Annotated in this window: 102 protein-coding genes (2 of these 102 only partly in view); 36 read left to right on the top strand and 66 right to left on the bottom strand. The window is 60.7% G+C overall.

Going from position 1 to position 114,996, the window contains the following annotated elements:
- Positions 1 to 904, top strand: the 3' portion of a protein-coding gene (locus ACIROW_RS06615; RefSeq protein WP_402273263.1) for a hypothetical protein. It extends 35 nt beyond the left edge of the window; only the last 904 of its 939 coding nucleotides appear in the window; its start codon lies off the left edge, out of view; the stop codon is at positions 902 to 904.
- A gap of 89 nt (positions 905 to 993) precedes the next feature.
- Here the strand turns inward: ACIROW_RS06615 and ACIROW_RS06620 are convergent, their stop codons facing one another.
- Positions 994 to 1,551: a peptidylprolyl isomerase gene (locus ACIROW_RS06620; protein WP_402273266.1), complete on the bottom strand. Its 558-nt coding sequence runs from the start codon at positions 1,549 to 1,551 to the stop codon at positions 994 to 996.
- A 232-nt stretch (positions 1,552 to 1,783) separates the two neighbouring features.
- Between ACIROW_RS06620 and ACIROW_RS06625 the strand changes: the two genes are divergently transcribed.
- Positions 1,784 to 2,908: a JmjC domain-containing protein gene (locus tag ACIROW_RS06625; protein ID WP_402273268.1), complete on the top strand. Its 1,125-nt coding sequence runs from the start codon at positions 1,784 to 1,786 to the stop codon at positions 2,906 to 2,908.
- Positions 2,909 to 3,191: 283 nt separating this feature from the next.
- Positions 3,192 to 3,446 (top strand): hypothetical protein, encoded by a 255-nt coding sequence (locus ACIROW_RS06630; RefSeq protein WP_116433604.1) that lies wholly within the window; start codon positions 3,192 to 3,194, stop codon positions 3,444 to 3,446.
- A gap of 183 nt (positions 3,447 to 3,629) precedes the next feature.
- Here the strand turns inward: ACIROW_RS06630 and ACIROW_RS06635 are convergent, their stop codons facing one another.
- From ACIROW_RS06635 to ACIROW_RS06680, 10 genes are all read right to left on the bottom strand, one after another.
- A complete protein-coding gene (locus ACIROW_RS06635) occupies positions 3,630 to 4,409 on the bottom strand; it encodes an MBL fold metallo-hydrolase (RefSeq protein ID WP_402273270.1) in 780 nt (259 codons plus the stop codon).
- Between the two features lie 57 nt (positions 4,410 to 4,466).
- Entirely contained in the window at positions 4,467 to 5,633 is a 1,167-nt protein-coding gene (gene bamC / locus ACIROW_RS06640) for an outer membrane protein assembly factor BamC (protein ID WP_402273273.1), read from the bottom strand.
- Positions 5,634 to 5,696: 63 nt separating this feature from the next.
- Complete coding sequence (gene dapA / locus ACIROW_RS06645) at positions 5,697 to 6,575, bottom strand: 4-hydroxy-tetrahydrodipicolinate synthase (protein ID WP_402273275.1); 879 nt, start codon at positions 6,573 to 6,575, stop codon at positions 5,697 to 5,699.
- Between the two features lie 140 nt (positions 6,576 to 6,715).
- Positions 6,716 to 7,915 (bottom strand): tryptophan--tRNA ligase, encoded by a 1,200-nt coding sequence (locus ACIROW_RS06650; protein WP_402273277.1) that lies wholly within the window; start codon positions 7,913 to 7,915, stop codon positions 6,716 to 6,718.
- Positions 7,916 to 7,927: 12 nt separating this feature from the next.
- Positions 7,928 to 8,587, bottom strand: coding sequence for a site-2 protease family protein (locus ACIROW_RS06655; protein WP_029363271.1), 660 nt, complete (start codon positions 8,585 to 8,587; stop codon positions 7,928 to 7,930).
- A 195-nt stretch (positions 8,588 to 8,782) separates the two neighbouring features.
- Positions 8,783 to 9,409, bottom strand: coding sequence for an L-threonylcarbamoyladenylate synthase (locus tag ACIROW_RS06660; protein WP_402273280.1), 627 nt, complete (start codon positions 9,407 to 9,409; stop codon positions 8,783 to 8,785).
- Between the two features lie 84 nt (positions 9,410 to 9,493).
- The gene (gene htpX / locus ACIROW_RS06665) at positions 9,494 to 10,369 is read right to left on the bottom strand and encodes a protease HtpX (RefSeq protein WP_402273282.1); all 876 of its coding nucleotides are present in this window, start codon (positions 10,367 to 10,369) and stop codon (positions 9,494 to 9,496) included.
- Between the two features lie 98 nt (positions 10,370 to 10,467).
- Positions 10,468 to 11,304 (bottom strand): 3',5'-nucleoside bisphosphate phosphatase, encoded by an 837-nt coding sequence (locus tag ACIROW_RS06670; protein ID WP_402273284.1) that lies wholly within the window; start codon positions 11,302 to 11,304, stop codon positions 10,468 to 10,470.
- 102 nt (positions 11,305 to 11,406) lie between these two features.
- Entirely contained in the window at positions 11,407 to 12,285 is an 879-nt protein-coding gene (locus ACIROW_RS06675; RefSeq protein ID WP_402273287.1) for an alpha/beta fold hydrolase, read from the bottom strand.
- Positions 12,286 to 12,382: 97 nt separating this feature from the next.
- Positions 12,383 to 13,408 (bottom strand): patatin-like phospholipase family protein, encoded by a 1,026-nt coding sequence (locus ACIROW_RS06680; protein WP_402273289.1) that lies wholly within the window; start codon positions 13,406 to 13,408, stop codon positions 12,383 to 12,385.
- Positions 13,409 to 13,503: 95 nt separating this feature from the next.
- Here ACIROW_RS06680 and ACIROW_RS06685 point away from each other — a divergent pair, with 95 nt between their 5' ends.
- The gene (locus ACIROW_RS06685; RefSeq protein ID WP_402273291.1) at positions 13,504 to 14,100 is read left to right on the top strand and encodes a TIGR00730 family Rossman fold protein; all 597 of its coding nucleotides are present in this window, start codon (positions 13,504 to 13,506) and stop codon (positions 14,098 to 14,100) included.
- A gap of 52 nt (positions 14,101 to 14,152) precedes the next feature.
- Here the strand turns inward: ACIROW_RS06685 and ACIROW_RS06690 are convergent, their stop codons facing one another.
- The 20 genes from ACIROW_RS06690 to ACIROW_RS06785 form a co-directional block, all read right to left on the bottom strand.
- Complete coding sequence (locus tag ACIROW_RS06690) at positions 14,153 to 15,394, bottom strand: cystathionine gamma-synthase family protein (RefSeq protein ID WP_402273294.1); 1,242 nt, start codon at positions 15,392 to 15,394, stop codon at positions 14,153 to 14,155.
- 148 nt (positions 15,395 to 15,542) lie between these two features.
- On the bottom strand, positions 15,543 to 17,060 hold the full coding sequence (gene purF, locus ACIROW_RS06695; protein WP_402273297.1) for an amidophosphoribosyltransferase: 1,518 nt from the start codon (positions 17,058 to 17,060) through the stop codon (positions 15,543 to 15,545).
- Between the two features lie 55 nt (positions 17,061 to 17,115).
- Positions 17,116 to 17,604, bottom strand: a complete 489-nt coding sequence (locus ACIROW_RS06700; protein ID WP_116433616.1) for a CvpA family protein — start codon at positions 17,602 to 17,604, stop codon at positions 17,116 to 17,118.
- An 85-nt stretch (positions 17,605 to 17,689) separates the two neighbouring features.
- Positions 17,690 to 18,715, bottom strand: a complete 1,026-nt coding sequence (locus ACIROW_RS06705; protein WP_402273300.1) for an SPOR domain-containing protein — start codon at positions 18,713 to 18,715, stop codon at positions 17,690 to 17,692.
- Positions 18,716 to 18,813: 98 nt separating this feature from the next.
- Entirely contained in the window at positions 18,814 to 20,121 is a 1,308-nt protein-coding gene (gene folC, locus ACIROW_RS06710) for a bifunctional tetrahydrofolate synthase/dihydrofolate synthase (protein WP_402273302.1), read from the bottom strand.
- Between the two features lie 167 nt (positions 20,122 to 20,288).
- Positions 20,289 to 21,161: an acetyl-CoA carboxylase, carboxyltransferase subunit beta gene (gene accD, locus ACIROW_RS06715; protein WP_402273305.1), complete on the bottom strand. Its 873-nt coding sequence runs from the start codon at positions 21,159 to 21,161 to the stop codon at positions 20,289 to 20,291.
- Positions 21,162 to 21,287: 126 nt separating this feature from the next.
- Positions 21,288 to 22,085: a tryptophan synthase subunit alpha gene (gene trpA / locus ACIROW_RS06720; RefSeq protein ID WP_402273307.1), complete on the bottom strand. Its 798-nt coding sequence runs from the start codon at positions 22,083 to 22,085 to the stop codon at positions 21,288 to 21,290.
- 130 nt (positions 22,086 to 22,215) lie between these two features.
- The gene (gene trpB, locus ACIROW_RS06725) at positions 22,216 to 23,484 is read right to left on the bottom strand and encodes a tryptophan synthase subunit beta (RefSeq protein ID WP_402273309.1); all 1,269 of its coding nucleotides are present in this window, start codon (positions 23,482 to 23,484) and stop codon (positions 22,216 to 22,218) included.
- A 43-nt stretch (positions 23,485 to 23,527) separates the two neighbouring features.
- Positions 23,528 to 24,190, bottom strand: coding sequence for a phosphoribosylanthranilate isomerase (locus ACIROW_RS06730; RefSeq protein WP_402273839.1), 663 nt, complete (start codon positions 24,188 to 24,190; stop codon positions 23,528 to 23,530).
- 63 nt (positions 24,191 to 24,253) lie between these two features.
- Positions 24,254 to 25,075, bottom strand: coding sequence for a tRNA pseudouridine(38-40) synthase TruA (gene truA / locus ACIROW_RS06735; protein ID WP_402273842.1), 822 nt, complete (start codon positions 25,073 to 25,075; stop codon positions 24,254 to 24,256).
- A 219-nt stretch (positions 25,076 to 25,294) separates the two neighbouring features.
- Complete coding sequence (locus ACIROW_RS06740) at positions 25,295 to 27,997, bottom strand: FimV/HubP family polar landmark protein (RefSeq protein WP_402273311.1); 2,703 nt, start codon at positions 27,995 to 27,997, stop codon at positions 25,295 to 25,297.
- A gap of 331 nt (positions 27,998 to 28,328) precedes the next feature.
- The gene (asd, locus tag ACIROW_RS06745; RefSeq protein WP_402273314.1) at positions 28,329 to 29,435 is read right to left on the bottom strand and encodes an aspartate-semialdehyde dehydrogenase; all 1,107 of its coding nucleotides are present in this window, start codon (positions 29,433 to 29,435) and stop codon (positions 28,329 to 28,331) included.
- A gap of 66 nt (positions 29,436 to 29,501) precedes the next feature.
- Entirely contained in the window at positions 29,502 to 30,572 is a 1,071-nt protein-coding gene (gene leuB / locus ACIROW_RS06750) for a 3-isopropylmalate dehydrogenase (protein WP_053196629.1), read from the bottom strand.
- A gap of 131 nt (positions 30,573 to 30,703) precedes the next feature.
- Entirely contained in the window at positions 30,704 to 31,351 is a 648-nt protein-coding gene (leuD, locus tag ACIROW_RS06755; protein ID WP_402273317.1) for a 3-isopropylmalate dehydratase small subunit, read from the bottom strand.
- A gap of 122 nt (positions 31,352 to 31,473) precedes the next feature.
- Positions 31,474 to 31,605, bottom strand: a complete 132-nt coding sequence (locus ACIROW_RS06760) for an entericidin A/B family lipoprotein (RefSeq protein ID WP_116433625.1) — start codon at positions 31,603 to 31,605, stop codon at positions 31,474 to 31,476.
- Positions 31,606 to 31,627: 22 nt separating this feature from the next.
- The gene (leuC, locus tag ACIROW_RS06765; RefSeq protein ID WP_402273320.1) at positions 31,628 to 33,028 is read right to left on the bottom strand and encodes a 3-isopropylmalate dehydratase large subunit; all 1,401 of its coding nucleotides are present in this window, start codon (positions 33,026 to 33,028) and stop codon (positions 31,628 to 31,630) included.
- Between the two features lie 276 nt (positions 33,029 to 33,304).
- Positions 33,305 to 34,153, bottom strand: coding sequence for a M48 family metallopeptidase (locus ACIROW_RS06770; protein WP_402273322.1), 849 nt, complete (start codon positions 34,151 to 34,153; stop codon positions 33,305 to 33,307).
- A gap of 186 nt (positions 34,154 to 34,339) precedes the next feature.
- Positions 34,340 to 35,437 (bottom strand): chorismate synthase, encoded by a 1,098-nt coding sequence (aroC, locus tag ACIROW_RS06775; RefSeq protein WP_402273324.1) that lies wholly within the window; start codon positions 35,435 to 35,437, stop codon positions 34,340 to 34,342.
- Positions 35,438 to 35,489: 52 nt separating this feature from the next.
- Positions 35,490 to 37,376: an MFS transporter gene (locus ACIROW_RS06780; RefSeq protein ID WP_402273326.1), complete on the bottom strand. Its 1,887-nt coding sequence runs from the start codon at positions 37,374 to 37,376 to the stop codon at positions 35,490 to 35,492.
- A 154-nt stretch (positions 37,377 to 37,530) separates the two neighbouring features.
- Positions 37,531 to 37,980 (bottom strand): CBS domain-containing protein, encoded by a 450-nt coding sequence (locus ACIROW_RS06785; RefSeq protein WP_016833438.1) that lies wholly within the window; start codon positions 37,978 to 37,980, stop codon positions 37,531 to 37,533.
- A 218-nt stretch (positions 37,981 to 38,198) separates the two neighbouring features.
- On the opposite strand from ACIROW_RS06785, the gene ACIROW_RS06790 reads away from it, so the two are divergent.
- A complete protein-coding gene (locus ACIROW_RS06790) occupies positions 38,199 to 38,519 on the top strand; it encodes an Mpo1-like protein (protein ID WP_402273330.1) in 321 nt (106 codons plus the stop codon).
- Between the two features lie 18 nt (positions 38,520 to 38,537).
- Here ACIROW_RS06790 and ACIROW_RS06795 read toward each other — a convergent pair whose 3' ends face one another.
- Positions 38,538 to 39,842, bottom strand: coding sequence for a YihY family inner membrane protein (locus ACIROW_RS06795; RefSeq protein WP_402273333.1), 1,305 nt, complete (start codon positions 39,840 to 39,842; stop codon positions 38,538 to 38,540).
- Positions 39,843 to 39,985: 143 nt separating this feature from the next.
- Here ACIROW_RS06795 and wrbA point away from each other — a divergent pair, with 143 nt between their 5' ends.
- From wrbA to ACIROW_RS06815, 4 genes are all read left to right on the top strand, one after another.
- Positions 39,986 to 40,597: an NAD(P)H:quinone oxidoreductase gene (gene wrbA / locus ACIROW_RS06800; RefSeq protein WP_402273336.1), complete on the top strand. Its 612-nt coding sequence runs from the start codon at positions 39,986 to 39,988 to the stop codon at positions 40,595 to 40,597.
- Positions 40,598 to 41,002: a DUF2069 domain-containing protein gene (locus ACIROW_RS06805; protein ID WP_402273339.1), complete on the top strand. Its 405-nt coding sequence runs from the start codon at positions 40,598 to 40,600 to the stop codon at positions 41,000 to 41,002. It abuts the gene before it with no gap.
- A gap of 16 nt (positions 41,003 to 41,018) precedes the next feature.
- Complete coding sequence (locus ACIROW_RS06810; RefSeq protein WP_402273342.1) at positions 41,019 to 42,437, top strand: FAD-binding oxidoreductase; 1,419 nt, start codon at positions 41,019 to 41,021, stop codon at positions 42,435 to 42,437.
- Between the two features lie 65 nt (positions 42,438 to 42,502).
- Positions 42,503 to 42,964, top strand: coding sequence for a DUF4124 domain-containing protein (locus ACIROW_RS06815; RefSeq protein WP_402273344.1), 462 nt, complete (start codon positions 42,503 to 42,505; stop codon positions 42,962 to 42,964).
- A gap of 71 nt (positions 42,965 to 43,035) precedes the next feature.
- On the opposite strand, the gene ACIROW_RS06820 is transcribed toward ACIROW_RS06815, so the two are convergent.
- Complete coding sequence (locus ACIROW_RS06820; RefSeq protein WP_402273346.1) at positions 43,036 to 44,667, bottom strand: methyl-accepting chemotaxis protein; 1,632 nt, start codon at positions 44,665 to 44,667, stop codon at positions 43,036 to 43,038.
- A 255-nt stretch (positions 44,668 to 44,922) separates the two neighbouring features.
- Positions 44,923 to 47,010 (bottom strand): putative bifunctional diguanylate cyclase/phosphodiesterase, encoded by a 2,088-nt coding sequence (locus ACIROW_RS06825; protein ID WP_402273348.1) that lies wholly within the window; start codon positions 47,008 to 47,010, stop codon positions 44,923 to 44,925.
- A gap of 255 nt (positions 47,011 to 47,265) precedes the next feature.
- Between ACIROW_RS06825 and ACIROW_RS06830 the strand changes: the two genes are divergently transcribed.
- Complete coding sequence (locus ACIROW_RS06830) at positions 47,266 to 48,552, top strand: phospholipase A (RefSeq protein ID WP_402273351.1); 1,287 nt, start codon at positions 47,266 to 47,268, stop codon at positions 48,550 to 48,552.
- Positions 48,553 to 48,601: 49 nt separating this feature from the next.
- Here the strand turns inward: ACIROW_RS06830 and gorA are convergent, their stop codons facing one another.
- A complete protein-coding gene (gorA, locus tag ACIROW_RS06835; RefSeq protein ID WP_402273354.1) occupies positions 48,602 to 49,954 on the bottom strand; it encodes a glutathione-disulfide reductase in 1,353 nt (450 codons plus the stop codon).
- Positions 49,955 to 49,974: 20 nt separating this feature from the next.
- Positions 49,975 to 51,579, bottom strand: a complete 1,605-nt coding sequence (locus ACIROW_RS06840; RefSeq protein WP_402273357.1) for an ABC transporter permease — start codon at positions 51,577 to 51,579, stop codon at positions 49,975 to 49,977.
- Positions 51,580 to 51,775: 196 nt separating this feature from the next.
- Here ACIROW_RS06840 and ACIROW_RS06845 point away from each other — a divergent pair, with 196 nt between their 5' ends.
- Entirely contained in the window at positions 51,776 to 52,861 is a 1,086-nt protein-coding gene (locus tag ACIROW_RS06845; RefSeq protein WP_402273359.1) for an ABC transporter ATP-binding protein, read from the top strand.
- A 120-nt stretch (positions 52,862 to 52,981) separates the two neighbouring features.
- On the opposite strand, the gene ACIROW_RS06850 is transcribed toward ACIROW_RS06845, so the two are convergent.
- The 9 genes from ACIROW_RS06850 to ACIROW_RS06890 form a co-directional block, all read right to left on the bottom strand.
- Positions 52,982 to 54,016: an extracellular solute-binding protein gene (locus ACIROW_RS06850; protein WP_402273361.1), complete on the bottom strand. Its 1,035-nt coding sequence runs from the start codon at positions 54,014 to 54,016 to the stop codon at positions 52,982 to 52,984.
- A gap of 312 nt (positions 54,017 to 54,328) precedes the next feature.
- Positions 54,329 to 54,559 (bottom strand): hypothetical protein, encoded by a 231-nt coding sequence (locus ACIROW_RS06855; protein ID WP_016833422.1) that lies wholly within the window; start codon positions 54,557 to 54,559, stop codon positions 54,329 to 54,331.
- A 186-nt stretch (positions 54,560 to 54,745) separates the two neighbouring features.
- Positions 54,746 to 56,092 carry a TAXI family TRAP transporter solute-binding subunit gene (locus ACIROW_RS06860; protein WP_402273365.1) on the bottom strand — a complete coding sequence of 449 codons (1,347 nt, stop codon included), beginning with the start codon at positions 56,090 to 56,092 and terminating at the stop codon, positions 54,746 to 54,748.
- Positions 56,093 to 56,137: 45 nt separating this feature from the next.
- The gene (gene cynS / locus ACIROW_RS06865) at positions 56,138 to 56,581 is read right to left on the bottom strand and encodes a cyanase (protein WP_402273368.1); all 444 of its coding nucleotides are present in this window, start codon (positions 56,579 to 56,581) and stop codon (positions 56,138 to 56,140) included.
- A gap of 42 nt (positions 56,582 to 56,623) precedes the next feature.
- Positions 56,624 to 57,511 carry an ABC transporter ATP-binding protein gene (locus ACIROW_RS06870; RefSeq protein WP_402273371.1) on the bottom strand — a complete coding sequence of 296 codons (888 nt, stop codon included), beginning with the start codon at positions 57,509 to 57,511 and terminating at the stop codon, positions 56,624 to 56,626.
- Positions 57,512 to 57,527: 16 nt separating this feature from the next.
- Positions 57,528 to 58,412, bottom strand: coding sequence for a nitrate ABC transporter permease (gene ntrB, locus ACIROW_RS06875; protein WP_402273373.1), 885 nt, complete (start codon positions 58,410 to 58,412; stop codon positions 57,528 to 57,530).
- Complete coding sequence (locus tag ACIROW_RS06880; protein ID WP_402273376.1) at positions 58,412 to 59,818, bottom strand: CmpA/NrtA family ABC transporter substrate-binding protein; 1,407 nt, start codon at positions 59,816 to 59,818, stop codon at positions 58,412 to 58,414. Before ACIROW_RS06880 ends, ntrB begins: the two co-directional genes overlap by 1 nt.
- 153 nt (positions 59,819 to 59,971) lie before the next feature.
- The gene (locus tag ACIROW_RS06885; RefSeq protein ID WP_402273379.1) at positions 59,972 to 60,616 is read right to left on the bottom strand and encodes a response regulator; all 645 of its coding nucleotides are present in this window, start codon (positions 60,614 to 60,616) and stop codon (positions 59,972 to 59,974) included.
- 43 nt (positions 60,617 to 60,659) lie between these two features.
- On the bottom strand, positions 60,660 to 61,892 hold the full coding sequence (locus tag ACIROW_RS06890; RefSeq protein ID WP_402273382.1) for a PAS domain S-box protein: 1,233 nt from the start codon (positions 61,890 to 61,892) through the stop codon (positions 60,660 to 60,662).
- Positions 61,893 to 61,998: 106 nt separating this feature from the next.
- Here ACIROW_RS06890 and ACIROW_RS06895 point away from each other — a divergent pair, with 106 nt between their 5' ends.
- Positions 61,999 to 62,286, top strand: coding sequence for a hypothetical protein (locus ACIROW_RS06895; RefSeq protein ID WP_402273385.1), 288 nt, complete (start codon positions 61,999 to 62,001; stop codon positions 62,284 to 62,286).
- A gap of 44 nt (positions 62,287 to 62,330) precedes the next feature.
- On the opposite strand, the gene ACIROW_RS06900 is transcribed toward ACIROW_RS06895, so the two are convergent.
- Both ACIROW_RS06900 and ACIROW_RS06905 read right to left on the bottom strand, forming a co-directional pair.
- On the bottom strand, positions 62,331 to 63,092 hold the full coding sequence (locus tag ACIROW_RS06900; RefSeq protein ID WP_116433648.1) for an SDR family NAD(P)-dependent oxidoreductase: 762 nt from the start codon (positions 63,090 to 63,092) through the stop codon (positions 62,331 to 62,333).
- A 156-nt stretch (positions 63,093 to 63,248) separates the two neighbouring features.
- Positions 63,249 to 63,968, bottom strand: coding sequence for a FadR/GntR family transcriptional regulator (locus ACIROW_RS06905; RefSeq protein ID WP_402273388.1), 720 nt, complete (start codon positions 63,966 to 63,968; stop codon positions 63,249 to 63,251).
- A gap of 300 nt (positions 63,969 to 64,268) precedes the next feature.
- On the opposite strand from ACIROW_RS06905, the gene ACIROW_RS06910 reads away from it, so the two are divergent.
- On the top strand, positions 64,269 to 65,738 hold the full coding sequence (locus ACIROW_RS06910) for an MATE family efflux transporter (RefSeq protein WP_402273391.1): 1,470 nt from the start codon (positions 64,269 to 64,271) through the stop codon (positions 65,736 to 65,738).
- Position 65,739: 1 nt separating this feature from the next.
- Here ACIROW_RS06910 and ACIROW_RS06915 read toward each other — a convergent pair whose 3' ends face one another.
- Entirely contained in the window at positions 65,740 to 66,729 is a 990-nt protein-coding gene (locus ACIROW_RS06915; protein WP_402273394.1) for an aldo/keto reductase, read from the bottom strand.
- A gap of 156 nt (positions 66,730 to 66,885) precedes the next feature.
- Between ACIROW_RS06915 and ACIROW_RS06920 the strand changes: the two genes are divergently transcribed.
- The gene (locus ACIROW_RS06920) at positions 66,886 to 68,559 is read left to right on the top strand and encodes a Na+/H+ antiporter (protein ID WP_402273397.1); all 1,674 of its coding nucleotides are present in this window, start codon (positions 66,886 to 66,888) and stop codon (positions 68,557 to 68,559) included.
- A gap of 66 nt (positions 68,560 to 68,625) precedes the next feature.
- Here ACIROW_RS06920 and acpA read toward each other — a convergent pair whose 3' ends face one another.
- Positions 68,626 to 70,254 (bottom strand): acid phosphatase, encoded by a 1,629-nt coding sequence (gene acpA / locus ACIROW_RS06925; protein WP_402273400.1) that lies wholly within the window; start codon positions 70,252 to 70,254, stop codon positions 68,626 to 68,628.
- Between the two features lie 154 nt (positions 70,255 to 70,408).
- Between acpA and ACIROW_RS06930 the strand changes: the two genes are divergently transcribed.
- The gene (locus ACIROW_RS06930) at positions 70,409 to 71,668 is read left to right on the top strand and encodes a cytochrome-c peroxidase (RefSeq protein WP_402273403.1); all 1,260 of its coding nucleotides are present in this window, start codon (positions 70,409 to 70,411) and stop codon (positions 71,666 to 71,668) included.
- Positions 71,669 to 71,736: 68 nt separating this feature from the next.
- Here ACIROW_RS06930 and ACIROW_RS06935 read toward each other — a convergent pair whose 3' ends face one another.
- Positions 71,737 to 71,973 (bottom strand): hypothetical protein, encoded by a 237-nt coding sequence (locus ACIROW_RS06935; RefSeq protein WP_402273406.1) that lies wholly within the window; start codon positions 71,971 to 71,973, stop codon positions 71,737 to 71,739.
- A gap of 526 nt (positions 71,974 to 72,499) precedes the next feature.
- Between ACIROW_RS06935 and ACIROW_RS06940 the strand changes: the two genes are divergently transcribed.
- The 3 genes from ACIROW_RS06940 to ACIROW_RS06950 all read left to right on the top strand — a co-directional run bounded on the left by ACIROW_RS06940 (position 72,500) and on the right by ACIROW_RS06950 (position 75,812).
- Positions 72,500 to 73,501, top strand: coding sequence for a helix-turn-helix domain-containing protein (locus tag ACIROW_RS06940; protein WP_402273409.1), 1,002 nt, complete (start codon positions 72,500 to 72,502; stop codon positions 73,499 to 73,501).
- A 109-nt stretch (positions 73,502 to 73,610) separates the two neighbouring features.
- The gene (locus tag ACIROW_RS06945; RefSeq protein ID WP_402273412.1) at positions 73,611 to 74,372 is read left to right on the top strand and encodes an aldolase; all 762 of its coding nucleotides are present in this window, start codon (positions 73,611 to 73,613) and stop codon (positions 74,370 to 74,372) included.
- Positions 74,373 to 74,450: 78 nt separating this feature from the next.
- Positions 74,451 to 75,812: an MFS transporter gene (locus ACIROW_RS06950; protein WP_402273415.1), complete on the top strand. Its 1,362-nt coding sequence runs from the start codon at positions 74,451 to 74,453 to the stop codon at positions 75,810 to 75,812.
- A 53-nt stretch (positions 75,813 to 75,865) separates the two neighbouring features.
- Here the strand turns inward: ACIROW_RS06950 and ACIROW_RS06955 are convergent, their stop codons facing one another.
- The 5 genes from ACIROW_RS06955 to ACIROW_RS06975 form a co-directional block, all read right to left on the bottom strand.
- Positions 75,866 to 76,702: an ABC transporter substrate-binding protein gene (locus tag ACIROW_RS06955; protein ID WP_402273417.1), complete on the bottom strand. Its 837-nt coding sequence runs from the start codon at positions 76,700 to 76,702 to the stop codon at positions 75,866 to 75,868.
- Between the two features lie 5 nt (positions 76,703 to 76,707).
- Complete coding sequence (locus ACIROW_RS06960; protein ID WP_402273419.1) at positions 76,708 to 77,481, bottom strand: ABC transporter permease; 774 nt, start codon at positions 77,479 to 77,481, stop codon at positions 76,708 to 76,710.
- 209 nt (positions 77,482 to 77,690) lie between these two features.
- Positions 77,691 to 78,692 (bottom strand): ABC transporter substrate-binding protein, encoded by a 1,002-nt coding sequence (locus ACIROW_RS06965; RefSeq protein WP_402273421.1) that lies wholly within the window; start codon positions 78,690 to 78,692, stop codon positions 77,691 to 77,693.
- On the bottom strand, positions 78,689 to 79,474 hold the full coding sequence (locus ACIROW_RS06970) for an ABC transporter ATP-binding protein (protein ID WP_402273422.1): 786 nt from the start codon (positions 79,472 to 79,474) through the stop codon (positions 78,689 to 78,691). The genes ACIROW_RS06965 and ACIROW_RS06970 overlap by 4 nt, the downstream gene beginning before the upstream one ends.
- A 175-nt stretch (positions 79,475 to 79,649) precedes the next feature.
- The gene (locus ACIROW_RS06975; protein ID WP_402273424.1) at positions 79,650 to 80,528 is read right to left on the bottom strand and encodes an NAD-dependent epimerase/dehydratase family protein; all 879 of its coding nucleotides are present in this window, start codon (positions 80,526 to 80,528) and stop codon (positions 79,650 to 79,652) included.
- Positions 80,529 to 80,540: 12 nt separating this feature from the next.
- On the opposite strand from ACIROW_RS06975, the gene ACIROW_RS06980 reads away from it, so the two are divergent.
- The 4 genes from ACIROW_RS06980 to ACIROW_RS06995 all read left to right on the top strand — a co-directional run bounded on the left by ACIROW_RS06980 (position 80,541) and on the right by ACIROW_RS06995 (position 84,045).
- Positions 80,541 to 81,572, top strand: a complete 1,032-nt coding sequence (locus ACIROW_RS06980; protein ID WP_402273427.1) for a CDP-6-deoxy-delta-3,4-glucoseen reductase — start codon at positions 80,541 to 80,543, stop codon at positions 81,570 to 81,572.
- A 328-nt stretch (positions 81,573 to 81,900) separates the two neighbouring features.
- Positions 81,901 to 83,103 (top strand): acetylornithine transaminase, encoded by a 1,203-nt coding sequence (locus tag ACIROW_RS06985; RefSeq protein WP_402273429.1) that lies wholly within the window; start codon positions 81,901 to 81,903, stop codon positions 83,101 to 83,103.
- A gap of 16 nt (positions 83,104 to 83,119) precedes the next feature.
- Positions 83,120 to 83,656: a C40 family peptidase gene (locus ACIROW_RS06990; protein ID WP_402273432.1), complete on the top strand. Its 537-nt coding sequence runs from the start codon at positions 83,120 to 83,122 to the stop codon at positions 83,654 to 83,656.
- A 14-nt stretch (positions 83,657 to 83,670) separates the two neighbouring features.
- Positions 83,671 to 84,045, top strand: a complete 375-nt coding sequence (locus tag ACIROW_RS06995) for a GFA family protein (protein ID WP_402273434.1) — start codon at positions 83,671 to 83,673, stop codon at positions 84,043 to 84,045.
- Between the two features lie 13 nt (positions 84,046 to 84,058).
- Here the strand turns inward: ACIROW_RS06995 and ACIROW_RS07000 are convergent, their stop codons facing one another.
- From ACIROW_RS07000 to ACIROW_RS07020, 5 genes are all read right to left on the bottom strand, one after another.
- Positions 84,059 to 84,979 (bottom strand): FCD domain-containing protein, encoded by a 921-nt coding sequence (locus ACIROW_RS07000; RefSeq protein ID WP_402273436.1) that lies wholly within the window; start codon positions 84,977 to 84,979, stop codon positions 84,059 to 84,061.
- Between the two features lie 115 nt (positions 84,980 to 85,094).
- Entirely contained in the window at positions 85,095 to 86,156 is a 1,062-nt protein-coding gene (locus ACIROW_RS07005) for an Ldh family oxidoreductase (protein WP_402273439.1), read from the bottom strand.
- A 30-nt stretch (positions 86,157 to 86,186) separates the two neighbouring features.
- Positions 86,187 to 87,680, bottom strand: coding sequence for a tripartite tricarboxylate transporter permease (locus ACIROW_RS07010; protein WP_402273441.1), 1,494 nt, complete (start codon positions 87,678 to 87,680; stop codon positions 86,187 to 86,189).
- 10 nt (positions 87,681 to 87,690) lie between these two features.
- Entirely contained in the window at positions 87,691 to 88,203 is a 513-nt protein-coding gene (locus ACIROW_RS07015) for a tripartite tricarboxylate transporter TctB family protein (RefSeq protein ID WP_402273443.1), read from the bottom strand.
- A gap of 98 nt (positions 88,204 to 88,301) precedes the next feature.
- Complete coding sequence (locus ACIROW_RS07020; protein ID WP_402273445.1) at positions 88,302 to 89,276, bottom strand: Bug family tripartite tricarboxylate transporter substrate binding protein; 975 nt, start codon at positions 89,274 to 89,276, stop codon at positions 88,302 to 88,304.
- Between the two features lie 503 nt (positions 89,277 to 89,779).
- Between ACIROW_RS07020 and ACIROW_RS07025 the strand changes: the two genes are divergently transcribed.
- The 7 genes from ACIROW_RS07025 to ACIROW_RS07055 all read left to right on the top strand — a co-directional run bounded on the left by ACIROW_RS07025 (position 89,780) and on the right by ACIROW_RS07055 (position 97,839).
- On the top strand, positions 89,780 to 90,013 hold the full coding sequence (locus ACIROW_RS07025) for a hypothetical protein (protein WP_402273447.1): 234 nt from the start codon (positions 89,780 to 89,782) through the stop codon (positions 90,011 to 90,013).
- A gap of 78 nt (positions 90,014 to 90,091) precedes the next feature.
- Positions 90,092 to 91,819 carry an IlvD/Edd family dehydratase gene (locus tag ACIROW_RS07030; protein ID WP_402273450.1) on the top strand — a complete coding sequence of 576 codons (1,728 nt, stop codon included), beginning with the start codon at positions 90,092 to 90,094 and terminating at the stop codon, positions 91,817 to 91,819.
- 138 nt (positions 91,820 to 91,957) lie between these two features.
- The gene (locus tag ACIROW_RS07035; protein ID WP_402273453.1) at positions 91,958 to 92,914 is read left to right on the top strand and encodes a C-terminal binding protein; all 957 of its coding nucleotides are present in this window, start codon (positions 91,958 to 91,960) and stop codon (positions 92,912 to 92,914) included.
- Between the two features lie 334 nt (positions 92,915 to 93,248).
- A complete protein-coding gene (locus ACIROW_RS07040) occupies positions 93,249 to 94,337 on the top strand; it encodes an ABC transporter ATP-binding protein (RefSeq protein ID WP_402273455.1) in 1,089 nt (362 codons plus the stop codon).
- Positions 94,338 to 94,461: 124 nt separating this feature from the next.
- Complete coding sequence (locus tag ACIROW_RS07045) at positions 94,462 to 95,799, top strand: ABC transporter substrate-binding protein (RefSeq protein WP_402273458.1); 1,338 nt, start codon at positions 94,462 to 94,464, stop codon at positions 95,797 to 95,799.
- Positions 95,800 to 96,058: 259 nt separating this feature from the next.
- The gene (locus ACIROW_RS07050; RefSeq protein WP_402273461.1) at positions 96,059 to 96,958 is read left to right on the top strand and encodes a carbohydrate ABC transporter permease; all 900 of its coding nucleotides are present in this window, start codon (positions 96,059 to 96,061) and stop codon (positions 96,956 to 96,958) included.
- Positions 96,955 to 97,839, top strand: coding sequence for a carbohydrate ABC transporter permease (locus tag ACIROW_RS07055; RefSeq protein WP_016835554.1), 885 nt, complete (start codon positions 96,955 to 96,957; stop codon positions 97,837 to 97,839). Before ACIROW_RS07050 ends, ACIROW_RS07055 begins: the two co-directional genes overlap by 4 nt.
- Positions 97,840 to 97,911: 72 nt before the next feature.
- On the opposite strand, the gene ACIROW_RS07060 is transcribed toward ACIROW_RS07055, so the two are convergent.
- Entirely contained in the window at positions 97,912 to 98,682 is a 771-nt protein-coding gene (locus ACIROW_RS07060; RefSeq protein ID WP_402273464.1) for a dienelactone hydrolase family protein, read from the bottom strand.
- Positions 98,683 to 98,999: 317 nt separating this feature from the next.
- On the opposite strand from ACIROW_RS07060, the gene ACIROW_RS07065 reads away from it, so the two are divergent.
- From ACIROW_RS07065 to ACIROW_RS07075, 3 genes are all read left to right on the top strand, one after another.
- On the top strand, positions 99,000 to 99,935 hold the full coding sequence (locus ACIROW_RS07065; RefSeq protein WP_402273466.1) for an exopolyphosphatase: 936 nt from the start codon (positions 99,000 to 99,002) through the stop codon (positions 99,933 to 99,935).
- A gap of 143 nt (positions 99,936 to 100,078) precedes the next feature.
- Positions 100,079 to 100,603: a MerR family transcriptional regulator gene (locus ACIROW_RS07070; RefSeq protein ID WP_402273468.1), complete on the top strand. Its 525-nt coding sequence runs from the start codon at positions 100,079 to 100,081 to the stop codon at positions 100,601 to 100,603.
- Positions 100,500 to 101,567, top strand: coding sequence for an aldo/keto reductase (locus tag ACIROW_RS07075; protein ID WP_402273471.1), 1,068 nt, complete (start codon positions 100,500 to 100,502; stop codon positions 101,565 to 101,567). The genes ACIROW_RS07070 and ACIROW_RS07075 overlap by 104 nt, the downstream gene beginning before the upstream one ends.
- Before the next feature lie 112 nt (positions 101,568 to 101,679).
- On the opposite strand, the gene lpdA is transcribed toward ACIROW_RS07075, so the two are convergent.
- From lpdA to ACIROW_RS07100, 5 genes are all read right to left on the bottom strand, one after another.
- Complete coding sequence (gene lpdA, locus ACIROW_RS07080; protein WP_402273474.1) at positions 101,680 to 103,455, bottom strand: dihydrolipoyl dehydrogenase; 1,776 nt, start codon at positions 103,453 to 103,455, stop codon at positions 101,680 to 101,682.
- Between the two features lie 139 nt (positions 103,456 to 103,594).
- Positions 103,595 to 105,268, bottom strand: coding sequence for a dihydrolipoyllysine-residue acetyltransferase (aceF, locus tag ACIROW_RS07085; RefSeq protein WP_402273477.1), 1,674 nt, complete (start codon positions 105,266 to 105,268; stop codon positions 103,595 to 103,597).
- Between the two features lie 140 nt (positions 105,269 to 105,408).
- On the bottom strand, positions 105,409 to 108,105 hold the full coding sequence (gene aceE / locus ACIROW_RS07090) for a pyruvate dehydrogenase (acetyl-transferring), homodimeric type (RefSeq protein ID WP_116433684.1): 2,697 nt from the start codon (positions 108,103 to 108,105) through the stop codon (positions 105,409 to 105,411).
- A gap of 413 nt (positions 108,106 to 108,518) precedes the next feature.
- Positions 108,519 to 109,190: an amino acid ABC transporter permease gene (locus ACIROW_RS07095; RefSeq protein WP_402273481.1), complete on the bottom strand. Its 672-nt coding sequence runs from the start codon at positions 109,188 to 109,190 to the stop codon at positions 108,519 to 108,521.
- A gap of 26 nt (positions 109,191 to 109,216) precedes the next feature.
- On the bottom strand, positions 109,217 to 110,029 hold the full coding sequence (locus tag ACIROW_RS07100) for a transporter substrate-binding domain-containing protein (RefSeq protein WP_402273483.1): 813 nt from the start codon (positions 110,027 to 110,029) through the stop codon (positions 109,217 to 109,219).
- A gap of 315 nt (positions 110,030 to 110,344) precedes the next feature.
- Between ACIROW_RS07100 and ACIROW_RS07105 the strand changes: the two genes are divergently transcribed.
- The 4 genes from ACIROW_RS07105 to ACIROW_RS07120 all read left to right on the top strand — a co-directional run.
- Positions 110,345 to 111,418 (top strand): DUF1338 domain-containing protein, encoded by a 1,074-nt coding sequence (locus ACIROW_RS07105; protein WP_402273485.1) that lies wholly within the window; start codon positions 110,345 to 110,347, stop codon positions 111,416 to 111,418.
- On the top strand, positions 111,408 to 112,814 hold the full coding sequence (locus tag ACIROW_RS07110; protein WP_402273487.1) for an FAD-binding oxidoreductase: 1,407 nt from the start codon (positions 111,408 to 111,410) through the stop codon (positions 112,812 to 112,814). The genes ACIROW_RS07105 and ACIROW_RS07110 overlap by 11 nt, the downstream gene beginning before the upstream one ends.
- 135 nt (positions 112,815 to 112,949) lie before the next feature.
- A complete protein-coding gene (gene gcvA / locus ACIROW_RS07115) occupies positions 112,950 to 113,834 on the top strand; it encodes a transcriptional regulator GcvA (protein WP_007876197.1) in 885 nt (294 codons plus the stop codon).
- Between the two features lie 372 nt (positions 113,835 to 114,206).
- Positions 114,207 to 114,996, top strand: the 5' portion of a protein-coding gene (locus tag ACIROW_RS07120; protein ID WP_402273491.1) for an aldehyde dehydrogenase family protein. It continues 722 nt past the right edge of the window; only the first 790 of its 1,512 coding nucleotides appear in the window; its start codon is at positions 114,207 to 114,209; the stop codon falls past the right edge of the window.

Below are 114,996 nucleotides of genomic sequence, written 5' to 3' on the forward strand. Positions count from 1 at the left end.
CGCCTTGTGCGCAGCGCCGGCATCGCGGGCGCAGGACAGCTTCCATTTCGGCGTGATCGGCCATTCCTTTTCCGGCAGTCCGGACGAAGGCGTGCTGCGCCGCGCACTGGACGAAAGCGACGCCGACAATCTTGCCTTCGTCGTCGTCAACGGCATCAAATCGGCAGCGGAACCGTGCAGCGATGCGCTTTACAGCGCGCGCCGCGACTTGCTCAAGGAAGCCGAGAACGGCGTCATCGTGTCGCTCGCGGCGAGCGACTGGGTCGGGTGCCGCAACAAGAACGGTTCAGTGGCGATCGAGCGGCTGAACCGGGTGCGCGATTTGTTTTTCCCGGATGAATTTTCATTCGGCGCCAGCAAGGTGCCGCTGTTCCGCCAGTCGGTCACGCCAAAATTCCGCAGTTATACCGAAAACGCGCGCTGGGAGTTCGGCAACGTGCTGTTCGCCACCCTCAACCTGCCGGCCGCCAATAATCACTTTCTGCAGGACGGCGGTCGCAACAGTGAATTTGAAGACCGCCTGATCGCCAACAAGGACTGGCTGCAACGGGTGTTCACCTTCGCCACGCAAAAGAAGCTGGCCGGCATAGTACTGTTCACCGATGGCAATCCATTGGCGCAGCCCAGCCAGCGCCCTTTCCTGCTGCGCGGCCAACGCGATGGCTTTGCCGAAACGCGCCAGCGCATCACCACGCTGGCGGCGACGTTCAAGGGCAAAGTCTTGCTGGTGCATGGTGAAACGCTGAAGGATGAATCCAACGCCGGCATCATCTGGCGTCGCAACCTGGGCAGCATCGGCGTGGCGTCGGGCTGGTCGAAATTCACGGTCGACAGCGGCAATGCGGCACTCTTCACGCTGAGCGATTCTTCCAGGGCGACGAGAGCGCCGCCGCCAACACAGTAAGCTTGCGCAGATCGCAAGCACGGATATGTTTCAGACATGAAAAAACGCAGCCGAGGCTGCGTTTTTCATTGAGGCTGATGCAAGTCGAATCAATGCACGGGATGGCTGCGGAAGTGATCGCCTTCGTCGCCTTCATCATCGCCATGATCGTGACCGTGATCGTGACCATGGTGATGGCCGTGCGGACCGTGCACGTGCTGGTGCTGTACTTCTTCTTCGGTGGCGGCGCGCACTTCGGAGACACTCAGGTCGAAGCGCAGTGCGATGCCGGCCAGCGGATGGTTACCGTCGAGGACAACCTTGTCGTCGGCGATTTCGGTCACGGTGAAGATCACCGCTGCTTCATTCTCGTCATCCGGCGAACCTTCGAACTGCATGCCGACTTCGATTGGCGACGGCAGGCGATTCTTCGGCTCGATCTTGACCAGTTCTGCATCGTATTCGCCGAAGGCGTCGACCGGTTCGACCTGGATCGTGACGGTGTAGCCGGCTTCCTTGCCGTCCAGTGCTTCCTCGATCTTCGGCAGCGTGTTTTCGTAGCCGCCGTGGAGGTAGACCATCGGGTCGCGGCTTTCTTCGATCAGTACGCCCTGGGCGTCGGAGAGCTTGTAGTTGACGGAAACTACGGTATTTTTGGCAATCTTCATGTATGCCCCTTTCGTATGGCGGTATGGCTGGTAAGGCTGTTCATCGGTTACTGCAGGTGGGAAGAACTGCCTGCGCTTGCGGTTGGTGCGGAACCTTGCTGCGACGGTCCCGAGAAGGCATGACATAAGCTTGAATGCGCTGCAATCTGCACCCTGAATTATACCCGTTTGGATGTTTTGTCAGGCAAAAGGCCGCGGCGGCCGACGCTCGCCCAGCGTCTATAATGGCGCCATGAAAAATACCCTCGCTTTGCTCGGCGGCATCAGCCCCGCCACCTTCCTGCGCGATTACTGGCACAAGAAACCCTTGCTGATCCGCCAGGCGATTCCCGCTTTCCAGGCGCCGCTGACGCGCCAGCAATTGTTCGATCTGGCCGGCCGCGAAGACGTCGAATCGCGCCTGATCACGCAGAACGGCAAAGACTGGAAGATGGACCATGGCCCGCTGGCCAAGCTGCCGCCGCTCAAGCAGAAGCAATGGACCATGCTAGTCCAGGGCGTCAACCTGCATGACGACGCCGCCGACGCGCTGCTGCGGGAATTCCGCTTCATTCCCGATGCACGCCTGGACGACCTGATGATCAGCTACGCCAGCGACGGCGGCGGCGTCGGTCCGCATTTCGATTCCTATGACGTGTTCCTGCTGCAGGCACACGGCCAGCGCCGCTGGCGCATCAGCGCGCAAAAGGATTTGTCGCTGGTGGACGGCATGCCGCTGAAGATCCTCAAGAACTTCAAGAGCGAGGAAGAGTTCGTGCTCGAACCGGGCGACATGCTGTACTTGCCGCCGCATTACGCCCATGACGGCGTGGCGGTCGGCGAATGCATGACCTATTCGATCGGCTTCCGCGCGCCGGCATTCCAGGAGCTGGGGGAGGCTTTCCTGCAATTCATGGCCGATTCGATCGATCTGCCCGGCCGCTATGCCGATCCCGAGCTGGAGCCGGCCAAACATCCCGCCGAATTGCCGGAGCAACTGCTCACGCGCGTGGCCGATGAAATCAACAAGATGCGTTTCACCGACGACGACATCACGATTTTCCTCGGCGAATACCTGTCGGAACCGAAAGCCACTACCTACTTCGATCCGGTCGACAAACCGCTCACGCCGGCGCGCTTCGTGCAGGCCGCAAACAAGCGCGGAATCAGGCTTTCACGCAAAACGCAGATGCTGTATCGCGGCAAGCATCTGTTCATCAACGGCGAGTCATTTGCCGTCGGACGCGCCGACAAGGCCTTGCTGGCAGTGCTTGCGGACGAACGGCAACTCGACAAAACGGCGCTTGCACGGGCCTCGAAAGATGTGCTGGAGGCCTTCCACAACTGGTATCAGGACGGCTGGCTTGAGCTTGCTTAACAGGCTTAAAAATTCGACAATTTTTTGTTTTTCGCGTGTTTGCGATGGGCCGGAAACCTGCATGAATAAAGGGCTGACGACAAGCTGACGGGATTTGCGACAATCTTACAAATTCTTACAGAAAAGAATAATTCGCATGTGATTTTCCCAAAATGTAGCTATAATATCGGGCTGGAAAGCTTTCATTGTTGAGCTAACAAGCAAGATGAGGAAAGCATCCTATAGAGCGATAATTACCGGTAATTATTCATCGCAAAATTTTATTATTATTGAAGGAATATTCATGACAAAGACTCTGTTGATCGCATCGTTGTTGGCTGTTGCTCTGGCTGCTTGCGGTAAAAAAGAAGAAGCTCCAGCACCTGCACCAGCACCAGCAGTTGAAGCTCCTGCAGCAGCACCAGCTGCACCAGCAGCTGATGCTAAGCCAGCTGACGCTGCTCCTGCAGCTCCAGCAGCTGACGCTAAGCCAGCTGACGCTGCTCCTGCAGCACCAGCAGCTGACGCTAAGCCAGCTGACGCAGCACCAGCAAAATAATCTTTTGATTATTGGAAAAAGCCGACCGATGGTCGGCTTTTTTTATGCCCGCGCAACTTGCCGCTTACGGCGCTCGCCTCGGTAGCTTCCAGCAGTTCTGCATTCCCCGCCTCCTGCTGCATATCTTGTCGCCCCCGCACTTCCCTGCCGAATACCACCCAACCGCTCCCGCCGCTCGTCTCCTCAGGCGATGCCAATCCAGTCGAAACCCTCTTCCTGGCAAGCGATCATGACTTCACTCGGATGCGCTCCCAATGCGCCGCACAGCGCGGTGCGCGCGAGTTCGGGCGTGTTGTTCTTCAGGCTCAGATGCGCGCCGATCACGGTTTTCAGTTTTTGCTTGTCCAATGCCGCCAGGATTTCAGCACTGGTGTCGTTGGCCAGATGGCCGTAGGCGCCGCCGATACGGCGTTTCAGCGATGGAGGATAGGCGGAATCGGCCAGCATCTGGCGGTCATGATTACACTCCAGCACCAGTGCATCGCAACCACCGAGCGCTTGCACCAGGTGGGCAGTCGATTGGCCGGCGTCAGTCAGCACGCCGAGCTTGCGCGCGCCGTCGCCGGCGACGTATTGCACCGGCTCGCGGGCATCATGCGGAACCGTGTATGGCATCAACGACAAGTCGCCGATGATCACCGCTTCGCTGTCGCGGCAGAAATGCAGCTGGACGTCCTTGCAGGCCTCTTCACCCACGGCCTGGAAGGTGCCGTAGGTCAGCCACACCGGAATGCGGTGGCGCCGGGCGAACTTGAACACGCCGCCCACATGATCCTGGTGTTCATGCGTGACGACGATGCCGTTGATGTCTTGTGGGAGTTTGCCGATGCGAGTCAGGCGACGCTCGGTTTCCTTGATGCCGAAACCGCAATCCAGCATGACCGTGGTGGTGGTCGTGCCGGATGTGCCGGAGATGATGAGGGCGTTGCCTTCGCTGCCGCTGCCGAGACTTGCGAATTTCAACGGTGGACTCGCGAAGGCATGTACTGCTTTACTTCAAATGAGATGAGCTACAAGCACTTACTTCAGCTGGTCGTTCAGCAAGCCGAGGATCTTGTCGGCGATTTGCGAAACTTCCTGCTTGCCGTCGTTGTTCTGGACGGTGATGTCGCTGACGTCACCGGTGCCCTTGACGAAGATACGGTAACGCGCAGCCTTCTTGTCCTTGTCTTTGCTGGAGAACAGCTTGGAGAAGAAGCCTTCGCTTTCCTTGTCCTTGGCGTCCTGGTTCTGATCGACGTAGCGCACGAAATACAGGCCTTGCGTACGATCGCGGTCTTCCACGGTGAAGCCGACGCGGTCAAGCGCCAGACCCACGCGGCGCCATGCACGGTCGAAACTTTCGTCAACCTGGACGCTGGAACCGTTGGCGGTCTTGAGCAGCTTGGAACGAGCCTGCAGTGTCGGCGCATTGGCGACGGCAGCCTTGGCCTTGGTTTCTTCGGCGCCCAGACGCACCATCAGGCGCGCCAGGAATTCAGCTTCAAGGCCTGGATCGGAAGGACGCGCAGTCCAGACCGAGGTTTCCTTGGCCGAACCGGTCAGCACTTCTTCGGCGCCGCGGTGGCTCACGAAGATTTCTGTGGTGCCGTTCGGGCCGCGCTCCAGGCGGGTGCGGAATTTGTCACGCTCGCCGGTCGAGTACAGCGAATCGAATACTTTGCCCAGCGTGCTGCGGATGAAGTCCTGCGGGATCTTGGCGCGGTTTTCAGCCCAATCGGTTTCCATCACGCCGGTATCCTGCGATTCGACGTTGATCAGGAAGCCGGAATCCTGCCAGAAGTCCTTGATCGGTCCCCACAGTTGCTCCGGCGTCTGCGACACAACCAGCCAACGCTGGGTGCCGTCACGCTCGATGCGCAGGTCGCCCTTGGCCGCGGGTGCTACCGCAGCAGCATCGGTTGCCGGACGGGTTTTTTGTTCCAGGTTGTAGCCTGAGGCAGTGGCGACACCCTTGTTCGATTCAGGAATCGCATAGCGATTGTCGCGCTGGAGCTGGGTCAGGTCAGGCGGCACTTCAAGTCGTGGCCCCTTGGCTTTTTCCGCGCTCTTGTAATCGATACGATCCCCTTCCAGCATGTTGCTGACGGCGCTGCATCCGGCCAGGCTGGTAAAAGCCAGGGCAATGATGAGAGCACGTTGTGGAAGGAGACGTGAAGCAGAGTGAACGTTCTTGCGAATTGTCATATCGTTGCAATGAAAAGCGGGTTCGGGTTCAAGGGAAAACGACACTGCCGTTTAGTTAATTAATTATTTTAATACACCGGACTCGCGCAACGCAGCACGCACGGTATCGTGATATGCAGCGCCCAGCGGAGCCAGCGGCAAACGCATGCCGGATTCTATCAGGCCCATTTCGGTCATCGCCCATTTCAGCGGAACCGGATTTGGTTCGACGAACAGCTTGTTATGCAACGGCAGCATCTTGTTGTTCAGCTCGATCGCCCGGGCGAGGTTGCCACCCATGGCTGCCGCGCACAACTCGTGCATGTCGCGCGGCGCAATGTTGGCCGTCACCGAAATATTGCCCTGGCCACCGTACAGCATCAGCGCGAACGCAGTCGGATCGTCGCCGGAATAGACCGCGAACGACTTCGGCGCCAGACGGATCAGATCTGTGCCGCGACCGATGTTGCCGGTAGCGTCCTTGACGCCGACGATGCCCTTGACTTGCGCCAAGCGCAGGATGGTCTCGTTGCTCATGTCGGCAACGGTGCGACCGGGGACGTTGTACAGGATCACCGGAAGATCGACTGCTTCGGCGATCTTCTTGAAGTGCAGGTACATGCCCTCTTGCGTCGGACGGTTGTAGTAAGGAACGACCTGCAGCGAGGCGTCGGCGCCGACTTTCTTGGCAAACTCGGTCAGCTCGATGGCTTCCGAAGTCGAATTACCGCCGGTGCCGGCGATGATGGGAATGCGTTTGGCGGTGTGCTCAACCGCCACCTTGATCAGTTCGGAGTGTTCCTCGACCGAAACGGTCGGCGATTCGCCGGTCGTACCGACGATCACGATGCCGTCGGTGCCCTCTGCGATATGCCAATCAATCAATTTGCGCAGGCCCGGGAAATCGAGACTGCCATCCGGATGCATCGGCGTGACGATGGCGACTATGCTGCCCTTGATCATGATGTTAGTACGTAATGAGAATACGGTTGAAAATAAAAGACCGATTGTAGCGGATAGCCACTGCTATCGGTCAATTTGTTCAGATTTGCTTACATAGTTCCTGCAAGCTGCAGGTTCCGTTACCGGCGTTGCCACGGCGATCAATAACCCAACCCCATGGCTTCGCGCACGTCGCGCATGGTGTCCTGCGCCAGCTTGCGTGCAGTATCGCAGCCGTCGGCGATGATCGCGCGCACCAGCGACGGATCGTCGATGTATTGCTGTGCGCGCTCGAGCATCGGCTGCTGTTCCACGAGAATGGCGTCGATCACGGGCTGCTTGCATTCCAGGCAACCGATGCCGGCCGAGCGGCAGCCCTTGTCGACCCATTGCCGCACGGCATCGTCGGAGTACACCAGGTGGAATTGCCACACCGGGCATTTGCCCGGATCGCCCGGATCGGTGCGGCGCACGCGTTGCGGGTCGGTCGGCATGGTGCGGACCTTCTTGGTGACCGATTCCTTGTCTTCGCGCAGCGCAATGGCGTTGCCGTAGCTTTTCGACATCTTGGCGCCGTCCAGGCCGGGCAGGCGCGAGGCTTCGGTCAGCAAGGCCTGCGGCTCGGTCAGGATCAGCTTGCGGCTGCCTTCAAGATAGCCGAACAGGCGCTCGCGGTCGATCATGGACAAATTCTGCGCGTCGTCGAGCATGGCCTTGGCCTGCTCCAGCGCCTCTTCGTTGCCCTGCTCCTGGAACTGCGTGCGCAGCTCCTGATACAGCTTGGAGCGCTTGCCGCCGAGTTTCTTGACGGCTTCGCGGGCTTTTTCCTCGAAGCCTTTTTCCTTGCCGTACAGATGGTTAAAGCGGCGCGAAATCTCGCGCATCATTTCGATATGCGGGATCTGATCTTCGCCCACCGGCACTTGGCTGGCGCGGTAGATCAGCACGTCGGCCGCCTGCAGCAAGGGATAGCCGAGGAAGCCGTAGGTCGCGAGGTCGCGGTCGGCGAGCTTTTCCTGCTGGTCCTTGTAGGTCGGCACGCGCTCCAGCCAACCCAGCGGCGTGGCCATCGAGAGCAGCAGGTGCAGCTCGGCATGCTCGGGCACACGCGACTGGATGAACAAGGTCGATTGCGAGGGATCAACACCGGCGGCGAGCCAGTCGATCACCATTTCCCAGGTGCTGGTTTCGATGACGCTGGGGTCGTCGTAATGCGTCGTCAGCGCATGCCAGTCGGCCACGAAGAACAGGCAAGGCAGTTCGGATTGCAGCTTGACCCAGTTCTTCAGGGCGCCGTGGTAATGGCCCAGATGCAGCGCGCCCGTGGGGCGCATACCGGATACAACGCGATCAGGATACATGATTGTAAGTCTTCAGAAAAAGAAGGATATCGGCGACACGATCAGTTGCAGCAGGCTGCCTGCCAGGTACATCACCGGCGCCATCCACCAGGTGTAAATCACCTTGAGCAGCACCAGCGCCATCACGATGAAAAAACCGTACGGCTCGATCTGTGCAAATTTATACGCATATCGGTTCGGCAGCAAACTGGTCAGTATGCGGCCGCCGTCGAGCGGTGGAATCGGGAACAGGTTGAACGCGAACATGACAAGATTGGTCAGTACACCGGCCTTGGCCATGAGCATGAAAAATTCTTCTTCGACGCCGCCGATGGCCAGCGCGTAAATCATCAGCGTCCAGATCAGCGCCATCAGGAAATTGGCGGCCGGGCCGGCCAGCGCCACCCAGGCCATGTCGCGCTTTGGCTTGCGCAGCTTGCCGAAGTCCAGCGGCACCGGTTTGGCGTAGCCGAACAGGAAAGCGCCGCTGGTGGCGAAATACAGCAGCACCGGGATGACGATGGTGCCGAAGGGATCAATGTGCTTGAGGGGATTGAGGCTCATGCGCCCCATCATGTACGCGGTATTGTCGCCGAAGTACTTGGCTGCGAAGGCATGTGCTGCCTCGTGCAGAGTAATCGCGAACAGTACCGGGAGCGCATACACTGCGACAGTCTGGATAAGATCATTCATGGGTGCGAATTTTAGCAGAGGGACACGGACGGTCCGGGAGAATATCGACCGTCTTCCAACGGAAAGCGCGCCGATCGCGAGATGATATTATCAAAAAGACAATTCATTCCATGCAAAACGATATAAACCGCCTAAAACGAAAACGGACCGCAACATGGCGGCCCGCTCCTGAGGGAATTAATTTCCAGGGAGGAATTACAAACCGAACGGCGTGGCGTCGCCCCGTCCCTGCCTGACCAACACCGGTTCGTTGTCGTCGCTGAGGTCGATCACGGTGGTCGGCTCCAGGCTGCAGGCGCCGCTGTCGATGACCAGTTCGATCTGTTTTTCGAGGCGTTCACGGATTTCCTCGGCGTCGGTCAACGCATCTTCCTGATCGGGAAGGATCAGCGTGGTGCCGATCAGCGGCTCGCCCAGTTCGGCCAGCAAGGCGTGGGCGATCTGGTTTTCCGGCACGCGCAGGCCGATGGTCTTGCGCGAGGGATGGCTCAACCGGCGCGGCACCTCCTTGGTGGCTTCCAGAATGAAGGTGTACGGCCCCGGCGTGGCAGCCTTGAGCAAACGGTATTGGCGATTGTCTACCTTGGCGTATTGCGCGATTTCGCTGAGGTCGCGGCACAGCAGGGTCAGATGGTGCTTCTCGTCGACGCCGCGGATGCGGCGCAGGCGTTCCACCGCGTCCTTGTTGTCGAGCTGGCATACCAGCGCGTAACAGGAATCGGTCGGCAAAGCCACGATGCCGCCGCCATGGATGATCTGTGCGGCCTGCTTGACCAGGCGCAGCTGCGGGTTGTCGGGATGGATCTGGAAAAACTGACTCATGGGTCCTTCAAATTAGACGAATCAACTGTATGTCAAAAGGCAAAAACGGCGGTTGTGACGCCGCCGTTTTGTGCCGTCACCTACTTAGCGCTGGCCGCGCAGCGCAGCGATGCGTTGCTCCATCGGCGGGTGCGTCGAAAACAATTCCATGAAACCCGGCTTGTCGCTGATGCCCATCGCCGCCATCGATTGCGGCAAGCCGGCGGAGGAAATGCCGCCCAACCGCGCCAGCGCGTTGATCATCGGTTGCGGACCGCCAAGCAATTTGGCGGAACCGGCGTCGGCGCGGAATTCGCGGTGGCGCGAGAACCAGGCCACGATCATCGAGGCGCCGATGCCGAACACGATCTGGCACACCATGACGGTGACCATATAGCCGATGCCGGGACCGGAGTCGTCATTGCTGCGGCGCAGCGCCGAGTCGACGAAGTACCCGACCACGCGCGACAGGAACACCACGAAGGTATTCACCACACCTTGGATCAGCGTCATCGTCACCATGTCGCCGTTGGCGATGTGGGCGACTTCGTGGCCGAGCACTGCTTCGACTTCTTCCTTGGTCATGCCTTGCAGTAAACCGGTCGAGACCGCCACCAAGGCAGAATCCTTGAACGCGCCGGTGGCGAAGGCGTTCGGTTCACCTTCATAGACGGCCACTTCAGGCATGCCGATGCCGGCGCGCTGGGCCAGCTTGCTGACGGTGTTGACCAGCCAGACTTCAGTCGAATTGACCGGCGTGTCGATCACGCGCGCACCGGTGCTCCACTTCGCCATGGTCTTGCTCATCAGCAGCGAAATGATCGAACCGGTAAAACCGACCACGATTGAAAACACCAGCAGCATCGGCAAGTTCAGGCCGGAACGCGTCAGGAATTTGTCCACGCCGAGCAGCGACAAGATCACGCTCATCACCACCAGCACGGCAATATTGGTCGCGAGGAAGAGGAATATGCGTTTCATCCGGAAAACTCCTATCAGGAAAGTGGTTATTAGATAGGAACAATTGGGGAGAAATCAAGAGACTTGTACGCGCCCGGCATACGGTGCGGGCGCAGGGCTTACAAGTCCCAGTCGTGCCAGACCGGCGTCAGGCCCGAAGGTAGCGGCGGCAAGGCGCCCAGATCGACGCGCGATTCTCCCGGACCATGAAAATCCGAGCCGATCGAGGCCAGGAAGCCGAAACGCTTGGCCACGCGGGCATATTCCTCGTACTGATCGGGTGTGTGGCTGCCGGTGGTGACTTCGATGGCGGCGCCGCCGTGTTGCTTGAACTCATCGAACAAGGCGCCGAATTCGAGCTCGCTGTACTGGTAACGGCCCGGATGGGCGATCACCGCTACACCGCCGGCGCCGCGGATCCAGTCGACCGATTCCTTGAGCGACGCCCAGCGATGCGGCACGTAACCCGGTTTGCCTTCGCACAGGTAGTTGCGGAACACTTCCTTGGTATCGGCGCAGCGGCCGGTTTCGACGATGTAACGGGCGAAATGGGTACGCGACATCAGGTCGGGATTGCCGACGTGTTTTAACGCGCCGTCGAAAGCGTCGGGGATGCCGGCGACTTCGAGTTCGGCGGCAATGTCGCGCGCACGCCGCTCGCGACCGTTGCGTGTGGCAGCCAGCCCCTCCACCAGCGCGGTGTTGGTTTCATCGATGCGCAGCCCGACGATATGCACGGTCTGGCCGGCCCAGGTCACCGAAATCTCGACGCCCGGGATGTAACGCAGGTCGAGCTCTTGCGCCGCCTTGCGTGCGAGGGCGATGCCGCTGATTTCGTCATGGTCGGTCAGCGCCCAGACGTCGACGCCGTTGGCCTTGGCGCGCGCAGCCACATCCGCCGGCGGCAGCAAGCCGTCGGAGACGTTGGAGTGGCAGTGCAGATCGACGTTGAGCATGACGGGCGAGACCTCGGAAAGGGAGAAAAAGATGTCCCCATTGTACGCCGCCTGCGCCGTCTCTGCTGCACGTGCACACGCGGCGGCCTTGCTGCGCCGGGCTTATTCCGCAAGGAAACGCTCGATTGCCGCAGCCAGCAATTCGGGCTGGTCGTGATGCAGCATGTGACCGGCGTCTGGAATGATTTCCGTGCGCACGTTCGGGATGAAGGCGATGCGGCGGTCGATCTCGGCGCGCATCAGCGTGTTGTCGCCGAACCATCGCCAGATGTCGGTTTCCGCCGCTTCCACCCACAACACCGGAGCGCTGATCCGGGCCCAGCAGGCGGTCACTTCGTCGACGCGATACAGCAGCGGATTGGTGTTCTTGTGCGCGGGGTCGCCGAGGATTTCCCAGTTGCCCTCATCGTTCTGCCCGGCCCAATGCGCAGCCAGGAACACCGCGCGTTCGCGGCTCAGGCGCGGATTGGTTTTTTGCAGGCGGGCGATGACGCCGTCGAGCGAGGGATAGGAACGCATCTCCGGCTTTTCCAGCAACTCGTCGAGCCACTTGGCGAAACGTCCGGGCGCATCTTCCGGCTTGGTGCCGGGCAGGCCGAAACCCTCCAGGTTGACCAGTTTGGCGATGCGCTGCGGACGTACGCCAGCGTACAGGCCGACGACATTTCCTCCGAGGCTGTGACCGAGCAGGTTGACCGCCTCGTTGGGGGAGTAATGCAGCAGCAACGCGTCGAGATCAGCGAGGTAATCGGGGTACCAGTAGGTGTCGGCCTGCGGCCGTTCGGTCAGGCCGAAGCCGCGCCAGTCGGGCGCGATGACGTGCCATTCCTTTTGCAGGCAATCGACCATGAACTGGAAGGACGCCGAGATATCCATCCAGCCATGCACCATGAACAGCTTGGGCGCTTGCGGGTCGCCCCAGTGGCGAACGTGGTACCGCAGGCCGCGGATGTCGAGGTATTCGGAACGGGATGGCTTCATGGATGGAGATCGAGGGCTATCGGAAAGCCTCACAGTATAAGCCTCCCCGCCTTCGCCTGCCCTGCCGCACCTTGTGTTCTTGTGCCTCCCGGCGCACCTATTGCAGGTAGCGCCCCAGGTCGAACGAGGATTTCAGGCCGAGCATGTGGAAGTTCTTTTCCAGCCAGCGCCCCGCTGCCTGCCGCCCTTCGTCGTGAAGTCCATGGATGAACGAGGTCTTGGTGTTGAGTTTGCTCATGACGTCGAGCTGGCTCATGAGGTCGTTGGCCTCCACCAGGTGCATGTTGAGCTTGCGCAGGCGGCGCTCCAGCGTGCCGAAGGCGAACATGGCGTTCTCCGCTTCGCGCTTGGCCAGCGCCAGACCGCCGAGTTCGGTGAAGAAGGCCGAGCTGAAACTGATTTCGCTCAGGCGCTGGCCGATTTCCTGCGTCGAAGTCGGCGTGCCGGGCCGGCTGCACGGATGCAGCAAGACCACCAGCAAATCGCGCGCGGAACACAGGTGCAGCAAGGGAAAGATCGGCGGATTGGCGGTCAGGCCGCCATCCCAATAGGTTTCGCCATCGATTTCCACCGGCCGGTGCATCGACGGCAGGCAGGCCGAGGCAAGCAAGGCGTCCACGGTCAGATCACGATTGCGGAAAATTTTCAACGTGCCGGTGCTGACCCGGGTCGCTGCGATGAACAGCTTGATGTCGCCGGTGCTGCGCAGGCGCTCGAAATCGACCTGTTCTTCAAGGATGTCGCGCAGCGGATTGATGTCGAGCGGATTGAGCTGGGTCGGCGAAAAGAAACGCGTCATCGCCAGTAAGGCATGCATCGCCGCCGGCGTGCTCTGGTTCAGCAGGCTGGAGCCGCCGGGCAGCATTTCCGGTGGCAGGAAACTGAACGGCTCCTTGGTGGCAATACGCCCCCAGAATGCCGCCAGGGCTGCGCGCGCGCCTTCACGTCCGCCCAGGTTGTAGCCGTGCGCCAGCACCGTGGCGTTCATGGCGCCGGCGCTGGCGCCGCTGATGCCTTCGAAGGCGATGCGTTCGTCTTCCAGCAAGCGGTCCAGCACACCCCAGGTAAATGCGCCGTGCGAGCCGCCGCCTTGTAACGCCAGTGTCACGATCTTGTTTTGCATGCTGTTCCTTGATAAACCTTCATGCTGCCTGTCACGATCAGGTCTTGTCCTCATGTTATAACATGGCGGTATTGATTAATCCGAGCGAAAGAAAAATGAAATCCATCTGTGTATATTGCGGCTCCTCCGTCGGCGCCTCTGAAGTCTACGCACAAGGCGCGCGCGCGCTGGCGCAGCAAATGGTCAAGGACAACATTGCCCTGGTTTACGGCGGCGGCAACGTCGGGCTGATGGGCGTGATTGCAACGGAAGTGATGCGTCTCGGCGGCGAAGCCACCGGCGTCATTCCAAAAGCGTTGCTGGACAAGGAACTGGGCCACAACGGCCTGACCCGCCTGCACATCGTCAAGGACATGCACGAACGCAAGGCCATGATGGCGGAATTGTCGGACGGTTTTGTTGCCATGCCGGGCGGCATGGGTACTCTGGAAGAATTGTTTGAAGTGCTGACCTGGGCGCAGCTGGGCTTCCACTACAAGCCGATCGGGCTGCTCAACGTCGATGGCTTTTACGACAACCTGATCGCCTTCATCGAACACCTGGTGTCGCAGCGTTTCCTGACGGCCGAGCAATCACTGCTGATGATGCACGATGCGGATCCGGCCAACCTGGTCCAGCGTTTCAAGACCTACAAACCCAGCTACACCAACAAGTGGGCCGACCACAAGGCTGCAAACAAGCTGTTGCCGTAAGCCTCGCGCGGTATCAAGCCATGCCGGTAGCGACCGGCATGGCTTCTTCAGATCAAGAATCCAGCGCCTGCCTGAAGTCGTCGACCAGGTCGGCGGTATCTTCCAAGCCGATGGAAACACGAATCAGCGATTCGGCGATTCCCATCGCCGCACGGCGCTCCTGCCCCATTTCAAAGAAGATCGTGTGCGCCACCGGAATTACCAGCGTGCGCGTGTCGCCCAGGTTGCTCGACGCCACCGCCAGTTGCAGGCGGTTCAGGTAGTCGAAGCAGTCGATGCCATCCTTCAGTTCAAAACTCAGCAAGCTGCCGTAGGAACGGAACAGCTCGGTCGCCAGCGCGTGTTGCGGATGCGAGGGTAATCCCGGGTAATACACCGCCGCCACGCGCGGATCGGCGTCGAGCATCTGCGCCACGGCGAGCGCGTTGGCGCATTCGCGATCCTGGCGCAGCGCAATGGTTTCGGCGCCGACAGCGATGTGATGCGCCGCTTCGGGTCCGAGCGAAGCGCCGAAGTCGCGCAAGGCCTTGGCGCGGATCTGCGCCATGCCCCACTGCGGCTGTGGATTCTTTTTGTAGTTGTCGGCGATGTGCGGATAACGCGACCAGTCGTATAAACCCGTGTCGGTCAGCGCGCCACCCAGCGCGTTGCCGTGGCCGCCGATCGACTTGGTCAGTGAATTGACCACCAGTCCGGCGTTGACCGCCTTGGGTTGGAACAGATAGGGAGACGTCATCGTGTTGTCGACGATGTACAGGATGCCGCGTTCGCGGCACAGCTCGCCGATACGCTTGAGGTCGGCGATCTGGGTGCGCGGATTGGCGATGGTTTCGACGAAGACGATGCGCGTCTGCGGCGTCAGTGCGGCCTCCACCAGCTTGACGTCGGTGGCGTCCACCATCGACACGCGCGCACCTTGCGCATGCACCGTCATCCACATGCTGTTGGTATTGCCGAACAAGAAAGCCGACGACACCACGTGGTCGCCTTCGCGCAGCAGCCCCTGGATCACGGCGCCGATGGCGGCCATGCCTGTGGCGAAGCAGATCGTCGAGAGACCGCCTTCCATCCTGGTAACCTTGTCTTCCAGCGCCGACACGGTCGGATTGCCCTGGCGACCGTAGCGATAGCCCGATTGCTTGCCCTGGAATACTTCGGCCAACTGGCGCGCATCCTTGTAGCCGAAGGCGACCGAGGTGTGGATGGGCTTGTGCAGGGAACCATGCTCGATGTCCTTTTGACGATCGCTGTGCAAAATGGTGGTGGTGAAACCGTAGCTCTTCTTGTCGTTCATAGATGTGGAGGTATGAGGCGGTAAATCGTCGGAGAACAGTGATGATAAGCCAGTTCCGCGACGGCCGCAGCATTGCGGTAGCGCCAATGATAAACGCCGGACGCCATAGCGGCGGTCCGGCGTTGATCTTGTCCGACGACGGGGGAAATCAGTCCACGCGCGCCAGATTCAGGTTCAGTTGCGAACGGACAGCATCTTCCAAAGCCGGTTTCGGATTCTTGCGGGCGAACTCGATACGATCGAGGTAGTCGCGCGAGATGTCGCCGGTGATGTAGTTGCCGTCGAAGCACGATGCTTCGAAATTGCGCAATGCCGGATTGATGTCGGAGATCGAACGCTTCAGGTCTTCCACGTCCTGGTACACCAGCGCGTCGGCAGTGATTTCGCGGCAGACTTCTTCGTCGGTGCGGCCGTAGGCGATCAGTTCGTCGCGCGTCGGCATGTCGATGCCGTAGACGTTCGGGAACTTCACCGGCGGCGCCGCCGAAGCGAAGATCACGCGCTTGGCGCCGGCTTCACGCGCCATTTGCACGATCTCGCGGCTGGTCGTGCCACGCACGATCGAATCATCGACCAGCAGCACGCTCTTGCCCTTGAATTCGGAACCGATGGCGTTGAGCTTCTGGCGTACCGACTTCTTGCGCAGGCCCTGGCCCGGCATGATGAAGGTGCGGCCGATGTAGCGGTTCTTGATGAAGCCTTCGCGATAGTCGAGGTTCAGCTTGAGCGCCAGTTCCATCGCAGCAGGACGCGACGAATCGGGGATCGGCATGACGACGTCGATTTCGCCGCTGGCGATTTCGCGACGGACCTTCTCGGCCAGGTATTCACCCATCTTCAGGCGGCTGGCGTAGACCGAAGCGCCGTCGATGACCGAGTCCGGACGGGCCAGGTAGACGAATTCGAACGCGCAAGGGTTCAGCGTCGGATTATCCGCGCATTGCTGGTTGTACAGCTTGCCGTCGTTGTCGATGAAGATCGCTTCGCCCGGCATCACATCGCGCAGGAAGCGGAAACCGAGGCCTTCCAGCGCCACGGATTCGCTCGCCAGCATGTATTCCGAACCCTTGTCGGTTTCGTTGAAACCCAGGCACATCGGGCGGATGCCGTAAGGATCGCGGAAGCCCAGCAGGCCGTAACCGGCGATCTGCGCCACCACGGCGTAGGAGCCGCGCACGCGCTTGTGGACCATCGCAACAGCCTTGAACACGGCAGCCGGATCGAGCGAGTAGCCGGTCGTGGCCTGCTGCAATTCATGCGCAAACACGTTGACCAGCACTTCGGTGTCGGAATCGGTGTTGAGGTGGCGGCGGTCGTTCTTGAACATCTCGACCTTGAGCTGCTCGGTGTTGGTCAGGTTGCCGTTATGCACCAGGATGATGCCGAACGGCGCATTGACGTAGAACGGCTGCGCTTCCTCTTCGCTGGAGCTGCCGGCGGTCGGATAGCGCACCTGGCCGAGGCCGGTGTTGCCCGGCAGCGAACGCATATTGCGGGTACGGAACACATCGCGCACCAGACCGTTGGCCTTGTGCATCGAAAAACCGTTTGCGTGGTTGGTTGCGATACCCGCTGCATCCTGACCGCGATGCTGCAGAAGCAGCAGGGCATCATAGAGCAACTGGTTGACTGGACTATGGGAAACGACGCCGACAATGCCACACATGGTGGACTCCTAAGCAAAAACAAACGAAGAAACGAAACCAACAAACAAAACAAAATCAAAAATGGACGTGCTGTGCGAACTGCCCCGGCAAATACGGTTTGGCGGTCTCGGCGGCGGTTTCCGCCAGCGAACTGAAACGCGCTTCTTTCCAGAATGGCTGCTGCGGAATCGACGTCGTACCGCATAACAACACCACCGCCAGCACGATCACCGCGCCGCGCGCCAGGCCGAATACCGCGCCCAGACTGCGATCGATCAGCGACAGGCCGCTCGCCTTGACCACTTCCGACATCGCCCTGGTCACCAGCCCCATCAACAGGCGTGTACCGATGAACAACACGATGAATCCCACAATCAATCTCGTCGACTCGCCCGGAATCACGTCAGGCAACATCTGCGCCAATGCTTCACCATAGGCGTTGGCGACGACTAATGCAATTATCCAGCTGGCCAGCGACAACACTTCGCGCACCAGTCCGCGCAACATGCTGATGACCACCGAACAGGCCAGCACCAGCAAGACCAGGTAATCGAAGATCGTCACGACGACAAACCCGGCGAAGAATTAAACGATGAAGCGGGCAACAACACAGGCAACATGAGCAATATGCGACCGGATGCCATCAAATTCAAGCCGGCACGACCGTGGCGTTCAGGCCAAGCTTGTTGATCTTGGCGCGCATCTTGTCGGCTTCGTCGCGGCTGGCAAACGGGCCGACGCGGATGCGCGTGCGGTCGCCCGATTGCGTCGCCACTTTTTGCGTGTACGACTTGATGCCTGCACCGTTGAGCTTGCCGCGCAGTTCATCAATTTTTTCCTGCGTCGCCAACGCAGCTACCTGGATCACGAACTTGCCGCCTGCAGCGGGCGTCGGCGCGGGTTTCTTGTCGGCGGCGGCAGGCTTGCCCTCCAGGATCGCCAGCGCGCGCGCAGCGTCATCAGGCTTGTCCGCAGCCTTCGGCTTGCCGGCTTCCTTCACGTCCTTCTTGTGATCGTCTTTGTGTTCGGCTGGTTTGGCGGCGGCCTTGCTGTCTTTAACGTCGGCTTTAGAATCAGCTTTAACTTCAGCTTTAACTTCAGGCTTGGCAGCCGGCTTTTCAATGGGCTTCTCCACCACGACCGGCGGCGTCGGGGTTGCCGGTTTGGCGACTTGCGCCAGCGGAGCATTGGCCGGACCGGACGGCATTGCCGACGCGCCTGGCGCAATCGCCGGCTTTTCGACGCCGGCGTTCATGGTGGCGGGGTCGACGAATTCTTCTTTCGGCTCAGCAGCGGCCTTGGATTTGTCGGCCGCAGCCGACGAAGCAACGGCATCCTTGGCGGCATCTTTGCCGTCCTTGGAAGGTATCTGAATGGCAATATCGTCAGCCAGCGGGCGCGGCTCGGAATCGAGGATCATCGGCAACACGATAACCACCGCCAGCACCAGCGCCACTGCGCCGATCAGTCGACGGCGTGCGCGTTTCTTTTCGGGCAGAACCGGATCGACAGACTCGTCTTTGCCGGCCTTACCGGACTTGCGTGCGTTCCCGGCACTACGGCCGCCGCGACTATTTTGCGCCGCCGGGTCGCCTCCTGCGGAACGCGAGAGGAATTCGCCCTGGCCGGAAGCAGATTCCTGCTTGTTTTTACGAAAAAACGAGAACAAGCCCATGCTGATTTAAGTTAGGTAGTCTGAAAAATGCGTAGGTGCAACAAATACCGAAGATCGCTGAACATGCAGCGCAAACGGCGCGAACTCAGTGCTGGAAATCAATGCAATTCCGGCTTGCGTGCTTTCATGACACCGCCTACGGTCAGGAAGGATCCGAAAACCACAATTCTATCATTCTCGGTAGCCCGGCTTTGCGCATTTGCGAATGCAGCAGCAGGCGATTCGAAGGTTTTTATGGTGCAGGCCGCGTCAGGCTTGAATTCCGGCTCGACGCCCGCTTCCAGCAATTTGTCCTTCAATTGCTGCGCCGTAGCAGCGCGCGGCAGCGGCAGGTCCGTGACGCACCAGTGATCGATCTTGCCCTTGAGTTGGCTGATCACGCCTTCGATGTCCTTGTCGAGCATCGAACCGAACACGGCATAGGTGTAGGGATGGAAACCCATGTTGTCGAGGTTTTGCGCCAGCGTGGCGGCGGCGTGCGGGTTGTGGGCGACGTCGAGGACCACCAGCGGCTGTCCCGGCAAGACCTGGAAACGCCCCGGCAACTCAACCGTGGCCAGCCCGGTGCGCACTTCCTGGGCGCCAATGGGCAAAAGGTCGCGCAAGGCTTCCAGCGCGGCCAGCGCAGCGGAAGCATTCAACAACTGGTTGGCGCCGCGCAGGCTCGGATAGGCCAGCGAATTGCGGCGTTGCGCACGGCCGCCGTAGGCCCACTGCTGCTTGTCGCCCTGGTAGTTGAAGTCGCGCCCCATCAGCCAGAGGTCGGCGCCGATCGCTTCGGCGTGCTTGATCAGCGACTGCGGCGGCATCGGATCGCCGCAGATGGCGGTCTTGCCGGCGCGGAAAATACCGGCTTTCTCGAAGCCGATCTCCTCCCGCGTGGTACCGAGGTATTCGGTGTGGTCAATGTCGATGCTGGTGACGATGCCGACGTCAGCGTCGATCACGTTGACCGCGTCCAGACGCCCGCCCAGGCCCACTTCAAGGATGACGACGTCCATCTTTGCATCGGCCAGCAGCTTCATGATCGCCAGCGTGGTGAACTCGAAATAGGTCAGCGAAATGTCGCCGCGCTTTTCTTCCACCGCCTCGAATGCCGCAATCAGCGCAGCGTCGGATGCAGGGATGCCCTCGATCCGGGCACGCTCGTTGAAATGCAGGAAATGCGGCTTGATGTACAAACCCACGCGATAGCCCGCGCGCATCAGGATCGATTCCAGCATGGCGCAGGTGGAACCCTTGCCGTTGGTGCCGGCCACGGTGATCACGGGACAATCAAAACGGATGTCGAGCTGCTCCTTGACTTTGCCGACGCGCTCCAGGCCCATATCGATGGACTTGGTGTGACGGGTTTCAAGAAGGGTCAGCCATTCGGCCAGGGTGGAAGGTTTTGCTTGCGCTTGCATGGATGAGCCTGCGGTGTATCTGATATGAAGCTGATATGAAGCTGAAATGAGCCTGAGATGGAGCTGAACCGACTCTGCGCCGCCGGGGACGCAATGATCGACTTAAAAGCAAAAACCCGAACTTGCGTTGAATGACGACAAGTTCGGGTCTGTCTGCAGCGTCGCGATCAGGAAACGGTTTCGGCCGCCTGATTTTGCAGCAGCGCCAGCAGGCGTGCGATTTCTTCGCGCATCTTGCGGCGATCGACGATCATGTCGATGGCGCCCTTGGTCACCAGGAACTCGGAACGCTGGAAGCCTTCAGGCAGCTTTTCACGCACGGTGTTCTCGATCACGCGCGGTCCGGCGAAGCCGATCAGCGCCTTCGGTTCGGCCATCACGACGTCGCCCATGAAGGCGAACGATGCCGACACGCCGCCCATGGTCGGATCGGTCAGCACGCTGATGAACGGCAACTTCTTTTCCGCCAGCTTGGTCAGCATGGAAGTGGTCTTGGCCATTTGCATCAATGACAACAAGCCTTCCTGCATGCGCGCGCCGCCGGTGGCGGTGATGCAGATGAACGGGACTTTTTGCTCCAGCGCCATTTGCGCGCCGCGGGTGAAACGTTCACCGACCACGGAGCCCATGGAACCACCCATGAATTCGAATTCGAAGCAGGCAACCACGACCGGCAGGGTCATGATGGCGCCGCCCATGACGATCATGGCATCGGTTTCACCGGTGGATTCCAGCGCGTCTTTCAGACGGTCAGGATATTTCTTGCTGTCTTTGAACTTGAGCGTGTCGACCGGCAGGGTCTCCTGGCCGATTTCATAACGGCCGCCTTCGTCGAGCAGCGAATCCAGGCGCGCACGGGCGCGGATGCGCATGTGGTGGCTGCACTTGGGGCAAACGTGGAGATTGGATTCCAGATCGGTACGATAGAGTACCGCTTCGCAGGACGGGCACTTGACCCATAAACCTTCGGGTATCGACTTCCGGCTTGCGGAATCGCTACGTTGAATTTGAGGCGGGAGTAATTTCTCTAGCCAGCTCATAGAAACCTCATTTAATTTCCGGTGGCGCATTGTACCAGAGGCCAACGCGCACAGCCGTGGATCGTGTTTTGTTTGCTTTTCTGCAAGTTTCCACTTGCAGAAAGCCCTGCAGCAGCCCGTGCCGGATCAGGCGTCGAGCGCCTTGCGGATGTCCGCCACGAAGGCTTGCACCGCTTCGGTTGCGCGCTCGCGCGGCGTATTTTCCAGTTCCTGGATGATGCGGCTACCGATGACAACGGCGTCAGCCACCTCGCTCACCGCTTTGGCCGTGGCGCCGTCGCGGATGCCGAAACCGACGCCGATCGGTAGTTTGACGTACTTGCGGATAGCTGCAATGCGCGCCGCTACTTCCACGGTGTCGATGTTGCCGGCGCCGGTCACACCCTTGAGCGAAACGTAATAGCAGAAGCCGCTGCTGACCTTGGCGACCTGCATGATGCGTTCCTCGGTCGAGGTCGGCGCCAGCAGGAAGATCGGATCGAGACCCTGCGCCTGCATCTTTTGCGAAAACTCTTCGCACTCTTCGGGCGGATAGTCCACCACGATGGTGCCGTCCACGCCCGCTTCTTTCGCCGCGGCAATGAAGGCATCCACGCCGAAATGCTCGATCGGGTTGGCATAGCCCATCAGCACCACCGGCGTGGTGGTGTTGGTCCGGCGAAACTCGCGCACGTAACCCAGCACGTCGCGCGTGCTGACGTTGAATTTCAGGGCGCGCTCGCAGGCGCGCTGAATGACCGGACCCTCTGCCATAGGATCGGAAAACGGCACCCCGAGTTCAAGAATATCGACGCCGCCGGCGACCAGCGCGTGCAGCAGCGGCACGGTCAGGTCCGGGGCCGGATCGCCGGCGGTGATGAAGGTGACCAGCGCCTTCTTGTTGGCGGCCGCCAGCGCGGAGAAAGTGGATTGGATACGGGACATGGTATTGGAATGTGTTGTTTCGTCGATTCGGCCAGCACGGTTTTATTTTTGCGCCGTGCGAGCAACGGATTGAGGCTTCGTTGCTCGCATGCGGCTGGCGCCTTTTAATGCTGAGAAATTTTGAGACTGCTTAACCCTGGCGCTGCTGGACCGTATGCATGTCCTTGTCGCCGCGGCCGGACAGGTTCGCCAGCACGATCTTGTCTTTCGGCAAGGTCGCCGCCAGCTTGGCTGCATAGGCCAGCGCATGGCTCGATTCCAGCGCAGGAATGATGCCTTCGATGCGGCAGCAGGTGTTGAAAGCCGCCAGCGCCTCGTCGTCGGTGATGCATTCATAGCTGGCGCGGCCGCTGTCTTTCAACCAGGAATGTTCCGGGCCGACGCCGGGATAATCAAGGCCGGCCGAAACCGAATGGGTCTCGATGATCTGGCCGTTCTCATCCTGCAGCAGATAGGTGCGGTTGCCATGCAGCACGCCGGGCGAACCCCGCGTCAGCGAAGCCGAATGGCGGCCGCTGTCGAGGCCGTCGCCGGCGGCTTCGACGCCGACCAGCTTGACGTCCTGGTAATCGATGTAGGGATAGAAAATCCCCATCGCATTGGAGCCGCCGCCCACGGCAGCCACCACATAATCCGGCTGACGGCTGGCGATCTCCGGCATTTGCACGATACATTCGTTGCCGATCACCGACTGGAAGTCGCGCACCATCATCGGATACGGATGCGGGCCCGCCACGGTGCCGATGATGTAGAACGTGCTTTCGACGTTGGTGACCCAGTCGCGCATTGCTTCGTTGAGTGCGTCCTTGAGCGTCTTGGAACCGGATTCGACCGGCACCACTGTCGCGCCCAGCAAATTCATGCGGTAGACGTTCTGCAACTGACGTTTGACGTCTTCGCTGCCCATGTAGACGATGCATTCCATGCCGAAACGCGCGCAGATCGTCGCGGTCGCCACGCCGTGCTGGCCGGCGCCGGTTTCGGCGATGATGCGCTTCTTGCCCATGCGCTTGGCCAGCAAGGCCTGACCGATGACGTTGTTGATCTTGTGGGCGCCGGTGTGGTTGAGATCTTCGCGTTTGAAATAGATCTGCGCGCCGCCGGCCAGTTCGGACCAGCGCTTGGCGTGGTAGACCGGGCTCGGACGGCCGACGAAGTGCTTCAGTTCGGTATGGAATTCGGCCAGAAACTGTTCGTCGTGCTGGTAATGCGCATAGGCGTCGCGCAATTCGTTCAGGGCGTGCGTCAGGGTTTCCGAGACGAAACTGCCGCCGTACTGGCCGAAATGGCCGCGCGCGTCGGGCAGGTTGTAGGGTGCAGTCTGGTGCAAGGCTGCGGCGGCAGTGGTACCAACGGGCTGGCGCTCGGAAAAACTCCCGAGCGGGTTCAATTCTTTCATTTCAATTCCTCTGCTGTTCGATGCGGGATGAGACGGCAATCGCTCAGATGTTGTCCGCTTGGCGCACCGCTTCGATGAAAGCGGCGATCTTGGCGGCATCCTTGATGCCTTTGGCTTGTTCGACACCGCTGCTGATGTCGACGGCGTGCGGGCGCACGCGCTGCACCGCGTCAGTCGCGTTTTGTACGCTCAAGCCACCACTTAAAACGACCCGAGGCGCGAGTTCTTCTGGAATGAGAGACCAATCGAAAACCTTTCCGCTGCCGCCGTATTGTTCGACCAGGGTGTCGAGCAAGAGTCCCGTGAAATAGGGACTGGCGGAACGATAATCCTGTTCGTATTTTATCAAATCCGCAGGCGTGGTCGAGCTTCCGATACGCGCTGCGCGGATGAACGGCCGTTTTACCGCAGCGGCAATGGCGGCGCACTGTTCCGGCGTCTCGTCGCCGTGGAATTGCAACAGCGACAACGGCGCCTGCTGCAGGACGGCGGCGACCTCCTCCACCGAGGCGTTGACGAACAGGCCTACGGTCGAGACGAACGGCGGCGCGGTGAAAATCAGTTGCGCAGCGGCCTCGGCCGTGACGTAGCGCGGGCTCTTGGCGTAAAACACGAAGCCGATCGCATCGGCGCCGGCCGCAACGGCGGCAACAACGTCTTCAACGCGGGTCAAGCCGCAAATCTTGATTCTGGTCCTGGACATGATGGCTAAATGGGAGCGGCGGTGAAGGATAACAAGACGTCTAGTCTAACCGATCGGGCCCGCCGGCTACAGCCAGGGCCAGACGGCGGCTTCCTGTGGCAGTTGCCAGCGTGAGGGATAGTCCACTTTGGCGAGATACAGGCCGTCCGGCATAAAAGTCGGCGCCGCGCAGCCACGATCTTTTTGCGCCAGCACCTCGGCGATCCATTGCGGTTGCTGCCTGCCGTTGCCGACATAAATCAGCGAACCGACGATGTTGCGCACCATGTGATGCAAAAAGGCATTGGCCTTGAGCGTGAAGACGATCATGTCGCCGTGGCGGCGCACCTGCAGCGACTCCATCGTGCGCACCGGCGACTTGGCCTGGCACTCCACCGCACGAAAACTCGAAAAATCATGCATGCCCACCAGGTAATCCGCACCTTGCTGCATCAGGCCGACGTCGAGCGGACGGAAGGTCCAGCCAGCCTTGCCCGCCAGCAGCGGCGAACGTACCGGATGGTTGTACAGGACATAGTGATAAGTACGTGCGGTAGCGCTGAAACGGGCATGAAAGCCGTCTTCGCGTTCCCCCGGGTTGCCTGCGGAGCCTTCTTCCAACGGCACTTCGCAGGCCCAGCGCACGGCAATCGACGGCGGCAGGAAGGCATTCACGCCACGCACCCACGAAGCTGTTTCGCGGGCAATGGCGGTGTCGAAATGCACCACTTGTTCCAGCGCGTGCACGCCGGAATCGGTGCGTCCCGCGCAGGTGGTGTCGATGTCGGTCAGCGTGAATTTCCTGAGTGCGGTTTCCAGCTTGTCCTGTACGGTGAGCCCGTGCGGCTGGGTCTGCCAGCCCTGCCAGGAGTTGCCGTCGTACTGGATGCCGAGCACGATGCGATGCAAAGTGGACGATGTGGACGATGGACGCGATTGCGCCGTGGCGGCAGGGTCTTCGGCGGAAAAAAGTGTTTCGGTCACAGCAGTCGGCAAGTTGGGGCAGTCGCTTTGCAGCGTTCTGCCTGGGTCGATCGATTTATAACGGATTCAACAGCTTAACAAATGCAAACGGGCGTCGCTGCCGACGCCCGTCTCGTCCGTTTCCGGACATCCGGCTTGCCAGGTTCAGGACAGCTTGGACAACATGTCGCGGGCGCGCGCGATCTGGGCGTCATTGCCGCCGCGGATGACTTCCTCGAGCAATTCGCGGGCGCCTTCCTTGTCGCCGATTTCCTGGTAGGCCGCAGCCAGGTCCAGCTTGGTCGACATTTCGGCGGTGAATGCGGATTCGTCGTCTTCCAGCACATCGACCGGCTTCGGGGTTTCCGGCGGAGGCAAATCCAGGTCGATATCATTGAGTACAGGAGCGGCCGGTGCAGGCTTCTCCTCTTCCTCCGACTTGACGCCGCTGTCAAGCTCGAGGTCGAAATCGATCTTGCTGCCAATGTCGGCCGGCGGCGTTGTGCCCGGCTGGATTTCGGCGCCCTTGAAGTCGTCCAGGTCGAATTCCAGGCCCTGGTCGGGCTCCGGCTCGGCTGGCGCCGGTTCTTCCGCAGGCGCGATCTCTTCTTCGATAACGGCTCCGTACAACGGATTGGTCGGATCCAGCACGATGCCCAGGGCTGCGGCTTTCTCCCACTCCTCGCCGCTGCCGCCGGTGCCGGCGTGCATTTCCTTGGCAACGTCATTGAAGGCGTCGACGTCCTGGCGCTTCGCATAGATTTCCAGCAGCTTGTTGCGGATCGCCTGGCGATTCGGATCGGATTTCAGCGCCAGTTGCAGGATGTCTTCAGCCTGCTCTTCGCGGCCGAAGGAAATGTACATGTCCGCTTCTTCGATCGGATCGACGGCGTCGATTTCCGGCTCTTCGACGACTGGCGCCGCCACCGGCTCTTCAACAATCGCAACAGGTTCGGGAACGGGCTCTTCCGCTTCCGGAATGGCGGCAGCTGCCGCTACTGCTGCGGCTTCAACTGCAGGTGGCGTTTCCTTGGGCGCCGGTGCCGGCTCATCCTCCTGTTCGGGATCACTTGCTGCGGCTGCGGCAGCCTTTTTCTTGTTGTTGCGCACGCGTACTACACCCCACGCCGCCAGCAAGGCGACCAGTGCGCCGGCGCCCGGCAACACGAAAGGATTGTCTTGAATGCGGTCAAAGAAACTGGCGGTGGCAACCGGGCCCGGGACCACGGCGATTTTGGGCTTTGCTGCGGCCGGAGCGGCTGCAGGAGCGGGAGCCGCTTCCGGCTTGGCAGGTTCTGGCGTTGGCGTTGGTGCCGGTGTTGCTTCGGCCGGCTTTTCTTCCGGTTTGGCCTCCGGCTTCACTTCCGCAGCTGCAGGTGCTGCAGCCGGAGTTTCCGGCTTGGCGGCGGCTGCCTTCTGCTGCTCGCTCATTTCGGCCAGCGTCTTGTTCTTGATTTCCAACAGCTTCTGCAGATCGCTGACGTTTTTCTCCAGCGCCTTGACGCGGTCGTTGGCTTCGGCGATCGCCTTGTCTGCGGCGATCTTGTCTTCGGCTGCAGCTTTTTCAGCAGCGGCGCGATCTTTCGCTCCCGCGCCGGCCTTGGATAATTGCAAGCGGTCGCGGGCTTCGTTGCTGGAAGATTTTTCTTCCACACGTGCGGTCACTTTGCCGCCGCCGCTTTGCTTGGCGTCGTTGGCTTTGCGGGCCGGACCGCTGGCGACCTGGCCTGCCAACTTGTTGCGGTAAGCGTTGAAATCCTGTGCCTGCGCCACCACGGTGGTGCGCGCCTCGCCCTTGTCGACCGCCCCGGCAGCTGCGGCATCAGGCACCGACAGCACGCGGCCTGCGCGCAGGCGGTTGATGTTGTCACCGATGAAGGCGTCGGGATTGGCACGGTACAGCGCGATCAGCATCTGATCCAGCGACACGGTGTTGTCCCTGGTGCGATTGGCGATGTCCGCCAGCGTGTCGCCTTCCTTGACGCGATAAGTCTTGTCGCCGGCCTTACCTTCAGGCTTGGCTGCTGCAGTCGCTGCAGCGCCCTTGCCGCGCTTGCCGCCAGCAGCAGGAACGCCTTCTTCGGACTTGGCGTCGGTATTGGGGGCAGCAGGCTGTGGTGCGGTTTTGGCAGCCACTGCCGCAGGCACCGGCGCGTTGGTCAGGCCGGCCTGCTCGCTGCTCCGGCCGTTGCGGATGAGTTCTTCAGCCAGCGGCGACGGTGCGGATTTGGTGACGATGCTCGACACCGGCTCGTCGTCGCTGTTATTCGCGGCGGCGGACGATGTCGAAGCGGCGGGTGCGGCGGCAGGAGCCGCCGGTGCGGCCGCCGCAGGTTTTGCGGCTGGCGTGGCAGTAGTGGCAGCGGCGGCGGCAGGCTTGGCGACAGCCGGCGCTGCTGCGGACGGCGTTGCCGGCGCGGATTGCGCAGCCTGAGGCTTGCGCATGTCAGGCGGATCGAGCAAGAAGGTGTACTCGCGTACCAGGCGCGTACCACCGCCGCTCAACTCCAGCAGCAGATCGACGAAGGGCTCGTTGAGCGCCTGCGCAGAACTGATGCGAATCAGTTGCCGGCCCTGGCGCTGTTCGACGGAAAAACGCAGCGACGACAAGACCGGATTGAAATCGATGTTGGCCTTGCGGAAAGCGTCGGCCGATGCCAATCGGGCCACCAGCGAGCCTTCTTCCTCTTTCGATACTGAAGTCAACTCGATTTCCGCGCGCAGCGGCTGGCCCAGCGCCGACAATACGGTCAGCTTGCCGAGCCCGGCGGCGTGCGCTCCCATCGGCAGGATGACTGCCAAGGTGACGGCAGCGCTCAGTTTTTTCAGGCGGGACAGCGGAAACTTGTTATCAGTATGTAGAGGCATGTTTGTATGGTGAGGTAGACGTTCCGTTAAAGAAGGCCTGAAGACCAAAGTTCATTTCATCAATGACAAGTAAAAATTCGATAAGCCAACAAAAGCCGTCCAACTTGCCATTAAGCAATGGATTTGACCAGCCCTGTCGTTACTACCGGTTTATTGACGTGGATGAGATAAATTCTGATTTTCAACATATCATCAAGAACTTAGGCCTGCAAGTGTAACCAAGTTCTCAAGATGGTCAAAACCCGTCAGCATTCCGGGGAAGGAATGTTTGACGGGTTAGCGTTGCAAATTGACAACGGAACGAAAGAAAATCCCTTCGCCCCGTCCTCAATCATTTGCCGAGGATGATGCGCAGCATGCGGCGCAGCGGCTCGGCCGCGCCCCACAGCAATTGATCGCCGATCACGAACGCGGAAATGTATTCCGGTCCCTGGTTCAGCTTGCGCACGCGGCCGACGCCGATTTCCAGGCTGCCGGTGATCGATGCCGGGGTCAGTTCCTTGACCGTGATGGCGCGATCGTTCGGCACCCATTTCACCCATTGGTTACCCGCACGGATGATGGATTCGATGTCCGCCAGCGGCAGGTCGCGCTTGAGCTTGATGGTCAATGCCAGGCTATGGCAACGCATCGCACCGATGCGCACGCACAGGCCGTCGACCGGAATCGGCGTTTCGTTGCCGAGGATCTTGTTGACTTCGGCCTGGCCCTTCCACTCTTCCTTGGACTGGCCGTTTTCCAGCTGCGCGTCGATCCACGGGATCAGGCCGCCGGCCAACGGCGCGCCGAAGTATTCGGTCGGCACGTCTTCGCGGATGGTCTTGGCAACTTTGCGGTCGATGTCCAGAATCGCCGACGACGGCGTCGCCAGCTCTTCCGCCACGGCCGCATTGATCACGCCCATGCCCTTCAACAGCTCGCGCATGTGGTTGGCGCCGCCGCCGGAAGCCGCCTGGTAGGTCATCGAGCTGACCCACTCGACCAGGCCTTCCTTGAACAGGCCGCCCACGCCCATCAGCAGGATGGAGTTGGTGCAATTGCCGCCGATGTAATTCTTGACGCCCTTGGCCAGCGCGTCGCGAATGACATTGTCATTGACCGGATCGAGCACGATCACGGCGTCGTCCTTCATGCGCAGGGTCGACGCCGCATCAATCCAGAAACCGTTCCAGCCGGCTGCACGCAGCTTGGGAAAGATCTCGGTGGTGTAGTCGCCGCCCTGCGCGGTAATAATGATGTCGCATTTTTTCAGCTCGTCAATGCTGTTGGCGTCTTTCAGCGTCGTTGCCGTTTTGGCGAACGACGGAGCTTTACCGCCTGCATTCGAGGTCGAAAAAAATACCGGTTCGATGTGATCGAAATCACCCTCGTCCTGCATGCGTTGCATCAGGACCGAACCCACCATTCCACGCCAGCCTACTAAACCAACCAGTTTCATCATCTTTCCCTATTTATGAACTTCCATAATCAATGAACTACAACGTTAAAAAAACCACTACCTCAATCAACCCAATGCTTTGACGACTGCGTCGCCCATTTCCTTGGTGCCGACCTTGGTAGTGCCCTCTTCATAAATATCGCCGGTGCGATAGCCTTGTGCAAGGACTTTCTTCACCGCCGCTTCAATGCGATCAGCCTGCTCCGCCTTGTTCAGCGAGAAACGCAGCATCATGGCAGCAGACAAGATGGTCGCCAGCGGATTGGCGATGCCCTTGCCGGCGATATCCGGAGCCGAACCGTGCGACGGTTCGTACAAACCCTTGTTGTTGGCGTCCAGCGAGGCCGACGGCAACATGCCGATCGAACCGGTCAGCATGGCTGCTGCATCCGACAGGATGTCGCCGAACATGTTCCCGGTCACGATGACGTCGAAATTCTTCGGCGCCTTCACCAGTTGCATCGCGGCATTGTCCACGTACATGTGGGTCAGTTCGACTTGCGGATATTCCTTGTGCACGTCGGTGACGATGTCTTTCCAGAACTGGAATGTTTCCAGCACGTTGGCCTTGTCGACGCTGCACAGGCGGTTGCCGCGCTTGGCCGCAGCCTGGAACGCAACATGGGCGATGCGGCGGATTTCCGGCTCGCTGTAACGCATGGTGTCGAAACCTTCGCGCGCGCCCTTGAACGGGCCGTCCGGCGCTTCACGCATGCCGCGCGGCTGGCCGAAATAGATGTCGCCGTTCAGTTCGCGCACGATCAGGATGTCCAGGCCGGCCACCAGTTCAGGCTTCAGCGAGGAGGCCCCGGTCAGTTCCGGATAGCAGATTGCAGGACGGAAATTGGCAAACAGCTGCAGATGCTTGCGCAGGCCCAGGATGGCTTGCTCAGGGCGCAGCGGACGATCCAGCGTGTCGTACTTCCAGTCACCGACGGCGCCGAACAGAATCGCATCGGCTTCCTTGGCCAGCTTCAGCGTGCCGTCCGGCAGCGGATGGCCGTGTGCTTCGTAACCTGCGCCGCCGACCGGCGCAGTTTCCATTTCAAACTTTTCGCCCAGTGTATCGAGCACGCGCACCGCTTGTTCAATAATCTCGGGACCGATGCCGTCGCCTGGCAAAATTGCAATCTTCATGTCGTCGTCTTCTAGTCTTGGAAAATGGTAAAGCCAGCTGTCGCGCCCGCACCAATCGTGACGACCGTGCGGCGGGACATCCGGCTAATCGGAAACTTCAGAAACCTGCGCGAATGTACTTAACCTCGTGCTCAGATGGTGTTGGCCAGCCAAGGTTGATCGAACAGGTGACGCTCTTCAAAAGCGCGGATTTTGTCCGCTTGGCGTAATGTCAGACCGATGTCATCCAGGCCGTTGAGCAAGCAATACTTGCGGAATTCGCCGACTTCAAACGGATAAGTCTGACTGCCATTGGCGGTAGTAATGACCTGTTTTTCCAGGTCAATGATCAGGCGGAAGCCCGGGAATGCCTTCACTTCATCAAACAGGCGGTCGATCTGCTGCTCCGGCAGCACGATCGGCAGCAAGCCGTTCTTGAAGCAATTGTTGAAGAAAATATCGGCAAAGCTCGGCGCAATCACTGCGCGGAAACCGAATTGATCCAGCGCCCACGGCGCATGTTCGCGCGAGGAGCCGCAACCGAAATTCTTGCGCGCCAGCAGGATCGATGCACCTTGGTAGCGCGCCTGATTCAGCACGAAATCCGGATTCAGCGGGCGCTTGGAATTGTCCATGCCCGGTTCGCCGTGATCCAGGTAACGCCATTCGTCGAACAGGTTCGGACCGAAGCCGCTGCGTTGGATCGATTTCAGGAATTGCTTGGGAATGATCGCGTCGGTATCGACGTTGGCGCGATCAAGCGGAGCAACCAGACCATCATGGACAATAAATTTATTCATGGCACTTTTATCGATGATGGATCGCCGCACCATGCGGCAATCCGGATCAGCCGATTTCTTTTATCTCAACAAAACGAATCAGCGACAGTGATGCAACGCACCGGCTGCCGCCACCTGCGTTATTACTTCTTGCTCGCGTCCTGCATCTTGTCGCCGACGTGCGAGACATCTTCACCGAATCCGCGCACGGTGTTGCATGCGGTCAGTGTCAGGATGGAAACAGCCAGTGCGGCCAAAGCGATTATTTTTTTCATGAGTTCACCAAGGTAGTTTTATTTACAAAGAACGTACATCAACGAAATGCCCTGCGATACCTGCTGCAGCCGCCATTGCCGGGCTCACCAGGTGAGTACGGCCGCCGGCGCCCTGACGTCCTTCGAAGTTGCGGTTGGACGTCGATGCGCAACGCTCACCCGGCTCCAGACGGTCGGCGTTCATCGCCAGACACATCGAACAGCCAGGCTCGCGCCATTCAAAACCGGCATCGCGGAAAATCTTGTCCAGGCCTTCGCGCTCGGCCTGTTCCTTGACCAGGCCGGAGCCCGGCACCACCATCGCCAGCTTGACGTTGGACGCGCGGAACTTGCCGCGCACCACCGCTGCCGCTTCACGGAGATCTTCAATGCGCGAGTTGGTGCAGGAGCCGATGAACACTTTGTCGATGCGAATGTCTTCGATCGGGGTATTGGGCTTCAACGCCATGTAGGCCAAGGCCTTTTCCATGCCGTCGCGCTTGGTGGCGTCTTTTTCCTTGTCCGGATCCGGCACGCGGCTGTCGATGGCCGTCACCATTTCCGGCGATGTGCCCCAGGTCACTTGCGGCTTGATCTCGGTGGCGTTCAATGTCACGACCATGTCGAACTTGGCGCCCGGATCGGAATGCAGCGTGCGCCAGTACGTCACGGCGCGCTCCCAGTGCGGACCCGCAGGCGAGAACGGACGGCCCTTGAGATAATTGATGGTAGTGTCGTCAACCGCGATCATGCCGGCGCGCGCGCCGGCCTCGATGGCCATGTTGCAGACCGTCATGCGGCCTTCCATGGTCAGCGCGCGCATGGTCGAACCGGCGAATTCGATCGCGTAGCCGGTGCCGCCTGCGGTGCCGATCTTGCCGATTACGGCCAGGACGATGTCTTTTGCGGTCACACCGTTCGGCAAGGCACCGTCGACCTGAACCAGCATGGACTTGGACTTCTTGGCCAGCAGCGTTTGCGTCGCCAGCACGTGTTCGACTTCGGAGGTGCCGATGCCGTGCGCCAGACAGGCGAAAGCGCCGTGCGTGGACGTATGCGAGTCGCCGCAGACCACGGTCATGCCGGGCAGCGTCGCACCTTGCTCAGGCCCGATGACGTGCACGATGCCCTGGCGCTTGTCGTTCATGCCAAAATAGGTCAGACCGTATTCCTTGGCGTTGGCGTCCAGCGTCTCGACCTGCAGGCGCGAGATCGGATCGGAGATGCCGTTGGCGCGGTTGGTGGTCGGTACATTGTGGTCGGCCACCACCAGATTGGCGGCGTTGCGCCATGGCTGGCGGCCGGCCAGCTTGAGGCCTTCAAATGCTTGCGGGCTGGTCACTTCATGCAATAGGTGACGGTCAATGTACAAAATGGCCGTTCCGTCTTGTTCAGCATGAACAACGTGAGATTCCCAAAGTTTGTCGTATAGCGTCTTGAGCATGATGATGCGGGCGTGTGAAGGCTACGCAAGTCGTTGAAATGAGCCTTTGATTATGCCATAAACACGCCTTTTCCGAGGCCGCAATGTGGTTTTGGCGGCGCTCGGACAACGCTTTGCTTCGAAACCTGTTCACGATCTGTAGCGAGAGGCCATCAGCCGGTGGCGGCCGGAGCGCAGCTCATGGAAGTAATCCTAGGAATGTGCTTGAGCACATGAGGATTCCGAGCACCGCCCGACGCCGGATCATGGCCTCGCAGTACGATCGTGGACAGGTTTTCAGCGTGTTTTTTTAGTTTGCTCGTAGAGCGGCATCACGCGTTGCGAATACACGGTCAGATCGCTGATGCGGTCGTCGCGCGACGGATGCGTGGACATGAATTTCATCGGTTCGCTGCCGCCGACCTGCCCCATTTTTTGCCACAGGGAAATTGCGGCGCGCGGGTCGTAACCGGCGCGGGCGGCGAGTTCCACGCCCATGCGGTCGGCTTCGGTTTCGTGGGTGCGTGAATTGGGCAGGCCGACCAGGCCCATGTAGGCGTACTGTGCGCCCTGCTGGCCGAGTTCGCCAACGCCGAGGATGGACGAACCGATGGAAATCAGCGAGCCGGTCACGGCCTGCTCGGAGGCGCGTTCGCGCGCATGCTCGCGCAAGGCGTGGGAGATTTCATGGCCCATCACAGCGGCCAGCTCGTCGTCGGTGATCTTGAGTTTTTCGATCAGGCCGGTGTAGACAGCGATCTTGCCGCCGGGCATGCACCAGGCATTGGCTTCCGGCGAGGTGATGACGTTGACTTCCCATTTCCACTTGGCGGCGTCGGGGCGGAACGCCACCGTTTGCGGGATCAGCCGATCGGCGATGGCGCGCACGCGGCGCACCTGGGCGGCATTCTGGTTCAGCGCGCCCTTCTTCTTTTGCTCGTCGAGCACCTGGGCGTATTCCTTGACGGCGGCGTTGTCGATTTCCTGCGCGGACAAGGCCATGCTTTGCGAACGGGTCACGCCAACGGCGCCGCCTTGGGTGGTCTGTACGCTTTCGCAGGCGGTCAGCGCCAGTGCGGTCGCCGCAATCAGCAGTCGCGGCAGGAATTGTTGTCGATGCAATGCTTGCAGAATTTGGCGGCCCATGTCATCCCCTCGTGAAAGATAAGAATACGGGGAAAATATTGTCCGGCCAGGCCGATGCTGCAGCGTTGCCGCGCATCGTTGTCGTGGACGCAATGCCTCCCCATGCTTGCGGATCGTTCGACCCGCGCACGACAACTCGGTTCTGCCTGCCGCGGAAAAAGTGCGGCAAATTTATTGGAATTCGATTTATTTCTGGGCGGCGATCTGCGGCGTCGTCACATGCACGTCGCCGCATTGCGCACGATGGCGCAGGGCGTGATCCATCAACACCAAGGCCAGCATGGCTTCGGCGATGGGCGTGGCGCGAATGCCAACGCAGGGATCGTGGCGACCGTGGGTTTCGACGTCGGTGGCGTGGCCGGCCTTGTCGATCGACGGACGCGGCGAACGGATGCTCGAGGTCGGCTTGATGGCGATCGATGCGGTAATGTCCTGGCCGGTCGAAATGCCGCCCAGGATGCCGCCGGCGTTGTTGCCGACGAAACCATCAGGGGTGAGCGCGTCGCCGTGCTCGGTCCCTTTTTGCGACACCGACCTGAAGCCGGCGCCGATTTCCACGCCCTTGACGGCGTTGATGCCCATCAGGGCAAAAGCAATCTCGGCGTCGAGCTTGTCGTAAATCGGCTCGCCCAGTCCGACCGGGACATTCTGCGCCACCACGTCGATACGCGCGCCGCAAGAGTCGCCGGCCTTGCGCAAGGCGTCCATGTACTCTTCCAGTTGCGCAATGACGGTCGCATTGGCGGCGAAGAAAGGATTCTCGCGCACGTGCTCCCAGGATTCGAACGGAATGGCGATGTCGCCGAGCTGGCTCATGCAGCCCTTGAAGGTGGTGCCGTATTTCTCGAACAGCCATTTCTTGGCCACCGCCGCCGCGCCGACCACGGGGGCGGTCAGGCGCGCCGAGGAACGGCCGCCGCCGCGCGGATCGCGGATGCCGTACTTGTGCCAGTAGGTGTAGTCGGCATGGCCGGGACGGAAAGTATCAAGGATATTGCCGTAATCCTTGCTGCGCTGGTCCTGGTTGCGGATCAGCAGTGCGATCGGCGTGCCGGTAGTTTTGCCTTCGAACACGCCGGACAGGATTTCGACCGTATCCGGCTCTTGGCGCTGGGTGACGTGGCGCGAGGTGCCGGGCTTGCGGCGGTCCAGTTCAGGCTGGATGTCGGCTTCGGAGAGCTCCATTCCCGGCGGGCAGCCGTCGATCACGCAACCAATGGCCGGGCCATGGGATTCGCCGAAGGTGGTAACGGTAAACAGCGTGCCAAGGGTATTGCCGGACATAACGAAGCTCTGCTTTTAAATGATCTGAAATCGAATTTTACCAGTGTGGTGACTACTTCCACTCCCCGCGCAGTTCGCTCACGCGCTGCTGCAGGTATTCCGGCGTCGCCTGCTGCGCCGGAATCGGCTCGCCGACCGCCAGTTCCAGGCGTGAAAACAGACCGCGCTTGAACGAGCGATGGAAAGGATTGCCGGCGCCGCGCGTCAGCAGGCTGCCCCACAAACCGCGCAGGGCCAGCGGGAAAACCTGCACCGGCGTACGGTCGATGATTTTCTTGATGCCGCCCTTGAATTCGTTGATCTCGCCGGTGCTGGTCAGCTTGCCTTCCGGGAAGATGCAGACCAGGTCGCCTTCATGCAGCGCCTGGGCGATGTCGACGTAGGCCTTTTCCATCAACCAAGGATCCTCCTTCGCGGGCGCAATCGGAATCGCCTTGGCGGTGCGGAAGATCCAGGACAAGATCGGCGTCCTGAAAATCCGGTGATCCATGACGAAGCGGATCGGACGTGGGCTGGCCGCCATGATCACGATGGCGTCGACATAGCTGACGTGGTTGCACACCAGCACCGCCGCGCCGTGCTTGGGAATCAGGTCGGCGTTGACGGTGCGTACGCGATGGATGGTGTGGATCAGCATCCACGCCAGGAAGCGCATCAGGAATTCCGGCACCAGCGAGAAGATGTAGGTCGCCACCAGCGCGTTGAGGATCGCCGTGATCAGGAAAATCTGCGGGATCGTGAAGCCAGAGCGCAGCAGCACCATGGCCAGTAAAGCCGCCACCACCATGAACAGCGAGTTCATGATGTTCATGCCGGCGATGGTGCGCGAAACGTGTTCGGGATCGCAGCGCGTCTGGATCAGCGCAAACAGCGGCACGATGTACAAACCGCCGAACACGCCGATCATCGCGCAGTCGAACAGGATGCGCAGGCTGCCGTGCTGCGCCAGGAAACCGGTCATGTCGACTGCAGCCGTGGCAGTGTAGCTGACGCTGGCGAAGTAAAGTTCAAGACCGAACACCGACAAGCCGATTGCACCGAACGGCACCAGGCCGATCTCCACCTTGTGGCCGGAGAGGCGCTCGCATAGCAGCGAACCGATGCCGATGCCGACCGAAAACACCATCAGCAACAGCACAAACACGCTGTGATCGCCATGCAGGTAATTTTTCGCATACAGCGGGAATTGCGCCAGCACGATGGCGCCGTAAAACCAGAACCACGAATTGCCGAGGATCGACAGGAACACCGGACGGTTGCGGCGAGAAAAACCGAGGTTGCGCACCATCTCCGTGAACGGGTTCCAGTTGATCTTGAGATCAGGCGCCGGCGCCGGCGAATTGGGAATGCCCAGGCTGGCCAGCCAGCCGAGCACGGCGAAACCGATCGTGATCACCGCCACCATTTCCAGCCCGAACGGCTTGTGCACCACCAGCACGGCGCCGATCACTTCGCCCAGCAGGATGCCGACGAAGGTGCCCATTTCGATCACGCCGTTGCCGCCGATCAGTTCCTGCGGTTTGAGCTGCTGCGGTAAATAGGCGTACTTGACCGGCCCGAAGATGGTCGAATGCACGCCCATGCCGGCCACTGCCACCACCAGCAACCACAGGTGATGCGTCATCCAGCCGTAGGCGGCGATGCCCATGATGGCGATTTCCAGCAGCTTGACGTAGCGCGCCAGCCGGCCTTTTTCCATCTTGTCGGCCAGCTGCCCGGCGGTCGCCGAAAACAGGAAGAACGGCAGGATGAACAAACCCGGGATCAGGTTGTTAAGCAGGCCCGTATCGATGGTAGTCCAGCTCAGCGCGTCATAGGTCAGGATGGTCAGCAGCGCCGTCTTGAACACGTTGTCGTTGAGCGCGCCGAGGAACTGGGTCCAGAAGAATGGTGCGAAACGGCGTTGACCGAGCAGGGAAAACTGATTGGATTGACTCATGGAGTAAAGATGAACGAAATCTGGAGGGGGATCGAATGCGCGCACAGGGAAGCAAGTACGCGGACAACAAAAAACCGTTCATGACTACATGAACGGTTTATCTGGCGTTCAGCGGCTTGCGGCTCATGCATGGGCCGCACCGCCTGCGCGCAACTCAGCTATTCTCTTCTTCCGCCGGCCAGTCGCGGATATAGGCTTTGAGCATCTTGTTCTCGAAGCCTTGCGCATCCAGCACGGCCTTGGCGACGTCGTAGAACGACATCACGCCCAGCAGCGTCTTGGCATCCATGACCGGCACGTAACGCGCATGCTTTTCAAGCATGATGCGACGCACTTCGTTGAGGTCGGTGTCGGGCGTGACGGTGATCGGATGGTCATCCATGTGCTTGCGCACGCTGCTCGTTCCGACCGAGCCTTTATTGTCCTGCAGCGTCTTGAGGACTTCGCGGAAGGTCAGCATGCCGACCAGCTCGCCGAATTCCATGACAACCAGGGAGCCAATGTCTTTCTCGGCCATCGCGTCTACGGCATCCGCAATCGGCGTGTCAGGGGTCACGGTGAAGAGAATGTTGCCTTTGACTTTAAGAATTTCAGAGACTTTCATGGTGTCATCCTTAAGTTATTGTAGCCATGGAGCGTCGGGCTCCTGTCCGGAATGTAGCCCATGCGAGGGCAAAAATCCACAAACAATGGCGGTATATGCATGGTACGAGGTTTGGCGACGGCCGACAATCGCAATGCGATGACGAAAATGAAATTTTTTCATTGATTCCGCCGTCGTCAAGGCCTACCCTGAAATGACAAGAACACAGGGAGATCTGTATGCCGACCGTTCTGCATCATGACAAATACACCAGCTTTGACGAGTTCTACCCGAGCTATCTCAGCGAACATGCCAACCGTACCTGCCGCGAGTTGCATTTCGCCGGTTCGACGCTGGCGCTGCTGTGCCTGGGCATGTTGCTGCTGACGCACAGTTTCTGGTGGCTGGCTGCGGCGGTCCTGTGCGGCTACGGCTTTGCCTGGGTAGGCCATTTTCGCTTCGAGAAGAACCGCCCGGCCAGTTTTCGCCAGCCGCTGTATTCCTTCATGGGCGACTGGGTGATGTACTGGCAGCTATTGACCGGGCAAATATCGTTCTGAACGCCGCCGGGCGGGAAGTCACTCAACCGCCGTCAAGGTCACCGGGCTGACTTCCCGCAAATCCGGCGCCTGCGCACCTTCGGAGAAGTAAGACGCCAGCGTCTGGTCCAGCACCAGCGACACCGCGCCTTCAACACGATTGACCAGTTGCTGGTCTTCGCCGGCATGGGTGGCGCTGTCGAACACGAACAGCCGATACACATCCACCAGCTTCAGCGATTCCGGGTTGATCAACAGCGTCCAGCGGTCCAAGCCATCGGCCAGGCGCTTGTTCCAGGCGGAACGGCGTGGGGCATCGCCCTTGAGCGAACCGACCCAGCCGGCTTCCAGCATCTTCTGCAGCAAGGTCTGCAATTCTTCCAGCCCCAGTTGCGTACGAGTGCGCAGCAAGCCGGCGTCGACCTTGGCCGACTCGCCGTTGGCGCGCGCTTCATGCAGGATCTTGAGCACTTTCATGGCGTCGATGAACTCGCTGCCTGGCGACGCCACATGCCACCAGCGCTCATAGCGCACGATCGGTAGCGCAGCGGTCACCAAAGCGCCCACCAGCGTGATCATCCACAGCATGTAAATCCACAACAGGAAAATCGGCAAGGCCGCCACGGTGCCGTACACCATCGTGTAGGTCGGGAATTTCATGACATAGCTGGCGAACAGGCGCTTGGCGATTTCCACCCCCACGCCCGCCAGCAAGCCGCCCCAGACGGCGTCGCGCCAGTCGACCCACTGGTTGGGCACGGCGATGTACAGCAGCGTGAATGCGCTGGTGGTCAGCAGCACCGAAATCAGCGTGTAAAAACTGGCGCCGATGAACGGCACGCTGGTGACCACGCCGTTGGTGGCGGAATACAGATACGAGGTCACGCTGATGGAAATCCCGATCAGCAAAGGGCCCAGCGTGATGATGGCCCAGTACACCAGGATGCGCTGCAACAAAGGACGCGACTTCTTGACACGCCAGATCTGGTTGAACACCCGGTCGATGGTCGCCATCGTCAGCACCGACGTCAGGATCAGCGCCACGCCGCCGACCGCCGACAGGCGCGCCGACTTGGACGAAAACTGGTTCAAGTAGCCGAGGATGGTGCTGGCCACGCCCTTGGGCATCAGGCTCTGGACGAAATACGCCTCCAGCGCCGAGCGGAACGTGCTGAACAGCGGGAAGGCGGTGAAGATCGCCAGCGCAATGGTCAGCAGCGGCACCAGCGACAGGATGGTGGTAAACGTCAGGCTGCCCGCCACCTGCGGCAGGCGATCGTCGCTCAGCCGCTTGGCGGCGAACCGGAACAAATCACGCAACTGGGTACGGGACAAGCCCTGCATGGGTTTTAGAAAAGTAAGCAAGAGAAAACAATCAAAATCACGAAGAAGCTGGAACAGCGCCTCGTCATGCGCCAGGTTTCATTCTCGAAATGCGAGCAGTAAAACGCGTGCGATGGGTAAATAAAGGCTCCTATAATACCAACATGCCGAACATAACTAATACAACGATACTGGTCCTTTACTACTCGAGACACGGCTCCACTCGCAAACTGGCCGAGCTGATCGCCCAGGGCGTGGAAAGCGTGCCGGGCTGCGACGCCCGCTTGCGCACCGTGCCGGCAGTCTCTACCGTGACCGAAGCCACCGAACCGGACGTGCCCGCCAACGGCGCACCCTACGTCGAACTGAGCGATCTTGAACAATGCGCCGGGCTGGCGCTGGGTTCGCCGACGCGGTTCGGCAACATGGCCGCGGCGATGAAGTATTTCTGGGACGGCACCGCACCGCAATGGCTGTCGGGCGCGCTGGCCGGCAAACCCGCCAGCGTGTTCACCGCGACCGGCAGCATGCACGGCGGCCAGGAGTCGACCTTGCTGTCGATGATGATTCCTTTGCTGCACCACGGCATGCTCATCGTCGGCCTGCCCTACACCCAGCCCGAGCTGATGGGCACCAGCACCGGCGGCTCGCCTTACGGCGCCAGCCACTGGGCCGGCGTCAACGGCAACCAGCCGATTTCCGACGATACCCGCGCGCTGGCGGTTGCCCTCGGCCGCCGCCTCGCACAGAACGCCATCAAACTGCAGGAGACTTGAATGAGCACACTGAGCACGCATCGTTTTCGCATCTTCCATTTCGGCGCCGCCCTCAGCCTGGTCGCGCTGATCATCCTCTGCGTCGCTTGGGAACTGGTGCTGGCGCCGTTGCGACCGGGCGGTTCGTGGATGGTGCTCAAGGTGATTCCGCTGCTGTTCCCGTTGCGCGGCGTCCTCAAACGCGACGTCTACACCATGCAATGGTCGTCGATGCTGATCTTGCTCTACTTCACCGAGGGCATCGTGCGCGCCACCAGCGACCGTGTCGCCACGTCAATCACGCTTGGCTGGATCGAAGTCGCTCTCAGTTGCGTGTATTTCCTGTGCGCGGTTATGTACCTGGCCCCTTACAAGAAGGCCGCCAAGGAAATCGCCCGCCAGGCCATCCAGAAGGCTTCGCAATAACTGTTCGGACATGACCATGACCGCGGCACCACAAGACTTCCTGCAAGCCTGTCGCGACGCCATCGGCGCCGCTTACGTCGTCACCGCCGAAGCCGACACTGCGGCTTACCTGACCGACCAGCGCGGACGCTATACCGGGCGAGCACTGGCCGTGCTGCGCCCGGGCAGCACCGAAGAAGTCGCCACGGTGGTCCGCCTTTGCGCCCTGCATCTGGTGCCGATCGTTCCGCAAGGCGGTAATACCGGCCTGGTGCTGGGCAGCGTGCCCGACACCAGCGGCGAGGCGGTGCTGCTGTCGTTGACGCGCCTGAACCGTATCCGTACAGTCGATCCGGTCAACAACACGATGACGGTCGAAGCCGGCTGCATTCTGCAAAACATCCAGCAAGCCGCCGCAGCAGAGCGGCGCCTATTCCCGCTGTCGCTGGCCGCGGAAGGCAGCTGCACCATCGGTGGCAACCTGTCGACCAACGCCGGCGGCACTGCGGTTCTGCGCTACGGTAATACGCGCGAATTGTGCCTGGGCCTGGAAGTCGTCACCGCCCAAGGCGAGATAATGAGCAGTCTGCGCGGCCTGCGCAAGGACAACACCGGCTACGATTTGCGCGACCTGTTCATCGGCGCCGAAGGCACGCTGGGCATCATCACCGCTGCGGTCGTCAAACTATTCCCCCAGCCCAAAGCCCAGGTCACGGCGCTGGCCGCGCTGCGCACGCCCGACCACGCGCTGCGCCTGCTGAGCCTGGCGCAAGCGCATTGCGGCGCGGCGCTGACCGGATTCGAGCTGATGTCGGATTTCTGCATGCAGCTGGTCGCCAAACACTTCCCGCCGCATCGCGCGCCGTTCGAGCGTCTCCATGCGCAATACGTGCTGCTGGAACTGTCGGATAGCGAATCCGAAGTGCACGCCTCGGAAATGTTCGAAGCTGTAATCGGTCTCGCGCTGGAGCAGGAACTGATCGACGACGCCGTCATCGCCACCTCGATCGCGCAATCGAAAGCGCTGTGGCAATTGCGCGAGCACATCTCCATGGCGCAGGCGCACGAAGGCAAGAACATCAAGCACGACATCTCGGTGCCGATCTCGCGCATCGGCGAATTCATCCGCGTCACCGACGTGCTGGTGCAGCAGGCGTCACCCGGCTGCCGCATGGTCACCTTCGGCCATCTCGGCGACGGCAACCTGCACTACAACGTCTCGCCGCCGCCCGGCGTCAAGGACACCGACTTCATCCTCGAACAGCCTGCCATCAACCGGACCGTGCATGACAGCGTCGACAAATTCGGCGGCTCGATCTCGGCTGAACACGGACTCGGCGCGCTCAAACGTGAAGAAATCCTGCGTTATAAATCGCCGGTAGAACTCCGGCTCATGCGCGCCATCAAACAGGCGCTGGATCCTCACGGGCTGATGAATCCCGGCAAAGTGCTCTGACCGCAGCCGATGGCGGCGGTCGGATCCCCCGACAACACATTTCTCCGCCGCCAGGAGTTTCACCCATGCTTTCTGTCCGCCCGCCACTGCTCGCGCTGCCCTTGCTGCTGTCCCTGCTGCTATGCTCCCTGCCCGCCTGGGCCGTCTACAAATGCGACAGTGACGGCAAAGTCACGTATAGCGACGCCGCCTGCGCCAACGGCAAGAGCATCGCCATCGACGACACGCGCGGCGTGAAAAGTCCCGCGCCGGTTGCCGCCGCCAAAGACAAGGCGGTCCAGCAGCGCCTCGACAAAAGCCGTGCGGCGGAAGAGAAACGTGTGAGCCGGCAACGCGAAAAACAGGAGCGCGAAGACGCGCGCGCCAAACTGGTCGCCGAAAAGCAGAAGAGGAAGTGTGCCCAACTTGCACAGCGCAAGGCCTGGGCCGAAGAGGACCTGCGCAATGCGCCGGTCAAGACGATGGAAAAAGCACGGCGCAAGAGCCAGCGCGCGACTGAAAATTACCGTGCAGAATGCTCGACCTGAACTGATTTTCAGGGATTTCAGCGCAAAAAAAGCCGTCGCCGGTGAAGGCGACGGCTGCTCCCCTCCCCCGATTACCCCAGACGCGGCGCCGGATTGATATCAACCGTGCGTCGCGAAGTCTTTGCTGCAGGCGCTGGCAAGCCTGCGGTATTACCAATGTTGAATACGCTGACCAGTTCCGCCAGCTTGCCGGCCTGTTCCTGCAGTGATTGTGCTGCTGCGGCGGCTTCCTCTACCAGCGCGGCATTCTGTTGTGTGCTCTCGTCCATTTGTGCAATCGCCCGATTGACCTCTTCGATGCCCGTGCTTTGCTCCTGGCTGGCCGAACTGATTTCGCCGACGATGTCGGTGACGCGCTTGACGCTGGAGACCACTTCTTCCATGGTCGATCCGGCCTGCCCCACCAGCTTGCTGCCGACGTCCACCTTGGAGACGGAGTCGTCGATCAGCGTCTTGATTTCTTTCGCCGCAGCGGACGAACGTTGTGCAAGGCTGCGCACTTCCGACGCCACCACCGCAAAACCGCGCCCTTGCTCACCGGCGCGCGCCGCTTCCACCGCTGCATTCAAGGCGAGGATATTGGTTTGAAAAGCGATACCATCGATCACGCTGATGATGTCGACGATCTTCTTGGACGAATCATTGATCGCGCTCATCGTGTTGATCACCTGCCCCACCACGCTGCCGCCCTGGATCGCCACTTCGGACGCCGACACGGCCAACTGGTTGGCCTGACGCGCGTTGTCGGCATTCTGCTTGACGGTCGAGGTCAGTTGTTCCATCGCCGACGCGGTCTCTTCCAGGGAACCGGCCTGCTGTTCGGTACGATTCGACAAATCGAGATTACCGCTGGCGATCTGGCTGGACGCCGTGGCAATGGTGTCGGTGCCGATGCGCACGTTGCCGACGATATTGCGCAGGCTGATGTTCATGTCCTTGAGCGCCTGCAGCAACTGGCCGGCTTCATCCTTGGTTGTCACGGTGATCTCCACCGACAGGTCGCCTTCGGCAACGCGGCGTGAAATGTCGACGGCGGTGTTCAGCGGTCGCGTGATGCCGGTCGTCAGATACCAGGCGCAGGTGACGCCCAATGCCAGCGCCAGCACTTCCAGCACGATCAGCAGGTTGGCGCTTTGCGCGGCGATTTCCGCCACATGCTGATTGAGTTGATCGATGGTCTTGCGTTGCAATGCAAGCAGGTTTTCCACTTCCGTCGAATAGTTCTTCGCCGCCGGCAGGAAGTCCTTGTCCAGCGCTGCGGCGATCGCGGCGGGGTCGGCGCCTGGCTCGTTCTTGGCTTTATAAATGGTGTCGCGGGTCGACAGATAGACTTTGCGCAGCGCCATGATTTTTTCGTACAGCTGCTTTTCTTCATCGCTGGCGATCAGCTCGGCAATCTTCTTTTGCAGGTCGCCGGAAATACGCGTGGCTTCGTCGCTTTCAGGCTTGAAGAACGCCGACAGGCTGGGATCGGAACTCTTGGCCACGGCAATCGTGCGACGGATGCCGGCAAACGTATGGCGATACCAGTCGCCGATCATGCGCTCCTTGGCCAGCGGCACGTCCATCATGTCTTGCGTCGCCTTCGCCACGCTTTGCAGGCGCCAGACGCCAATCACCGCGATCAGGACGGAGAGTGCCAGGATAACGGCGAAGCCCAGTCCGAGACGCTTGCCGATCTTCATATTTCCAATCACGTTCATGTTTCCCCCCTGCCATTCAAGTCAGGTAAATGTTGATTTTTCTGCATGGCTCAGGCGGCCACATACTCTCCATAATGCTCCGAGAGGGAAAACTTGAATGCGCGGAACAGCGTGTGACTGTCACGTCTGTTCATGGCTTGCGGGGCTTGTGTTGGCGAGGGGCAATACGAGAATCGGCACCGCTTGGCGCGCCATCTATTGCAGTCAGGGAAGACCCCGCCGAGTGGAAGAACGCATCGGCGGTGTCGAGGAAAATCAGGACGCCTGCGCGGCGTTTTTCTGCAGGTTGGAAGTCGCCTCAATGAATTTGTCGGGCGGCATCGGGCGGCCCATGAGGTAACCCTGCAACGCGTCGCAACCGACCGAGGTCAGGAAATTCTGCTGCTTGGTGGTTTCCACGCCTTCGGCGACGATGCGCAGATTGAGCGTACGGCCCAGCGCCACAATGGCCGAAATGATGGCCGCGTCGTCGTTGCCGTCGCTGAGATCGCGCACGAAGCCGCGATCGATCTTCAGTTCATTGGCGGGCAGGCGCTTCAGATACAGCAGACTCGAATAGCCGGTGCCGAAATCGTCGATCGAAATATCCACGCCGAGGTCGGCGATCTGCTGCAGCGTCTTGAGGCTGCTTTCAGCATCGTGCATGGCGGTGGACTCCGTAACTTCCAGCGTCAGGCAGCGCGCCGGCAGGCTGTGGCGCGCCAGCGTGTCCTTGACCAGCTCGATCAGGTCGGTCTGAGCGAACTGCAGAGCCGACAGGTTGACGGCGATCTTCCAGTCTTCGTGACCGATGTCGAACCAGACCTTCATCTGGCGGCAGGCCTCGTCGAGCACCCATGCGCCGATCGGCACGATCAGCCCGGAACGTTCGGCCAGGCCGATGAACTCATCCGGCCCCACCAGTCCGTGTACCGGATGCTGCCAGCGCAACAAGGCTTCAGCGCCCAGCACCGGGCCGTTCGGCGAGTTGTACTTGGGCTGGTAATGCAGGATGAATTCCTTGCGCTCCAGCGCCAGGCGCAAGTCTTGCAGCCATTGCAACTGATTGTGCGCGTTGACGTTCATCGACGCTTCAAAGAAATGGTAACCGTTACGGCCGCTGCGCTTCGTGTGATACATCGCGGCGTCGGCGTTGATCACCAGATCGTGGCGGCTGCTGCCGTCTTCCGGATAGATCGCAATGCCGATGCTGGCCGAGACCCGCAGCTCGTGCTTTTCGATAAGGAAGGGCTGGTTGATGATCTTCACCAGCTTGTCGGCGACGGTCACGGCATCGTCCGGTTCCTTCAGGTCGACCAGCATCACGAACTCGTCGCCGCCCAGCCGCGCCACCGTATCCTGCGCGCGCATGACGGAACCGACACGCTGCGCCACCTCCACCAGCATCATGTCGCCGACGTGATGACCGAGCGAATCGTTGATCGCCTTGAAACCGTCGAGGTCGCAGAACATCAGCGCGAAATGTCCCTGCTCGCGCGCCGCCTTATTGATGGCCTGGTTGAGGCGGTCGTCCAGCAGCGTGCGGTTGGGCAGTTTGGTCAGGTTGTCGTGCAAGACCAGTTGCGTGAGTTCTTCATTGGCTTCGGCCAGCGAACGCGCCAGCTTGGCGGTGCGCGACTCCAGCCGCGCGTCCAGCAGCGAGGTCAGCAAGGCGATCGTCAGCACCGCCAGCGTCACCACAATGATCAGGATCGCCAGCCAGCCCGGGCTGACGCCGTCACGGACTGCCAAACAGATGCTGCCGTCCGGGAAATTCGCAGCGGCCATGCCGGTGTAATGCATGCCGACGATGGCCACGCCCATCACTACGGCGGCGCCGGCGCGCGCGAACTTGACATGCGGCGTGTTGCGACGCAGGCGGAAGGCTATCCACAAAGCGGCGCCCGACGCACCAATGGCGACGGCCACGGAAGCCGCAAACAACAAGGGATCGTAGCGGATGCCCGGCGTCATCAGCATGGCGGCCATGCCGGTGTAATGCATGGCGGCGATGCCGACACCCATGACCAGCGCGCTGTTGATCAGGCGGCGCACTGGCAGCTCCGGGCGGCTGACGATCCACAGCGCGAAGCCCGAGACGCCGACCGCGATCAGCAGCGAGAGGAAGGTAATCCAGGGGTCATAGCCGAGATCGATGGGCAAACGGAATGCGAGCATGCCAACGAAGTGCATCGACCAGATACCAATGCCCATTGCGACGGCGCCGCCAAACAGCCAGGAACGACCGGCATATTCTTGGGTCGCGTTGATCCGCTCCGTCATGTCCAATGCAGTATAGGAGGCGAGCACCGCCACCAGCAGGGATATGACAACAAGCAAACTATCGTAGGAAGCGGATAACATGATGAGGAAATATGAAACTAATAATCAACATTTTTTAGGCATTTAGCCCATTATCCCGCAAAAAGACATATCGAAGTCTGACGAAGTCTGAAATCAGGCCGCTTTACATTCTTAAGCGTATGAAACGTCGGATCGAAGCAACTTTACGCCCGGAAACCAATCCATAGGGCTGATGCACCATTCCCGACAATTGATAAATCGATAAAAAACACGACAATGCGCCCTTCGCCTACAACAGCAAAAAATCCAGGCCTCATGCTCTTCACTCCTCACCAGCAAACTCAACGTCCCTTAGCACCCAAGCGCCTGATCCAGGCGCTTGCCGCCATCGGCGCGCTGTCATTCATGCATGGCGCCAGCGCCGGCATTTCGTTGCTGCAGCCGCCCAAGCTGGTCGACGGCAACAAGCCGTTCACCCTGACCTTGCTGGTCACCGAAGACGATCACGACAGCCAGGCTTACACCATCCCGGACAATCTGGTGGTGGCCGCCTCGGCCGACATGACGCCCCCGGTCCAGCTGCGCATGGAGCGCGAAGCCGGCGGGCCCGGAGAAATCACGCTCAAGCGAGGCGAATTCCGCAAGATCTCCTACAGCGCCACCCTGCCCGACTACCTGCGCGGCGTGGTGCGCATCGAGACCGTGGGTGTGGATGCCTCGCCGGTGCTGGTGGCTGTGATTCGCCCGAAGGACGGCAAGATGCCGGTGCCGTCGGCGGAAGGCATCGCGTTGGCCGGCGCGGCCACACCATCCGCCTCGGTGATCACACCGGGTTCCAGCGCCAGTCCGATCGGTATTGCGCCGGCCGCGCTCGACCTGATCAATATCCCGCGCCTGTCGTTCCATGAGCCGATGTATTTCGCGGCCGGCAACAGCGGCGGCAACCGCAACGCCAAGTTCCAGCTCAGCTTCAAGTTCCGCATCTTCCAGCCGGAAGACATGCGCTCGCGCGGCCTGATCGACAACCTGTATTTCGGCTACACCCAATATTCGCTGTGGGACCTGGAAAGCCCGTCGGCGCCGTTCCGCGACACCAGTTACCGACCGAGCCTGTTTTATTACCTGCCGGATCTCGGCATCCACAACAGCATCCTGAGCCGCATGGCAGTTTCAACCGGCCTCGAGCATGAGTCGAACGGCCGCGACGGCGCGCAATCGCGCGGCATCAACACCCTCTTCGTCGAACCGACCTTCACGTTCGGCAACCTCAACGACTACCAGTTGCGCATCTCACCCAAGGTCTACACCTACCTCGGCCCGAGCTCCGACAACCCCGATATCGGCCAGTATCGCGGCCATGCGGATCTGAAGCTGGCGGTGGGCAAGCCGGACGGCGTGGAGTTTTCGACCACCTTGCGCAAGGGCACGCGCAGCAGTTCGGGCAGCGCCGACTCGACGCTGTCCTACCCGCTGGCGAAGCTGGTGCCGGGCATGGCCGGCTATCTGATGGCGAGCTACTTCTATGGTTACGGCGAGAGCCTGCTGACGTACAACCAGAAATCGACGCCGCAGTTCCGCATCGGCTACGCGCTCTGGCGCTAGGTCAGGACTATCCGCCGGGGCATTCTCCGGCGGTAGTTCTGCGACACGCCTATGCCGCCGGCGTACGCATCGTGACGAACTCTTCCGCTGAGGTCGGATGAATGCCGATGGTGGCGTCGAACTGGGCCTTGGTGGCGCCGCATTGCAAAGCCACCGCAAAGCCCTGAACGATCTCGCCGGCATCGGCGCCGACCATGTGTACGCCCAGCACGCGATCACTCTTCGCATCCACCACCAACTTCATGAAGGTGCGCTCGGTGTTGCCGCTCAGCGTGTGCTTGAGGGCCTTGAATTCCGATTTGAAAATAAGCACTTCGCCCACCCTCTTGCGCGCGTCTTCCTCGCTCAGGCCGACCGTGCCGACGTTCGGATGGCTGAACACCGCCGTCGGAATATTCTCGTAAGACATTTCCCGGCCGCCTTTGTTGAACAGGCGCGCGGCTACCACCATGCCTTCGGCCAGCGCCACCGGCGTCAGTGCAACCCGATCGATGACGTCGCCGATGGCATGGATCGACGGCACTCCCGAGACGAAATGTTCGTCGACCTTGACTGCCCCTTTGTCGGTCAGCGTAACCCCGGCCTTCTCCAGTCCGAGTCCCGCCGTGTTGGCGTGGCGGCCGGTGGCGAACAGCACGCAATCGGCGTCGATGGTCTTGCCGTCGCTGAGCTGGACGCGCTTGCCGGCGCCGGCCGACTTGATCGCTTCGATATTGTTCTCGAACAGGATGGTCATGCCTTTCTTGCGCATTTCTTCCGCCAGGAACACGCCGAGTTCGCTGTCCATGCCGCGCAGCAGATGCTTGCCGCGATATACCAGCGTCACTTCGCTGCCGAGACCATTGAGGATCGATGCCAACTCCACCGCGATATAGCCGCCGCCCAGCACCACGCTGCGCTTTGGCAAGGCGGTCAGATGGAAGAAGTCATCGGACACGATGCCCAGCTCCTTGCCGGGAATCTCCGGCACCGTCGGATGCCCGCCGGTCGCCACCAGGATGTGTGCCGCGGTGTAGCGCTTGCCGTTGACGCTGACGGTGTGGGCGTCTTCCATCGTCGCATAGCCTTCGACGATGTCGACCTTGGCGCCGTCGAGAATCTTCCGGTAGATGCCGTTGAGACGCGCGATCTCCTTGTCCTTGGCGGCGATCAGTGCGGCCCAGTCGAAGCGGGTCTCGCCTACGGTCCAGCCGAAGCCGGCGGCGTCGGCGAAATCTTCATGAAAATGCGCGCTGTAGGACATCAGTTTTTTCGGAATGCAGCCGACGTTGACGCAGGTGCCGCCCAGATCCTTGCTCTCGGCAATCGCCACGCGCGCGCCGTATTGCGAGGCGAAGCGGCTGGCGCGCACGCCGCCGGAGCCGCCGCCGATGGTGAACAGGTCGTAATCGTATTGGCTCATTTTTTTCCTCTATCGTTTGTTCAGTATCTGCGCAGGGCCCGCGTGACCAGCAATACCGGGATCAGGCCGACCAGCACGATGCTCAGCGCCGGCAATGCGGCCTCGCCGAGACGTTCGTCGCGCGCCAGGTTATGGGCGATCACGGCCAGCGTATCGGTGTTGAAGGGACGCAGCAACAGCGTCGCCGGCAATTCTTTCACGACGTCGACGAATACCATCAACGCCCCCGTCGCCAGCGAGCGCCACAGCAGCGGCATGTGCAGCTTGAGCACAATACGGCTGCGCGAGGCGCCCATGGTGCGCGCCGCTTCGTCCAGGCTTGCCGGGATGCGGGTGTAACCGGCTTCCACCGACTGCACCGCCACGGCCGTAAAGCGTACCAGATACGCATAGATCACGCCGAGCGCGGTCGCCGTCAGCCAGACGCCCGCGCCGCTGCCCGGAAACACCGCCTGCAACCAGGCGATCGGCAGCAGAATGCCGATCGCAATCACCGATCCGGGAATTGCATATCCCATGGACGCCAGACGCGCGACAAAGCGCAAGAACAAGGAGTTGAAGCGCGGCAAGCCGCCGGCGCGCTGGGCGAAACCCAAGGCCAGCGCCAGCACCACCGCAATCGCCGCGGCCAGCCCGCCGAAGCGGAAGCTGTTCCAGGACCAGCCGGCATAGCGAGCGAGATTGGTTGCCAGCGACAACTCGCTCTCGCGCCACATCAATTGCAGCAGGATCAGCACCGGCAGCACGAAACCCAACACAATCGGCGTCCCGCACACCAGCCACGCCAGTGCCGCGCGCATGCCGCGCAACACCGGCAAGCGTGCTTCAGCCCCATCGCCACGATTGCCCCGTACCGTGGCAAAGCGCATGCGTCCCTGCTCGCGGCGCTCCAGCCACAACAACACGGCGACGAACAGCAGCAGCAAGGACGCATACTGGGCCGCCGCGATGCGATCATCCATCACCATCCAGGCCTTGTAGATGCCGGTGGTGAACGTGGTCAAACCGAAATAGGCGCTGACGCCGTAATCGGCCAACGTCTCCATCAGGGCCAGCGCCGCGCCCGCCATCAGCGCCGGACGCGCCAACGGCAAGGCCATACGGCGAATGCGTGCGCTCAAGGGCGTGCCGAGCAGGCGCGCCGCCTCCATCAGATGCACGCCGCGTTCTCCGAGCGCATTGCGCGCCAGCAGATAGGCGTAGGGATACAAGGTAAAAATGAACAGGAAGATCGCCCCCGCCAGGCTGCGCACGTCGAAACGGAATCCCGGCCACAGCGCACGCAGGCTGGTCTGCACTGCGCCGCCGTATTGCAGGAAGTCAGTGTACGCATACGCGCACACATAGGCCGGCATCGCCATCGGCAACAGCAATGCCCAGGAAAAGAAACGCTTGCCGCGAAACTCGAACAAGCCGATCGTCACCGCCGTGGCCGCACCGACGACGATCACGCCCAGCGTGACGAACAGGGCCAGCCAAGCGGAAGTCGCCAGGTAGCCCGGCAACACTGTCTGCATCTGCTGATGCAAGGCGTCGACGGCGGCTGCATCGAGCTGCAGCCACGCACCGGCGATGCCGAGGATGGGCACGGAAATCAGGAAGGCAATCAGGCCGATGAGATACATGATTCGTGATGGAAAACTGGTCCGGATTGCGCTGCGCAACAGTATTGATGCGCTACACTTCGCATATTGAAAACGGGTAAAAAATCATTCGCTGCATGGTGCATTCCAGCGACAGGCATTGTAGCGGCAGGCCGCATTCTTCGTCGATTTTCCCCGGCATGAAAAATCACCAAAAAGTGTCATAAAAAGGACCGCCATGTTTTTGCAAGTCGATCAGGTCAGCATCAGTTATCCGCGCGCCGTGGCGCCTGCGGTGCAAGCAGTGTCGTTCGCGCTGCGGTCCGGTGAACTGGGCGCACTGATCGGTCCTTCCGGCAGCGGCAAGACCACCCTGTTGCGCGCCATCGCCGGACTCGAACAGCCGCAATCCGGCAGCATCCTGCTCGACGGGCAAATGCTGGACGGCCCCGGCGTGCGCATCGCCGCCGAGCAACGCCGCATCGGCATGGTGTTCCAGGACTTCGCGCTGTTTCCTCACCTGGACATCGAAGCCAACATCGGCTTCGGGTTGCACAGCAGTCATGGCGACAAGCAACAACGTCGGCGACGCATGCAGGACATGCTGGAACTGGTCGGCCTGGGCGGCATGCAAAGCAAATTCCCGCACCAGTTGTCCGGCGGCCAACAGCAGCGCGTTGCCTTGGCGCGCGCGCTCGCTCCGCAGCCGCGGCTGTTGCTGCTGGACGAGCCCTTCTCCAGCCTCGACGTCGAACTGCGCGAACGCCTCGCCGAAGAAGTCCGTCGCATCCTCAAGCAAGCCGGCATCACCGCATTAATGGTGACGCACGACCAGATGGAGGCGTTCGCCGTCGGCGACGTGGTCGGCGTCATGCAGCAGAGCCGCCTCGAACAATGGGACCAGCCCTACGCGCTGTATCACCGCCCCGCTACGCGCTTCGTCGCTGACTTCATCGGTCACGGCATGTTCGTGCCGGGTGCACTGGTGGGCGCGGCCGGCGACATGGCAATGGAAACGCCGCTGGGCCGGCTGCACGATGTTTCGCGCATCATGGAAACACTGCAATCCAGCGCAACCCACGGGGCGCCGTTCGACGTGTTGCTGCGCTCCGATGACATCGTGCACGACGACCTGTCGCCGTTCAAGGCGCGCGTCGTACGCAAGTCTTTCCGCGGCGCCGACTTCCTCTATACGCTGCGACTCGACGACGGCCTCGAATTACTGTCGCTGGTGCCTTCGCATCACGATCATGCCATCGGTGAATCAATCGGCATCCGGCTTGATGTGAATCATGTGGTGGCGTTCCCGCGCGCTGCCGGCTGAAGCAGGCGCCCGCCCGCAAGCCGGCTTCTTCACACTGCCATCGTTAAAAAAGAAAGCACCGGCAGCCATGGCTGTCCGGTGCTTTTTTCATGCCTGCCGAGGCAGGCAACTACGCGCGCATCATTTATAGCCGACGCGATCAAGGATCTGCAACACCTTCTGCTGGTTGCGACCTGTGGCGGCAACGTCGATCACTTCCGCCTTGAACGGTCCCAGCGTATCCAGTGCGGCATTGCCGGTCTTCACGTTTTTGACTGCCGGCCATTCGTTGTTGCCTTCGGCGAAGTAACGCTGTGCATCATCGCTGGCCAGGTACTCCAGGAACTTGACGGCGTCAGCCTTGTGCGGGGCATTCTTCGCCACGCCGGCGCCGGCGATGTTGACGTGCGCGCCAAAGGTTTTCTGGTTCGGCCAGACCACGCCGAATTTGCTGACCACGGCGATGTCTTCCGGCTTGGTCGACTTCATCAGGCGCGCGACATAGTAGGAGTTGGAAATCGCCACGCCGCATTCACCCGAAGCGACCGCCTTGATCTGGTCGGTGTCGCCGCCCACCGGCGAGCGCGCCATATTGGCGACCATGCCCTTGAGGATGCTTTCGGTCCTGGCTTCGCCGACGTGCTCATACAGCGCGCCGAACAGCGAGACGTTGTAAGGATGCGCGCCCGAACGGGTGCACAGCTTGCCTTTGTTCTTGGGATCGGCCAGCGACTCATAGGTGTCGACGTCTTCCGGCTTCACATTTTGCTTGTTGTAGACGATCACGCGGGCGCGTGTCGAGAAACCGAACCATTGCGAACCCTGGCCCTCATCCTTGCCGCGCAGATTGGCGGGGATGCGCGACTCCAGTAATCCTGATTTCACGGGTTGGAACAGACCGTCGTTCTCGCCGCGCCACAGGCGGGCGGCGTCAACCAGCAGGATCACGTCGGCCGGGCTGGCAGTTCCCTCGCTTTTGAGACGGGCCAGAATACCGGCGTCATCGGCGTCGACACGATTGATCTTGATGCCGGTGGCCTTGGTGAAATTGCCGTATAAGGCTTCATCGGTCTGATAATGGCGCGCGGAGTAAAGGTTGATCGCCTTTTCCTGGGCGGACACGCCGACCGCCGTTGTCGCCAGCACCACACCTGCAACAAAAGTACGTAAAAACATGAACTTATCCCTTTATGCTGATTGATCAGTCTGCTTTCCGGCAGGATGCACGAAGTCCAAAAACACAAGACAACGCGCCTTCACGTAACCGAAAAGACGACCGACTATAGCATAAATGAGAATAATTCCCGTTTTAAATTCAGCTTTTTGTCAGGATTTGAAGCTTGAAAAATCGATGCCCGAAGATACCGGTCAGCCTCGCCACAAGACTGCGCCGTGTAACCGGCTCGCATTCACGGCGTGGTTCAAAACCCGGCGCGCACGCGGCCAACGCCGCCAGACGCAGCTGCATGGGCATCAACATCAGCATGCTCAGGCGCGCGCCTTGGACAGCACGACCAGCCAGCGGCGGAACAGCAGGATTTCAAGGTGGCCGGCTTGCAGGCCGGCGCTGCATTCGATCACGGGATTGACGCGATAGCGGCGCACGTACGAGTCGCGGCACACGAACATTTCGCGGCGGCCGAAACGCAGGCTGAAAGACGAAGGGGAAGAAGATTCCAGACCAAAGCGAGCGCCTGAAGTGAGATCCAAGTGTGTCATGGCAGTGGTTCCTATCTCTGTTGAAGAGATTCCACTGTATCACAAACACTGTACAAATAAACAGTAGTTTTTGATCTCGTTGTTTTTTGAACGATTTCGGAAGTTTTTCGATTTCGGTCCGAATGCAACCCATTCTACCTTGTTCAGGCTGGAATGGGCCAAACCCGCGTATTCACTCTGCGGTGCCTACGCGCCGCTTTCAAGCCGGCTGCGCACAAACCCGATGTGTTCACGCAGCACGTAGAACTGATCGGCAAACGCCAGCGGCATCTTCATCCGATTCACTGAGGTCTCGATCTCATCCAGTTGCTTGAGCATCAGCTCCTGCTCTTCCTTGGTGTGCGTGGTGACGCCGCGCTCCAGCGTGATCAGCACGCCGTACCATTTATAGATGCGCGAACGGATGCGCCAGCCGTACAGGAGCGGCACCAGCTTGATTCCGGGAATCAGCAGCAGGATGATCGGCAGCAGAATCACCATCGTGCGATCCACCAGGCTCGCCAGCCAGAACGGCAGCGTGCGGTAAAAGAAGCTCTTGCCCGACTTGTAATAGCGCGCGGCGTCGTCGCTGATCGGATACTCATGCGCCAGCGGCGCCGGGAATTCGCCGGCCTTCTGCAGCACGCTGGCCTTGCCGTGCACTTCACGCGCCGCTTCGATCAGCAGGTCGGACAAGGCCGGATGCAGGTCGTCGCGCGCAATCAGCTCGGCGGTCGGCGCGATCAGGCGGATCGTGTGGTCCGGCAGGTTGCGGCGGAAGTCGAATACACCCGGCGGCAAGGTCAATTCATTGAGATAGCTGAAGCGGCGCGTATAAGCCGAGGCCTGCGAGAAGTCCAGCAAACGGATGCCGTTGGTGCGCAGCAGCTTGCCCATGGTGGCCGGCGCCGCCGACTCGCCCATCAGGAAGGCGACGTCGATCTTGCCCTTGCTGAGCGCGTCCGCGGCCTCGTCGCCGCCCATGTCGATCAGTTTGGTCGCCCCGCCCGGCTCGATCCCGCTGGCCTTCAGCAAGGTCAGCGCCAGCACGCGCGAGCCGCTGCCCTGCAGGCCGATGGCGATGCTTTTCCCGGTCAGCTCGGACAGCCGCGAGACCACTTTGTCATTGCGATAAAACACCGATACCGGCGAATACGCCACGCTGCCCAGCGACACCAGGCTATCAATATTGACGCTGTCGGCAATGCCGCCCTGCACGAAAGCGACATCAACGTCGCCGTCCGGATCGGTCAGTTTGCGCAGGTTGTCGAGCGAACCTTCCGACGCCACGATCTTCACTGTCACGCCGTCGCGCGCGAGGATCTTCTTGTATTTCTCGGCGACGTTCCAGAAATTGCTGTTTTCCGGCCCGGTCGCGATGGTGATGGATTTCGGCGGCGCCGGATGGATCAGCCAGATCGCCAGCCAGACGCCGACGATGATCAGCAGCACCATGGGCCCGAAACTGACGGCCAGGTCGCGCCACGAAATGGCGACGAAACGCGCCTTCATGGCGCTGACGGAATGCTTGCGTGGGGCGGTAGTTTTTTCCATGCAGGCTATTCTACCGCCCTCCTCCCCGGCGTCGACGAAAACCGATCAATACGTCTTGTAAGGCAGGAACTTCCCGCTCAAGACGACATTGACGCGGTCACCGGCAGGATCAGCCTGACGCTGAATGTCCATCTTGAAGTCGATCGCGCTCATGATGCCGTCGCCGAATTCTTCGTGGATCAGTTCCTTGATGGTCGAGCCGTAGACGCTGACGATTTCGTACCAGCGATAGATCAGCGGATCGGTCGGCACCGGTGTCGGCAGCGAACCCTTGTACGGCACGATCTGCAGCCACAGGGTTTCTTCGTCGGTGAGGCCGAACAGTTCCTGCGTGACGGCCGCCTGCTTGGCGGTCAGCGTCATCTGGCCGAGCATGGCGGCGGTCGTCCACTCCTTGCTCTGGCCGATGCTTTCGGCGATCTTGGACCAGGTCATCTTGTTCCTGACCTTGGCTTGAATGATTTTTTGGGTAACGAGGTTGCGGTCCATGAAGTTCTCCTTGCGATGAATGATAAAAATGATCGTGAAAAATCAAGCTGCTGCTTGCGGAAAATTGTCCAGCGCCTCCGGTGCATCCGGTGCGCCCTGCTCCAGCCCGGGCGTCACCACCCGCGTGCCGACGTCTTCCGCAGCCGCTTCCTGGATACGGCGCGAACGATGCACCAAAAAATCGACCAGATGGTTGCGGATGCGGTAGAACTGCGGATCGTGGTGCATGGTTTCGCGGGTGCGCGTCTTGGGCATGGTGTTGACCACCACTTCGGCGATGCGCGCCCGCGGGCCGTTGGACATCAGAAATATCTTGTCGGCCAGCAGGATCGCCTCGTCGACGTCGTGCGTGATCATGAACACGGTCTGGTGCGTGGCGCTGCAAATTTTCAACAACTCGTCCTGCACCACGCCGCGCGTCAGCGCATCGAGCGCACCGAAGGGTTCATCCATCAGCAACATCTTCGGCTCAATGGAAAACGCCCGCGCAATGCCGACGCGCTGCTTCATGCCGCCCGACAGCTCGGACGGCTTCTTGTGCTCCGCACCCTTCAAGCCGACCATCTCGATGAAGCGGCGCGCATGCTGCTCGGCCTTGTCGCGCGACCAGTCCGGCCAGCGCGAACGCACCGCGAACACGACGTTGCCCAGCACGCTGAACCACGGCATCAGCGCATGGCTCTGGAACACCACGCCGCGATCCAGGCTAGGGCCTTTGACCTCGCGCTGATCCATGATCACCACGCCGCCCGACGGTGCTTCGAGGCCGGCCAGCACATTCAGGATGGTGGTCTTGCCGCAGCCGGAGTGGCCGATGATGCAGACGAACTCGCCCTTGTCGATGCCGAACGAGACCTGGTCGAACACCGGCAGGCCATCATCGGTGTAACGCTTGTTGAGGTTCTCAACGGTGAGAAATGCTTTTTCCATATCGCTCCTGTTACGCCTATTCCGTGTACGTCACGAGTTTTTGCAGCCGCGCAAAGAACAGGTCCAGCACCATGCCCGTCACGCCGATCACCAGGATCGCGAAGATCACACTGGTCAGCGACAGGTTGTTCCATTCATTCCAGACGAAGTAGCCGATGCCGGTGCCGCCGACCAGCATCTCGGCTGCGACGATCACCAGCCAGGCAATCCCCATCGAGATGCGCATGCCGGTCAGGATGGTCGGCGCCGCCGCCGGCAGGATCACCAGGAAAGCCTTGCGCAGCGGCGTGACCTCCAGTGTCTTGGCGACGTTGAGCCAGTCGCGCCGCACCGACGCCACGCCGAACGCGGTATTCATCAGCATCGGCCACACCGAGCAGATGAAGATCACGAAGATCCCCGAGATCGACGAATCCTTGATCGTGTACAAGGCCAGCGGCATCCATGCCAGCGGCGAGATCGGCTTGAGGATCTGGATGAAAGGGTTCAACGCCCGCTGCATCAGCGGCGACATGCCCAGCAAAAATCCCAGCGGAATCGCCACCACCGCCGCAATCGCAAACCCGAGTCCGACCCGCGCCAGCGAATAACCGAGCTGGATGCCGATACCCTTGTCGTTGGGCCCGTTGTCGTAGAACGGATTGGCCAGCTCCTTGCGCATGGTCTCGCCCATCTGCGCCAGCCCGGGGAAGCCGCTGGTCTTGACCGGCGAGCTGCTGCTCTTGCCCATCAGCTTGGCGTATTCATCGTCGGCTGCAGATGCTGAAGAAGTTGCAGCCGCCCGTGCGTTTTCAACGCTCAGCTTGGGTGCCGTCGCCAGATGCCACACCAGCAACAGGCAGCCGAACAGCGCCAGCGAAATCAGTCCGGCGCGCCAGCCCAGTTGTGCCGCCGGTTTCATCAGGAGGTCCTCTTGATGGCGAAGCTGTTGACGTAGGCGTCCGCCTTGGCCGGGTCGAACTCCTTGCCCATGATCTTGTACTTGCGATAGGCGCCGTCCGGCACCGGCTGGCCGAGTTCCTTCATGTATTTCTTGGCGTCGGTCAGCAGCAGCACACGCTCGGCGATGCCCTTGTAGTCGACTTCACCCTTCACGTAGCCCCAGCGCTTCATCTGGCTCAGGATCCACACTGCCATCGAATCCCACGGCACCGGATCGAAGTCGGCGCGACCCGGCACGTTCTTGACGTTGCCAAGGCCATCGGCAAAACGGCCGGTCAGCACCTGCTCGACCACGGTCTCCGGCTGATTCAGATACGCCGCCGGCGAAATCACCTTGGCCACCAGCGAACGGTTGGCCGGATCGCGCGCCATCGCGGCGGCGGTCAGCACGGCGCGGAACAGAGCCGCGAAGGTGTTGGGATTCTGCTTGACGAACTCTTCCGACATGCCGAAAGCGCAGCATGGGTGACCGTCCCAGATTTCCTTCGACAGGATGTGAATGAAGCCGACTTCGTCATACACCGCGCGCTGGTTGAACGGATCGGGGCCGAGGAAGCCGTCGATGTTGCCGGCGCGCAGGTTGGCCACCATTTCCGGCGGCGGCGTGACGCGGATCTGGACGTCGCGGTCCGGATCAAGACCGTTCTCGGCGAGGTAATAACGCAGCAGGAAGTTGTGCATCGAATACTCGAACGGCACCGCGAACTTGAAACCCTTCCATTGCTTGGGATCGCGCTTGTCCTTGTGCTTCACATGCAGCGTGATGGCCTGGCCGTTGATGTTCTGGATCGTGGCGACGCGCATCTGCACCGGATTGCTGCCCACGCCCATCGACATCGCCAGCGGCATCGGCGACAGGAAGTGCGAGGCGTCGTGTTCCTTGTTGATCATCTTGTCGCGGATCAGCGCCCAGCCGGCAGTCTTGTTGAGGGAGACGTTGAGACCCTGCTTCTTGTAGAAGCCGAGCGGGTCGGCCATGATCAGCGGCGCCGCGCAGGTGATGGCGATGAAGCCGATCTTGAGGTCCTTCTTTTCAATCGCGCCGTTCTTTTCCTGCGCCATGGCCTGCAAGGCGCCCAGCGGGAACATGCTGGCGATCGCGGCACGTGCGCTGTTGATGCCGACCGCGCGCAGGAAGTCGCGGCGTTGCTCCGCCTGCGGGAACAGCGCGCGCATCACCGATTCCTCCACCACGTCGTTGCTCAGTTGTTCGGCATCCTGAGAGCGCACCTGCGCCTGTACATCTGCCTGGTGCTGCGCGTCGTCATGCGCCGTCTGGCTGGCGTGCTTGCCGCAGGAACAGGTATTGCCTGCGCGCTCGGCGTCGTAAGTGTGGAAGATGGTGCTGTCGATTTCTTTTGGCATGGATTCCCCCGATGGATGAGTGAAGTAACGGCTGCTTTGTTACTCCATCACGTGCAAGGGGCTTGCCAGCGCGCTCTGCGATGTCATCGACAGACGACGCCTTGTAGTGGAACGACTACAAGGCGCTATCAGAGCGACAACAAATTCGCTAACTTAAGCGGGTAGCAATTGATGCCGCACGGCGTACATGGCGATGCCGACATCGTTGCTGGCGCCGGTCTTCTCCAGAATGCGGCTGCGGTAGGTGCTGACCGTGTTGGGACTCAGGGTGAGCTGGTCGGCGATTTCCTTGACGCTGCGCCCTGCAGCGATCAGCTGGAACACCTGATATTCACGATGCGACAGCGTCTCGTGCGCGGCGCGCTGGGTGCTGGCTGCATGCGCGTTGAGTTCAGCGGCCAGCGTCTCCGCCATGTGCGGGCTGACATACACGCCGCCATCGGCCGCCTTGCGGATCGCCGCCACCAGTTGCTCGGTGTCGGCACTCTTGTTCAGATAGCCGGCGGCGCCCAAGCGATAGCAGCGCGCGGCGTATTGCTTCTCGGGATAGGTCGACAGCATCAGCACCGGCAGGCGCGGCATCTCCTGCTTGAGCTGGCGCAGCACATCAAGGCCGTCCTGGTGGGGGATGGCGATGTCCAGCAAGACCAGGTCTATCGCTTCCACGCGCGCCTTGCGCAGCACCTCCGGACCATCGGCGCACTCGGCCGCCACCTCGATGTCGGGCGTGTCGGCGAGGATCTGCTTGAGTCCTTCGCGCACGATGCGGTGATCGTCGCAAAGCAGGATGCGGATCATGGGTTTCCTTGTGGCTGCGATTGCGTTGATTGTCTATGAATGGTCATGCGTCGTTCCTCAGCGGCAAGACCAGGCGCACGCGCGTGCCGGGGTTGCGGATCGACTTGCCGCTTTCCGGTGCACGTCCCACATCTTTTGCACCATCAACGGCATTTTCGATGTTCAGTGCGCCGGCAAAGTGCAGCGCTCGCTCCCGCATGCCCATGACGCCGTAGGACTTGGGATTCGCCAGCGCCGCCGCCGGCACGCCGACGCCGTTGTCCTCCACTTCCATCAGCAAGGCATCCGGCGTCAGCCGCACGGCGATCTTCACCTGCGTTGCTTGCGAATGCTGTGCCACGTTGCTCAGCATTTCCTGGAAGATACGAAACGCCGCCGTCGCCAGCGTGCCGTGCGGCGCAAACGCCTGTGGAGAAATGTCGAACTCGACGTCGCACGGCAACTCGGTCGCTTCGGAGAATTCCTGAACCTGCCACTCCAACGCCGCGATCAATCCCTGATGATCGAGAATACTCGGCCGCAGATCGGTGATGATGCGCCCGACGTTGTCCACCGCCGCCTCGATCAGCCGGTTCATGCTGGCGCACTTGCGCGCCACCGGCTCGCGGTCGGCCACCCGGCTGGCCATCCAGTTCACGTCCAGCTTCAGCGCCACCAGCAGGCTGCCGAGTTCGTCATGGATCTCGCGCGCAATGCGCGTGCGTTCATCCTCGCGCACCGAATGCGCATGCGCCGACAGTTCGCGCACCTGCATCAGCGCCGCCGACAGCTCGCGCGTACGCTCGGCCACGCGCTGCTCCAGCTCGGCCTTGGCGCGCTGCAACTGCTCCTCGGCCAGACGCCGTTTGGAAATATCGCTGAACGTGATCACCGCCCCGCGCACCTGGCCGCCGTCGATGATCTGATAAGAAGAGTATTCGGTCGCGAAATGGGTACCATCAGCACGCCAGAACACTTCCTGATCTACCCGGCACGATTCGCCCTTGCGGAAGGCCTTCAGGATCGGACACTCTTCTTCCGGGTAGTGTTCGCCGTGCTCATGGCTATGGTGCACCAGCTCGTGCATGTTCTTGCCCAGCATCTGTTCGATCCGGTACCCGAGCATCTCCGCGCCGGCCCGATTGATGAAGGTGCAGCGGCCGTCGAGGTCGATGCCGTAGATGCCTTCGCCGGTGGAATCGAGCAGCAGGGTCAGCTTGTCGCGAAGCAAATCCGCATTGTTCACGCTTGCAGCGTCAGCGGTTTCAGAGAGAGTAATAGAGTTCGCGAGGAGCATTGCGGTGATATCCGGTTATTTCAGGAATGTCTCGTAGACTGCAAAGCTTGTGCCAGAATGCGTTTTTCAGCGTTATCCCATCACAACACCGCTATTCAGCGAAAAAATGAACGCCAATCTACGTCAAGCCGCCAATGGTCATCTCATCCTCAGTCTGGAAGATTTGCCGCATTCTGAATGGGCGAATATCTGTGAGTATTTGGTGGGAACGTTTCATTTTGAAAGAACCGGAAAAGAGATCATGCATGTGGCTGAAGGCATCTATCAAAGCTTCTCCTTGCCGCAGTACAGCTTACAGGCAGGTTGGGACGATTGGAACGGAAACTACCTGCTTTCAGAATCAGATTCGGGAGATGAATGCCTGAAAGATGTATTCGGGCATTTTTTCAAATAAAAAAGCCGGCAACTAGCCGGCTTTTTCTATTCTGCATCATCACATCACGGCATGTACTGCCCGCCATTCACATCAATGATCTGCCCCGTCACATAGCCCGACAATTCATCCGAAGCCAGGTACAGGAAGGCGCCGTCGCATTCCGCCGGATCGCCGATGCGGCCCATCGGGATGGTCTTGCGGAAGGATTCCAGCTGCTCCGGTGTGGTGAAGCGTTCCTGGAACGGCGTCATGATCACGCCCGGTGCCACCGCGTTGACACGGATATTATCCGGCTGCAGTTCTTTCGCCATGCCGCGCGTGATGGTGCTGACGAAGCCTTTCGACGCTGCGTAGATCAGCGCGCCGGGGCCGCCGCCATGGCGCGCCGCCACCGAGGTAACGTTGATGATGTTGCCGCCGCCCTGCTTGCGCATGACCGGGATCACGGCGCGCGTGAACGCCACCACCGAACGCGCGTTGATCTGCACGACTTCGTCGAACAGGTCGTCGCTGATCTTTTCCAGTGCTTCGCGCTTGACCAGGCTGCCGGCGTTGTTGATCAGGACGTCGATGCGGCCGAGCTGTTCGACCGCACTGGCGATTGCCTTGTCGATGGCCTTGCTGTCGCGCACGTCGGCGCCGATGGTGATCGCCTTGGTACCGCCCTTGCGGATCTCGGCGGCGACGGCTTCGGCTTCGGTTGCCGACTTGTTGTAGTGGACCACGACGTGGGCGCCCTTGGCGCCGAAGGCGCGGGCAGCGGAAGCGCCGATACCGGTGCTGGCGCCACTGATGAAGACGACTTTACCTGCCAGATCTTGCATTGTTGTTCTCCTGAGAAAGTAAGCATGGCGTGAACCATAGGGGAAATCACGGTCCGGCTCGTTTCAATGTTGGTGTTCTTTGAAGGCCGGGGTGTTTTTTTATTTTTCTGAGCAAATCGAAATCAACATCAATGGCGGTGCAAATGACAGTACAGATCAGTCGTGCACCGATTCATCCTTGTTCTGCGCCGCGCCGCGATAAGCGTCGCGCACCCGGATCAGGTGGGTGCGCATGGCGTCGGAGGCCTGTTTCGGATCGCGCGCCTTCAGGGCCGTGAGAATGTCGCGGTGGTCCTGCAGGCTGCGTTCCAGCGTGGCCGGAATGCGCGAGGTGATGGTGCGGCTTTTCTTGCCGAGCATGTAGAGGCTGCCAGCGATGCTTTGCAGGAAAGGATTGTCGCAGGCCTCGATGATGGCTTCGTGGAATTCCACGTCGGCGGCGGCGAAGGCGGCCGGGTCGCTCAGCAGGCGCGCTTCGTCGTCGACGTTGCGCGTCAGGCGCTCGAGTTCTTCTTCCGCCATGTGGGTGGCGGCCAGCGCGGCCACGCCGGTTTCGATGATCAGGCGCGCGTCGAACAGCGCTTCCAGCGTGCCGGCGTTGAGGTCGATGATCATTTCCAGCGGCTCGAGCAGCTCACGTGTTTCAAGCTTGCCGACGAAGGTGCCTTCACCCTGGCGGATGCGCAGCAAGCCGAGCAGCGCCAGGCCGCGGATCGCTTCGCGCACGGCCGGACGGCCGACGCCAAGCATGGCCGCCAGTTCGCGCTCCGGCGGCAATTGCTGGCCGGGCTTGAGCAGGCCGCTGCGGATCATGGTGAGCAGGCGTTGCGCAACTTGCTCGGAAATGGATTTCTGGACGATGGGATCGAAGGACATGGAGTCTGCTTGAGTGCCTGTTATATGTTCTGGGCGCCGAAGGATGCGCAGGGCGGTGCGGGTATATGGTAAGACCTTTGGGTATGCAGAGAATAGGTGCGGGTCCGGGGCCTGTCAAGCGAGGACTTTCCGCAATGGTCAAACCTTTTTCATGTGTGCCTGCCGGCGATTGTTGACGAGAAGACAAGCCAGCATGCCGGCCCGCTTTTTCTCCTTTCCCTCCACTTACATGCCGATACAAATGCGAAGCGCGAACTGCGCTAGCATGAGGCCTTTGTTTCACAGCCACCCGCCGCCTCCATGTCCGCCCAACCTGCTCCGCGCTCACCTGCAAAATCCTCCCGCCCCGACCTGGTCAACGGCCCCATCGCCACCACGCTGCTGATGTTCGCCTTGCCGGTACTCGGCAGCAACGTCCTGCAATCGCTGAACGCCTCGGTCAATGCGATCTGGGTCGGCCACTATCTCGGCGAGGCGGCGCTGACGGCGACCTCGAACGCCAACATCGTCCTGTTCTTCCTGCTCGGCGTGGTGTTCGGCATCAGCATGGCGACCACCATCCTGGTCGGGCAGTCCATCGGTGCGAGCGACATCGACCGCGCCAAGCGCGTGGTCGGCACCGGCGCGAGCTTCTTTGCGACGCTGTCGATCCTGGTAGCGATCGCCGGCTACATCTTCACGCCGCACATCCTTACGCTGATGCAGACGCCGGCCGACGCCGCCCCCTATGCGATTGCCTACCTGCGCATCATCTTCGTTGCGCTGCCGATGATGTATTTCTATAACTTCATGATGATGACGCTGCGCGGCGCGGGCGATTCGCGCACGCCGTTCTATTTCATGCTGCTGTCGGTGGGACTGGATATCGCGCTCAATCCGCTGCTGATCTTCGGCCTCGGCCCGATCCCGGCGATGGGGATTGCCGGCTCGGCGTTGGCGACGCTGATCGCGCAATCGGGCAGCCTGCTGCTGCTGATCGCCTTCCTCTATCGCCGCAGGCATTTCCTGGCGCTGCACAGCAACGAACTGAATTACCTGAAACCGGACCTGGCGATCCTGCGCGCGCTGGTGACCAAGGGCCTGCCGATGGGCTTGCAGATGCTGGTGATTTCATCGTCGGCGCTGGTGATGATCAGCCTGGTCAACGGCTACGGCTCGCAGGTGACGGCCGGTTACGGCGTGACCTCGCAGTTGTGGACCTATGTGCAAATGCCGGCGCTGGCGCTGGGCGCGAGCGTGTCGTCAATGGCCGCGCAGAATATCGGCGCCGGTCGCTGGGATCGCGTCACGCGCATCGCCACCATCGGCGTCGGCTACAACTTCCTGCTGACCGGCGCGCTGGTGGCCTTGCTGTACCTGTTCGATCACGCGGCGCTGGGCCTGTTCCTGCCGCATGAGGGCGAAGCCATGGGTGTGGCGCGCCATATCAACAATATCGTGGCGTGGTCCTTCGTGCTGTTCGGCGTGACGATGGTGCTGTTCGGCGTGGTGAGGTCAACCGGCGCGGTGATGGCGCCGCTGGTGATGCTGTTCATCGCGATCTGGCTGGTGCGCCTGCCGTTTGCGAAGTGGCTGATCCCGACTTATGGCGCGGAAGCGATCTGGTGGAGCTTTCCGCTCGGCAGCGTGGTGCTGATCGTGCTGGCGGTCGCGTATTACCGCTACGGCGGCTGGCGCAAGGCGCACATGCTGTCGGTGCAGCCGCGCGGCCTGGCGCCCGACACTGGCATGGCGACGCCCGCCATGACCGCTGTCGACCACAAGGTTTAGCTTAGGGCGCGCTGGCCCGGTCCAGCTGGCTGATGGCGGCAGCGTCCAGCGACAGGCGCGTTGCGGCGATCAGCGCATCCATCTGTTCCAGCGTGGTGGCGCTGGCGATCGGCGCCGAGATGCTCGGACGCGCAATCAGCCACGCCAACGCCACGGCGGCCGGCGTGCTGTCGTAGCGTGCGGCGACGGCATCGAGTGCGTCGAGGATGCGCAGGCCACGCGGATTCAGGTAGCTTTGCGTCTTGCCCCCGCGGGTGCTCTTGCCGAGATCTTTTTCGGAGCGGTATTTGCCGCTGAGGAAACCGCTGGCCAGCGAGTAATAGTTGATGACGCCGATTTTTTCCTTGAGGCAGTACTGCTCAAGATTGTTTTCAAAGTCGGCGCGTGAATACAAGTTGTATTCCGGCTGCAGCGTCTGGTACAGCGGGTAGCCATGTTCACGGCTGAGCTTGCGCGCTTCCTCCAGACGGTCGGCGCCGAAGTTGGATGCACCGATCAGACGCACTTTGCCTTGCTGAACCAGTTCGCCATAGGTGTGCAGGGTTTCTTCCTGCGGCGTGTTCTTGTCGTCGGTGTGCGACTGGTAGAGATCGATGTAGTCGGTTTGCAAACGCGTCAGCGAGTCTTCCACCGCACGCCTGATGTAGGCCGGCGACAGGCCGATCTTGCCGTCGCCCATGTCCATGCCGACCTTGGTGGCGATGACCAGCTTGTCGCGCTTGCCGCTTTGCTTGATCCATTTGCCGATGATGGTTTCGGATTCGCCGCCCTTGTTGCCGTTGGCCCAGCGCGAATAGACATCGGCGGTGTCGACCAGGTTGAGGCCGGCATCGACGAATTTGTCGAGCAGGGAAAACGAAGTCGCCTCATCGGCGGTCCAGCCGAACACATTGCCGCCGAACGCCAGCGGCGCAACTTCAACGGCCGAATTGCCGAGTTTGCGATGTTGCAGTTGATTGCCATTTTTGTCAGTTGTACCAGTCGTACCCATTGCATGCACTCCATGTCACCGAGGAACAATGATTCTATGCCTGATCCGTTTTTGCTGCCGGAGCCCGCCCAGGCTCTATACTTACAACTTGTCAGGTCCTGATTTTCAGTCGCGATCTCCGCTTCAATACCGTACGACTCCTCTGCTTTATCTCCGATGGAAATTGTCTTTACCGTTCTGATCCTGCTGCTGGCCGTCGCCGTTTCCGGCGTGGCGGCGCGCCTTGTTCCTTTCAAGATCCCGCTGCCGCTGTTCCAGATCGGCCTCGGCGCTGTGCTGGCGCTGCCGCTGTTCGGCCTGCGCATCAGCTTTGACCCTGAGCTGTTCTTGCTGCTGTTCATCCCGCCGCTGCTATTTACCGACGGCTGGCGCATGCCCAAGCGCGAGTTCTTCCGGCTGGCGCAACCGATCCTGGCGCTGGCGCTCGGCCTGGTGCTGTTCACCGTGGTCGGGGTCGGCTACTTCATCCACTGGATGATTCCGGCCATCGCGCTGCCGTCTGCATTCGCGCTGGCGGCGGTGCTGTCGCCGACCGACGCCGTCGCGGTGTCGTCCATCATCGGCAAGCGCCGGCTGCCGTCCACCATGCAGCACGTGCTGGAAGGCGAAGCGCTGATGAACGACGCCTCCGGTCTGGTGGCGTTCAAGTTCGCCATCATCGCGGTGCTGTCGGGCACCTTCTCGCTCATCGACGCCGGCATCAGCTTCACGCTGATCGCCATCGGCGGCATCGCGGTCGGTCTGATCGTGGCCTGGGGCTTCGGCCTGGTCCGCCGCAAGATCATCGAATGGAGCGGCGACGAACCCGGCATCCAGGTCGTGCTGCTGTTGCTGATTCCGTTTTCCGCTTACATCTTCGCCGAACACTTCGGCCTGTCCGGCATCCTGTCCGCGGTCGCCGCCGGCATGCTGATGCCCTACATCGACACCGCCGGCGCCGAATCTGCCGCCACGCGCATGCAGAGCCAGAGCATGCTGACGATGCTGGAGTTCGTCTTCAACGGCATGTCCTTCATCCTGCTGGGCCTGCAATTGCCGGCCATCGTCAGCCTCGCGCATCTCGACGCCCAGGTCGCCGGCAACGTGCCGGTGTGGCATCTGTTCGCCTACATCGTCGCGATCACGGTGGCGCTGATCACGCTGCGCTTCTTCTGGGTCTGGTTCAACCTGCGCCTGCGCCGCTTCTCCAACGCCGTGCGCGGCCAGCGCGCCAGACAGCGCTATTTCGACGTGCGCCTGATCAGCATCACTTCGCTGGCGGGCGTACGCGGCGCGATCACGCTGGCCGGCGTGATGTCGATTCCGCTGCTGATGCCGAACGGCCATGCCTTCCCGGCGCGCGACCTGCTGATCTTCCTGGCCACCGGGGTGATCGTATGCTCACTGCTGGCCGGCAGTTTTTTACTGCCATGGTTGCTGACCGGTCTCAAACTCGATGCCGACAACGAACGCCGCCGTACGGAAGAAACCATGGCGCGCCTGCGCGTCTCGGAAGCGGCGGTGCGCTGCATCGAAGAAGCGCAGGAGCGCCTGGGCGTCGACATGGACCAGGAAGAACTTGCCCTGCTGACAGAAGTCAGCGGTCGCCTGCTGGCGACTTATCGCATGCGCATGGACGCCGAAAGCGGCACCGAGGAAACCCACCGCACCGCCAATCGCGTCAAGCACTTCGAACGTGAACTGCGGCTTGAAGCGATCCGCGCCGAACGCCGCGAAGTCCATCACCTGCGGGCCGAGCAGCAGATCAACGACGAGACCTTCATCGCGTTGATCAACCAGATCGATCTGGCGGAAACCTGGCTGATGGGGTCGCTCAACGCGGCGCATTGAGCAATGAAATGAAAAAACGGCGTCACGCTGATTGCGATGACGCCGTTTTCTTTTATAGCGGAAAAATCAGTTCGCTTGTGACGCCAATGCGTTGCTCAGATCGCCGATAGGCGTGCCGCCGTTGGCCTGGATCGCCTTGTCGCGCAGTGCGATGCCGTCGAGCACCGGCAAGGACCAGCGGCGTGTGATGAAGCGCAGCACCGAGCTGGTGTCGTACAGGCTGTTGTCGACATAGCCCTTCTTCGCATAAGGCGACACGATGATCGCCGGGATGCGCGTACCCGGGCCCCACTTGTCGGCCTTCGGCGGCGCGGCGTGATCCCAGAAGCCACCGTTTTCGTCATACGTCACGACGATCAGCATGTGCTTCCATTGCGGGCTCTGGCGCAGCTTGTTGACCACGTCGGCAATATGCGCATCGCCCGATGCGACGTCGGCGTAACCGGCGTGCTGGTTCAGGTTGCCTTGCGGCTTGTAGAACGACACGGCCGGCAGCTTGCCGGCGGCGGCATCCTGCAGAAAGCTGGCGTCGAAGTCCTTCAGATGCTCGGCGCGGTAAGCGGCGTTCTTCACCGGATCCATGTTGGCGAAATAATTGAACGGTTGGTGATGGAACTGGAAGTTCGGCGTCGGCGACGGGAACTTGCGGTCGCCCTGCGCCACCTTCAGCGTCGAATTCCAGGCGCCGGCGTACCAGGCCCAGCTCACGCCCTTGCCGCTCAGCAGGTCGCCAATGTTCTTCTGCGTTTGCGGCGGCAGCGTCGATGCGCTGTTCGGATCGGCGTAGAGCTTGGCGGCGTCGCTTGCGGGTGCAGCGACATTGCTCGGCTGATAGGCCGGCTGCATGGTGTTGACGGCGTAATACATGCCCTTGTCGTCAGCCGGCGTCAGCGTGCCGTCGTTGGCGTATTTGGGCGCGCCGCCGAGCACCGATTTCGGCGTGCTCGGCGCCGGCGTCAGACGTACGAAATTGCCCTGCGCATCGAACTCGACTTTGGAGATGCCGCCCTTGGCCGGCGACTTGTCGGCGTTGGGATATTGCGGCGTGCAGGCGCAGATCAGGTATTGATGGTTCTGGAACGAGCCGCCGAAGGAGCCCATGAAGAAGTTGTCGGCCAGCGTGTACTCTTTCGCCAGCTGCCACATCGCCATATTGCTGCCGTCGTAGTAGCCCATGGACAAGCCGCCGGCATCGGAATAAGTGGCGAACCTGTCGTTGCGGCCGCCGTTGATCTGCATCTGGTTGTTGTAGTAACGATGCACCAGGTCGCGCGTGACGACGGAGGCTTCCAGCGCCACGCCGTCCTTGCCGTCGATCTGGAACGGCTTGTTCGGCATGCCGGCCGATTGCGCCTGCGTGATCACCTTGCTCTGGCCCGCTGCGGTCATGCCACCCCAGGTCGGCGGCAGCACCGGCAGCACGGCGCCGTCGACATCGACTTGCGGCAAGTATGCGCCCTTCGACGACGGGTTCACGCCGGGAATGCCGTTGGCGCCGGGGAACAGGCCGTACAGGGTATCGAAGCCGCGGTTCTCGGCGTAGATCACGACCACGGTGTCGATGCTGCGCACGGCGGCGTCATCGCCGGCGATGTTGGCGTTGCCGCCGCATGCCGAGAGTCCTGCTGCAATGGCAACGGCTAAAAGCGACAAACGCATTGGCTGGCTGAAAGACTGGCTAATTTTGGCTCGCATGGATATTCTCTTTTTTTATTGACTCGGAAAGGATGAGGCAGGATACAACCGACAGGAACACGATGCTAGCCGAAAAATATAACTACAGAATGACATTGCAGTGCAGCGTCCGTTTCTTCATCGACAAGTCACAGAGTTTTGCTATCCTGCGCGCATGAAAGCCATCCCCATCATCGCCGCGCTGGCGGCACTTGCCTTTGTTGCGCTGCGATTCGACAGCCAGTCCCCAGCCGTTGCGGGTTCCGGCGCTACTGCTCCCGCCTACACCGGCGCCGCCTACGCGCCGCAACCGGGCCGCCGTCCCAGCGTGGAAGAAATGACCGCACTCGGCCGCACCATGTTTTTCGATCCGTCGCTGTCAGGCTCCGGTCAGCAATCGTGCGCAACTTGCCACAGTCCCGACCATGCATTCGGTCCGCCCAACAACCTGTCGGTGCAACTCGGCGGCAAGGACATGAAAACCGCCGGCACGCGCGCGGTGCCTTCGCTGCGCTATCTGCAAAACGTGCCGCCGTTCAGCGAGCACTTCCACGATGACGACGGCGACGACAGCATCGACGCCGGTCCGACCGGTGGTCGCACCTGGGACGGCCGCGCCGATTCGGCGCACGACCAGGCGCGCATCCCCTTGTTGTCGCCGCACGAAATGGCCAACGCTTCGCCTGCTGAAGTGGTCGCCAAGCTCAGGCGTGCGCCCTATGCCGCGCAGTTCCGCGCGACCTTCGGCGAGACCATTTTCGATGACGGTGCACGCGCCTTCGAGGCGGCGCTGATGGCGTTGGAAGTGTTCCAGGAAAGCCCGGCCGACTTCTATCCCTACACCAGCAAATACGACGCCTACCTGCGCAAGCAGACGTCCCTGAACCCGCAGGAATTGCGCGGACTCGCACTGTTCAACGAGCCGACCAAGGGCAATTGCGCGTCCTGCCACATCAGCGAAATTCTGCCCAATGGCGCATTCCCGCAGTTCACCGATTACGGCCTGATCGCCGTGGGCGTGCCGCGCAACAAGAAGATTCCGGCCAACAAGGATCCGCGCTATTACGACTTCGGCCTGTGCGGACCGGAACGCACCGACTTCAAGGACAACCCGGAGTATTGCGGCCTGTTCAAGACGCCGACCTTGCGCAACGTCGCGCTGCGCGGCAGCTTCTTCCACAACGGCGTGTTCCACACGCTGCAAGAAGTCATGGAGTTCTACGTCCAGCGGGATACCAATCCGGAGAAGTGGTACCCACGCAATCGCGATGGCAGCATCCGCAAGTTCGACGACCTGCTGCCCGCGCATTTTCCGAACGTGAACGTGGAAGCGCCGTTCGACCGCCAGCCCGGCGACAAGCCGGCGCTCAGCGATGCGGAGATCAAGGATGTGATTGCGTTTTTGAAGACGCTGACGGACGGCTACAAGCCGTAGTGAGCAACTGACTGGATGTTAACGACAAAAACCCGCCGCGGCGGGTTCTTTACTACAGTCGAAAACAATCAGGCGGTCGTGCTGATGGTGGTGCCAATGACTTCGCCGTTGGAATTGCGCGAGGCCTGGCGCGCTTGCGCCTGGCGGGTTTCTTCCGCACGCTGTTCGTCAATGCGGCGCTGGGCATTTTCAGCGTCCTGACGCGCCTGCGCACGACGTGCTTCGTCCAGGTTGCTGACCGATGGACCTGTGTCGGGAGAGCTGGAAACGGCACCAGGCGAACTGGCGGTAATTGCGACGTCCATATTGATCACCTTTCTAACCAGATTTCAAAGCTGCCCGGCGTCTTGGAAAGCACGGACAGGACTTCATCTTACACCTTTGAAGCGAGACGCCAAGTCGCCCAAGAGAATTGGTTACAAACCCGGATTGCCCGATTGGCAACGGATTGCGGCCGCCCCGCGGCCTCTTTCAAGATTCAATTCGACACCCGCGAGAAGACAGTTCCAGGCGTCTCGCCTCAAAGCCTGACGACATAAGGACATTCCCGCACGGAAATTGATATTTAGCCATGTCACCGTCCGCGGTGAAGCTGAATACCCGCCACGAAAAGCCTTCTTTCCATTGCGGCAACATCAGGAAAAATCTGAGGGCTGCGCAACAACATGCTTGCCTCAGTGCGTCGCCTTGACCTCCGATTCTTGTCTGTGTGCGCCGACGATCAAAGCGCCGGAACGCGCTTCTGAAGTCGCTTCTTTACACAGGTTTCAAGCACAGAAATTGCTTGTATGATGAGACCGCCATCCGCCCAAGCACCAAGGAGATTCCTCCATGCCCACGTCCCTGATTTCCGGCCTGCCGTACATGCCGTCGCTGCATCCGGTCAATGCCTATTCCATGCATCACCTGAAATATGCGCTGGATGATCTGGTCTCTCCCGGCGACATCCGCACTGATTGCACAGATTCAGCCTTGCCCGGCACGCTGTCGGCCTGTCGCCTGGTCGGCGGGGGTGTGATGGTGATCGCCGCCTTGCCGGCCGGCTGCACCGTGCGCCATGAGTGGGAGCATGTCGCCGGACTGGAATCGAATGACGTGCTTGCCAGCATCGTGCTCGAAGGCAGCGGCCGTGTATCGCAGAACGGCATCGATCTCGACTTCAATACGGGCGACGTGTTCTATCGCAAGGCGCGCATGCCGTCGACGGTGCAGAACACGACCGATTGCCGCTTTGTGTTGCTGCGATTTTCCTTCAGCCGCTTCAACGGCGCCCACACCAGCCGCTTCGAACGCTTCATGCCGACGCTGGCGCGACGCGATTCACCCTTGCGCAGCACGCTCTGGCACTACGCGCACGAAGTGCTGCCGGCGCTGGCCGGCGATCATTCGACCAGCACCATTTATCACGCCGAACAGGCCTTCGTGTCGCTGCTGTCGGCGGCCTATGCCGAGTCGCAACACGCCGCGCCCGATGCCCTGCCCGCTCCCGCCCGACAAGAGATGCGCTGGGAAACCCTGATCAGCACGCTCGACGCCATGCTCTGCGAGCCCGACCTGAGCGTCACGCAATTGTCCCAGGCGCTCGGCATTTCTCCGCGGCTGGTACATCGATTGTTCGCCAGCCACGGTCATCGCTACAGCAATTACCTGCTGGAGCGGCGGCTGGAGCGCGCCCACGCCGACCTGTGCAACCAGGCCTGCAGCAAGCTGTCGGTGTCGGATATCGGCTTCCGGGTCGGCTTCAACAATGCCAGCCATTTCAGTCGCAGCTTCCGCCATCGCTACGGTGTGCCGCCGTCGGCGTTGCGCAGTGCAGCACCGGCCCAGGCCTGATCCGCAACACTTCAGCGGCGCGTGCAGACATGCCGTTGTGCGCGCAGGTGTCAGTCGTAAAGGGTCGACGCGTCTAATCTTGTCTCACTTTATTTAAAGGGATAAGACAATGATTGACTCAGCCAAGGAAGATGTTTCCAGCCAGGCGTTGCGCCGCATGTCGGGCGCGCTCGATTACGGTAACTGGACGCCGCGCGAAAAGATTGCACTGTCCTGCAACATCCTCGCCGCCGAGGGTCACTCGGAAACCCTGGCCGGCCAGATCACGCTGCGCCAGCCCGACGGCACCTTCCTCACCACACCACTGGCGCAAGGCTTCGACGAACTTGACGCCGATGCGGTGATCCGCATCAACGACAAGCTGGAGGTACTGGAAGGCAGAGGCGTGCCCAACCCGGCGATCCGCTTCCATCTGTGGGTGTATGCGCGCCGCAGCGACGTCAACTGCATCATCCACACGCATCCGCAATATGTCTCCACGCTGAGCATGACCGGCCAGCCGCTGGTGGTGGCGCACATGGATGCCACACCGTTCCACGACGACTGTGCGTTCCTCGCCGAATGGCCCGGCCTGCCGATTGCCGACCAGGAAGGCGAAATCATTTCCGCCGCGCTGGGCGACAAGCGCACCATCTTGCTGGTCAATCACGGCTTCCTGGCGGCGACCTCCAGCGTGGAGGAAAGCCTGTACCTGTCCGTGCTGATCGAGCGCGCAGCGCGCAACCAGCTGCAGGCGATGGCCGCCTACGGCACGCTCAAGGAACTCGATCCGGCGCTGGCGAAGGAGTCGCACGACTTCCTGCTGTCGCCCAGCATCGTCAAGGCCAGCTTCGCGATGTTCGCGCGCCGCGTGCTGCGGCAACGCGGCTGACCGAGCCTGATCGCGTCAGCCACATCCTCCAGAATTCCGCTCAGATTTAGCTCAGTTTCAGATAACCGGGAGCCGTCCATGTCCAGTTCCATTCCAAAAAAAAAGCCGCGCCGCGCGATCGTGTTCCTGTCGAGTTTCATCGGCACCGCGCTTGAGCAATATGACTTCCTGCTGTACGGCACCGCCGCCGCGCTGGTGTTCAACAAACTGTTCTTCCCCACGCTCGATCCGCTCACCGGCGCCCTCGCCGCCATCGCGACCTACGCCACCGGCTATGTCGGCCGTCCGCTCGGCAGCATCCTGTGCGGCTATCTGGGCGACCGCTACGGCCGCAAATCCATCCTGTTGGCGACCCTGATCGCCATGGGCGTGGCCTCGACGCTGATCGGTCTGTTGCCGACCTACGCCAGCGCTGGCATCTGGGCGCCGACGTTGCTGTGCCTGTTGCGCCTGATCCAAGGCATTGCGCTGGGCGGCGAACAAGGCGGCGCCATTCTTATCGCCGTCGAGAACGCACCGAAGGCAAAACGCGGTCTGTTCGGCAGTTGGAGTTCGAGCGGCGGCATGGCGGGGCTGGTGCTCTCGACACTGGCTCTGTCGCTGACCGCCAAGCTGCCGGAAGCCGATTTCCTGAGCTGGGGCTGGCGCCTGCCTTTCCTGTTCAGCATGGTGCTGGTGGTGATTGGCGTGATTGCACGCACGCGCCTGCCGGAGTCGCATGAGTTCGAAGCGGCAAAGCAGGCCGGTACAGTCAGCAAGACGCCGTTGCGTACATTGGTGCGAGACCACAAGAAACAGATCCTGCTGGCCTCGATCGCGCGTGCCGGTGAGATCGCCTGGCCGATCAACGTATTGGTGTTCACGACCGCCTATGCGGTGAGCCAGCTGAAGATCGGCAAGCCGATGATCCTCAACGCGATCCTGATCGGCGCCTGCATTTCGATGTTCGGCAACACCTTCTTCGCCGCAGTGTCGGATCGCATTGGCTATCGCCGCATGTACATCATCGGCACGCTGTGCGCCGCAGCCTGTGTGTGGCCCTACTTCGCACTGATCAATACGGCGCAGCCGCTGCTGGTCGGCCTGGCGGTGGCGATCGCGCTGGGCGTCATCCATCCGATGATGTACGGCCCGCAAGGCGCGCTGTTCGCAGGGCTGTTCGGCACGCGCGTGCGCTACAGCGGCGTCGGAATTGCCCATCAGATCGGCGCGCTGGTCGGTGGCGGCATCACGCCGGTGTTGTCGTCGCTGCTGCTGGCCAGGAGTGGCGGCAGTCCGTGGATGGTGGCCTTGCTGATCACCGTGTTCTCGCTGATCGCCGCGCTCGCGGTGAAGGCCATGGGCAAGGAAATCGCCGAACATGCGGGCGACGAAAATCGCGACGCCGTATCCGGTTTTTCCAGCGCGGCGCCGCTGGGTCAAGGCAGCGCCGGACGTTGAAGCAGAGAATGTTCGTCCATGAAAAAAGCCCGCAAGTCGCGGGCTTTTTTTGTTCAGTGGCAATCCGGCACGTTCTGATCCAGGTACACCTCGAAGGCCACGGCATTGCTCCATTTCTTCTTGAGCGCCGCCCAGAAGTCGCCACGTGACCATTCAGCGGCGGTCTGCCTGAAGTAGGCAACCGCTGTGCTGTCAGCGGCGGGGATCTTGATCATCAGCGCTGAACGGCTTTGCGCCGGCAACTGCGCGGAGAACTTCTTCCACTCGGGCAGCTTGAGCAATTCCTTGAGCATGGTGTCGTCGTGCACGGCGGCGTCGCACTGGCCGATGCGCACCGCCAGCAACGAGTCGGCCGGCGCGCGCATGACCTTCTCGATGGCGCCGTACCGCGCCGCCATCTGGCCGACGTAAGAGCCGCCTTCGGACAGGCACACGGTGCGGCCCTTGAGTTGTTCCCACTTCCGGATATCGGTATCGGTGCGCATGATGGCCATCGCGCCGGCGCTGTAACCGGTCGGGATCAAGACGCTGCCGTCGGCGGCGACGCCGCTGCGCGCGGCGCTCTCCTCCACCGTCACCAGGACGATATCGGAACGCGCGCCTTTCAGGGCTTGCGCCGCCTTGCCGTCGCCGCTGTTGCCGGCATTGCGCACGCTGTCGAGCTTGAGGTTCAGACGCTTGGCGAGGTCTTCGGCGAGGATGCCGTCGACGCCCTCAGGCGTGCGGAACTTGGCGCCCGCGGTATAGGCCGGCGGCACGTAATCCTGCCCGATGCGCAAGGCCCCGCGCGCTTTCGCGTCGTCCAGCAAGCCGGCTTGCGCGCCCGTGGATGCGCTCACTGCCAACATGAAGGCGGACAGGCGCAGCAAGAAGACGGACGGCGTATTCATCGGAATCAGACGTATTGATAGCGCAGCAAGCGATGCTTGAGGTTTTCAAGAATCACCTGATCGATCAACGCAGCAAGGATAGCGATGGTCAGGATGTTGGTCATCACCCCGACCATGTCGGCGGTCTCACCCGAGTACGCCAGTGTGCGGCCCAAACCCTTGCCGAAACCGATCAGCATCTCGGCCGAAATCAGCGCGCGCCAGGCATTGCCGAACGCCAGTTGCGCGCCCGTGATCAACTCAGGCATGACGGCCGGCAGGTACACGCGGCGCAGCATGCCGAGGCGCGAGGCGCCCATGACGCGTGCAGCCGAGACATGCACTTGCTGCACGCTTTCGGTAGCGTTCATCACCGACAAGGCCGCCGGGAAAAACGCCGCGATCGCGACCACCACGATGATCGGCAGATTGCCGAAGCCCATCAGGATCAGGAACAGCGGCACCCACGCAATCGAAGGAATCGACTGCAGGATGATGATGGCCGACTTGAGCACTTCGCGGAAGAAGAACAGCACCGCGCCGATCAGACCGAAGCCGATGCCGAACAGCAGCGCCGCGCCGTAACCGCCGCCAAGGCGCGTCAGGCTGCCCCACAGCGCGACCCGGAAAGCGGGCGTCTGCACCTCATCCCACAGCCGCGCCAGCACGGTCGGCACGCCCGGCATCAGGAAGTCCGGCAAGGACCATGCGGCGATCTGCCACATCAACAAAATGAAGGCGATCGCCAACACCATGGCGAGTTTTTTACGGTAACCGGTAACGCGACGCTGAGAGCTCATAAATTAGAACGGAGTGAAACTGACTAAAACTGAGTAGAAATGCAATGGCCGACGAAGTCGTCGGCCGAAAAAATAGTGCTCCACAAATGCATCGTAAAGCGGTGGAAAGCGTAGCGAGCGCGTCGAGTTCTGATCGAGAGGCGCAACCGTGCAGGCGCACGGTGAGCATCGCAGATCGGAAATCGGCGCGCGCAGCAGCTTTACACGGATTACAACTTCCTGTCTTTTTGCCAGGTCAGGTCTACGATGCTGCGCACCTCAAACGGCTTGCCGTCCTTGGTCTTCAGCGAACCCTGGGCTTGCAGGATATCGGCGATTTCCTGCATGCGGTTCTGTTCTTTTTCGTTCAGCTTGGCGTTGAAGGTCTGGCTCTTGATGGCGTCGCGGATCACGTCTTCGCGCAGCATTTCGCCATGTTTCAAAGTCTTCAGCGTCGGCTCGGCGATGAAGTAGCCGGCGATCAGCTTGGCCGCTTCGGCCGGCTTCTTCTTCAGCAGTTCGATCGCATCGCGTTGCGCATCGAGCGACTTCCACACGGCGGCGCGGCGGTTCTTCAGGGTTTCACCGGATGTGATCACGACCATGCAAGGGAAAGGCCAGACTTCGCCGATTTCATAGACTTGCTTGACCGGTGCAATCAGTTGCGCGATGCGCGCTTGCGGCTCGAACAGGAAGGCCGCGTCGACGCGCTTGCCGACCAGCGACTGCACCGCCACTTGCGGGCTCACGCCGAGCACGTTGACGTCATCTGCCTTGAGGCCGGCATCGCGGAACACCACGCCCTTCAACACCACGTCGGCGGTGCTGCCTTCGGCTTGCGACGCCAGGGTCTTGCCCTTGAGGTCCGCTACTTTGTTGATGTGCGCATCTTCACGCGCGACGATGGCGTGGTAGCCGAGCTGGGCACCGCTGACCACCTTGAGGTCGGCGCCCTTGGACGCCCAGGCGACCGCATTGGTGAAGCCGAACACACCGCTGTCAAGCTGGCCGCCGACGATAGCCTTGATCAGGTCGGTGCCGGATTTGAATTCGATCAGTTCGACGTCAAGGCCGTACTTCTTGTACAGGCCGGCTTCATAGGCCGCCATCGCCTGCGCATCGTCCATGACGCGCAGGTAGCCGATCTTGAATTTTTCGAGCGCCATGGCCGGTGTGGAAAACACCAGCGCAACGGATGCCAGCAGCAGCAAACTTTTCAGTTTCGATTTCATATCCCAACCCCTTCTATTGTTTTAGCAAACTCGTCCTGTTCGGCGTGGATGCCGAGCAGGCAGAGAATTTCGCGACGGATCGCCGAGAACTCCGACAGATCATGCGTCTTTTCGTGATGCACCAGATTGAATTCCTTGAGCACGGTGGCCGGACGCGCGCTGAAGACCAGGATGCGGTCGGCCAGGAACAATGCCTCGTCGACGTCGTGCGTGACCAGCAGCACGGTCGGCGCCTTACCCTGCACTTCCGAACGGATCAGGTTGCGCAATGCATCCTGCAAGGTCATGCGCGTGAGCGCGTCGAGCGCGCCGAACGGCTCGTCCAGCAGCAACGCCTTCGGCTGCGAGATGAAGGCGCGCGCCAGTGCGGCGCGTTGGCGCATGCCGCCCGAGACCTGATGCGGATAGTAGGCTTCGAAGCCCGACAGGTTGACCTTGGCCAGCCATGCACGCGCCTGGGCGGCGGCGGACCTCTTGTCGACCTTCTGGAACTCGAGCGCCAGCGCGACGTTCTGCTCCAGCGTCAGCCACGGATAGAGCGCGTTTTCCTGGAACATCAGCGTGCGTTCCGGATGCGGACCGGTGACCGGCTGGCCGTCGGCCAGGATGGAACCGGAGCTCGGTGTTTCCAGGCCGGCGGCGATGTGCAGCAGCGTCGACTTGCCGCAGCCGGACGGCCCGACCAACGCGACCAGTTCGCCCTGCTCGATGTCGCGGCTGAAATCGTCGATGACGTGCAGGCCGGAAAAACTCTTCTGAATGTTTTTAAAAGATAGCTTCATGAATACAATGCGGAGTAAGCGAGTCGCCGATGCGTTGCACTGAAGGCAACTTTGCACGGACTTTCAGACGGTAGGTTGCGACTCTACTGGCATCGTGCTTGCCGGACAACAATTTAAAAGACGTATGCTTATATGAAAAACAAATAAGCATAAATCTTTTGTGGAAACATTTCCTTCATGACAATGTTTTCAGCAACGACTCCACGTTCGGATAGCGCAGACGCATGCCGAGTTCGTTGCGCAAGCGGTCGTTACGCAACCGGCGCGACTCCGACATGAAAGACAGCATCATCGGCGTCACCTGCTGCTGCAGTTCGGCGCGCGGCAGTCGCGGCGGCGGCGGCAACTGAAAAGTACGCGCCACGGCGTCGAAGTAGTCGCCCATCTTCATGTCCGAATCGTCGACCGCGTGATACACGCGCAGCGGTCGCGCCTGGTCGATGGCGCGCACTGCAATCGCAGCGAGGTCGTCGGCGTGGATGTGGTTGGTGTAGACGTCGTCTGCGGCGCTCAACGCCGGGGTGCCTTTCTGCAGGCGCTCCAGTGGCAACCGGTCGCGCGCGTAGATGCCGGGGACGCGCAGGATTGCCAGGCGGCTGCCGGAACGGCGGGCCCAGGCGCGCAATACCTGTTCGGCGTCGACGCGTCGCCGCGCACGCGGATTGCTGGGCCGGGTCGGCCGCGTCTCGTCGAAACTGGCGCCGCCGCAATCGCCGTAGACGCCGGTGGTGCTGATATAAACCAGATTGGCGCGGTCGGGTAAAATGGCGGCCAAATTGCGGGTGCGGCGGTCCTTCTCACCAGAAGATTGCGGCGGAGCAAGATGCACGATCACCTGCGCCAGGCGTGCCAGACGAGCCAGCGTATCAGGCCGGTCGAGGTCGGCCACCAGCGGGATGGCGCCGGCGGCGCGCAGTTCGGCGCAGCGCTCCGGCTTGCTGGTGACGACGATTACGCGGAAACGCGCGCGCACCAGCGGCAGCATGCGCATGCCGACGTCGCCGCAGCCGAGCATCAACAGACGCGGTTTGCCGATTTTTTTTACATTGTTCATTGTCAGGATTGTATGAGTTTTCAAGTTACCGTTCAGCCCAGCGGCCATCAGTTTACCTGTGACGAAGGCGAAACCATCCTCACCGCCGCAATTCGCGCCGGCGTCGGCCTGCCTTACGGCTGCAAAAACGGCGCATGCAGCTCCTGCAAGGGCAAGCTGGTCGACGGCAGCGTGACGCACGGCCCGCATCAGGAACGCGCGCTGTCGGCGCAGGACGAGAGTCTGGGCTTTTCGCTGTTCTGCTGCGCCCGTCCGAACTCGGACGTGGTCATCGAAGCGCGCGAAGTGGCCGGCATCGGCGACTTCCCGGTCAAGAAAATGCCGGTGCGCGTGGCCAAACTGGACAAGGTCGCCGACGACGTCATCATCCTGTCGCTGCAATTGCCGGCCAACGACCGCCTGCAATACAAGGCCGGCCAGTACGTCGAGTTCATGCTGCGCGACGGCAAGCGCCGCAGCTACAGCATGGCCAATGCGCCGCACAAGGATGAACACCTGACGCTGCACATCCGCCACATGCCGGGCGGCCTGTTCACCGACCAGGTGTTCTCGACGTTGAAAGAGCGCGATATCCTGCGCTTCGAAGGTCCGCTGGGAACCTTCTTCCTGCGTGAAGATTCCAACAAGCCGATCGTGCTGCTGGCGTCCGGTACCGGCTTCGCGCCGATCAAGGCAATCGTTGAGCAACTCGAGCACGCCAAGTCGACCCGCCCGGTCACGCTGTATTGGGGCGGCCGTCGTCCGCAGGACTTGTACATGGATGAGCTGTGCAAGACCTGGGCGCAGAGCCTGCCGAACTTCAAGTATGTGCCGGTGATCTCGAACGCCCAGCCGGAAGACAACTGGAACGGCCGCGCCGGCTTCGTCCACCAGGCCGTCATCGACGACCAGCCGGACCTGTCGGGCTATCAGGTGTATGCCTGTGGCGCGCCGATCGTGGTGGAGTCCGCCCAGCGCGATTTCGTCGCCAAGTGCGGCTTGCCGGAAGAAGAGTTCTACGCCGACTCGTTCACGTCGGCGGCGGATCTGGCGACGGTGCAGTAATTCAATGTGCCGCCGCATACGGCTGCATGTTGCAAAGTGGTGAGCGTTCTAAAAATCAGCGGCAATTTGCACCAAATTAGTTTTGACGCATCGCGCAAAACGTCCTAATATTGACCGCATGAACGCTACCACCATCTCCTTGCGACGTCGCAGCCAACCTCAACGAGGTTTGCCGTGCGCGTGAGTTGACCCTGGTCACGAAGCCACAGGCAATCCCTGTGGCTTTTTTTTATCGTTTTTTTCGTGTCCGCGTTTACTGTCATTTTTATTACAGTCCGGTTATCGCCGCCTTTCACATTTTTCACACATCCTTAGCAGGAGTCATTCAATGGAATTCAACGAGTTCGCCATCAACAAGCTGATGTATGTCACTAACCGCCCTGAAATCGTGTTCACCGAAGGCAGCGGCATGTGGATGACCGATCACACCGGCAAGCGATACCTCGACTATCTGCAAGGCTGGGCCGTGAATGCGCTGGGTCACGCGCCGCAATGCATCTCCGATGCGCTGGTCGCACAGGGCAAGAAGCTGATCAATCCATCGCCGGCTTTCTACAATGCGCCGTCGATCGAGCTGGCCAACCTGCTGACCGAGAACTCCGTCTTCGACCGCGTGTTCTTCACCAACAGCGGCGCCGAAGCCAATGAAGGCGCGTTCAAGCTGGCCCGCAAATGGGGCAAGCTCAACAAGAACAGCGCCGGTGAAGACCGCTTTGAAATCATCACCTTCAACCACAGCTTCCACGGCCGCACCATCGCGACCATGTCGGCCAGCGGCAAGCCGGGCTGGGACACCATGTTCGCACCGCAAGTGCCGGGTTTCCTGAAAGCCGATCTGAATGATCTCGCCAGCGTTGAGCGCCTGATCAGCAAGAAGACCGTCGCCGTCATGCTGGAACCGGTGCAAGGCGAAGGCGGTGTGATTCCGGCCACGCGCGAGTTCATGCAAGGCCTGCGCCGCCTGACCAAGAACGCCAACCTGCTGCTCATCGTCGATGAAGTGCAGACCGGCGTCGGCCGCACCGGCGAACTGTTCGGTTATCAGCTGTCGGGCATCGAGCCGGACATTATGACGCTCGGTAAAGGCATCGGCGGCGGCGTACCGCTGGCGGCCCTGCTGGCGCGGGAAGAAATCGCCTGCTTCGAAGCCGGCGAACAAGGCGGCACCTACAACGGCAATCCGCTGATGACTGCCGTCGGCGCCGCCGTGATCAAGGAATTGCTCAAGCCCGATTTCCTGCCGACGGTCAAGGCCACCGGCGCTTACCTCAGCGCGGAACTGATCAAGCTGTCGGACAAGCACGGCTTCGAAGGCGAACGCGGCGAAGGCTTGCTGCGCGCGCTGAAGCTGGGCAAGGACATCGGTCCGCAAATCGTTGAAGCCGCGCGCGACCTGAACCCGGTCGGGCTGTTGCTCAATTCGCCGCGTCCGAACCTGATCCGCTTCATGCCGTCGCTGAACGTGACCAAGGATGAAATCGATCAGATGCTGACCATGCTGGAAGGCGTGTTGGTGAAACTGGGTCACTGATCGGGGTCCGGCAGCAATGCGCAGCCTCGACCTGCTCTCGCCGAAGCAACTGCATGCGCTCGCCGCCTGCTGCATCGCCGTCCTGCTGACGGCCTGCGGCAGCGCGCCGATGCGTGCGCCGGAAGCCTCGAAACCAACGCCGGCGCCGACCGACATCCGCTCCGAAGCCGCCACCGAACATGGCAGCGAGATAGCGATTTATGCGCTGGACATGATCGGCACCGGTTATCGCTTCGGCGGCAAGAATCCGGACGCCGGCTTCGACTGCAGCGGCATGGTGTCATACATCTTCAACCGCGCCGCCGGCGTCAAGCTGTCCGGCAGCGCCGCCGACATGGCACGCCAGGGTCGCCAGATCGACAAGTCCAATCTGCGTCCGGGCGACCTGGTGTTTTTCAATACCCTCAACCGGCCGTTCTCGCATGTGGGCATCTACATCGGCGACGGGCGTTTCGTGCATGCGCCGTCGGGCAACGGCAAGGTGCATATTTCGCGGATGGACAATCCGTATTTTGCGCCACGCTTTGAAATGGCCAGGGCTTACTTCAACTAGCGGAGACGCAGCGCATGGATCATCACAAAGGCAGTTGCCATTGCGGCGAGGTCCGGTTCGAAGCCGACGTGACGATAGAGCGCATCACCGTCTGCAATTGTTCGATCTGTACCAAGAAGGGATTTCTGCACCATCGCGTGCAGCCTGAGAATTTTCGCCTGGTGGCGGGTGTCGATGTGCTGGCGACTTACCAGTTCGGCACCATGGCGGCCAAACATCATTTCTGTCCGCACTGCGGCGTGCACGTCTTCACTCGCCCACGCGCCGCGCCGGAGCTCTACACCATCAATGTGCGTTGCCTGGATGACTTCGACCTGTCGGACGACAAGCTGAGCTTCGTCGATTTCGACGGTCGCAACTGGGATCGCAACGTCGGCAAGCTGGGATAACGCTGCTGCCGCCTCATGCGCGGGCGCTGCGGCGTTTGGCCGGAGCTGCGACCGGGGCGCGTTTGACGGCGACCTTCGGCGCCGGCGTCTTCTTTACGGCAGCCGGTTTGGCTACGCGTTTGACGACGGGATCCTTGACTACTGTTTTCTTCACACCAGGCTTGACTGCTTTGACTGCCTTCACCGGCGCGGTTTTCTTTTTCTTGAGCTCCGCCGCATTCCCACCCTGCACGGCCTGCCCTACCAGACTGGCGCTGTAGCGCTTGAACGCGATATCCATGTGACGCCGCATCGCCTGCCGCGCCATTTCCGGATCGCGGGCGCGCAACGCTTTCATCACGCGCGAATGTTCTTCGATCGCATCGTTCCATACCTCGATCGTATCGAAGTGGCTGTGAAGGCGATCGAACAGCGGTCCGAGCCGGGCATCGAATAATTGCGTCACCAGTCCGACCAGCACGCTGTTGCCGGTTGCTTCAGCCACGCGGATGTGAAACAGCCGATCCGCTTCGAGCGGATTGGCGCCGGCGTTGGTGTTCTCGATCATCTGCTGAAAGGCTTCTTCGATTGCATCGATCTGCGCCTTCTTGCCGTTCTTGGCGGCGGCATAAGCCACCTCGCCTTCCAGCATGGCGCGTGCGCGGATCAGCTCCAGCGGCCCCTCTTGCGTGGACAGGTCGATCTCGCCTTCGGGCGCGGGCGACGGCGGCGAGACATAGATGCCGGAGCCCATGTGGACTTCGATATAGCCTTCGACTTCCAGCGCGATCAAGGCTTCGCGCAACGATGGTCGGCTCACGCCCAGTTGCACCGACAGATCGCGCTCCGAAGGCAAGCGCGAACCGACCGGAAATTCGCCGTCGACAATCAGCTTGCGCAGCTGGTCGCTGATCTGGCGGTACAGTCGTTGCGGTTCGATCGCTTCAATTGGCATAAAGGAGGTCCGATGAAAAAATTCTTAATCTTGGCGCCGGATTGTATCTCACCACAAGCGAATGCTACGCTTGCCGCCCGCCGCCGCCAACGCAGCAACGGGCGATGAAGAGCAATCAGCCCAGCGCTGCCGGGAACGTCAGACCATATTGCTGTGCAGCCTCGCGCAAGCCGGGCGCAATCGTCGGATGCAGCGCCACGCCCTGCTCCAGCTGTTGCGCACGGCGCGCCATGCCGCGGTCGCCGGGCATGCGCACTTTTTCCACACCGGGACGCGGCGGATTGTTGCGGCAGGCTTCGGCGATGTGATCCATCTGGCGCTTGAACGCTGCTTCACCACCAAACGCCGCCGGGTCGTACAAGCTCATGAACACCGTGGCGCCCCAGCCAGCCGGCGGATCGGCGCGGCCGAAACCGGACAGCCCCCCGGTCAGCGCCTCGATCAGGACCGCCAGGCCGAAGCCCTTGTGGCCGGCCGACAGACCGCCCAGCGGCAGGATGGTGCCCGGCGGATCGGCGGCGAACACGGCCGGATCGCGGCTGGCGTTGCCCTGTGCGTCGAGCAGCCATTCTTCTTCAAACTGCTGGCCGGCCTTGTGCAGGCGATTGCTCATGCCGTTGGTGGTGATCGAAGCGGAAATGTCCACCAGGAACGGCGTGCCGGAAGTTGGAATGCCGGCGGCGATCGGGTTAGGAGTGAACACCGCGCGCGTGCCGCCGAACGGCGCCACGCTGTGCACCGCCGGATCGGAACTCGACAACACCATCAGGAAACCTTCTTCAGTCGCGCGCAGCAGGTAGGCCGCGAGGCAGGCGATGTGATGGCTGTGATGGATCGCCAGCGACGCCGTGCCGAGTTCGCGCGCACGCGGAATCAGCGCGTCGATGCCCTTGTGCACCAGCCACGGTCCGGGCAGGCGACGGCCGTCCCACACCAGCGCGGCGGGCCGGTCCGAGACCACGTCGGGCTCGCCGGAAGTCGTCATCGCGCCCTTCTCGATTTCTTTCACGTACGGCGCCAGCAGGGCCAGGCCATGGGTATCGTGGCCCAGCAGATCGCCGTCGACCAGCGTACTCGCTACCGAAGCGGCAGGCTCCAGCGGCAGGCCGGCCTTCTGCAAAAGTTGCGTGGAGAACTGCTTGAGTTCTACGGCGGAAAAACGTTCGGGTGAAGCCATGTTGCAAACCATCCTTTCGTTATAAAAATCTCATGCGATTGCCGGCTTCTTGCGCAAACCGCGCATGACCAACGGCAACAGCCACAGCACTATCGTCAATACGCCCAGGGTCCCGGCGATGGGCCGGTTGAAGAAGGCGAGGAATTCACCATCCGCCTTGATCATCGACGTGACGAAATGTTCTTCCAGCATTCCGCCCAGCACGACGCCGAGAACTGCCGGTGCGACCGGGAAACCGTTTTCTTCCATCAGGTAGGCCAACAGTCCGAACACCAGCATGATGCCGACGTCGGAGACGCTGTTGTTGGTGGCGTACGAACCAACGATGCAGAACAACAGGATCAGCGGCATCAACAGATTACGCGGAACGCCGAGTATGCGCTTCGACACCTTGATGCACCAGTAGCCCAGCGGCAGCATCAACAGGTTGGCGAGGATGAAGACGATGAAGATCGCATACATCGAGACCGGATTCTCGACGAAGATCATCGGACCTGGATTCAGATTCTTCATGTACAGCACGCCGATCACGATGGCGGTGATGGAGTCGCCAGGGATGCCGAACACCAGCGCCGGAATCCACGCGCCGGCCAGCGCCGAGTTGTTGGCGGCGCCCGACTCGACGATGCCTTCAGCATGGCCGGTGCCGAACTTCTCCGGTTCCTTGGACATCTTCTTGCTCATCGCGTACGACATCCAGGCCGCGATGTCGGCGCCCGCACCAGGCAAGATGCCGACCAGCGTGCCGAGCACGCTGCCGCGCAGGATCGACTTCGGGTACTTCACGGTCAAGGCCCACATGCCCTTGAAGACGTTGCCGACCTTGCCGTCGGGGATGGTCATCGCCTGGTCTTTTGAAACCGCATAGCGCAGCACCTCGGACATCGCAAACATGCCCACCATCAGCGGCACCAGCGACACGCCGCTCAGCAGATCGGGGTTGTCGAACGTGAAGCGCGGCACGCCGGCCGGGTTGCCCATGCCGATGGAGGCGATGAACATGCCGATGAACAGTGAGACGAAGCCCTTGAGCGGATTATCCGAGGCGATGAAGATTGCGCAGGTCAGGCCCATGAGCACCAGCCAGAAGTATTCGAACGAAGAAAACTTCAGCGCCAGTTCCGCCAGCACCGGCGCCGCCAGGATCAGCACGAAGGTACCGAACAGGCCTCCCACCGCGGAAAACACCAGGCTGGCGCCGAGCGCGATTTCACCCTGCCCTTTCTTCGTCATCGCATAGGCTTCATCGGTATAGGCTGCCGATGACGGCGTGCCCGGGATACGCAGCAGGCAGCCCGGGATGTCACCGGAAAAAATCGCCATTGCCGTGGCCGACACCATCGCCGCCACCGCAGGCACCGCGGGCATGAAGAACGTCACCGGGACCAGCAACGCTACCGCCATGGTGGCGCTGAGACCGGGAATCGCGCCCATGAACAAGCCGAACATGGACGAACCGAGAATGACCGCCAGGACATAGGGGTCGAACACCAGCCCGAAGGCGGCATAGATATTGGCAAGCATGGTCGATCCTTTACCAGGCCACAGACTCGAGAAGACCCCACGGCAGCGGGACCTTCAGCAGTTTGTAGAAAATGTAGTGAATGCCCAGCGCACTGGCGACGGCGACCGGCAGCGCAACCGCCAGGCGCGCGCCGAAGGTTGCGAACAGGGACAGCAGCAGGATGGTCGCCGTCGGCAGGAAACCAAGGGGCTCGGACGCATAGATGTAAAACACCAGCGACAACAGCACCAGCGCATAGGCGAACACGGCGCGCCGCTCGCCGGCCCATTCGGGCAGGCTGATCCAGCTTTCGCCGGAAGCGCGCCTTTCGCGCACGCCCTTGATCATGAGCAGGATCGCGCAGATCAGGAAGGCCACGGCCAGCGATTGAGGAAACAGGCCCGGCCCGATCTGCTGGGCCATCGCGGGCAGGTTTGCCGAGTAGACGTAAATCACGACGGCGAATATCGCCAGCAGGATTCCGGAGACGGTATCGTTGATTTTCATGGCAGCAGGGTTCAAAGGTCCGACGGGTTCAACCATGGCTTCTCATCGTCGTCACGATGCAATATGACGTGATGTGAAACCGCACGAAAAAGTTGATGCTCGCGGACGGCCGACCACGACCGTCCGCTGCCTGGCTACTTCGCCATGCCCAGGGTTTTCAGGATCTGCCCCATGTCGTTGTCGCTCTTCTCCATGAACTTGCCGAACTCGGCTGAGTCGGCATACATCGTGCCGAAGCCGCGTCCACCCATGAAATCCTTGTACTCCTTGCTGTTGTAGATTTTTTGCAGGTGGCCGGCCAGCTTGGTCTGGATATCGGCGGGCAGGCTCTTGGGTGCGACGATGCCGCGCCAGGCGCCGATAGTCCAGTTGCTGCCGGTCAGGCTCTTGAGCGTCGGCACCTTGGGATACAGCGCGGCCGGCGCATCGGCCATGATCACCAGCGGACGCGCCTTGCCGGCATCGATCAGGGAGCGTGCTTCCGGCAGCGATGCAGCGACAATGTCGACACCGCCCGCGGCCAGATCGACCATTGCCGGTGCGGCGCCGTTGGATGGTACGAAACGCACCGCGGTCGGTGCCAGCTTGAGGTCGCTCAGCATGCCGGCCAGGCCGAGGTGCCAGATGCCGCCCTGACCGGTGCCGGAGGCCTTGAGCTTGCCGGGATTGGCCTTGACCGCCTTGAGCAGGTCGTCGAAGGTTTTATACGGCGATTCGGCGCTGACAGTGAGCGCGGCCGGATCGAAATTCATCAGTGCGATCGGCGTGTAGTTCTTGTAGCTCAACTGGGTCAGGCCCTGGTGATGCATCATGGCGATTTCCACCGTAGCCAGTCCGATGGTGTAGCCGTCCGGGGCCGCGCCCGAAATGGCCTGGTGACCGACCACGCCGTTGCCGCCGGTGCGATTGACGACGTTAACGGGCTGGCCCAGCTCTTTCTCAAGCAGCGCGCCGATGATGCGCGCCGTGGCGTCGGTGCCGCCGCCCGCACCCCACGGCACGACCAGCGTCACCGGCCGGTCCGGCCATGCTGCATGTGCAACACCAAAGGATAAAACCGCGGCTGCGGCAACCACCGTTTTCAATAGATTTCTACGCATTCTGATCATTGTCTCTCCTCCGTTTGATGGTAAAAGCAGGCAATTTCGCCTGTAGCGTACGGATTCATTGCAAATCCGTCGATGAACCATGCAGCACGATCTGTGTCGGCTTATCTCTCTCCGGTGCTGGGTTTTTCCCGGTTTTTCTTTGTTTTTGTTTCCTGACAAAACCTTGTCAAGCGGTCATGTGGTCTTACCAGAACGAGAAAAGAATTTCATATCACCCCGGCAGTGTCAAGAAAGAAAACGATGCACGAAAATAATTCACCTACGCCGCAACGCACCATTGGGCATCATAGGGAACAAGAGAAACAGGGATGGGATATCAACCAAAAAGATGTATGACAAATCTGGTATTACCACTTGACCAAAGTCCGAATGCTGAAATAGACTCGCTGGCATCCTGACGAAGCAGGTCGTTGCTGAACATGATTTCAACACCGGCTTGCGCGCATAAAAAATACAAGAGCAAAAACTGCCCGCGGACCATACCGCAGCACTGGAGACAGGCATTGAAGAACTTAGCTAGCCGGGGGTGTAGTTCCATCGTTCCGCAGCCGCACCTGCGCGGTCTGGCTGCGCCGTCCCTTTCTGTTTCTGCGCGTGCGCAATCCGGCGCTTGTGCTGCATCGACCTCCCGTTATCTCTGCCACCTCGGCCACGCCGGTAATGGCGACGCCATGCTGGCGTATCACCTGATGGATTTCTCCCGCTACTTTTTCGACCAGAGCAATATTCGCCACTGATCCTTCCGACAGCCATCCGATACAGACAGCATTCATGGCTCCGTCACGACCTGGAGCCACAAGGAAAAAGGAAAGAACATGAGCGACACCAAGACATTCACGCGCCGCAGCCAGGCCTGGTTCGGCCGCCAAGACCGCGACGGTTTCATCTACCGTTCCTGGGTGAAGAACCGCGGCATTCCACACGATCAATTTGATGGCCGTCCGGTCATCGGCATCTGCAATACCTATTCCGAACTGACACCCTGCAATTCGCACTTCCGCGCGCTGGCCGAACAGGTCAAGATCGGCATCTGGGAAGCCGGCGGTTTCCCGTTGGAGTTCCCGGTGATGTCGCTCGGAGAGACGCTGATGCGTCCGACCGCGATGCTGTTCCGCAATCTCGCCAGCATGGACGTCGAAGAATCCATCCGTGCCAATCCGCTCGACGGCGTGGTACTGCTGATGGGTTGCGACAAGACCACGCCCGCGCTGCTGATGGGCGCGTCGTCGGTCGACCTGCCGACCATCGGCGTCTCCGGCGGTCCAATGCTGTCCGGCAAGTACCGCGGCGGCGAACTGGGCTCCGGCACCGGCGTGTGGCAGATGTCGGAAGAAGTGCGCGCCGGCCAGATGTCGCAGGAAGAATTCTTTGAAGCCGAAAGCTGCATGCACCGCTCGCACGGCCACTGCATGACCATGGGCACGGCCTCGACCATGGCCAGCATGGTGGAAGCGCTCGGCATGAGCTTGCCGGGCAACGCCGCCATTCCCGCAGTGGATGCACGTCGCAACGTGCTGGCGCGCAACTCCGGTCGCCGCATCGTCGAGATGGTCAAGGAAGACCTGATCATGTCGAAAATCCTGACCAAGGCTGCATTTGAGAACGCCATCCGCGTCAATGCCGGCATCGGCGGCTCGACCAACGCCGTGATTCACTTGCTGGCGATTGCCGGCCGCATCGGCGTCGACCTGAAGCTGGAAGAGTGGGACAAGATCGGTCAGAAGCTGCCGTGCCTGGTCAACCTGCAGCCATCGGGCAAATACCTGATGGAAGATTTCTACTACGCCGGCGGCCTGCCGTCGGTGATCCGCGAACTGGAAAGCGTCATCGACAAGAGCGCCCTGTCGGCCAACGGCCAGACCTTGTGGGACAACTGCAAGGATGCGCCGAACTGGAACCGCGACGTCATCCACGCCTTCGATACGCCGTTCAAGGCAGCCGCCGGCATCGCCATCCTGCACGGCAACCTGTGCCCGGACGGCGCGGTGATCAAGCCGTCGGCCGCCACGCCGGCATTGCTGAAGCACACCGGCCGCGCCGTGGTGTTCGAGAACAGCGACGACCTGCACAAACGCATTGACGACGAGGACTTGGACGTCGACGAGAACTGCGTGCTGGTGCTGAAGAATTGCGGTCCCAAGGGTTATCCCGGCATGGGCGAAGCGGGCAACATGCCGCTGCCGCCGAAGGTGCTGCGCAAGGGCATCACCGACATGGTGCGCGTGTCCGATGCGCGCATGAGCGGCACCGCTTATGGCACCGTAGTGTTGCACGTGACGCCGGAAGCCGCTGCAGGCGGTCCTCTGGCGCTGGTGCAGAACGGCGACATGGTGGAGCTCGATGTGGAAGCACGCAAGCTGCACCTGCATGTCAGCGACGAAGAGCTGGAGCGCCGCCGCGCCGCATGGCAAGCGCCGAAAGCACCGGCCGATCGCGGCTGGGTCAAGCTCTATGTCGATCATGTCCAGCAGGCCAATCTCGGCGCCGACCTCGATTTCCTGGTCGGCAAGAGCGGCTCCGGCATTCCCAAGGACAACCACTGACGGCTCTGGCAAGAATCTGAATTAATTTTTCAACAAGCAAGCCGGCGGAAGATTCAGGCGCGCTCCCTCCAAGGGAGTGACGACCGAAAAAAATGAACTTCCGTCTGTTTTGACTGCGACATATGGAGACATGAAGCAATGAAAGTATTGATTACCGATTACGATTTTCCCGACGTTGATCTTGAGCTGGCGCTGTATCGCGACGCCGGCGTGGAAGTGGTGACGGCGCAGTGCCGCACCGAAGACGAGGTCATCAAGGCCGCCGAAGGCTGCGAAGGTTTGCTGGTGCAATATGCGCCGGTCAACGCCAAGGTGTTTGCCGCACGTCCTGAAATCCGCATCGCCAGCCGCTACGGCGCCGGCTTCGACACCATCAACACCGACGACGCCGCCAAACACGGCGTCTGGGTCGGCAACTCGCCCGACTATGGCGTCGGCGAAGTCTCCACGCATGCACTGGCGATGGCGCTCGATCTGATCCGCAACATTACCGGCTACGACCGTGACGTCAAATCCGGCCAATGGCATTACACCACCGCCGGCAAGATCCAGCGCTGCTCCGAAATGACCATCGGCATCGTCGGTCTGGGTCGCATCGGCAAGCGCATGGCGCACATCAGCCGCAACCTGTTCAAACGTGTAATCGCCTACGATCCGCACATCATCGACGGCGACTTCCCGGCGTATGTGGAACGCGTCAGCAAGGAAGAATTGTTCAAGCAGGCGCACGTGGTGTCGCTGCATACGCCGCTCAACGACGAGACGCGCGGCATGATTGATGCGTCGGTGTTGAAACTGATGCAACAGGACAGCTTCCTGGTCAATTCGGCACGCGGCGGACTGGTCAATATCGATGACTTGCTGAAGGCGCTCGACACCAATCTGAAGGGTGCCGGACTGGACGTCCTGCCGGTCGAACCACCGGAGACAAGTTCCGCTATTGTCCAGCACAAACGTGTGCTATTGTCGCCGCACGCCGCCTTCTATTCCGAAGTCGCCGCCAAGGAACTGCGTCGCAAAGCGGCACAGAATCTGATCGACTGGGACCGCAATGGACGCCCGTCGTATGTGGTGGTGGAAGGCCGGAAGAAATAGAAAAACAGAGACAATAATCGCAAGAGCACCGGCTGCGTCCGCAGCAATGGCAATAGCAGCAGCAACACAAGCAGACGCAGCACGGTACTCACAGCAATCCGTAGCAGAGCAGCAGCCCCGAGCAAAACAGAGAGGTACGAACACCGACGATGTAACTATGTCCACTGTCATGGCGTTACCGACGTAGCGATAGTGGCTGTCATTTTGTATCTCTCAGTACCGCCGAAAACCATAAAAACCAAAACGGCGCAGGTATCAGAATTAAATGTGCGAAGCCCTCCAAGAAAGGGTTTATCGCAGACACAAAAACGAGGATATAGACGAGGAGCAAGGCATGGCATCAGTACAGATTCGCGGCATCAAGAAACAATTCGGCAGCACCCAGGTTATCCGCGGTGTCGACATCGACATCGCCGACGGCGAATTCGCAGTGCTCGTGGGCCCTTCCGGCTGCGGCAAGTCGACGCTGTTGCGCATGCTGGCAGGCCTCGAAGAAATCACCGAAGGTGAAATCTCCATCGGCGGCACCGTCGTCAACAACGTCCAGCCCAAGGACCGCGACATTGCCATGGTGTTCCAGAATTACGCCTTGTATCCGCACATGACGGTCAACGACAACATGGCGTTCTCGCTGATGCTGGCCAAGAAGGACAAGTCCTTCATCCAGCAGCAGGTCAAGAAGGCCGCCGAGATCCTCGGCCTGACTACGCTGCTGGAACGCTATCCGCGCCAGCTCTCCGGCGGCCAACGCCAACGTGTGGCGATGGGTCGCGCGATCGTCCGTGATCCGCAAGTATTCTTGTTCGATGAACCGCTGTCCAACCTCGACGCCAAGCTGCGCGTACAAATGCGTACCGAGATCAAGGAACTGCACCAGCGCCTGAAGACGACGTCGGTCTACGTCACCCATGATCAGATCGAGGCGATGACCATGGCCGACCAGATCGTCGTCATGCGCGACGGCCTGGTGGAACAGCGTGGCCGTCCGCTCGAACTGTACGACCGCCCTGCCAATATTTTCGTCGCAGGCTTCATCGGCTCGCCGGCGATGAACTTCATCCCTGCCACTTTGCGCCGCAATGCCGACAAGGCTGAAGTCGAATTTTCCGACGGCACTCGCCTGCCGGCACCCTATGCACATCGCGGCCTGGACGGTGTCGACGGCCAGCGCGTGGTCTACGGCGTGCGTCCCGAACATCTGACCATCGGCCCTGCCGGCAGCGGCATGAGCACCAAGGTCGTCGTGGTTGAACCGACCGGTGCCGACACCGAAGTGTATGCCCGCTTCAGCGACACCAGCCTGACATCGATCTTCCGCGAACGTCACGACTTCTCGGCCGGCGACACCATCACGCTGGTACCGGAACACGGCAGCACGCATTTGTTCGACGCCGACAGCGGCAAGACATTGGCGCGCGGCTGAGAATTTGATCTTCGTTATTCGGCAACACCCTTAGCAAAGCAGTCCCTGTAGTACAGCAAGTAAAAATAAAAAGCCTTAAAACCTGGGCCCATTCACTTTCATCAGAAGAGAAGGAGTAGGAGACATGACTAAGCTGACCAGACGTAATTTCCTGGCCGCCAGCGCATCCGTCGCTGCGGCATCGACAGTAGCCACCACCAATGCATTCGCCGCACCGGCGGCACCGGCCTCCACCGGCGCCGGCCTGAAGTTCGAGATCGAAAAAGGCGCGACGCTGCGCGTGCTGCGCTGGAAGCGTTTCGTCCAGGGCGATGAAGACCTGTGGAATGCGAACGTGAAGAAATTCACCGAAAAATTCGGCGTCGCCGTACGTACCGACAGCGAAGGCTGGGAAGACCTGCGCCCGAAGGCGGCGGTTGCCGCCAACGTGGGCTCCGGTCCGGACATCGTCATGAGCTGGTTCGATGACCCGCAACAATATCCGACCAAGCTGATTGACCTGACCGACCTGGCAACATCGCTGGGCAGCCGTCTGGGCGGCTGGTACGACGTCTGTCGCAAATATGGCACCAAGGACGGCAAGTGGATTGCGCTGCCGGTCGGCGTGGTCGGCAATGCGCTGGTCTATCGCGAAAGCCAATTGAAGGCAGCCGGCTTCGACGCCGTGCCAAAGGACACCGCCGGTTTCCTGAAAATGTGCCAGGCCCTCAAGGCCAAGAACACACCAGTCGGCTTCGCACTCGGCAAAGCCGTCGGCGACGCCAACAACTGGGCGCACTGGCTGCTGTGGTCGCACGGCGGCAAGCTGGTCGATAAGAAAGGCGCAGTCGCCATCAACTCGCCGGAAACCCGCGCTGCGCTGGAATACGCCAAGCAACTGTATGCTACCTTCGTTCCGGGCACACTGTCCTGGCAAGATCCGTCGAACAACAAGGCTTACCTGGACGGCCAGATCAGCATGACGGCCAACGGCATTTCGGTGTACTACGCGGCCAAGAATTCGACCGATCCGAAGATGCAGGAACTGGCCAAAGACACGCAGCACGCCCACTTCCCGGTCGGCCCTGCCGGCAAGCCGACCGAGCTGATGCAAATCACACAAATGATGGTGTTCAAGCACACCAAGTTCCCGAATGCGGCCAAGGCGTTCGTGCAGTTCATGTTCGAGCCTGAGCAGTACAACCCATGGATGGAAGCATCCATCGGCTACGTCAGCCAATCGCTCAAGGCCTACGAAAAGAACGCCATCTGGACTTCGGATCCGAAGGCCACCGTGTATCGCGATTCGGCTGCGCTGATGATCGACCACGGTCACGAAGGTCCGCTGGGTCAGGCATCTGCCGCCTGCATGGCCGACTACGTGGTGGTCGACATGGTGGCGGAAGCAGCCAGCGGCTCCAAGACTGTGCAGCAAGCAATTGACCGCGCTGCCGATCGGGCCAAACGCTTCTACAAAGCGTAAAAACCTGTTCACGATCTTACTGCGAGGCCGTGATCCGGCGGCGGGCGGTGCTCGGAATCCTCATGTGCTCAGGCACACTCGAAGGGTTTCAACCAAGCTCCGCTCCGTCCGCCACCGGCTGACGACCTCTCGCTACAGATCGTGAACAGGTTTACGTAATGAATTCTTGCTCTTGAAATCGTAGTGCAAGGAGCAAAACATGCGTTCGCACCGGCAACCGCCGTGCGGACGCAGTCATCACGCTTACCGAGGTCTGCTTATGTTATCCCGACTGCTGAACAACCGTAATGTGCTGGGCATGCTGTTCATGGCGCCTGCCGTATTACTGCTTGTCGTGTTTCTTACTTACCCGCTCGGACTGGGAATCTGGCTTGGCTTCACCGACACCAAAATCGGTGGCGAAGGCAGCTTCATCGGGCTGGACAATTATTCCTACCTGCTGGGCGATTCGCTGGCGCAGCTGTCGCTGTTCAACACGCTGTTCTATACCATCACCGCCAGCATTCTGAAGTTCGTGCTCGGCTTGTGGCTGGCGATTCTGCTCAACAAGAACCTGCCGCTCAAAACCTTCTTCCGCGCCATCGTGCTGCTGCCATGGATCGTCCCCACCGCCTTGTCGGCGCTGGCGTTCTGGTGGATGTACGACTCGCAGTTCTCGGTAATCAGCTGGGCACTCGTAAAGATGGGCCTGATCGATCACTACATCGATTTCCTCGGCGAACCATGGCTGGCGCGGATTTCCACCGTGGTCGCCAACGTCTGGCGCGGCATCCCGTTCGTGGCGATCTCACTGCTGGCCGGCCTGCAGACCATCTCGCCTTCGCTGTATGAAGCGGCGGCGATTGACGGCGCCAAACCGTGGCAGCAGTTCCGCTACGTCACGCTGCCGTTGCTGACGCCGATCATTGCGGTGGTGATGACGTTCTCGGTGCTGTTCACCTTCACCGACTTCCAGCTGATCTATGTGCTCACACGCGGCGGTCCGTTGAATGCAACACATCTGATGGCAACGCTGTCGTTCCAACGTGCAATCCCCGGCGGCTCCCTCGGTGAAGGCGCCGCTCTGGCAACCTACATGATTCCTTTCCTGCTCGCAGCCATCATGTTTTCATACTTCGGCCTGCAACGTCGCGGCTGGCAACAAGGAGGTGACAAATGAGCAAGAAGTCAAAAGACCTGCAGCAGGAAACGCAAGGGATGGATTTCCTGCAGTCGGTGCCGCGCCGCTGGATCACAACGTATATTCCGTTGGGCATCTTCGTGTTCGTGCTGCTGTTCCCGTTTTACTGGATGGTGATTACGGCCTTCAAACCCGACAACGAATTGCTGCGCCAGACCGGCAATCCGTTCTGGGTAGTGGCGCCGACGCTGGCCCACTTCAAGAAGCTGCTGTTTGAAACCCAGTATCCGGCATGGCTGCTCAACACGGTGATCGTATCGGTGGTATCGACATTCGCCTCGCTGGCGGCCAGCGTGTTCGCGGCTTATGCCATCGAACGCCTGCGCTTCCAGGGCTCCAAGCAAGTCGGCCTGGGCATCTTCCTGGCGTACCTGATTCCGCCTTCGATCCTGTTCATTCCGCTGGCGGCGATCGTGTTCAAGCTAGGCCTGTTCGATACGCGCTGGGCGCTGATACTGACGTATCCGACCTTCCTGATTCCGTTCTGCACCTGGCTGTTGATGGGCTACTTCCGCTCGATTCCGTATGAGCTGGAAGAATGTGCGCTGATCGACGGCGCCACACGTTGGGAGATCCTGATCAAGATCATCCTGCCGCTGGCGGTGCCCGGTCTGATTTCGGCCGGCATCTTTGCCTTCACCTTGTCGTGGAACGAGTTCATCTACGCGCTGACCTTCATCTCCTCCTCGGAAGTGAAGACGGTGCCGGTGGGGATCGTGACCGAGCTGGTCGACGGCGACGTCTACCACTGGGGCGCCCTGATGGCCGGTGCACTGCTGGGGTCGTTGCCGGTGGCGGTGGTGTATTCCTTCTTCGTGGAATACTACGTGTCGGGCATGACCGGAGCGGTGAAAGAATAATCTCTCCCGCTCAAGAAAAAGCGGCCGGCATCGCAAGATGCCGGCCGTTTTTCATTGTCCGTCCGAATTGCGTCAGGCGAGCTTTTCAGCAAAAAAGTTCTTCAACGCCACCGATGCGCGCTCGGCCGTTTTCTGGTGATAGAAGAAGCCGGGATTGTTCGCTTCCGGATCGGTGAACGAGTGGCCGGCCTGGCCGTAGTTGACCAGTTGCCAGTCCAGGTTGGCGGCGCTGACTTCATCGATGAAGGCGTTGACCTGGTCGCGCGGCACCGACGGATCCTGCACGCCGTGCAGCACCAGGATGGCGCCCTTGATGTTTTCCGCATCCTTGGGATTCGGGGTGTCGAGCGCGCCGTGCAGCGATGCGAAGGCATCCAGCACAGTGCCCGAGCGCGCCAGTTCCAGCGTCGCCGTACCGCCGAAGCAGAAACCGACGGCGCCGAGCTTGCCGTTCAGCTTGACCTTGTCCTGGCCCTTGAGCGCCGCCAGTGCTGCATTCATGCGCTTGCGCAGTTCGGCGCGATCCTTCTTCAGTGGAACGATGGCCGCGACGGCTTCATCAGGATTGGCTGGACGCACGCTCTTGCCGAAGACGTCGCCAACCAGGATCGCCTGGTTCAGTCCGACGGTGGTGGCGGTGACTTCCAGCGCCTTCTGGCTGATGCCGAAGTAATTGGGTATCGACAACACCCCGGCCACCGGCGCCGTGTTCTTCTTGTTGAACAGCAGCACGCTTTCGTACTCGACGCCGTCGGCCGTGTGGCTGATCAGTTCGATACCGAGGTCGGCTGCAGGGATGCCGAATTTTGCGGCGATGGGGGCGGGGTCAAAATGGTGACTCATTGCTTCTCCTGTGACGAATGGGAAAAGCCGCAGGCGGCTGCTCGATGAAGATGAAAATCCGGCTGATCGAGATCCAGTCGCATACGGCTTTGCGAAAGCCGCTATCTTTGCACAGCCGCGAAAAATTTGCTGACGCCAGGCCCGGCAAAACCACCATTGGCTGATGAATCAGCATGTCGGCGAGACTCGCATCGTGCTATTTTTTAAGCCATTTCAAATAACAACAAGTGCTATCCACACATAAATTTGAGTTGTATGATTCATCACATCCGGTCGGCCGGGAACGCATGGAATATTCAATCTTTAAGGGGACAACGATGTCAGAAACGAAAAAATACCGTCTGGTGACACGGAGCGATTTTGATGGTTTGGTATGCGCCGTCCTGCTCAAGCATCTGGACATGATCGACGAGATCCTGTTCGTTCATCCGAAAGACATGCAGGATGGCAAGATCGCCATCAGCGACAACGACATCACCACTAACCTCCCCTTCGTGCCCGGTGTGCATATTGCGTTCGATCACCATTTGTCCGAGACCATCCGCCACACCGGCGAACGCAAGAACCACGTGATCCACCCCGAAGCGCCGTCTGCGGCGCGCGTGGTGTATGACTATTACGGCGGCGAAAAGGCCTTCCCGGCGTCGTGGGGCGACATGATGGCTGCGGTCGACAAGGGCGATGCCGCGCGCTTCAACGAGCAGGAAGTGCTCAATCCGGAAGGCTGGGACCTGCTCAATTTCCTGATGGATGCACGCACCGGCCTGGGCCGTTTCCGCGATTTCCGCATCTCCAATTACAACCTGATGATGGACCTGATCGAACTGTGCAAAACGCACACGATCGAAGAAATCATGGCGACGCCGGACGTCAAGGAACGCCGCGAACTGTATTTCGAACACGCCGACAAGTGCAAGGAGCAGATCCGCCGCTGCGCCACCGTGCATAAAAACCTGGTGGTGCTCGACTTGCGCAACGAAGAGGTGATTTTCGCCGGCAATCGCTTCATTATCTACGCACTATTTCCACAGACAAACATTTCCATCCACGTGCTGTGGGGCCTGAAGAACCAGAACACCGTCTTCGCCACCGGCAAGTCGATCCTCAATCGCACCTCTAAGACCAACATCGGCGCGCTGATGCTGGAATACGGCGGCGGCGGACATGAGAATGCCGGTACTTGCCAGATTGAAAACGATCGCGCCGAAGAAGTCCTCAAGACGCTGATCTCCCGCATCAACGCAGACGGCTAAGCCTTCCTGCAAGAAGACAGGGCGTTTGCAGCATCGTTATCAGCCACGCAAGCGCCCTGCCAGCAAAATCCCCCTGATGGTCTTGAAATAAGTCAAAATCCCCCCTTGACTTAGAGTGCGCTCCAACTTCTAGACTGCCTCACATGACCACTTCCCTGACCATACAACAAGCTGCCGCAAAGACCGGTCTGTCGGTGCATACCCTGCGTTATTACGAAAAGATCGGCCTGCTCGATCCGATCGCGCGCCAGGACAATACGCACCGCCTGTTCCGTGAAGAAGATCTGCTCTGGATCGGATTCCTGCTCAAGCTGCGTTCGACCGGTCTGCCGATCCGCGACATGCTGCGCTATGCAGAACTGCGTCGCGCCGGCAATACGGCGGAAAGTGTGTCTGCACGGAAGGCATTGCTGCAACAGCATGCCCGCACCGTGGAAGAGACGATCGCCGAGCTGCAGAGCAACCTGTCCATCTTGCATATGAAGGTCAAAATGTATGAGGACGTGGAAGCCGCACTGCCTCCGGTCGTCGTCGCTCACCCGCAATCTATCGAGGACGCTTCCAATGACCACAGCAACGACAGCAACGACAGCAACGACAGCAACAAACGCAACAACTCCACACGCAAAACCGGCGACCCACGTCGGCACCCGCAAGCTCGGCGCTGACGGCCCGACCGTCTCGTCCATCGGCCTCGGCTGCATGGGCATGAGCGATTTCTATTCGAACCGCGACGACGCCGAATCCATCGCCACCATCCATCGCGCACTGGAACTCGGTATCTGCTTCCTCGATACGGCCGATATGTACGGTCCGCACATCAATGAAGAGCTGATCGCCAAGGCCATCAAGGGCAAGCGCGACCAGGTGTTCATCGCGACCAAATTCGGCATCGTGCGCGATCCGGCCAACCCGGCGGCGCGCGGCGTCAACGGCAAACCCGATTACATCCGCATGTCGGTCGAAGGCAGCCTGAAACGCCTGGGCGTCGACACCATCGACCTGTATTACCAGCACCGCATCGATCAAAGCACGCCCATCGAAGAAACCGTGGGCGCGCTGGCTGATCTGGTCAAGGCCGGCAAGATCCGTCATATCGGCTTGTCGGAAGCCTCGTCACAGACGCTGGAGCGCGCCAGCAAGGTCCACAAGATCACCGCGCTGCAAAGCGAATACTCGCTGTGGACGCGTGATCCGGAACAGGACGTGCTGGCGACGTGCAACAAACTCGGCATCGGCTTCGTGCCGTACAGCCCCCTGGGACGCGGCTTTTTGACCGGTGCGATTACACATCCGGACCAGTTCGACGCAGATGATTATCGCCGCCACAATCCGCGCTTCCAGGGCGAAAACTTTGCGAAGAATCTGCTTTTGGTGGAGAAGGTGAAAGAGCTTGCAACGCGTTACGAATGCTCACCGTCGCAACTGGCGCTGGCCTGGGTGCTGGCGCAAGGCGAGCATATCGTGCCGATCCCCGGCACCAAGCGTCGCAGCTATCTGGAAGAAAACAGCGGCGCCCTGGCGGTGACGCTGACGGCATCGCATCTGGAAGAACTGAACCGGCTGTTCCCCGCCGACGCAGCTGCCGGTCCGCGTTACACCGAAGAAGGAATGCGTATCGTCAACGGTTGATTCTGAAACCGTAGCAGCAATCGACGAGGCAATAAAAAACGGCTGGCATCTTGCGATGTCAGCCGTTTTTCTTTCCGCTTGCCCGCAGTGTCCGGCGTGCGAATTACTCGAATTACTTCTTGCGCATCGGCGGCAAGTCGGTGCAGACGCCCTTGTAGACTTCCGCCGCCATGCCGATCGATTCGCCCAGCGTCGGGTGAGGATGGATGGTCTTGCCGATGTCGACGGCGTCCGCGCCCATCTCGATGGCCAGCACGATTTCACCGATCATGTCGCCGGCGTGCGTGCCGACAATGCCGCCGCCGACGATGCGATGTGTCTCAGCATCGAACAGCAACTTGGTGAAACCTTCCGAACGGCCGTTGGCAACGGCGCGACCGGATGCGGCCCACGGGAAATGGCCCTTCTCCAGCTTGATGCCCTTGGCCTTGGCTTCGTCTTCGGTGATGCCGACCCATGCCACTTCCGGATCGGTATAAGCCACCGAAGGAATGACGCTGGCGTCGAAGTGGCTCTTCTCGCCTGCAGCAGCTTCCGCGGCAACGTGCGCTTCGTGCACGGCCTTGTGCGCCAGCATCGGCTGGCCGACCAGGTCGCCGATGGCGAAGATGTGCGGTACGTTGGTGCGCATCTGGCTGTCGACCGGAATGAAGCCGCGATCGGTCACGGTCACGCCCGCCTTGTCGGCAGAAATCTTCTTGCCGTTCGGGCTGCGGCCGACGGCGACCAGAACCAGATCGTACAGTTGCGGCTCAGGAGCTTTGGCGCCGGCTTCTGCTGCCTCAAAGGTAACCTTGATGCCTTCCTTCAATGCTTCGACGCCGACCGTCTTGGTCTTCAGCATGATGTTGTCGAAACGCTTTTCGTTGAACTTCTGCCACACTTTAACCATGTCGCGGTCCGCGCCTTGCATCAGGCCGTCCATCATTTCAACGACGTCGATGCGCGCACCCAGCGTCGAGTACACAGTGGCCATTTCCAGGCCGATGATGCCGCCGCCGATGACCAGCATGCGCTTGGGCACCTGGCGCAGTTCCAGGGCGCCGGTCGAATCGACGATGCGCGGATCTTGCGGCACAAACGGCAGGTTCACCACCGACGAACCGGCGGCGATGATGGCTTGCTTGAACTTGACGGTCTTCTTGCTGCCGTCGGCTGCGGTCACTTCGATGTGGTTGGCGCCGACGAACTGGCCCACGCCTTGCACGACGTTGACCTTGCGCGCCTTGGCCATGCCGGCCAGGCCACCGGTCATGGTGCCGATGACTTTTTCCTTGTAGGCGCGCAGCTTGTCGATGTCGATTTCCGGCTTGGCGAAAGTGACGCCGTGCGAGGCCATCGCGGCGGTTTCATCGATGACGGCTGCGACGTGCAGCAGTGCCTTCGACGGAATGCAACCGACGTTCAGGCAGACGCCGCCGAGGGTCGAATAACGCTCGACCAGCACGGTGTTCATGCCGAGGTCGGCGGCGCGGAACGCAGCGGAATAACCGCCGGGACCTGCACCGAGGACCATCATGTCGCATTCGATGTCGGCCGAACCGCCGAAGCTGGCGGCGACCGGAGCCGGTGCTGCCGGTGCTGCCGGCGCAGGCGCTGCCGCAGCAGGGGCGGCAGCGGGCGCAGCTGCCGGAGCAGCAGCCGCATCACCGCTGGCTTCCACCAGCAGCAGCACGGAACCTTCGGCAACCTTGTCGCCGACCTTGACCTTCAATTCTTTGACCACGCCAGCCGTGCTGGACGGGATTTCCATGCTGGCCTTGTCGGACTCGACGGTGATCAGCGATTGCTCGACCTTGATCGAGTCGCCGACCTTGACCAGCAATTCGATTACTTCCACTTCCTTGAAATCGCCGATATCGGGGACTTTGACTTCGCTCAGACTCATGTCTTAACTCCGTAAATTCTGTTGTTCGCTGGTGTGCGCTGCGCTGTCTCATTTCACGAATGGATGCGCGACGCTGCTTTGTGCGTGCCTGAAACTGAAGCGCCGCACCGATTTTCGTCGGTACGGCGTAACGGCAAAATTACAGCAGCGACTTACGCAAATCGCCCAGCACTTCAGCCAGATAGGCCGAGAAGCGCGCGCCCATCGCGCCGTCCACCACGCGGTGGTCGTAGGACAGCGAGGTCGGCAGCATCAGGCGCGGCACGAATTGCTTGCCGTCCCAGACTGGTTTGATGATCGACTTGGACAAGCCCAGGATCGCCACTTCAGGTGCATTGATGATCGGCGTGAAGGCCGTGCCGCCAATGCCGCCCAGGGACGAAATGGTGAAGGTCGCGCCTTGCATGTCCGCAGGCTTCAACTTGCCGTCGCGCGCTTGCGCCGACAGGTCGCCCATTTCGGTAGCGATCTGGCCGATGGTCTTCTGATCGGCATTCTTGATCACGGGCACCACCAGGCCGTTCGGCGTGTCGGCGGCGAAGCCGATGTTGTAGTACTGCTTCAGGATCAGGTTTTCGCCCTTGGCATCCAGCGAGGAATTGAACGCCGGGAATTTCTTCAGCGCCGAGACGCTGGCCTTGATCACAAACGCCAGCATGGTCAGCTTGACCGGCGACTTGGCCTTGGCGTAGGCGTCGTTGGAGGTCTTGCGGAATTCTTCCAGCTCGGTCACGTCGGCTTCGTCGAATTGCGTGACGTGCGGGATCATGACCCAGTTGCGATGCAGGTTCGGACCACTGATCTTCTTGATGCGCGAGAGCGGCAGCAGTTCGGTCGCGCCGAACTTGCTGAAGTCCAGCGACGGCCATGGCAACAGATCCAGGCCAACGCCGCTGCCGTTCTTGGCTGGCGCGGAAGATGCCGTACCGGCGCCGCCGGCCAGTGCCGCCTTGACGAATTTCTGGATGTCTTCCTGCAGGATGCGGTTCTTCGGGCCGGTGCCGACCACGCGGGTCAGATCAACGCCGAGTTCGCGGCCGTACTTGCGTACCGACGGCGATGCATGCGACTTGTTGGCGGAGCCCGGTGTGACGGCGGCGACCGCCATCTCGGGAACAGCTGCCGGAGCCGATGCTGGCGCCGCGGCGGTTGGAGCCGAAGCTGCCGGCGCGGGTGCCGCAGCGGCAGGCGCTGCCGGAGCAGCTACGCCGCCGGTGGCTTCCACCACGGCAACCAGCGAACCCTTGGCAACCTTGTCGCCGATCTTGACTTTCAGTTCCTTGATCACGCCGGCGTGGCTGGACGGGATTTCCATGCTGGCCTTGTCGGACTCGACGGTCAGCAGCGATTGCTCGACCTTGACGGTGTCGCCGACCTTGACCAGCAGTTCGATCACTTCGACTTCGGCGAAATCGCCGATATCGGGGACGAGGATATCTTGTACGCCGCCCGAAGCTGCCGGGGCAGCCGCAGGCGCAGGAGCGGCCGGTGCCGGCGCAGATGCTGTCGCGGCGGCAGGAGCAGCAGCGGCTGCAGCCGGAGCTGCTGCTGGTGCAGTAGGGGCAGCCGCGGCGCCTTCGGCGTCCACGATCACGACCACGGAGCCTTCAGCGACCTTGTCGCCGATCTTCACGCGGATCTCTTTGACCACGCCTGCATGGCTGGATGGGATTTCCATGCTGGCCTTGTCGGATTCGACCGTCAGCAGGGATTGTTCGATTTTGATGGTATCGCCTACCTTGACCAGGACTTCAATGACTTCGACTTCCTTGAAGTCGCCAATATCCGGTACTTTTACTTCGATTTGACTCATCTCTTGCGCTCCGTTTGTTCTGGATCCGGTACGTTGCAACTATGCAGCGTCGAATGTATGTCCACTCATGTTGAAGGCGGCTTGCCGATATTACCTGACAAGCCGCCTTGCGGATGGTTTCAAGTTCGCCTATTGGCGAATTACACCGTCACCGGATTTGGTTTTTCCGGATTGATGCCGTACTTGGCGATCGCTTCGGCAACCACGGAAGGCTTGATCTTGCCTTCGTCAGCCAGCGACTTCAGCGCAGCCACGGTCACATAGTGACGGTCGACTTCGAAGAACTCGCGCAGCTTGGCGCGGGTGTCGGAACGGCCGTAACCGTCGGTGCCCAGCACCTTGTAAGTACGGCCCTTCGGTACGAAGGCGCGGACTTGCTCGGCGTAGGTGCGCATGTAGTCGGTCGACACCACTATCGGACCTTCGGTGCCTTCCATCGATTGCTCGAAGTGGCTCTTCTTTGCAGCGTCGGCGGGATGCAGCATGTTCCAGCGTTCCACGTCCTGACCGTCGCGCGCCAGCAGCGTGAACGATGGTGCGGACCAGACGTCGGCGTCAACCTTCCAGTCGTCGCGCAGAAGATCGGCAGCAGCGATGACTTCGCGCAGGATCGTGCCCGAACCCAACAGTTGCACGCGCAGCTTGTTCTTCTTGCTGCTTTCGTTCAACAGGTACAGGCCCTTGAGGATGCCCTCTTCCTGACCGGCCTTGATGCCCGGGTGTGCGTAGTTCTCGTTCATCACGGTGATGTAATAGAACACGTCTTCCTGGTTGCCGACCATGCGGCGCAGGCCGTCATGGATGATCACGGCGACTTCATGGGCGAAGGTCGGATCGTAAGGCACGCAGTTCGGAATCGCCGAAGCAAACACGTGGCTGTGGCCGTCTTCGTGCTGCAGGCCTTCGCCGTTCAGCGTAGTGCGGCCGGCAGTGCCGCCGATCAGGAAGCCGCGGGCGCGCATGTCGCCGGCAGCCCAGGCCAGATCGCCGATACGTTGCAGACCGAACATCGAGTAATACGTATAGAACGGAATCATGATGCGGTTGTTGGTCGAGTACGAGGTCGCCGCAGCGATCCACGAGCTCATGCCGCCCGCTTCGTTAATGCCTTCCTGCAGGATCTGACCGGCCTTGTCTTCGCGGTAGTACATGACCTGGTCCTTGTCGACCGGTTCGTACAGCTGACCGACCTGGCTGAAGATACCGATCTGGCGGAACAGGCCTTCCATACCAAAGGTACGCGATTCGTCGACCATGATCGGCACCACGCGTTGACCCAGGCTGCTGTCGCGCAGCAGCGCAGTCAGCACGCGCGAGTACGCGGCGGTGGTCGAGATTTCACGGCCTTCGGCAGTCGGCTCCAGCATGACCTGGAATGCGGACAGTTCAGGCACGACCAATTTTTCGTCAGCTTGCGGACGGCGCTGCGGCAGGTAACCGCCCAGCGCTTTGCGGCGCTCGTGCAGGTATTGCATTTCCGGGGTGTCGTTGGACGGCTTGAAGAACGGGATGTTCGGCAAGTCGGCGTCGGAGATCGGCAGTTGGAAACGGTCGCGCATGGCCTTGATGGCTTCGTCGTCCAGTTTCTTGGTGTTGTGTGCGGTGTTGCGTGCTTCGCCGGATTTGCCGAAACCATAGCCCTTGATCGACTTGGCCAGGATCACGGTCGGTTGATCCTTGCTGTCCTGCGCAACCTTGAATGCTGCGTAGATCTTGTGCGGATCGTGGCCGCCGCGGGTCAGGCGCCAGATGTCGTCGTCGGACATCTTGCTGACCATTTCCAGCAGCTTCGGATGCTTGCCGAAGAAGTGCTTGCGGACGAACGCGCCATCCTTGGCCTTGTAGTTCTGATATTCGCCGTCGACGGTTTCCATCATCACTTTTTGCAGGATGCCTTCCTTGTCCTTGGCCAGCAGCTCATCCCAGCCGCTGCCCCAGATGACCTTGACGACGTTCCAGCCGGCGCCGCGGAAATCGGATTCCAGTTCCTGGATGATCTTGCCGTTGCCGCGTACCGGACCGTCGAGGCGTTGCAGGTTGCAGTTGACCACGATAACCAGGTTGTTCAGTTTTTCACGCCCGGCCATGCCGATGGCGCCCATCGATTCCGGTTCGTCCATTTCACCGTCGCCGCAGAAGGCCCAGACCTTGCGGTTGTCGGTCTTGGCGATGCCGCGTGCGTGCAGGTACTTCAGGAAACGCGCCTGATAGATCGCCATCAACGGGCCCAGGCCCATCGACACGGTCGGGAACTGCCAGAATTCAGGCATCAGCTTCGGATGCGGATACGAGGACAGACCATGGCCGTCGGCTTCGCGGCGGAAATGGATCAGCTGGTCTTCGGTCAGGCGGCCTTCCAGGAAAGCGCGTGCGTAGATACCCGGCGAGGAGTGGCCCTGGATGTACAGCAGGTCGCCGCCGTGGTCTTCGGTCGGGGCGTGCCAGAAATGGTTGAAACCGATGCCCAGCATGTTCGCCAGCGAAGCGAACGAGGACAAGTGGCCGCCCAGGTCGCCGTCGACGCGGTTGGCCTTGACGACCATCGCCATGGCGTTCCAACGCATCCACGAGCGCAGGCGTTCTTCGATTTCCAGGTTGCCCGGGCAGTGTTCGCCCTGGTCGGCGGGAATGGTGTTGACGTATGCGGTGTTGCTGGAGAACGGGATGTGGGCGCCGCGGCGGCGGGCCAGATCGACCATGCGCTCCATCAGGTAATGTGCGCGTTCCGGGCCTTCGGCGTCGATCACGGCTTCGAGGGCGTCGAGCCACTCTTGCGTTTCAATCACATCGGGATCGTTGGCGGCTTGCGCCAGGACTTGGTCGATTTGGGCTGACATGGTACGTCTCCTGAGTTGAAGGGGATCGGCGGGTAGGCCGGATCGCTAAGCTGCGATCGTTAAGCTGCACTACGGCGCTTGTTCAAGCTGCAAATACGCCGTAACACGATTTCTTGGATTCTTTGTGCCAATACTTTACGGTCTTTGCGCCGCGTGGACGAGGCATTTTAACAGGGCTTTTTTAATTTTCAAATAGCGATATTTGATTTCATATTATGGGAAATTGCTGCAAAGCGGCATAAACACTCACTCTCCCGCCCGGTGTTTTTTTAGCATCTCTCTTGAAATCTGAAAATTCGGGCTTGGTTGCAGTGCATCGAAAACCTTGTCATCGCCCCGATCAGGGCCTCGCCGATGGAGCAATCCCTTGCAATTCCTTGTCCGGCCTGCGAAATGCGAGCGCGGCGATCTGATTAAAATGCGGGTTGGTAAGCTTTTTTGAAGCGTGCTTCGACCCGGCGATGAATACCGTACTCATATAAGAGACACAGGCCCCAATAAATGAAAGCCGCAATCAGATAGAAGGTGAAAGGCCGGAACGTGACCGAAATGATGTCGCCGGTGTATTTCATCAATTCGGCGACGGTAATCACCGACAGCACCGAGGTGTCCTTGAACAGGCTGATGAGGGTATTGCTGATGCCGGGGATCGCCAGCCGCAGCGCCTGCGGCGCGATGATATTGCAAATCGTCTGGAACCGCGTCAGGCCCAGGCTGTACCCGGCGCCCCACTGACCTGTGCTGACGCCTTCCATGGCGCCGCGCATGGTTTCCGACAGGTAGGCGCTGGCGTTGGCGGTCAACACCAACGTCCCGATGACGATCAGCGGCAGGTCGATGCCGGCCGCGCCCAGCCCGAAATACACCAGGAAAGCCTGTATCAGTTGCGGCGTGCTGCGCATGAAACTGACATAGATATGCGCCAGTCCCGCCAGCACCGGCACGTGTTCGTGTCGGATGAACGTTACCAGCATGCCGAGCGGCAGGCCGAACAGCATGCCGAGAACGGCGTACAGCAAGGTATAAAACGTCCCCAGCAGAACAAGATTGCCGGAATCGGCGACGATGGAAAGAAACTCTGCCATGAGTATAAGTAGGGAAGGCGATGCCGTCAGCGCGCTGGCGCAGGCGGACGGGAGGCGTCCAGCCCGAACCATTTGCGCGACATGCGCACGTAACTGCCGTCACGGATCATGTCGGCGATGGCGGCATCGACGGCAGCCTTGAATTTCGGATTGTTCTTCTTGAACGGAATGCCCTGCTTCTGCGCCTCGCCGATGGCCGCAGCTGCACGCAGAGGCAGCTTCGCCTCCTGCATCATGTAAGGCACCAGCAAGCGGTCGTTCAAGGCGGCGTCGATGCGGCCGTTGGCCAGGTCCTGCAGGTTGAGCGGCGCCGACACATAAGTCTTGACGTTGATGCCGCCGACGGCGTTGAGGGTTTCGGCATAGCTGCTGCCCTGCCCCACGCCGACCGTCTTGCCCTTGAGGCTGGCGAAATCGCGATATTCGGATTTGTCGTCCTTGCGCAGGATCAGCTGCGCCGTCGAATAGGTATAGGGCTGCGAGAAGTCGAACTCGGCTTCTCTCTTGGGCGTCATGGTGACTTCGGAAACGATGGCGTCGTACTTGCCGACCTGCAGCCCGGCCAGAATGCCGACCCACTCGGTGGCGACGAACTCCACCTTGACGCCCAGCCGGTCGGCCAGCGCGCGGGCGAACTCAACATCGAATCCGGCCAGCTCGCCGGTCTTTTTATCCTTGAAGTTGAATGGCGGATAGGTCCCTTCCAGCGCCACGCGCAAGGTGCCGCGCGCCTTGACGCTGTCGAGCAGGTCCGGGGTCGCGGCAGTTGCAGCAACGGCCGCTCCCGTCGCCGCGAACCAACCCAGAAGACATACAGCAATGATCTTTTTCACACGCATCGTCGCACCTCGCCGTTAGCTGAACCGGGCGCAATATACGCGAAAAGAATCGGCTTTCACGCGGCATTCCCGGTGGGGAAAGCAAAGACGGCGAACTATCCCAAAATGATTACGCGCTACTAGAATTTATTCAAAACAAAGGAGGAACGAGCGTCTGATCATTTGTCGGCTGAGACGGAAGCCGTCAAAAAGTCTGGCAGGCATTTCAGCGTTTGCATGAGAAAAATGCATTCGAACATCAGTATTAATCGTTTTGTCACGCGCCCGGAGCGTCTTAAGATGCCTCCATCCAATAAGGAAGCAAACAAGGCCAGCATGACCACTCCAGCCCCCGACAGCAATCTGCATCTCCTGTTAACTTCGGCATGTCAGAACAACAACGCCGTCCAGCGCCTGTTCGACCTGCTCGACGTCCCGGCATCGACCCTGCGGCCGGCCTCGATCAGCGTCACGCGGCTGGAGCTGGCGCAGGCGCTGAACATGCTGCTGTTCGACAAACTGCTGCAGGCAGTGCCGGCCGGACGCGACTACGTCGCCGATGCGGCGGCGGCAGGCACCAAAATCTGTTTCGACCATGGTGCGGTGCGTACCGTGCTGCGCGGCAAGGCCGGCTCCTTCCCCGACGGCGAGGCGCTGTTCACGCGCATGTTCCTGCCGCTGGGCTACCAATTGGCCGGCCTGTATCCGCTGCCCCGCATCAACATGACCGGCCACGTCTACAGCCACATCGACGATCCGGAAAACATTGCCCAGTTCTTTGTGAGCGAACTGCACCCGGAAAAATTCTCTCCCGAATTCCAGCGCACCGTCGACGCGCTGCTGGCTACCTCGCGCGATCCGCTGCAAGCCAATATGCTGACTCTGCTCGACAAGCTGGCTGCCGACGGCACGCTGCCGATCACCTCGGCACAGCGCCTGCTGCCCGCGATGCTGGGCTGCTTCGCCCGTCACCACGATCTGCCGACGCTGCCGCAATACGAAGCGCTGCGCACCGAATCCGCCGAGATGGCCTGGATCTCCACCGAAGGCAATGTCTTCAACCATGCCACCGACCGCGTCGCCGACGTCAACGCCACTGCGGAGCACCAACGTCAGCTGGGACGCCCGATCAAGGACGAGGTCGAAGTCTCGCGCAACGGCCGCGTACGCCAGACCGCCTTCCGCGCCGGCAAGGTCGGCTATCAGCTCAAGGATGCCGACGGCGCCCTGGTCGACGTCACCGTGCCGGGTTCATTCTATGAATTCATTTCGCGCGATACCTATATAGATGACGCCGGCGTGCGCAAGCTCGACCTGACGTTCGACAGCGGCAACGCGCAAGGAATTTTCAAGATGACCGCCGGTGCGACCGCAGAGGCGGCGACAAAAAGCAGCGACAATGTCCGCTGAGTCCGCACTGGAAAAAATCGCCGCACTGCTGGGACCGGGCGGCTGCATCGTCGAAGCCGCCGCCCGTGCGCCGTATGAGCACGGCCCGCGTTACGGCGCCGGCACCGCGCTGTGCATCGCCCGCCCGGCCGACGTCGCCGAAGCCGCCGAACTGATGCGGCTGTGCGCGGCGGACAAAATCAGCATCATCGCGCAAGGCGCCAATACCGGCCTGGTCGGCGCATCCTCTCCCGACGCGTCCGGCCATCAGCTGGTGCTGAGCATGGAACGCATCAAGGGCGTCATCGACATCGACCCGGTTGACGGCGTGATCCAGGCCTGGGCCGGCACGCGATTGTCCGACCTGAACCAGGCGCTGGAACCTCATGGCCTGTGTTTCCCCATCGACCTCGGCGCCGATCCGTCGGTCGGCGGCATGCTCTCCGCCAATACCGGCGGCGCGCGCCTGATCCGCTACGGCGACGTGCGCCACAACACGCTGGGATTGCAGGCGTTGCTGATGCAGCCGCCCGGCGAACTTCTGGAGCTGGGCAACCGCCTGCGCAAGAACAATACCGGCCCGGACTGGAAGCAACTCTTCATCGGCACCGCCGGCAGCTACGGCATCGTCACGCAAGCCGTGCTGCGCGCCCACCCTTTACCGCGTCAGCGCGCCACCGCGCTGGTCGTGCCATCGTCGCCGGAAGCGTCCTTGCGCCTGCTGCAGGACGCCGAACGCGAATTCGCCGATTTCCTCAGCGCCTTCGAAGGCATCTCGCAAAACGCGCTGGAATCGGTGCAGCGCCATCTGCCGCAAGCGGTCGCGCCGTTCAACCCCGTGCCACCGTATGCACTGCTGATCGAACTGAGTTCATCGGCCGCAGCGAACGAACAGTTCAACTTGGAGCAGTTGTTCATGAGCTGGCTGGAGCGCCACTTCGACGACGCCATCGTCGACGCCGTGGTGGACAAACCCGACACGCTCTGGCGCCTGCGCCACGCCATCAGCGACAGCGTCAGGCAGGAAGGCAAAGTGGTTGCCTTCGACATCTCGGTGCCGCGCTCGCGCATGCCGGCTTTCCGTGAAGAAGCGCTGGCGCTGATCGCGCGTGACTTTGCCGGCGCCGACGTTTACGACTTCGGCCATTGGGGCGACGGCGGCGTGCATTTCAACATCGCCATCGCGCCGGCGCAGCAGGAACATTTCCCGCCGCCGCGCATCGACGCCTTGCGCACCGCCATCTATGACCTGGTGGTGCACAACTATCGCGGCAGCTTCAGCGCCGAACATGGCATCGGCCCGTTCAACCAGCATTATTACGATCGCTATCAGGGCCAGGCGCAGCAAATGCTGGCGGCACGCATGCAACCGGTTTTCGATCCGCATTACCTGCTTGGCAATACGCGCTTTGGCTGAATACGCCCGGAACAAGCCCCAACCAATCGCATGGAACAGGGAATCTCTGCCATGACAAATACTCATGGCAACGGCAACAACGCTGGCACCGCTTTTGCTATAGTGCGGGGTCATCCTTCCAGCGGATTCCGCTCCATGCGCCGATTCATCCCGTCCACGTCCTGCCTGATCGCCTTCGACACGTCGGCGCGCCACCTGTCGTTTACCAAGGCCGCGCACGAACTCCACATGACGCAGGGTGCGGTCAGCCGCCAGGTGGCGATTCTGGAAGACTATCTGAACGTCAAGCTGTTCGAGCGCATCAACCGCCGCCTGATCCTGACCGAACCGGGCCGCGACTACGCGTCGCAGGTCTCGAGCATCCTCAAGCAGATCGAGATGGCGACCTTCCAGGTGATGACCTACAACAGCCTGGCCAGCGTGCTCAACCTGGCGATCTTGCCGACCTTCGGCGTGAAATGGCTGATTCCGCGCCTGACCAAATTCGCCGCCGCCTATCCCGACGTGCTGCTCAACCTGAGCACCGAGGTCTTGCCCTTCGATTTCAACACCCGCCAGGTCGACGCTGCGATCCACTTCGGCGAGCCTGACTGGCCAGATACCGTGATGGTCCGCCTGATGGGCGAAGAAGTGCTGCCGGTCTGCAGCAAAGCCATGAACGATCGCATCTCGTCGGTCAGCGACCTGGCCGACATCACCCTGCTGCAGCACACCACGCGGCCGCAGGCATGGCAGGACTGGTTCCGCCATGTTGGCGTGGATTGTCCCAACGCGCTCGCCGGACCGCGTTTCGAACAACTGGCGATGGTGATCCAGGCGGCCGTGGCCGGCATGGGCGTGGCGCTGATGCCCAAGTTCATGGTCGAAACCGAGATCAGCCTGGGGCAGTTGCACGTGCCTTTCCCGTTCGCGGTGAAGAGCCCGCAATCGTATTACCTGGCCTATCCCGAGAAGAACGCCAGCAAGCCCGCCGTCATCAAATTCCGCGACTGGATACTGAGCGAACTGCAAGCAGGCTGACAGCTTCGGCAGCCCGTTTTGGAAATACGCTCAAACACACTAAAAGTCATGTTGAAACAAGTCGACATGCCATTTCCCCAACGCATCAAAGTGGTGCAACACGACGAACAAGCGCGCTGCGCCGTCTTCCCCAAAACCCTCCCAACCCTATGTAGCTAGGCGATTGGCGCGACATTGCAATTGATGCATCGCACCATCGCGGCGCACCGCGGCGCCTCCCTCCAGAACATTTTCGTGCATTAGCAAATGTAATGATGTCGTGACATTTTTTGATTTTAAAAAACGCCGCCTTATTCCTTATACTCGGGCGTCGAACGCTGCTGCAATGCTATTGCACCGCTCTTGCATCCTACTCAGCCACAAAGGAATTTCATGCCCTCTTCCCGTTTCTTCGCCACCCTGAATTTTGATCTGGCCGCCTACACCGGCAGCGATCTGACCATCCGTTCGCCGCGCGACGGGCAACTGCTTGCCACACTCAAGGCGCACACCACGGCGCAAGCGGAAACCGCGTTGGCCGATGCGCAGACCGCCTTCCTGGCCTGGCGCGAAGTGCCGGCGCCGGTGCGCGGCGAACTGGTGCGCGTGCTCGGTGAAGTGCTGCGCGAACATCGCCAGGCGCTGGGCGAACTGGTGACGCAGGAAGCCGGCAAGATCCTCTCCGAAGGCCTCGGCGAAGTGCAGGAAATGATCGACATCTGCGACTTTGCCGTCGGCCTGTCGCGCCAGCTGCACGGCCTGACCATCGCTTCCGAACGTCCCGGTCACCGCATGATGGAAACCTGGCATCCGCTGGGCGTGTGCGGCGTCATCACCGCCTTCAACTTCCCGGTCGCGGTCTGGGCATGGAACGCTGCCCTGGCGCTGATCTGCGGTAACGCGGTGGTGTGGAAGCCGTCAGAAAAGACCCCGGTCGTCGCACTCGCCGTGCAAGCGCTGTTCGCCAAGGCGGTCGAGCGTTTCTCGGCGCAGCGCCCGAACGTGGTGCCGGCCAATCTGTGCCAGATCCTGATCGGCCGCGCCGAGATCGGCGAAGTGATGTCGCGTTCGCCGCTGGTGCCATTGGTCAGCGCCACCGGCAGCGTGCGCATGGGCCGCAAGGTCGCCACCGTGGTTGCCGAACGCCTCGGCCGCAGCCTGCTCGAACTGGGCGGCAACAACG

This window comes from Herbaspirillum sp. NPDC101397, assembly GCF_044767325.1.
GTDB lineage: Bacteria > Pseudomonadota > Gammaproteobacteria > Burkholderiales > Burkholderiaceae_D > Herbaspirillum.

Bases quoted from the DNA above. Each gene is read 5' to 3' on its own strand.
- ACIROW_RS06620 (WP_402273266.1), bottom strand. From the start codon at position 1,551: ATGAAGATTGCCAAAAATACCGTAGTTTCCGTCAACTACAAGCTCTCC.
- ACIROW_RS06625 (WP_402273268.1), top strand. From the start codon at position 1,784: ATGAAAAATACCCTCGCTTTGCTCGGCGGCATCAGCCCCGCCACCTTC.
- ACIROW_RS06630 (WP_116433604.1), top strand. From the start codon at position 3,192: ATGACAAAGACTCTGTTGATCGCATCGTTGTTGGCTGTTGCTCTGGCT.
- bamC (WP_402273273.1), bottom strand. From the start codon at position 5,633: ATGACAATTCGCAAGAACGTTCACTCTGCTTCACGTCTCCTTCCACAA.
- dapA (WP_402273275.1), bottom strand. From the start codon at position 6,575: ATGATCAAGGGCAGCATAGTCGCCATCGTCACGCCGATGCATCCGGAT.
- ACIROW_RS06650 (WP_402273277.1), bottom strand. From the start codon at position 7,915: ATGTATCCTGATCGCGTTGTATCCGGTATGCGCCCCACGGGCGCGCTG.
- ACIROW_RS06655 (WP_029363271.1), bottom strand. From the start codon at position 8,587: ATGAATGATCTTATCCAGACTGTCGCAGTGTATGCGCTCCCGGTACTG.
- ACIROW_RS06660 (WP_402273280.1), bottom strand. From the start codon at position 9,409: ATGAGTCAGTTTTTCCAGATCCATCCCGACAACCCGCAGCTGCGCCTG.
- htpX (WP_402273282.1), bottom strand. From the start codon at position 10,369: ATGAAACGCATATTCCTCTTCCTCGCGACCAATATTGCCGTGCTGGTG.
- ACIROW_RS06670 (WP_402273284.1), bottom strand. From the start codon at position 11,304: ATGCTCAACGTCGATCTGCACTGCCACTCCAACGTCTCCGACGGCTTG.
- ACIROW_RS06675 (WP_402273287.1), bottom strand. From the start codon at position 12,285: ATGAAGCCATCCCGTTCCGAATACCTCGACATCCGCGGCCTGCGGTAC.
- ACIROW_RS06680 (WP_402273289.1), bottom strand. From the start codon at position 13,408: ATGCAAAACAAGATCGTGACACTGGCGTTACAAGGCGGCGGCTCGCAC.
- ACIROW_RS06685 (WP_402273291.1), top strand. From the start codon at position 13,504: ATGAAATCCATCTGTGTATATTGCGGCTCCTCCGTCGGCGCCTCTGAA.
- ACIROW_RS06690 (WP_402273294.1), bottom strand. From the start codon at position 15,394: ATGAACGACAAGAAGAGCTACGGTTTCACCACCACCATTTTGCACAGC.
- purF (WP_402273297.1), bottom strand. From the start codon at position 17,060: ATGTGTGGCATTGTCGGCGTCGTTTCCCATAGTCCAGTCAACCAGTTG.
- ACIROW_RS06705 (WP_402273300.1), bottom strand. From the start codon at position 18,715: ATGGGCTTGTTCTCGTTTTTTCGTAAAAACAAGCAGGAATCTGCTTCC.
- folC (WP_402273302.1), bottom strand. From the start codon at position 20,121: ATGCAAGCGCAAGCAAAACCTTCCACCCTGGCCGAATGGCTGACCCTT.
- accD (WP_402273305.1), bottom strand. From the start codon at position 21,161: ATGAGCTGGCTAGAGAAATTACTCCCGCCTCAAATTCAACGTAGCGAT.
- trpA (WP_402273307.1), bottom strand. From the start codon at position 22,085: ATGTCCCGTATCCAATCCACTTTCTCCGCGCTGGCGGCCGCCAACAAG.
- trpB (WP_402273309.1), bottom strand. From the start codon at position 23,484: ATGAAAGAATTGAACCCGCTCGGGAGTTTTTCCGAGCGCCAGCCCGTT.
- ACIROW_RS06740 (WP_402273311.1), bottom strand. From the start codon at position 27,997: ATGCCTCTACATACTGATAACAAGTTTCCGCTGTCCCGCCTGAAAAAA.
- asd (WP_402273314.1), bottom strand. From the start codon at position 29,435: ATGAAACTGGTTGGTTTAGTAGGCTGGCGTGGAATGGTGGGTTCGGTC.
- leuB (WP_053196629.1), bottom strand. From the start codon at position 30,572: ATGAAGATTGCAATTTTGCCAGGCGACGGCATCGGTCCCGAGATTATT.
- leuD (WP_402273317.1), bottom strand. From the start codon at position 31,351: ATGAATAAATTTATTGTCCATGATGGTCTGGTTGCTCCGCTTGATCGC.
- ACIROW_RS06760 (WP_116433625.1), bottom strand. From the start codon at position 31,605: ATGAAAAAAATAATCGCTTTGGCCGCACTGGCTGTTTCCATCCTGACA.
- leuC (WP_402273320.1), bottom strand. From the start codon at position 33,028: ATGCTCAAGACGCTATACGACAAACTTTGGGAATCTCACGTTGTTCAT.
- ACIROW_RS06770 (WP_402273322.1), bottom strand. From the start codon at position 34,153: ATGGGCCGCCAAATTCTGCAAGCATTGCATCGACAACAATTCCTGCCG.
- aroC (WP_402273324.1), bottom strand. From the start codon at position 35,437: ATGTCCGGCAATACCCTTGGCACGCTGTTTACCGTTACCACCTTCGGC.
- ACIROW_RS06780 (WP_402273326.1), bottom strand. From the start codon at position 37,376: ATGAGTCAATCCAATCAGTTTTCCCTGCTCGGTCAACGCCGTTTCGCA.
- ACIROW_RS06785 (WP_016833438.1), bottom strand. From the start codon at position 37,980: ATGAAAGTCTCTGAAATTCTTAAAGTCAAAGGCAACATTCTCTTCACC.
- ACIROW_RS06790 (WP_402273330.1), top strand. From the start codon at position 38,199: ATGCCGACCGTTCTGCATCATGACAAATACACCAGCTTTGACGAGTTC.
- ACIROW_RS06795 (WP_402273333.1), bottom strand. From the start codon at position 39,842: ATGCAGGGCTTGTCCCGTACCCAGTTGCGTGATTTGTTCCGGTTCGCC.
- wrbA (WP_402273336.1), top strand. From the start codon at position 39,986: ATGCCGAACATAACTAATACAACGATACTGGTCCTTTACTACTCGAGA.
- ACIROW_RS06805 (WP_402273339.1), top strand. From the start codon at position 40,598: ATGAGCACACTGAGCACGCATCGTTTTCGCATCTTCCATTTCGGCGCC.
- ACIROW_RS06810 (WP_402273342.1), top strand. From the start codon at position 41,019: ATGACCGCGGCACCACAAGACTTCCTGCAAGCCTGTCGCGACGCCATC.
- ACIROW_RS06815 (WP_402273344.1), top strand. From the start codon at position 42,503: ATGCTTTCTGTCCGCCCGCCACTGCTCGCGCTGCCCTTGCTGCTGTCC.
- ACIROW_RS06820 (WP_402273346.1), bottom strand. From the start codon at position 44,667: ATGAACGTGATTGGAAATATGAAGATCGGCAAGCGTCTCGGACTGGGC.
- ACIROW_RS06825 (WP_402273348.1), bottom strand. From the start codon at position 47,010: ATGTTATCCGCTTCCTACGATAGTTTGCTTGTTGTCATATCCCTGCTG.
- ACIROW_RS06830 (WP_402273351.1), top strand. From the start codon at position 47,266: ATGCTCTTCACTCCTCACCAGCAAACTCAACGTCCCTTAGCACCCAAG.
- gorA (WP_402273354.1), bottom strand. From the start codon at position 49,954: ATGAGCCAATACGATTACGACCTGTTCACCATCGGCGGCGGCTCCGGC.
- ACIROW_RS06840 (WP_402273357.1), bottom strand. From the start codon at position 51,579: ATGTATCTCATCGGCCTGATTGCCTTCCTGATTTCCGTGCCCATCCTC.
- ACIROW_RS06845 (WP_402273359.1), top strand. From the start codon at position 51,776: ATGTTTTTGCAAGTCGATCAGGTCAGCATCAGTTATCCGCGCGCCGTG.
- ACIROW_RS06850 (WP_402273361.1), bottom strand. From the start codon at position 54,016: ATGTTTTTACGTACTTTTGTTGCAGGTGTGGTGCTGGCGACAACGGCG.
- ACIROW_RS06855 (WP_016833422.1), bottom strand. From the start codon at position 54,559: ATGACACACTTGGATCTCACTTCAGGCGCTCGCTTTGGTCTGGAATCT.
- ACIROW_RS06860 (WP_402273365.1), bottom strand. From the start codon at position 56,092: ATGGAAAAAACTACCGCCCCACGCAAGCATTCCGTCAGCGCCATGAAG.
- cynS (WP_402273368.1), bottom strand. From the start codon at position 56,581: ATGGACCGCAACCTCGTTACCCAAAAAATCATTCAAGCCAAGGTCAGG.
- ACIROW_RS06870 (WP_402273371.1), bottom strand. From the start codon at position 57,511: ATGGAAAAAGCATTTCTCACCGTTGAGAACCTCAACAAGCGTTACACC.
- ntrB (WP_402273373.1), bottom strand. From the start codon at position 58,412: ATGAAACCGGCGGCACAACTGGGCTGGCGCGCCGGACTGATTTCGCTG.
- ACIROW_RS06880 (WP_402273376.1), bottom strand. From the start codon at position 59,818: ATGCCAAAAGAAATCGACAGCACCATCTTCCACACTTACGACGCCGAG.
- ACIROW_RS06885 (WP_402273379.1), bottom strand. From the start codon at position 60,616: ATGATCCGCATCCTGCTTTGCGACGATCACCGCATCGTGCGCGAAGGA.
- ACIROW_RS06890 (WP_402273382.1), bottom strand. From the start codon at position 61,892: ATGCTCCTCGCGAACTCTATTACTCTCTCTGAAACCGCTGACGCTGCA.
- ACIROW_RS06895 (WP_402273385.1), top strand. From the start codon at position 61,999: ATGAACGCCAATCTACGTCAAGCCGCCAATGGTCATCTCATCCTCAGT.
- ACIROW_RS06900 (WP_116433648.1), bottom strand. From the start codon at position 63,092: ATGCAAGATCTGGCAGGTAAAGTCGTCTTCATCAGTGGCGCCAGCACC.
- ACIROW_RS06905 (WP_402273388.1), bottom strand. From the start codon at position 63,968: ATGTCCTTCGATCCCATCGTCCAGAAATCCATTTCCGAGCAAGTTGCG.
- ACIROW_RS06910 (WP_402273391.1), top strand. From the start codon at position 64,269: ATGTCCGCCCAACCTGCTCCGCGCTCACCTGCAAAATCCTCCCGCCCC.
- ACIROW_RS06915 (WP_402273394.1), bottom strand. From the start codon at position 66,729: ATGGGTACGACTGGTACAACTGACAAAAATGGCAATCAACTGCAACAT.
- ACIROW_RS06920 (WP_402273397.1), top strand. From the start codon at position 66,886: ATGGAAATTGTCTTTACCGTTCTGATCCTGCTGCTGGCCGTCGCCGTT.
- acpA (WP_402273400.1), bottom strand. From the start codon at position 70,254: ATGCGAGCCAAAATTAGCCAGTCTTTCAGCCAGCCAATGCGTTTGTCG.
- ACIROW_RS06930 (WP_402273403.1), top strand. From the start codon at position 70,409: ATGAAAGCCATCCCCATCATCGCCGCGCTGGCGGCACTTGCCTTTGTT.
- ACIROW_RS06935 (WP_402273406.1), bottom strand. From the start codon at position 71,973: ATGGACGTCGCAATTACCGCCAGTTCGCCTGGTGCCGTTTCCAGCTCT.
- ACIROW_RS06940 (WP_402273409.1), top strand. From the start codon at position 72,500: ATGCCCACGTCCCTGATTTCCGGCCTGCCGTACATGCCGTCGCTGCAT.
- ACIROW_RS06945 (WP_402273412.1), top strand. From the start codon at position 73,611: ATGATTGACTCAGCCAAGGAAGATGTTTCCAGCCAGGCGTTGCGCCGC.
- ACIROW_RS06950 (WP_402273415.1), top strand. From the start codon at position 74,451: ATGTCCAGTTCCATTCCAAAAAAAAAGCCGCGCCGCGCGATCGTGTTC.
- ACIROW_RS06955 (WP_402273417.1), bottom strand. From the start codon at position 76,702: ATGAATACGCCGTCCGTCTTCTTGCTGCGCCTGTCCGCCTTCATGTTG.
- ACIROW_RS06960 (WP_402273419.1), bottom strand. From the start codon at position 77,481: ATGAGCTCTCAGCGTCGCGTTACCGGTTACCGTAAAAAACTCGCCATG.
- ACIROW_RS06965 (WP_402273421.1), bottom strand. From the start codon at position 78,692: ATGAAATCGAAACTGAAAAGTTTGCTGCTGCTGGCATCCGTTGCGCTG.
- ACIROW_RS06970 (WP_402273422.1), bottom strand. From the start codon at position 79,474: ATGAAGCTATCTTTTAAAAACATTCAGAAGAGTTTTTCCGGCCTGCAC.
- ACIROW_RS06975 (WP_402273424.1), bottom strand. From the start codon at position 80,528: ATGAACAATGTAAAAAAAATCGGCAAACCGCGTCTGTTGATGCTCGGC.
- ACIROW_RS06980 (WP_402273427.1), top strand. From the start codon at position 80,541: ATGAGTTTTCAAGTTACCGTTCAGCCCAGCGGCCATCAGTTTACCTGT.
- ACIROW_RS06985 (WP_402273429.1), top strand. From the start codon at position 81,901: ATGGAATTCAACGAGTTCGCCATCAACAAGCTGATGTATGTCACTAAC.
- ACIROW_RS06990 (WP_402273432.1), top strand. From the start codon at position 83,120: ATGCGCAGCCTCGACCTGCTCTCGCCGAAGCAACTGCATGCGCTCGCC.
- ACIROW_RS06995 (WP_402273434.1), top strand. From the start codon at position 83,671: ATGGATCATCACAAAGGCAGTTGCCATTGCGGCGAGGTCCGGTTCGAA.
- ACIROW_RS07000 (WP_402273436.1), bottom strand. From the start codon at position 84,979: ATGCCAATTGAAGCGATCGAACCGCAACGACTGTACCGCCAGATCAGC.
- ACIROW_RS07005 (WP_402273439.1), bottom strand. From the start codon at position 86,156: ATGGCTTCACCCGAACGTTTTTCCGCCGTAGAACTCAAGCAGTTCTCC.
- ACIROW_RS07010 (WP_402273441.1), bottom strand. From the start codon at position 87,680: ATGCTTGCCAATATCTATGCCGCCTTCGGGCTGGTGTTCGACCCCTAT.
- ACIROW_RS07015 (WP_402273443.1), bottom strand. From the start codon at position 88,203: ATGGTTGAACCCGTCGGACCTTTGAACCCTGCTGCCATGAAAATCAAC.
- ACIROW_RS07020 (WP_402273445.1), bottom strand. From the start codon at position 89,276: ATGATCAGAATGCGTAGAAATCTATTGAAAACGGTGGTTGCCGCAGCC.
- ACIROW_RS07030 (WP_402273450.1), top strand. From the start codon at position 90,092: ATGAGCGACACCAAGACATTCACGCGCCGCAGCCAGGCCTGGTTCGGC.
- ACIROW_RS07035 (WP_402273453.1), top strand. From the start codon at position 91,958: ATGAAAGTATTGATTACCGATTACGATTTTCCCGACGTTGATCTTGAG.
- ACIROW_RS07040 (WP_402273455.1), top strand. From the start codon at position 93,249: ATGGCATCAGTACAGATTCGCGGCATCAAGAAACAATTCGGCAGCACC.
- ACIROW_RS07045 (WP_402273458.1), top strand. From the start codon at position 94,462: ATGACTAAGCTGACCAGACGTAATTTCCTGGCCGCCAGCGCATCCGTC.
- ACIROW_RS07050 (WP_402273461.1), top strand. From the start codon at position 96,059: ATGTTATCCCGACTGCTGAACAACCGTAATGTGCTGGGCATGCTGTTC.
- ACIROW_RS07055 (WP_016835554.1), top strand. From the start codon at position 96,955: ATGAGCAAGAAGTCAAAAGACCTGCAGCAGGAAACGCAAGGGATGGAT.
- ACIROW_RS07060 (WP_402273464.1), bottom strand. From the start codon at position 98,682: ATGAGTCACCATTTTGACCCCGCCCCCATCGCCGCAAAATTCGGCATC.
- ACIROW_RS07065 (WP_402273466.1), top strand. From the start codon at position 99,000: ATGTCAGAAACGAAAAAATACCGTCTGGTGACACGGAGCGATTTTGAT.
- ACIROW_RS07070 (WP_402273468.1), top strand. From the start codon at position 100,079: ATGACCACTTCCCTGACCATACAACAAGCTGCCGCAAAGACCGGTCTG.
- ACIROW_RS07075 (WP_402273471.1), top strand. From the start codon at position 100,500: ATGACCACAGCAACGACAGCAACGACAGCAACGACAGCAACAAACGCA.
- lpdA (WP_402273474.1), bottom strand. From the start codon at position 103,455: ATGAGTCTGAGCGAAGTCAAAGTCCCCGATATCGGCGATTTCAAGGAA.
- aceF (WP_402273477.1), bottom strand. From the start codon at position 105,268: ATGAGTCAAATCGAAGTAAAAGTACCGGATATTGGCGACTTCAAGGAA.
- aceE (WP_116433684.1), bottom strand. From the start codon at position 108,105: ATGTCAGCCCAAATCGACCAAGTCCTGGCGCAAGCCGCCAACGATCCC.
- ACIROW_RS07095 (WP_402273481.1), bottom strand. From the start codon at position 109,190: ATGGCAGAGTTTCTTTCCATCGTCGCCGATTCCGGCAATCTTGTTCTG.
- ACIROW_RS07100 (WP_402273483.1), bottom strand. From the start codon at position 110,029: ATGCGTGTGAAAAAGATCATTGCTGTATGTCTTCTGGGTTGGTTCGCG.
- ACIROW_RS07105 (WP_402273485.1), top strand. From the start codon at position 110,345: ATGACCACTCCAGCCCCCGACAGCAATCTGCATCTCCTGTTAACTTCG.
- ACIROW_RS07110 (WP_402273487.1), top strand. From the start codon at position 111,408: ATGTCCGCTGAGTCCGCACTGGAAAAAATCGCCGCACTGCTGGGACCG.
- gcvA (WP_007876197.1), top strand. From the start codon at position 112,950: ATGCGCCGATTCATCCCGTCCACGTCCTGCCTGATCGCCTTCGACACG.